The sequence below is a fragment of the Clostridium sulfidigenes genome (assembly GCF_052067195.1).
Taxonomy (GTDB): Bacteria; Bacillota; Clostridia; order Clostridiales; family Clostridiaceae; genus Clostridium_J; species Clostridium_J sulfidigenes.
Window position 1 is genome coordinate 57672 of the sequence record NZ_JBQHQR010000008.1, and the last position, 115343, is coordinate 173014.

Below are 115343 nucleotides of genomic sequence, written 5' to 3' on the forward strand. Positions count from 1 at the left end.
CCAAGGCCTAGTTCCTTCATACCTTCTATTAATAATGCTTTTGGATCTGTGTTTTCATCCATTAATTTTTGAACTGGCAATTCATTTACTTTTGTTCTATATTCTTCTCCACCTATTTGTACAGACTTTGGTACAAATCCTAGAGCAGGTTCGCCAAGACCTTTTCTTAAAGTCTTAATTTTATTTTCTCTATCTTCTGCTACTATAAACGCTTTTCTTACCTTAGCATTACTGAATAATTTATCTTTAAGGTTAAAGAAAGTATATGTAGTTGAACCATCATATCCTTTTTTAGATTCATATTCACCAGCAGAATCAAATTTTTCTATCCATTCTGGTTTAACTACTGTAGCCATATCTAATGAACCATTAAGTAACTCATTCATTCTTGCAGACTCTTCTTTTATTATTTTCATTGTAACTTTATCAAGTTTTACATTTTCAGCATCCCAATATTCAGGATTCTTAACAAATTCTACTTTATTATTATGTACCCATTCAGATATCATAAACGGTCCACAATATACCATGCTATTAGCTTCTGAACCATATTTATCACCGTGTTCTTTTACTATATCTTCTCTTTGTGGTTGCATTACTTTAAAGTATGTTAAGTCAAGGAAGTATGCACATGGTGATGCTAATGTAAACTCAACAGTTTTTTCATCTATAGCTTTAACACCTAAGTCTTCTGCCTTAGCTTTACCAGAGTTGAATTCTACAGCGTTAGCTATAGGATATAATAGGAAAGCATATGGTGATGCAGTATTCTGATCTAGAGTTCTAGTAATTCCATATACAAACTGTTCTGCAGTAACTGGTTTACCATCACTCCATTTAGCATCTCTTAATTTGAATGTCCAAGTTAATTTATCATCTGAAGTTTCCCAACTTTCAGCTATACCCTTTTCAATTTTATCTTTACCATTTTCATCTTGTACAATTCTTGTTAAAGATTCTTGACAGTTTGCAAGAATTTGAGAAGAATATGAATCACTTGATTTAGATTGGTCAATTGTTTTTGGTTCAGATTGTAAAAGCATATTTAAATATTGTTCAGCATCTGCTTCTCCATTAGTAGCAGTTCCTGCACCCTTTTCTTCGCCTTTACCACACCCAACTAATGCCACTGATGTTATCATAGATAATGCTAATAATGATGCTAGTATTTTTTTACTCTTCATAAGTAATCCCCCTTAAAATAATTTGGTTTAGTTCAAAAATTAAAAATTTTCTTTCTAACCTCGGCTCATCTTTGCGTTATTCATTGTGCATATTTCTACACATTTCCTCATAACTTTTATTTATATTTATAGTACACTCTTTTTACGACAATGTCAATGTTCACCACTTCTACTTAAGACATTGTAATTTTAATTTTATTCAATTATACGAATTATCCTCTTTATTTTTTACGTAAAATTCCCTATATTTCAACAAAAAATTATAAATTCACGAATGGCAATTGATTCTATTACCATTGGTACACCTTATCTTCAAGGTTTCATATTTCCCCTTGTCGTAATTTGTAGTTTTTTTCATAAATTAATCATTAAAAGAAGATATATGAATTGCTTTTTTTAGTAAAATTCTTTTTTCTGTATTTTCTTTAAATAACACTCAATTAAATTCAATATGTTCTTTACTACTAAACACCCATATATCACTCCTTTTATAATATTATTAAAAGATATAGGAATTTATATACCTGGTAATAAAACTCAATAATTGAATAAAATTGATAGTCATCTGATAAAGTCTTTGTTTGAAATTACAGTGATTAAAAACAGAATTTGACTAGGCTTTTAAATAAAAAAATAAGAGTGCTTTTGCACTCTTATTTTTTTATTTAAATTATAATATATGACATGCAGCAAAGTGGTTTGGCTCAATTTCTCTAAACTCAGGAGTTTTTTCACTACATATAGGTTTTGCATATCTACATCTAGGTGCAAATCTACAACCAGGTTTAGGATTTATTGGACTTGGCACTTCTCCTTCTAAAGGTATTCTTGCTTTTTTCTTAGTTGCATCAGGATCAGGAATTGGAATTGCTGATAATAACGCTTGAGTATATGGATGTAAAGGCTTATCATATAAATCTTTACTACTAGCAAGTTCAACCATAGTTCCTAAATACATAACTCCAACTCTATCAGATATATGTTTAACCATTGATAGGTCATGGGCTATGAATAAATATGTTAATCCTAATTCATTTTGTAATTTTATTAGTAAGTTAACAACTTGCGCTTGAATAGATACATCTAGAGCAGATATAGGCTCATCACAAACTATGAAGTCTGGTTCTATAGCAAGAGCTCTTGCTATTCCTATTCTCTGTCTTTGTCCACCTGAAAACTCATGAGGGAATCTAGATGCGTGCTCTTTATTTAGTCCTACTAATTGTAGTAATTCATAAATTCTAGCCTGTCTTTCATTACCTTTGTGAAGGTTATGAATATCTATTCCTTCCCCAATAATATCTCCAACAGTCATTCTTGGGTTTAGCGATGCATAAGGGTCTTGGAATATTATTTGAGCTCTTCTAGTAAATTCTTTTTTCTGCTTTTTATCATATTTACTAATGTCATCTCCATCAAATAATATTTCACCACCAGTCGCTCCATAAAGTCCCATTACAGTTCTTCCACAAGTTGTTTTACCACAACCTGATTCTCCAACAAGACCTAAGGTTTCACCTTTAAATATGTTAAAGCTAACATCATCTACCGCCTTAAGTGTAGCATTCCTACCAACTTCGAAATATTTTTTAAGATTCTTTACTTCAATTAAAACTTCTTTTTTATTTGATTCAGTCATCTTATTCACCTCTTCTTAACGCTTCTGGAACTTCAACCTTAGGTGCCATTGGGTGTTTTAACCAACACAACACTTGGTGATCGTTCTCTACATTAGTCACTTCTGGCATCTCCTCTAAACATATTTGCATACAATATTCACATCTTGCAGCAAAAGGACATCCAACTGGTGGTTTAACTAAGTCTGGTGGAGTACCATTTAAAGCGTAAAGCGTATCCTTATTTTTTGTCTCAAGTCTTGGAACTGATTGAAGCAATGCCCATGTATAAGGGTGTTGAGGATTTGCAAATATTTCTTCTACAGTACCTCTTTCGATAACTTGTCCCGCATACATTACTTGAATTCTATCAGCAGTATCTGCCACTACTCCAAGATCGTGAGTAATAAGTATTACTGCAGTTCCTAGTTTCTTTTGAAGATCTCCTATAAGATCCATTATTTGAGCTTGTATTGTAACATCCAGAGCAGTAGTTGGCTCGTCGGCAATAAGTATCTTAGGATTACATGCAAGAGCTATAGCTATCATAGCTCTTTGTCTCATACCACCTGAGAATTCATGTGGATATTGATGAACTCTCTTATCAGCATTTGGTATATTAACAAGTTCAAGCATTTTTATTGCTTCTTTCATAGCTTCAGCTTTATTCATACCTCTATGAATTATTAAACTCTCAGCAATTTGCTTACCAACTGTCATTGTAGGATTTAATGAAGTCATAGGATCTTGGAATATCATAGATATATCTGATCCTCTTAATTTTCTTAATTCCTTCTCGTTCATATCTAAAATATTTTTACCCTCAAAAATGATTTTAGAATCTTTTTTAATTTCTGCTGGCATTGGTTCTGGTAACAGTCTCATTATAGCCTTTGATGTAACTGTTTTTCCACAACCTGATTCTCCAACTATAGCTAAAGTTTCACCCTTATCAAGATGAAAATCTACACCTCTTACTGCTTTTACTTCACCCGCATAGGTATGAAATGAAACCTGTAAATTTTCTATATCTAAAATTCTTTCCATTTGCCATTCCCCCCTTATTGACGTAATTTAGGATCTAGTGCGTCTCTTAAACCATCACCTAATAAATTAAAAGATAACATTGTTAACGAAATCGCTAAGGCAGGGAAAATTAATTGATAAGCGTAGAACATTATGGTCTGTTGTCCTGCTGCAGCAAGAGCTCCCCAACTTGTCATTGGTGATTGAACACCTATTCCTAAGAAACTTAAGAAAGCTTCTGCAAATATAAATGCCGGTATATCAAATGTTATAGCAACAATCATAACACCTAAAGTATTTGGCACTAAGTGTTTTGCTATTACTCTCGAAGCATTTGCTCCCAGTGCTTTTGCAGCAAGTACGTATTCTTGTTCTTTAATTTGTAAAAGTTGACCCCTTACAAGTCTAGCCATATAGCACCATCCTGTGATGGTCATAGCTATAATAAGTGGCACCATACTACCACCATCCATAATAACTCTGATAAGTATAACCAATACTAGGTATGGAATACTAACTAAAATTTCTAGTATTCTCATCATGATATCATCAGCAATTCCACCAAGATACCCAGATATACCACCATAAATTGTTCCTACAACAGTGTCGATAACAGCTCCAATTAACCCTATAGCGATAGATATTCTACCACCTATCCAAACTCTTGTAAACAAATCTCTACCTAAACTATCTGTTCCAAACCAATATGTTGCGTTTGGTTTCATATTTAGCATATCATTATTTGTAGCTTGATATTCAAATTTACTAATCATAGGTCCTATTATTGTCATCAATGCAATTAATCCTAATAACACCAACGAAAGCATCGCAACTTTATTCTTTTTAAGTCTTCTCCATGCATCTTGCCAGTAGGTCATACTAGGTCTAAGTATTCCCTCTGAATCTAGGTTATCACAACCTATAATTTGAAATTTTTCTTTTGAAAATTCTGCCATACTTATCCCTCCTAACGCTTTCCGCTTGATACTCTTATTCTTGGGTCAACTAATCCATAGATTATATCAACTAAGAATAATGCAACTATAAATAATGCTGATACAAATATTGATTGTCCCATTATCATAGTATAATCTCTATCTGTAATTGCTGATACGAAATATTGTCCAAGTCCCGGTATTGAAAATATGCTTTCAACTACGAAAGAACCTGTAAATATACCAGCAACTTGTGGTCCTAGAAGGGTAATAGCTGGTAAAATAGCATTTCTTATAACATGTTTAAATACTAAACTAACATTAGAAACCCCTTTAGCCTTAGCTGTTATTATATAATCTTGTCCAATAACATCCAAACAGTTAGCTCTCATATATCTTGCATAAGTAGCTATAGGAGATAAACTTAATGCTATGGTAGGCAATATAGTATGCTTAAACTCGCCCCACCCTGTTGTTGGCAACCATGTTAATTTAACTGTGAAGAAGAATTGTAGTAGTGATGCTACAACAAAACTCGGTACAGATATACCAACTATAGCTATGAACATTACTAAATAATCTGGCCATTTCCCTCTTTTAAATGCAGCTACAATACCTAATAAGATACCTATTGTAACTCCCAGTATAAGACCTTGTCCTCCAATTCGTGCTGAAATAGGTGCATGTTTCATAATAGTCTCTGTAATATCTCTTCCCGGAGATGCTAGAGATTGTCCTAAATCTCCTTTGACAGCATTCTTAACGAATAATCCATATTGAGTTAAAAGTGGCTTATTTAATCCATATTTAGCATAGTAGTTAGCTTTTATTTGCTCTGGAAGCTTTCTTGCTGCAACCGCAAGTGGATCTCCAGGCATAGCATGGATAAGCATAAATGTTATTGATGATGCAATGAATAATGTCAATAACATATATCCAAATCTTTTTAGAGTAAATTTAAACATCGTCATCCCTCCATTTTTAAGTAAAAATATGCAATAAAATCCCCATCTACTGCATTTCCCCCAACATTAACCTTTTTCTACCTTAAGCACAATGAGACATTATTAGAAATTACATCTCACCTATAGACTCCTATAAATGAAATGTAAATATTTAAGACACCCCTAAGCTTATTAATGATATCGTATACAAAGTCGTTGTTTTATAATTTGCAACATTATGTATTATGATATTATAAAAACTTTAGCACTTTTTATTCTTTTTTGTCTCATATCAACTTTTAAAATGTAATGCATTATTTTCCCTTACTAACACCTCCCACACTATTAATAAAATCTAGTAAGGCTTCATTCCTTTAACATTACTAAAACACACTTAAGATGCTATTATGAAATTAGCAAAAATGATTTATTTAAATAGTTAGTTCCTTTTAAATATTTTGACAATTGCCACAATATCAAAGCCACTGCCTTTTCAAACACAACACTAAGAAATTATTTCTCAGCTTTTTACTCATTCATACATATTTCATAGATAATATGTGGTTATGTATTTTAGTAGTTATAATTGTTAAAAGTATGAAAATAAAAATAATAATAAATTCATTTTTTATAATATTAACACAGGGTTCTGTAAGTTGTCAAACTATTTTAATACATAATTTGTTCTTAAGATTACAAATTGCAACAAAATATTAGATAATATATTAAATTCATATATTTAAATCTTCTATATACCTTCATATTTTTACATATTTAAACAAATGCATCTTTTTATTTAAAATATTATCTTGCGAATTTTTAATATGATTCTTTTATATCTAAAATCTTATTATCTATTCTTTAAATTGACCTAACACTTCCCTACTTTCATCCTCCCCTTAACAATCTGGATTTAATAATATCTACGTTCATTGTATTATGCTTTTACTTCCATTGACATCTTTGGTATATATCTCTGCTATAATAAAATTTTATATATAAATTTAATAAAGTTATATAACTTTATCTACTTAAGTTATATAATGTATTATAAATATAAGTTAAGTGAGGTGGTATTTTTGAAATACAATGTTGCTATAGTCGGCGCTACCGGAATGGTGGGAAGACAATTCATAAATATTTTAGTTGAAAGAAATTTCCCCATAGAAAATCTATATCTTTTTTCATCTGCCAGGTCTGCTGGAACTACTATACACTTTAATGGAAAAGATATATTGGTAGAAGAACTTAAGAAAGAAAATATAATTAGCAAAAAAATTGATTTAGCTCTTTTTTCAGCTGGTGGAGATGTCAGCTTAGAATTTGCTCCTATATTCGCAGAACACAATACCGTGGTTATAGATAATAGTAGTGCATGGAGAATGGATCCTAAAGTTCCTCTGGTAGTTCCTGAGGTTAATGGTGAAGATATTAAATGGCATAATGGTATTATTGCTAATCCTAACTGTTCTACTATTCAAGCAATGGTTGCTCTTAAACCTCTTGATATTAAATATGGAATAAAAAGAGTTGTATACTCAACTTATCAAGCTGTATCCGGTGCTGGAGTTCAAGGGTTTAATGATCTAAAGGATGGAGTATCTAATGTTCCTCCTAAGAAATTTCAATATCCTATAGCCTATAATGTAATACCTCAAATTGATGTATTCTTAGATAATGGTTATACAAAGGAAGAAATGAAGATGATAAATGAAACCCATAAAATTCTTCATAATGATCAAATCAAGGTTACTGCTACCACAGTAAGGGTACCTGTATTCCATGGTCATAGCGAAAGTATTAACGTAGAATTTGAAAACACTTTTGAACTGGATGATATTTTCAACTTATTTAAAACTTTACCTGGAATTACTGTAATGGATGATATAAAAAATAATATTTATCCTATGCCTGTAGATATAGAAGGTCAGGATGACGTTTATATTGGAAGAATCAGACGTGATTTTAGTGTTGATAATGGTGTTAACCTATGGGTTGTAGCTGATAATATTAGAAAAGGTGCTGCCCTTAATGCAGTACAAATTGCAGAAGTTTTTATAAAAGAAAATTTAATAAAATAAATATAATGATTTAAGAGGTGTATATATGAGTATTTTTAAAGGTTCTGGTGTTGCAATTGTAACTCCATTTAGCAAAGACGGTGTAGACTTTCCTAAATTAAAAGAATTATTAGAATGGCATATTGAAAATGGAACTGATGCTATCATAGTATGTGGTACAACTGGAGAAGCATCTACTATGACAGAAACTGAGAGAAAAGAAACTATAAAATTCACTGTAGATACAGTTAATAAAAGAATCCCTGTTATAGCTGGTACTGGTAGTAATAACACCATGGCTTCTGTTAAAATGAGCATCTACGCTGAGTCTGTTGGTGTAGATGGACTTTTAGTAATTAACCCTTACTACAATAAGACTTCAGCAAAAGGCTTAATTGCTCATTTTAAAACTATTGCTGAAGCTGTTAATACTCCTATAGTAGTATATAATGTACCATCTAGAACTGGCATGAATATTTCACCAAAGGCTCTCCATGAACTTTGTCAGCTAGATAATATTGTTGCTGTAAAGGAAGCTAGTGGAAATATAAGCCAAATTGCAGAAATAAAATATCTCTGTGGAGATAAATTAGATATATATTCTGGAAACGATAATGAAATTTTACCAACTCTTGCTATAGGCGGACTTGGAATAATATCAGTTATTGCAAATATTGTACCTAAAGATGTTCATAATATATGTGAATTATTCTTTAATGGAGAAATAAAAGCATCTCAAGAGTTGTTTTTAAAAACTATCCCTTTAACTAATGCATGTTTCTGTGAAACAAACCCTATTCCTATAAAAACTGCCTTAAATCTTATGGGTAGAAGTGTCGGAAACTTAAGACTTCCATTAGTTGATATGGATGATAATAATTTAGTGACTTTGAAAGAAGCTCTAAAAAACTACCACTTATTATAAAGGAGACTATACATGGTAAAGATTTTATTAGTTGGATGTAACGGAAAAATGGGTCATATGATTTCAAAGGTAGCTTCTACTTCTGAAACATTAAATATTCAGGCTGGAGTAGATATGAATACAGAATCTAATTTTAATTACTCTATTTATGATTCCATAGATAAAGTAACAGAAGAAGTAGATGTAATTCTGGACTTCTCAAGACCTTCAAGTTTAGACTCTATATCAAAATATGCTTTAGCTCACTCATTACCAGTAGTATTTTGCACTACTGGCTATACGGAAGAACAAATAGTTCATATTAAGAATCTACAAAATTCAATTCCTGTGTTCTATTCTGCTAATATGTCTATAGGAATTAATATAGTAAATAATTTATTAAAATCTATTAGCAATAAACTATATACAGATTTTGATATTGAGATAATAGAAAAACATCACAATCAAAAGGTAGATGCTCCAAGTGGTACTGCACTACTTCTTGCAAATACTATAAGGGACTCTATAGAAGAAGAAACTACCTTCAACTATGGTAGAGAAGGAATCTCTAAAAGAGAACACAAGGAAATAGGAATTCATGCAATTCGTGGTGGAAATATTATAGGTGACCATGAAGTTATATTTGCTGGTATGGGTGAAGTAATTGAAATTAAACACTCAGCTATTTCAAGAGAAGTATTCGCTGTAGGCGCTTTAAAGGCTTGTGAGTATGTTCATAACAAACCCAAAGGCATATATTCTATGGACGATGTAGTTAAATAGTAAATCAAATTTAGTTCAAATAAAAAGTGTTATGAAATCTATATTTTCATAACACTTTTATTTAATATTTACTTATCTTTTATATTTAACCCTTAGTTAAGCTTTATCTGATTTAACCACTGTTCCATTAAATCTAAAGATAATTTTAAATCTTCCATGCTGTAGCAATAAGAAATTCTAACATACCCTTCTCCACCTTTTCCAAATGCAGTTCCTGGTACTACGGCTACCTTAGTATCCTCAAGTAGCTTATCACAAAAATCTTCACTACTAAATCCAAAGGATTTTATACACGGAAATATATAAAATGCTCCCTGTGGTCTTATAACTTCAAGTCCCATAGAAACTAGTCTATCATAGACATAATCCCTTCTTATCTTTAATTCTGATTTTATATGTTCCATATGGTACATAGACTTCTTAAGTCCTTCTAAAGCTCCATATTGACCAATAGACGGTGCACATGACACATTGTATTGATGAACCTTTATTATGCTATTTAATATCCATTCCGCTGCACATACATATCCTATTCTAATTCCTGTCATGGAAAACATTTTTGAAAATCCACCTATAAGTATAAGTTTATCTTTTAACTTTCCATACTGTGATATAGAGTTAAATTCTCCAAATACAATAGAGCTATAAATTTCATCACTTACAATTAATACATCTTTATCTTTTAATATATTAAATAATCTATCACATTGATCCTTGGTCAAAAGTTGTCCTGTAGGATTTGATGGATAAGATACTACTATTACCTTAGGACATTCTTTCTCTATGACTCTCTCCAATTGCTCCATATCTATAGATAAATCTTCCTTAATACTATAATTTATTACCTCTCCACCAAGAATCTTAACACAATTTTCATAGGCAGGATATGCAATGGAAGGTATTAGAACTTTATCTCCTGGATTTAATATTCCAGTAAAAGTAGATAATAATCCTTCACTTCCTCCTACAGTTACACATATTTCTTTACTAGAGAAACTTATATTTAAAGATTTTAGATACTTAGAAATTTCTTCTCTTAACTCTTCTATCCCAGCATTAGGTGTATAAGTAGTTCTATCTTCATCAAGGGACTTTTTCATAGCCTCTTTTATTTCCTCAGGTATTTTAAAATCTGGCTCACCTAGAGTTAGTGATATAGCACCTTCTATCTTAGCAACCTTATTATAAAATTTCCTTATTCCTGATATTTCTATATTGTCTATGTTACTTGACAATCTCATAATTTATACCTTATACTCCTTAGAATTCTATTCCTCTTCTTGCTGGAACCCCTTCATTAAAGTAGTGTTTAAGATCCTTCATTTCAGTAACTAAATTAGCTCTTTGCATTATTGATTCTGGCACATTTCTACCTGTCATTATAAGTTCTACATCATCTGGTTTTTTATCTATCAGTTCTATTAATTGTTCTTCTGTAATTAGCCCATTAGATAAAGTTCCCATTATCTCATCCATTATCAATATATCACAATTTCCTTCTTCCAATTGCTTTATACAGAACTTATACGCTTCTTGAATATCCTCTTTTAGCTCTAACTTTTCTTGATCATTTAATGTCCAGAAAAATCCTCTAGGTCTTTCAAATCTATGAATAGTAAAATATGGAGCCATAAGTTTAGCTGACTCTAATTCTCCTGTTGCATCACTTTTTAAAAACTGAACCATACATACTCTATATTTATTTCCAGCAGCTCTAGTTGCAAGCCCCACTGCTGCTGTAGTTTTTCCTTTTCCGTTTCCAGTATATATTTGAATATATCCTTTGTTTAAGTTTCCCATATATTTACCTCCTAGGTCTACTTTTTTTAATTTTATTATATCATTTACAAATAAAATATTCCATTATATATGATTTTTATGATATAACTATAGATATACTATATTGATAAATTAAATATACTAAGTATTATATTCAAAAATATCTTATTTATTTATAATTATTGTTTAGTTTTTTAGGATAATATATAAATGAATATATATTACTTGTCGAAAGGAGTTAGAGGTATGGAATATAATTTTACTGATCCATATGAAATTGCTAGATTTATAAAGGAGTCAAAGAAATCAACCCCTGTGAAAGCTTATGTTAAAGGTGATCTAAAGGATTGTAACTTTGAAAATGTAGACTGTTTTGGCGAAGGCAGCTTCTATGTTTTATTTGGCGATAGCGCTGATATAAATAATTTTTTAGATGCAAATAAAGAAAAAATACATAACTACAGGCTTGAATCTGATAGAAGAAACTCAGCTATACCTATGCTTGATACAAGAAGTATAAATGCTAGAATTGAGCCAGGTGCAATAATCCGTGATAGAGTTTCTATTGGAAATAATGCTGTTATTATGATGGGTGCTGTTATCAACATAGGTGCTGAAATCGGTGATGAAACCATGGTAGATATGAATGCTGTTGTAGGTGCTAGAGGAAAGCTTGGTAAAGGGGTCCACCTTGGAGCTGGAGCAGTAGTTGCTGGAGTTTTAGAACCACCTAGCAAGTCTCCATGTGAAATTGGTGACCATGTACTTATAGGAGCTAATGCAGTAATCTTAGAAGGTGTAAAAATAGGAAATCATTCAGTAGTAGCTGCTGGTGCTATCGTTACAACAGATGTACCTGAAAATGTAGTTGTAGCCGGCTCTCCAGCTAAAATAATTAAACATGTAGATGATAAAACTAAGAGTAAAACTGAAATCTTAGCTGATTTAAGAAAATAATAAATTATAAATTAACAACCAAAAAGCTATCATGAAGGACTTCTTCATGATAGCTTTTTGGTTGATTTATCTCATTAAATAACTTCTTTCTCTTCATTATCATTTAAATTTGTTTCTTGTATATTGTTACTCTCATCTGTAGATGGATCATTGTCCACTTTTCCTATAATAGTTACATTATCTCTATTTTCATCAGTAACTCTTTCCATTTTAGAGATTGAAACTTCATAGGCAATTTTTTTAACTACTTCTGTATCTGAAACTTTCTTTTGATATTCCCTACTTTGTAATCTTCCCCAAATTCTAATGTTATCCCCTACTTCTAAACTCTTACAAAATCTAGAGTTCCTTCCCCAAGCGATAGTAGGAATGTAATCTGATTTATTGTACAATCTATTAACAGCTAATAACATATCTGCTATCTCTCTGCCAAATGGTGTTGTTCTGTAAACGGGTGCCTTGCAAATATATCCATCTAAGAAAATTTGATTTGGATTTTTTCCTCTTTCTTCAAGTTGGCGAATATCTCTTGCAAATACAGTTAATATAAGTCTATTGGCACCATCTACAAACTTGTTATAGGATCTAAGCTGTCCATCTATTACAAGCTCACTTCCAATACTTACATCAATTCCTGCAATTAATCTTTCTGATACTGTAATTACTAATATGTCAGAAGTATCACTAAGTCTTGAAACCTCAAATTCAAAATTGTAAAATCCCTCTCCATACATTTCGTGGCTAAACTCTAAATCTGAGATAACTTTTCCCTCTAAGTAAATTTTGTTATTAAAAATATTATTATCCATGGTAACCCCTCTTTCCCTTGGTTTTTTAGTAAAATTTACTATAATTTATATTCATAAAAAATAAAAATATAACTATTTATAGTAAAAATCAAATATTTTTCTTATAGTTCTATTTACATTACCCCCGTGAATTAATTATAGAATAATTGTCTAAATTTTACAACATTTAATTTTCAAAAATTCACATTTTTTAGTCTTATAATTAAAATATGCAATAATTTTGTCAATTTTCATTTAGTATTTGTTTCCCTGAATGATCTAGATAATAATTATTACTATATATTAAGTTAGACACTGTAATAAATTCATAACCCATTGCTTGGTATTTTTCAATTATTTTCGGCAAATTTTCTGTGGTGTACTTTCCATCATTATGAAATAGTAGTATAGAGCCTTCCCTTGCCTTTGATACTATTCTTTCATATTCTATATCTGCTCCATTAGCCTTCCAGTCAACACTATCAACATCCCACTGTATTGCCTTTAACCCTGTACTTTGTATAGCTTCTACTGAAACATCATTATATGAGCCTGATGGGAATCTAAATGTTTTAGGCATTTCTCCAGTCAAATTTAATATTTTAGCATTAGCTATTTCTAAATCCTTAATTATGCTCTCCTTTGTCATATTTGTATAATCAGGATGTTTATTAGAATGATTTCCTATTTCATGTCCTCTCTTTGAAATTTCTATTACTTTGTCTGGATAATCATCACACCATAATCCGATAATATAAAATGTGGCCTTTACATTATATTTATCGAGAACATCTAGTATTTCATTAGTTTTATCATCACCCCAATTAACATCAAAGGTTATAGCCATTTTCTTTTCTTTTGTATCTACTGAATAAATAGGTATCTTTCTACCTGTTGGAATAAAGGTCTCCTTATAAAATACACGTCCCATAATACTTATACACACTATTAATATTAACAATGCTAAATAAGTTGTTATTTTTATTTTAATTCTATTAGATCTATCCATATTCCTCCTTTACTTATAAACATACTTTCTATAAAATTATATTCATAATCAGTTATTATATGCTATACTATAGCATGTAAACTTAATTCATATTTAATAAATATGTGTTATAATTTAATATAATAAATATGTATAAAAGTACATGGTTTAAAGGAGGTTACTTTATGTTTGATAATTCTTTGAACTTAGCAGAAAACAAGCTTCTACTGTTGCATATAATAGATAAAGTTGATTTACCTATATCAAACATACAACTTACAGAAATTGTCCTTGAAAATAATTTTATAAATTATTTTACACTGCAAGAATATATAGATGATTTAATCTCGTCTCAACTAATAAATAAAGTTAACTATAAAGATAAAGATAGATTAGTAATATCAAGTAAAGGTAAAGAAGTCCTATCTTTATTTAAAAATAGATTATCTAAGGATAGTTTAAGTAAATTAAATTCTTATATAGATGGGAAAATGAATCTTATAAAAAAAGAGGCTACAATATCAGCTGATTACACCATTGAAAATTCCAATAGCTATGTAGTTAGCCTAGGTGCTTCTGAAAATAATATCCCTCTCATGGAAATTAAGGTAACAGTGGCATCAAATAAACAAGCCAGAGAGTTATGTTCCAAATGGAAAGCTAACCCCTCTGACTTATACACTAAGATTATTAAAGTTTTAACTGAGTAATTCTTATTAAGCTCATTATAAATCTACCCTTAGTATTTTCATAAATATTTTAATCTATAATCATCCCTGTAGGCTGGCCCTTTAATGGGATGATTAATTTTTCATGATTATCATTTTTATTAATCCTCATTATTAAATCATTATAGCTATCTCCTACGTAAATATACCTTTCATCGCAAATTATTCCTCTAGGCATACCACCAATTCTTATACTCTTAATATTTATAAAATTTATAATATCAATAATAGATATAGTTCCATCACCATAGTTAGATACATAGCAATACTTTTCATCGCAATACATATCAAAAGGACAATTCCCCACTGATAATCTATGTATTACTTTATGATTTCTGCTTGATATAACACTTACACACCCCTTATCCAAACTGCCTGCACTACTTTCACAAACAAGAATATAATCCCCATTTAAAGTAAATAACGCTTTTGTTGGTGCTTGCCCTACCTTTATGTTTTTAATGTCACTACCATATAAGGAATCAAATACAGTAATTGTATCATCACCATTATTGGCTACAACTATTTCATTGCTGTGATTACAACAATCAATACTATGTGGAGAGTCTCCACAAGGAATAATCTCTATTATTTCTTTTTTATTCAAATCAAAAGTTACTACATTATTTGAGTCTCCGCAAATAATATATAAATGATTTCCCAAGGCACAAATATCTCTACAGTTTCTTCCTAAATAATAGCTATAGGATTTTAAATCCTTCAAATTAACTATAGACACTGAACCATCGTAACAATTTGAAGTGAATAATTGATCCCCTTGTATACATAATCCATGAGGACCTACTTTATTTTCATTAACTCCTTCTAACTTTATAACATCTTCTAATGCAAACTTCTCTATACCAATTTTGTTAATGCTATCTTGAGTTGTATTACAAATATATAAGTACCTCATTGGAATCCCTCCTCACATTATACTATGAAGGAACCTTCCATTATGCTACGAAAAATTTGTTACACCACAAATATATTATATTTAAAATTAATTATGATTTCTTATTATCTTCCTCATATCTCCCACCATATAAAGAGAACCAGATATGACTAGCAAAGTATCCTCATCACAATATGAAAGTGCTTTAATGTATGCTTCTTCATAATCCATAATAGCTTCACACTCTTTATTGCAAATATTAATCTTCTCCTTTAAATCTTCACATAGCTCAGCTCTCTCACTATGAGGAGTTACAGCTATAATTTTTTCTGCTTTAGGACATATTATATTTATCATTTCATCTACTTGCTTATCTGCTAAAATTCCTATTATTAACACTAGTTTTTTATATTTAAAATAAATTTCTATACTTTCAGTTAACTTCCTTATACCATCAATATTATGAGCACCATCAATTACCACTAAAGGGTTTTTTCTCATAATTTCTAATCTACCTGGCCATTTAACTTGAGCTAAACCATTTGTTATACTTTCCTTTGTAATATTAACTCCAAGATCTATTAAAGCTTCACAAACATTTATAACGACATTACAATTTTGAATCTGATAAGTTCCTAAAAGAGATAATTTAACATTATACCTGTCTCTTTCTGTTATAATGTTTAAATTTTGAACCACTGTATTTCCCTTATACTCTCCTACTTTAACTAAAGATGCATTTTCTCTTTTCACTTTTATAAGTGGTGAATTTTTTTCTTTACAAATGTTCTCTATGACTTTAGTGACTTTATCTTCCTGTGGATATAAAACTACTGGAGTATTATTTTTAATAATTCCACCCTTTTCATAAGCAATTTCCTCTAAGGTATTTCCTAAAATGTTCATATGATCATAACTTACAGATCCAACTATAGATAAAATTGGTTCTATAACATTAGTAGAGTCCAGTCTTCCTCCTAGCCCCACCTCTACAACAACAAAATCAGCCTTCATTTTATAAAAATATAAAAATCCTACACAAGTTATTATCTCAAACTCAGTAGGGTTACCATAACCTAAAGTAGTTACTTCTTTAACGGCCATTGAAACTTCTGTAACTATCCTAGCTAAATCTTCCTTTGGAATATTCCTATTATTTATCTGAATACGCTCTTCAAACTCTTCAATATAAGGAGATATATAGCATCCTACTTTGTACCCACTATGTATTAATATCTTTGTAATCATAGCTGTGGTTGAACCTTTACCATTAGTTCCTGCCACATGAATAGTTTTAATCTTCTTATGTGGATTTCCAAGGAGTTCTAGTATCTTTTCTGTTCTTTCCAATCCCAGTTTACTTCCAAACTTAGCAGTATCCTTTATATAGTTAATAGCTTCAGTATAATTCATAATAACCCTCCTGAATTCTAATTTCATAACCTATTTTACCTCATTGCATATCCATACTCAACTATATAACACTAGTAATTATCAATATTAAAAAGGATATCTCAAAAGTATAAGACTATAAATAAAATATATAGTGTATACACTTTTAGATATCCTTCTATTTATTAATATTAAAATTTATTTTTATATTAACATTCCTAAATGTTTTTATTGTAACTTTTCTATACTCTCTAATACAGAATTATACATTTCTCTGTACTTTTCACCCTTAGCTTTTTCCTCTTCAACAACCTCAGCTGGAGCTTTAGATACAAATCTTTCATTAGCAAGTTTTTTCTCTACTCTTTCAATTTCTCCTTGTAGTTTAGCTTTTTCTTTGTTTAATCTTTCAAGCTCCTTCTCTACATCTACTAACTCTAAAAGTGGCATATAAATCTCTGCGCCCTTTGAAACTACAGATACTATATTTTCTGGTGCTTCTTCTTTAGAGTTTAGGATTATAACTTCACTAGCAGATGCTAATTTTTCAAAGTAAACTTTTCCTTCCTTGAAGGCTTCTGCTGCTTCAGTTGCATATATATATGTTTTAGCCTTTCTTGAAGGTGGTACATTCATTTCTGTTCTAGCATTTCTTGTATTTCTTATGGCATCTATAATATAGTTCATATATTCTTCTGCTTTGAAATCTTCTAAATCAGCTTCAAACTCTGGCCATTTAGCAATTGTAATAGATTCACTTTCTTTAGTTAAGTGAGTATAAATCTCTTCTGTGATATATGGCATTACTGGATGAAGTAATTTTAATCCTGAAACTAAAACTTTATTAAGAACATTTAAAGCTATTCCTTTAACTTCTTCATTATCACTATATAAAGATGGTTTAGCAATTTCTATATACCAATCACAGAATTCAGTCCACATAAAGTCATGAACCTTCTGAAGTGCAATACCGATTTCATATTTTTCTATATTCTCTGTAACTTCTTTAACTATATTGTTAAGTCTTGATAATATCCATCTGTCGGCTACAGAATAGTTTTTACAATCTTTATATTTCTCTATAAGAGCTTCATCATTGTACATCATAACAAATCTTGATGCATTCCAAATCTTATTAGCAAAATTTCTTGCTGCCTCAACTCTTGATTCATAGAATCTTATATCACTTCCCGGAGCATTACCAGTAACAAGGGAAAATCTTAGAGCATCTGCTCCATAATTTTCTATAACTTCTAGTGGGTCAACACCGTTATCTAAAGACTTAGACATCTTTCTACCTTGATCATCTCTAACCATCCCATGGAAAAACACTGTTTTAAATGGTACTTCATCCATGTTGTACAAACCTGAGAATATCATTCTTGCAACCCAGAAGAATATAATATCTCCACCAGTAACCAATGTACTTGTTGGATAAAAATATTTTAAATCCTCTGTATCACCAGGCCAACCTAATGTTGAGAATGGCCATAGGGCTGAACTAAACCAAGTATCTAAAACGTCTTTATCTTGCTCTAGATTTGTAGAGCTACACTTACTACAATGAGCTGGTGCTTCTGTTTCAACTATTATCTCTCCACAATCTTTACAGTACCAAACTGGGATTCTATGTCCCCACCATAATTGTCTTGAAATACACCAATCTTGAATATTTTCCATCCAGTTATAGTAGATTTTTTCAAATCTTTCTGGAATGAATTTTATATCTTTTTCTTTTACAGCTTTAATTGCTGGTGTTGCAAGAGTATCCATTTTTACATACCATTGCTTAGAAAGCATTGGCTCAATAGTACATCCGCATCTATCATGAGTTCCTACATTATGACTATGATCTTTAATCTTAACTAAATATCCTTGTTCTTCTAAATCTTTTACTATAAGTTTTCTAGCTTCATATCTCTCAAGGCCTGAATACTTTCCATAACCTTCAGATATAGTTCCGTTTTCTTCTAAAACCACAACTTCTTCTAAATTATGTCTCTTACCTACTTGATAATCATTTGGATCATGAGCTGGAGTTATCTTAACACAACCTGTTCCAAATTCCATATCTACATAGTCATCGGCAACAACTTCAATTTCTCTCTCTACTAATGGTAACCTAAGCTTCTTACCAACTAAGTGAGCATATCTTTCATCCTTAGGATTAACTGCTACTGCAGTATCTCCAAGTAAAGTTTCTGGTCTTGTTGTAGCAATTTCAACTACTTCATCACTACCTATTACAGGGTAATTTATGTGCCAGAAATGTCCTCCTTGCTCTTCATATTCAATCTCCGCATCTGAGATAGCAGTCATACATTTAGGACACCAGTTTGTAATTCTATTTCCTTGATATATAAGACCATCTTTGTATAATTTAACAAAAACTTCTCTAACAGCCTTACTTAAATTTTCATCCATAGTAAAAGCTTCTCTTGTAAAATCAGCAGAACAACCCATTTTTTTAAGTTGAGTTTTAATTCTATCTCTATATTCCTCTGTCCATTCCCAAACCTTTTCTAAAAATGCCTCTCTACCAATTTCCTTCTTTTTAATTCCTTTTGCAAGTAAAGCTTTTTCAACTCTTACTTCAGTAGCTATACTTGCATGGTCCTCTCCTGGAAGCCATAATGTGCTATACCCTTGCATTCTCTTAGTTCTTATAAGTATATCTTGAAGAGTGTTATCTAAAGCATGACCAAGGTGCAGTTGTCCTGTGATATTCGGTGGTGGCATTATTACTGTATATGGCTTTTTATTTTTATCTACTTGTGGAGTAAAAAATCCACTTTCTTCCCACCACTTATATAGTCTTTCTTCAAACTCTTTAGGATCATAATTCTTTGCTATATTGTTATTTTCATCCATTGTTATTACCTGCCCTTCTATTGTTTTTATTTTTTACTTTTGATTACTTGTTCTAACAATTACAGTTCTTAGTAGCTATAATGTACAAAACCTTAACTAAACTATTACACAGAAATTAGCATTACATTTATTAATATATTTAATACTAGGGTAATTTAATAGATTAGTATAAAATTAATAAAAAAAAGCGCTATCACCCCAAAGGACGACAGCGCGCGTTACCACCTTTATTTCTCAAAATTACTTTTAAGACTCTCTTAATTTTAACGATGAGGAACCACCGTCTCTAGCTACTTAATTTCGCTAAAGCAACTCCGAAGCTACCTTCAAAATACTTCCTATAGAAAACCTTTCAGCCCATGGATTTTCCTCTCTTAATATTTCATATTCTTACTCCTCTTCATCACAGTCAATTTATTATGTATTATATATATTTCTCTTTTATAATATTATATACAATACAACTCTTTTGTCAATATAAATTTTAAAATATAATTTACATAAATTTATAAATGTTATAGTATATTTTAGAACAAAATGGAAAATATTAAGATAAAGTACTAATTAGGAGGTCTTTTCCTTGAATTATTTTGCACAAGGTAATGATTTATATAAACTTAAGGACTATAAAAATGCTATTGATATGTATAAAAAATCTGCAGAGTTAAAGGAATATGAAGCACCTTCATTTTATAATTCTGCTGTATGTTTTATTAAACTAAAAAACTATAAGGCTGCAATACCTCTTATTCATAGAGCTTTGAATCTACGAAAAGAAAGTAAATATTATTTCAACCTTGCTTATTGTCATGTAATGATGGATGAAAATAAAAAGGCCCTAAATTATTTTAATACTGCATGGTCCATAGATAATACGGATACTGAATGTGAAAAGGCCATAAGTTTCATACTTTCTAAATATAAAAAAACAAGCATATAAGCTTGTTTTTTTATATTTAACTATTATTTTAATTTCATAATACAAACTTTATAATATAAAAGTTATATAAATCTAATATAAAAGACTAATTAAAACTTAAGTTTTAATTAAATTTTTACTTCCATTCTCCTGCGATTTTTCTATTTCTATGCTCTGAATTAAAGGTATCATTATCAAAATAATTCCCTGCATTATAAAAAGTTGAATCCACATTTACCCATTTATCCATTTCCTTTATATACACTTCATTCCATGAGTGACTAACCCAAGACATTCCATTATAACCTTCTCCTACAATTAGTCTTACTGGTATATCATTTGCTTTACACATTGCAACATATAAACATGCATAGTCAAAGCAAACACCTTTTCCTGTATTAAAAGTATTTATGGCTCCAGAATTAATCTCTGTAGGTATGGGATTATTCATAACTTCTGTAGCCTTATCATCATCATAAATTATAGCATTCCCTATCCATTCATATAAAGCTCTTGCTTTATCATAATCATTATCATACTTACTAGTTATACTTAACGCAGTATTATCTATGATCTCATTAGATCTTATTCCCTCATCTAATGTTACTCCATTATAAAAAACTACCCCTTGAAGATATCCATTTACATCATCTACTATATTATTTTTCTCATCTACTACTTTAAATGAATTCTCTAATATATTGGGGAAACTTTTAGCTATCTCAGAATCCGTAACAGGCTCTATAATCTTTTTATTAATATAACTATATATGGTAGATGAATTTAATTTATTATCTAGCTTTGGATTATTTAAAAAAATTGATGCATAGCTAAGTAGTGCTGATAATATTATCATATAACATATAGCCTTAGGAATTTGAAATATTCCTCCTAATAAAGCTCTAGTACCTCTGCCTGTATTTCTAATACTGGTATCAATGGCATCTGAAGCTGGATATAAAGTAGTCCTGCTGATAAATTCTATAAGGGCTTTAAATATCTGATAAATAATTAAGAATGTAAACAATAGTATAATTGCATTAAATAGCTTAGATTTAGTAATAAGATAAGCAAAGGATGGAGAAATCTTTGAGGATATATATTCAACTAATCCATACTTATCTAATGCAAACACATTTTTTACCACCACAGTAGTTAATATTATTGAACAAACCATTGCCATAGAAGTTAATACACCCTTAATTGTAACCACCATGCTTTTACTTTTCAATTTAAATACAATGCCCATTATTACAGGATATACAAATGCTATAACCAATACTAATGAAACAATATTTATATTATACTCCTCTAAAAATTCCATTCTATCCCTCCTTTTCTCTCCTGTTAGATTTTCTTCTAGATTTAATAATAGGAATCTTCACCTTTAATAATCTTGTTTAATACAGTTTTGATATCGCTGTAATTATAACCCTTTCTTAAAAGGAAATCCTGTAATTTTTTCTTTATTTTAATTGCATCCTCTTCTGATTTGCTAAGGCGTTCATATCTTTTCTCTGCAATACTGAGAAGTTCATCCCATTGATTTTCCTTAACCTGATTATAACCATCTGACCTAAAGACCTCTATATTTTCTTTTTCCGTGATTTCTAATTTATTTACTACTGATTTAATAGTATCAAAATTATATCCCTTAGATATTAAAAAAGTATTAAGTTTACTTTTTATTTTTACTATATTGCCTTCATTTTTACATAGCACCTTAAGTTTTTTTTCTGCTAGCTTTAAAGCCACTGTTTCTTCATCCTTAGAAGAAATTTCATTTAGTATGTTATTTATCATTTCCTCAGATATACCCTTTTTTATAAGTTTATATCTAATGTTTCCTTTGCCTTCTATTCTAATATTTTGTGTTACAAAAGCTTTTGAATAATATTCATCATCAATAAATTTATATGCCTTTAGAAATTCTAAAACTCTGTCTATAACACTATCTTCATATTCTTTCCTTTGTAGAAATTCTCTCACTTGAAACTCACTCTTTAGAGCTCTCTCAATATACTTTAATGCCTTTGTCTTTGCTGTAAGAAAATTATCTTCAACTATAACTTTCTTCAGTTCTTCAATATTAATTTCTTTTCCCTTAGATAAATTATGATAATATACTAATTCACTGCTACATCCAAATGCAAATTCACCATTTATAAATATATTTACTCTGTTATCCTTTTTCTTTTGGGCTTCAATCTTAGTAATTATTTTACTCACTGTTCTTCCTTCCCATCATCTATAGAAATTTTATACCTTACTCCCTATCACATAGAAGTACATGAATTGTAGGCTTATTTAGTACCTTCTTAGCTACTTCATATAAATCTTGAGCTACTATATAATTCAAATTCTCCATATCTTCATTAAATTGATATAAATTATCCTCTTCCATAGCCTGATGTACTACATAATTTCCCAAATCTGTTGAATCCTCTAAAGTAGAAGCTATAGCAGTCTTAAACACCTTTTTCATTAAATTTATAGTATTACCATCAAATACAATTATTTCCTCTTTAATTTTTTCTATACAATTATTTATGGTTTCTATAGTTGCATCAACATCCTCTGGCGCTACTGCTGCATAGATATATAAAGTTTTCAAGTTGTTTGTTAAGTCAAGACTTGTATAAATATCATAAGCAAGTCCCCTATCTTCTCTAAGTTCTCTAAATAATATAGAATTAGAACTCTCTCCAAACTTGTGATTTAATATTCTTAAAGCTAACTCTTCTTTCTTAGTTAGGTCTTTAAAGGTATATAAATATATTATTGTACTCTGCTCCATATTATCTCTATGAGTAATCTTAATTTTTTCTTTATTTTTTTCAAAATTTAAAATAGGCTTATTTACTTCTTTTCTTTTCCACTGACTAAAATATTTTTTAACTAACTCTATTACATATTCATGTTCATAAGATGATACCACCGTTATCACTGTATTATTAGAAACATAGTGATTATTATAATATCTTATTAAATCTTCTCTACTAATTGACTTTACAATCTCTTCTTTTCCTATAACATCAATCTTCAATGGACTATGAGTAAATGCCATATCATTTATTTTTTGAAAAGATAAATCTTCTACATCATCCTTACCACTTCTTAATTCTGCTAATATTACTCCTCTTTCCTTCTCAATGTGTTCCTCTAAAAAAGTAGGATGTTGAAGTAAGTCACTAATCAATTCTAAACTTACATCTAATTCTTCGTTTAAAGTAGTTGTATTAAAAACAGTGGACATATAATCTGTATAAGCATTATACTCTCCACCTAAATTTTCTAAATCACTATTTAATTTTTCATTATCTCTATTTACAGTTCCCTTAAAAAGCATATGCTCTATGAAATGAGATATGCCACGTTCTTGCTTTTCTTCACAAACAGCTCCAACCATAACTCCTATATTTAAAGAAGCTATTTGGGTTTCTTTTTTTATAGTTATTAACCTAAGTCCATTTTCCAAATATGTTTCCATTGTATCAAATAAAAATTTTTTCATATATTCTCCTTACTTTAAAATATCTATATATAATTATACCTATAATTCTAATTATATCTACACATAATATAATATATGATTTTCTATAAATGTAATAGAGTTTTATATTTCCACCTGCATAATTTTATTTATTTCATTATATTTAGTTATAAATACTTAGGTATAAAATTTCAGTTTACAATTGCTATTATGGATTTACTGTGTTACTATTAGATGTATTTAAAGAAAAAAGAGAAGAGGAATATGAATGATAAAAACTAAATTTGAAGAACTTGGACTTAAGGATTCCATATTAAAGTCTATAAATGACTTAAACTTTGAAAATCCTAGTGATATACAAGAGAAAAGCATTCCTGTAAGTTTACAAGGTTACGATATAATAGGTCAAGCGCAAACAGGAACTGGTAAAACCCTTGCCTTTGGAGCACCTATTCTTAGCAACATGGGCCCTAAGGGTGGAGCTATCCAAACCTTAATATTAGCTCCAACAAGAGAGTTAGCTATTCAGGTTAGCGAAGAACTTTTGAAATTATGCAAGTATGAAAAGTATAAAATCCTACCAATCTATGGTGGTCAATCCTTTGACAGACAACTTGCTGCTCTAAAAAGAGGAGTAGATATTGTAGTTGGAACTCCTGGAAGAATATTAGATCACATTAATAGAAGAACATTAAAACTTCAAAATGTTAAATTCTTAGTTTTAGACGAAGCTGACGAAATGTTAAACATGGGATTTATTGAGGATATTGAAAGTATCCTATCTAACTTAAATGAGGAAAGACAAACGCTTTTATTCTCTGCTACAATGCCAAGACCAATAAAAAACCTATCTAAAAATTACATGAAACCTGATGCTCAACATATTGTAATAGCTAAAAAATCCATGACTGTATCCAAAATACAACAATCATACTTTTTAGTTAACTCATCTAATAAATTTGATTCACTTTGTAGAATTTTAGACGTAGATAATCCAACTACAACAATAATGTTCTGTAAAACTAAAAAAGGTGTAGATGAGTTAGTTGATGCTTTACATGGTAAAGGCTATAGTGTTGAAGGTATGCACGGAGATATGAAACAAAGCCAAAGAATGAACACATTAGCTAAATTTAAGAGCGGACAACTACATTTCCTTGTAGCTACTGATGTTGCAGCTCGTGGAATTGATGTTGAAGATGTTACTCATGTTATTAACTATGACTTGCCACAAGATATAGAATCTTATGTGCATAGAATAGGAAGAACTGGAAGAGCTAATAAAGAAGGTATTGCTTATAGCTTTGCTTCAAGAAAAGAAGTTTCTTTTATAAGACAAATAGAAAATCATACTAAAAGTAAAATAGTTAAAAAAGACATTCCTACTTTAGCTGATATATTCTCTGCTAAATCTGGAAGTTTAATAGAAAACATTGGGAATGTATTACAAGAAGACTCATACAATACATTCTTACCTATGGCTAAAGAGCTAATAAATGAGTATGGTGCTGAAGATGTTACTGCTTCTTTACTAAAACTAATGTTTGATAAAGAATTAAATTGTAACTATGCTGAAGAGTCTGTAGATGTAGATGATACAACAAGATTATTCTTATCTATAGGTAAGCTCGACAAGGCCAGAGCTAAAGATGTTATTGAATTTTTAGATAACACTGCCGGTGTTAAAGGTAAAGAAATTGGAAGAATTGATATCCTTGATAAGTTCTCCTTTGTTGATGTACCTAGCAATCTTGTAAATATAATATTAGAGAATTCTAAAGGAAAAATGTTTGGTAAAAGAAAAGTAAACATTGAAATATCTAATAAAAGAAAATAGATTTGCATCTAATATATAGTCAAAATGCGGTATTTTACATAATACTGCATTTTTTATTTTTTTACTAAATATTGTATACCTATAGAAAATATAATGTTAAAATATAGTAAATAATATTTTAAAAGGAGGACATATGAAGATTTTAAATAAAATTCTATTAATAGTATTATTAATTTTCTGTGTTGTTCTAAGTGGTTGTAATAACAATAATAAATATGAAGAAGCCTCCTCTTTCACTGATGGCCTAGCAGCAGTTAAACTTAGAGGTCTATGGGGATTTATTGATACAGAAGAAAATCTAGTTATAACTCCAACCTATGAAGAAGCACATTCATTTTATAACAATATAGCCCCTGTAAAAAAAGATGGATTTTGGGGTGCTATAGATAAAAAGAATAATGTGATAATTCCTTTTGATTATGAAGAAGCTACTATTGTATCTGATACTCTCATTTCTGTTAAAAAAAACAGTAAGTATGGTTGTATAGACTTTAAAAACAATATAGTAGTTGATTTCGTATCTGAAACCCCAATTTCATTATATAATTGTGGAGAGGAAAATATAGCCATTATAACAGAAAACAATTACCAAGGCTTTATAGCTTTAAATACTAATTTAAAGGTAGAGCCCAAGTATACTGCCATAATGCCTAACAATTCTATAGTTCATCTTGAAAGTAACGGAAAATTTGGTTTTGTAAATCTAGAAAGTAAAACTATAGTAGAACCTAAATATTCTTATTACTTAAGCTTCAATGATGATTTAGCTCCTGTAGATATAGATGGAAAGTTTGGTTATATAAATACTAAAGATAAAATGATAATTAAACCTATTTACGATGGGGCTGATTCATTTATTAATGGACTAGCTACAGTATATCTTGATGGTAAGACTGGATGTATAGACAAGAATGGTGATGTTGTAATTCCATTTAAATATGATTATATAAACTCCTTTTGGGAAAGTGATGTTTTGCTAGCTTCCTTAGACAACAAGGTTGCTCTTATGAATACTAAAGGAGAATTGCTCTTTGAACCTAAGTTTGAATACATTGAATTAGGTTCAGGAGATGATATGTTTGCTGCTAGCTATGTAGATGAAGATGGTAACCGTAAGAATGTATTTATAAATAAACAAGGTGAAATTATACTTAACACAGACTATACTGAAATTTATCCATTCTATGATGGCTTTGCTACCATTTATAAGTCAAGCAAATGTGGTATCTTAGCTTCTAATGGAATTGAGGTAGTTCCTCCTATTTATGATGAGGTTTATAATATTGATTCATCTAGAAATATATTTCAAGTATGCCTAAATGGTAAATGGGGTCTTATAGATAAAACCCAAAAGGAAATTTTAAAATGCGAATATGATATTATTGACCCCTACAATGAAAATATCTTTTTAGTAAGTAAAGATAATAAATGGGGGCTTTATAACAAATCCTCTAATAAGTTTACAGATATCATATATGATGAAATCACTCCTTCCTTCGGGGATATAGCTCCTATATCTGTAAAATTAGATAATCAGTGGTTTTACATTGATGAAGATGGTAATAAACTAAAGTAATTTTTAAATCATAGTTATATGAAATATTTTATAATTACACTAATACTTTAAAGAATATATAAGTTTTAAAGGATGCATGATGGATATATTTATTATGCATCCTTTTCATATCTCTCTAAAGCTCTCATAAAGTTACCCTCTACTAATTCACTTAACTTTTCAATAATCTTATGAGAATCTTCCTTCATTCCACCATTCATCCACTGAATTACCAAACCTGTAAATGCTAAAGTATAAAAATTTGCAATAAACTTTTTATTGTCTTCTGTAGCTCTCATATTCTGAGAAACTTCATTAACTACTCCAATAATTAAATCATAAGTAACTGTGTAAAGATATGAATCTAGGTGATTCTTTCCTAAAGAATTTAAAGTATTCATGCAAAATCTTCTATTGCTTTCTATATAGTTGAAAATCTTTTGAAATCCATCAGTCCAGGTGTTATAACTTCTGTATTGTGATATGCTTTCTACGGCTTCTGTTTCATAAATCCATTCCAGTAGATTGTATATATCTTGAAAATGATAGTAAAATGTTTGTCTATTTAATCCACAGTTATTAACTATCTCTTTAACAGATATCTTATTTAAAGGTATAGAATTCATTAATTCCTTCAAAGATTTAGCTAATGCTTTTTTTGTTATTATTGAATTTGACATAGGTACTTATTTCCTCCCTATGGATTTTTTCATCTTTACATTTACTATACATTATATTATCCTTTTAATCCATTAATTTTCTATTACCCCTCTTTAAAATTTATAAATATTTATGCAACAATAAAAGCTATCTATAAAATAGTTAAACCTATTAAGTTAACCGATTTATAGATAGCTCTATGATTTATAATATTATATGATATACTTAAGTCGCAATAACATTATAAATGTTTTCTTTTATAATAATTTACTGTTCTATTACTTGATGAGCTCCAACCTTTACAAATTCTTGAGCATCAGTATTAATAAGTTTTTCCATCCAATCGTTACCTGCATTTGTAGGAACAGTAACTCTAACTGTCATTTTAATAAAATCTCTAACTTCCATTCCATTTTCATATACTCTATTAGGAACATTTGGATCTAATTTTGCATGACCATGCTGAGAAGTAAAGTTTACCATCTCAAGCTTTAAACCATCAACTAATTTAGGGTTAAATTGCACTGTTGTATCTGCTTTTAGTGTTCCGTAATTAGCAACTATTATGTCTCTTTCGAAAGTATCTCCTGGCTTAACATTTTCATAGCTTAATGTCTTTCCACCATCTTTGTCAACTACTTCTGTAACTTTTGATGTGGCCTTCCAACTATCAGCATTGGCATCTGTAGCCCAATATGCTTTTACATCTAGTTTACCCATTGTGATGTTTACTTCATTTTTTAATGAATCACTATCAGTAAAATAAGCATAAGTACCATATCCTCCTACCCCTGTTGTAATTGCTGCTGCCATTAATAATGACACAATTTTAATTTTAGTTTTCAATTTAAATTCCTCCCATAAAATATAATATTTATTATATAATGGTGTGGATTCACTATTAACTCCATATTCACTAAGTGACCATATACAGTGAATACTTCTTCGCTCCCTTTATAACCCTTTTGAAAATGTAAAATTAAATTTTAAATAATATTAATAAAGTTAACTATTCAATACTTTTTTTCTTTATTCTAAGCAATTTAACTTCTTTAAATATTTCCTTTAAAATATAGTACATAATTATTATCCAAGCCAACGCTAAAAATTGAATGCTTTGCATTTTACTTATTATAAATCCACATTTAGGTATTTTGAAACAATACCTAGATATTATCTGACCAGAACTTATTTGATTCTCATCATTAACTTTATTAGCATCACCTTTAGTAGTAAAGGTAGTTCCATTTTCATCTTTTTGAACTATTCTATGTGTTACTAACATATTCCCTACTTTAAATGTAATAACATCGCTAACCTTAAGTATAGATGCATCTTTTATTTTAGCGCCAATTATTAAATCTTGTGAGTAAAACTCCGGATTCATACTTTCTGATAATACATTTAAATAAGTATAGCCAAGTATACTTGGTACATATTCCTTATCAACTCTTATTTTTAAACTTTGAATTATAATAGTAAACAATAATATAATTAATACATAACTCACTGTTTTTTTTGCATACTTAAATATTTTTTTTAAAATATTCTTATCCTGTTGTTTTCTTTTTTCTTTTCTCATTATTTTTAATTTCCTTTCTACCATAAAATAATTTTAATAAACTATTAAATATGAATACTTTAATTAGAATAGCTTAACTACTTACTCTAATTATTTAAAGGAACCCATTCAACCCATTCAAGAATAATATATATTAATTTACATATAATGTATTTATATACTTATATTACCTTCTACAACTATCATTGTCAACATATTTTTGTTATTATATACCATTTTCAAAAAAATAAAAAGTTACCCTTTCACAAAAGTTTCAAGGTAACTCTCTTGCGTATATAAAAACATATAAGGTATATAAAATATGAATCTATTGCTTACTTTATAATATTACCATTGCTTGTAATAGTAATCTCAGTATATGGTACAATTACCTCTGAAGTAAGCATGGCACTTTTAACTGAAGCTACTATTCCTGAGCAGCATGGCACTTCCATTCTAACTACAGTTATACTCTTTATATTGTTCTTCTTAAGTATTTCAGTTAATTTATTCTTATAATGTTCATTGTCATCAAGTTTTGGACATCCTATTACTGTAACTTTATCCTTCATAAAGTCTCTATGGAAATTCCCATAAGCATAAGCTGTACAATCTGCTGCTACTAATAAGTTAGCATCCTTTAGATATGGCGCACTAGTATTTATTAAGTTCAATTGTACCGGCCATTGCATAAGCTCAGAGTTGTTTTCAGTAGTATTCTCTCTTTTTTTAGGCATAGTTTCCATAGTGATTATTGGTTTTCTTTCAATGGTTTTAGCCATTGTTCCAGGACATCCACATGGCAACTTTTCTTCCCCACCAATGTTTATATCTTTAATCTCTTTAGACTTATTATCTAATTCTAAAATTCTTGTCTTTACTGCATCATCATCATATTCATCCGCTTCTCTTTCTATAATCTCTATAGCTGCTGTAGGACAATTGGGTAAGCAATCTCCTAATCCATCACAATATATATCGCTAACAAGCTTTGCCTTTCCATTAACTAATTCTATAGCTTTTTCATGACAAGCCGTAACACATAATCCGCAGCCATTACACTTTTCTTCATGAATCTTAATTATTTTTCTCTTCATAACAAATCCTCCTAAACCTATTATTTAATCTCATTTAGCATATTTCTCAAAATTATATTTTTTAGCACACTTATTTTTTGTTTATTTTCAACACCAAGTTTAAAATAAACTATATTTACTATATCTTAATTATAACTAGATATCCATAATAGGTCTGTAACTTTTGTTACACAACTAAATTTTTATTTATCTTACTAATTTTCTTGTTAAGGTACCTATTCCTACCCCCATCATAATTACTCCTACTATCATTTCAGTATTTGCAACTATATAAGAAGCTGGTATTGGCGTTTCATTATCAGACCCTAGCCCTGTAAATAATTCAACACTTATATTTATACATTGATTCATTTGACTTAGAAATTCATTGAAGCTTTTTGGTAAACCTATACCCCACCAGTAACTAATTATTTGGCTTTGTGATGAATATCCCAAAGTCAAATACATAGTTGCAAAAATTAGTATTAAAACTAAAGAGGTTATTAATGGATATAATATTCGTTCTCCATACCCACAGGTAAACCAATAAATATAAGATATTGTTTTAGGTAATAGCTTTTTCAAGCTTTTTCTTTGCATATTCTTACAAAGATAATAGTATTCTCCAAAGTTGTTCTTCAAATTATTTTCATTATATTTATCAGCAATGGTTTCATATACTTCATATATCCCTTCATATTCATCCTTAGTTTTTTTCTTTGGCTGAATTTTATCAAAAAAAGTTTTTGGATCCAGTTTGCTTTTTAACTTATCATTAAATTCTAAATCCTCAATGTAAGTTGATATTATTTTTCCTCCTGATAAATCCACATCAACTAAATTAATTCTTTTCATATAAGAATTTATAATTATAGCATTAGACATATCTGTAAGTTCAAAAGATGTATGTTTAAGTTCACATTCATCAAAAATTAAATATGTAATATTAGAACTTAAAAACTTACAATATAACTTACACCTTTCAAAGATGCAAGATAAATTATCCTCCTTATTTAAAGACGGTACATTATTAATTTCTTTCAAAATCATAGTGCAATTTTCGAAAATTACTCCTCCCCCCCCAAAGTCACACTCTATGAACCTACATGCAACAAATGTGCAATTTTTAAACTTTATATTATAAAATTTACACTCTATAAACTCAGTGCATACAATATTTTTATCAGTAATCTCTAAAAAATACCCCTCATTTTCAGTTGAAGAATTATTTATAGTTCTATCTTTAATGCTTCTAAAACTATACTCTTCATCTGGTTTGATACTAATTTTGTTCTTATTATTTTTTATTTCACTAAATAGTTTCTTATTATTTTCTATTCTTTTATATAGCTCTTCCTTTCCCTTAAACACTTCTTCTTTAAAGTTTATATAAGGCATAAAAGTCCTCTCCTTTAAACATCTACTATTTTTTATACTAATACTACTTAGTATGATACCTTTATATAAGAATTACTCCTGTGCCTATATAGCTATTTTATTTTTCATCATAATGCTTTTTAAAAGAGAAAATAAAAAACTGCATCATCCTTAATTATCTGAGTTAATTTTATTACTCTTTAATTACAAGGCTGAAACAGTTTGTTTCAAATTCTATTTCTTTATAATTTTAATTTTTTTCTTAGGCACCTGAAAATAAATAATAAGTCAAAGATGGGAAGTATATTTTGAGTTAGACAAGGAAACAGGTTCCGCAGATAGTAGCACTATCTAAGGGTTCTGTTGACGCAGTATAACACAAAATAGACGAGTATTCTGACTTACTTATTTTTTGAAGATGCCTTACATAGATATGCTGCCATAATTGCTGTTGCTGGTACAGTTAGAATTATTCCTATAGTTCCTGATAGCCCTTGAATCAGTTCGGTACCAAGGATATCTAAATTCAGTAACCTATTAGCTGTCATACTGGAAGAGTATAATAAAATAAGTATGTTTATAGCTCCTCCTGCAAATGCTAAAATTAAAGTATTAGCCATAGTTCCTATTATATCTTTACCAATATTCATACCACTTTTAAATAATGCTTTTATACTCATAGTCTTATCTATGGAACTTATTTCAAATATAGATGAGGATATTGACATAGCTACATCCATAACGGCTCCCAATGCAGACACAAGAATCCCTGCAAAAAATATACCCTTTATTTTTAGATTAGTCGTTTCTGCTATATACATTATACTTTCTACCTGTGACATGTTTATTCCTGAGAGATTTGTGGTTTCACCAAATATGTAGGCAAGTATTCCTGCTATTAAAACTCCTATTAAAGTTCCTAATATAGCCGACAATGTTTTCTTATTTGTTCCTGATACTAGCACTAATGTAATTGATGTACTTATTATAGCTATTATTATAGCTGATATTATAGGACTTACACCTCTTAGCATTAATGGTACCATTAAAAATATTACGCATATCATTGTAAATAGTAATGCTACTATAGATTTTAAGCCTTTAAATCCTCCAACCAATAATATTACTAATAAAAATATAATAACCATAATAGATAAAGAAGTGCTTCTCTTAAAGCTAGATATAGCCACATCATTAAGCTTATCGTCCATAAAGTACATGGCAACTATTACCCTGTCACCTTTTTTAACTACAGTATTATATAGTCTACTTACATTATTAGTTATTTCATATTGATTTTCCACATAAGGACCATTTAATATTTTAACTGATACCTGTTGATATCCTAGTTCTATTTCTTCTATATACTTATCATCTTGCAAATTTTCTTTAATAACATTTACTATTTCTGCTTCATAATATTCTACTCCAGTACTTAGCTTGTCCAGCAAAAATCCATTAGTAAATATTAGTTTCGATGAAAAAACAATTAATATTCCTAATATAACGGTTACTGTTATTGTTATAATATCCTTCTTGTATTTATTTATATTCATTAATAACCCTCCTCTCACCTATTTTATTGTAAGGGGCTGTTTCAAACTTACTTTGAGTCAGCCCCTAAATTTAATGTCTAATTTTATTTTTTACTCTGCTCTGTATTCTCTCCTTTGTTTTTTCTCTTAAATAATAGAGTTATTCCTCCTCCAATTACTAAAACAGCTATAACTATTAGTACTATTGAAGAACTATCGCCTCCCGTTTGAGGTAAGTTTGAAGTGCTATTTCCTGAATTACTTGGTTTGTTTGGTTTGTTTGGTTTATTAGGTTTATTAGGTTTACTTGGATTTTCTGGTTTTTCGTTATCATTTTCACCTGGTTTTTCTTTATCTATTACAGTTACCTTTCTTGTCATAGTAGTATTATTTCCAGAGCTATCAGTTATGCTGTAAGTTAAAACATACTCTCCAGCCTCACTTATATCTACTGAACCTGTAATTACTATTTTTGAAGTTATATCTCCATCCTCTTTATCCGTAGCAGTTACACCTGATTTAGGATCAAAGTTATCTCCAACCTTTATTGTTATATTCTCAGCTCCATTAATCACTGGTTTTTCATTGGTTTCTTCACTTGGAATTAATATAATTTCTCCAGTATTTCTAACTCTAAGTCTTGCTCCTTCAGGATCCATTGAACCAAGTCCAATAGCTGATACTGTATCTCCAACTTTAATATTCTTATCCCATATTCCCTTTCTACCCTCATCTTTTCCATCCCATATATATCCTTCTACATATATCCTTGACTCTCCAGTGCCATCGTTAATATATAAATTAGATTTATCCATTCTAACTACCTTACCTTGCACCTGAATAAGCTTACCACCATTCTCAGCTATCATACTATTTCCTGTAGAAAGCTTTACTGGAGATATATCAACTGGGTTTTCATCAATAATTTGAATTTGAGCATCTTCATCCTTAACTTGAATTTCAAATTCACCCTGATATGCATCTACTGTACCTGTAACTCTAATTTTTTGTCCAACCCTTAATGGAGTTTTAGATACACCAAATATACATATACCTCCTGTTTCATCTTCTATATACACTACTTCAAAGAAGGAATTTTTAGGAGTTACTGCCTCTGACTGAGAAGTTACTATACCTTCTATAGTAAACTCTTCTCCTAGTAAATCAGGTACATTGTCCTTATTTGCATCTATTCTAACATCTTTGATATTTACTTTTTCAGCTACCTTCTCTGGCATCATCCAACCCATAATATTTTTTACTATTTTAATATTTGAGTAAGATATTGCATTTTGCCCATCTGTTTCAAAGTCTGAGAAAAATGTATTACCAGCTACTACTACCTTACCACCATTAATTAGCTCTTCTGCTCCAATAACTGATACCTTTCCTTGTGCTACTGGTATGTTATCTTTAGCATTATCTGCATCGCTAGTAGTTGTAGTTTCATAACCCTTTACTAAGAAATCTACCTTCTCTCCCTTAGCTCCATCTGCAAGGACAACTGAAGCTCCACTATAGAAGCTATATTGCTCTTTTCCATCTTCGATACCAGATACTAAATTGTATAATGGTGAACTGTATTTATTAAAATATAATCTATAAGGTTGACCACCATTAGTAGTATTATCAATAACTTGGTCATCATTTATTCTAAGTTCTGTTCCTATAGCTTCAAGTAATGGATTAAGCTGCCTATCATTGCTATATTCACCTTCACCATCCTTATAGTCAGCAATAGTAGTTACTATTATATTTCCTCCAGCCTTTACATAATCAGCAATAGCCTTTATCTCACTTGTCTCTAACTTACTCTTAGTTAAGTTATATTCTGACTTATCAATACTCTGTGGGTTTGTAAGAATAAATAAATCTACTCCCTTGAGAGTATCTGCAGTTATTGTCTCTTTATTTAAAGAAAGTATTGTATTTCTCTGTTGTAACAAATTTTTAAGAGAAGTATATTTTCCTGCATAATTTCCACTTACATATTGATTTACGTGAGCACCATCTATTACAACTCTATAAGTGTTTTCTGGATTTCTAACTTTGACTTTTACACTATTAGTAAATACTTTTTCACTGCCTTCATGATTTATTGTGGCTTTAGCATAAATTGTATATTCACCTTGTTTAGCAGGTATCCAATCTATTTGAACATTTTCGGTTTTAGTTCCTTCCACTAAAGGAATAACTTTTTCACCTACTTTATTTTCTGTTTTAATTTCATTTACAAAGAACTCCACCTTAGAGTCTTTTAAAGCCTTAGCTTCATTATTGTAAACTCCTACAGAAACTTGAACCTTTTCATTAGGTAAAGTTATTTCATTGTCTACAGTTACTGCAGTTAAACCAAAGTTACTACTATCCCCAACCCATACTGGTGCTGTAACAGCTATATCCTGATCACCCTGCACTATCTTTAAATAGTAGTAGGTATATTCTGGAGACAAATCAAACTGCCAATCTACATTTTTAGAATTAAATTCTTTAGATACAACCTCAACTCCACCATTAGAAATAACTGATACTTTCTTTATAGTATCATCATCCGTTATATTAACTTTAAAATTTAGTTTATCTACTTCACCTAAGGAACTTCCCATTAGACTACCATTTACTGTGTAATCAATAATCATATTCTCATCTTCTGAAGCATATACATTTAAATTTTTTATAGAATCATATATATCTCCCCTAGAGTTATCTGTGGCTATAATTACTGTTCTTGCATTATTAGCTGTAAACCACTTGCCCTTATGATTATCTTGGTTATTGGTTGGTGCAACATGCCATCCTTTATCAAGAGCTCTTGTATAATATTCATAACTTGGAAAATAACCTGAACCTCTTATTGGCCCCTCACCATTACCAACTTCCACTAAGTTTACAACCTTGTCTGTAGCCTCACTATAATAACCAAAGTCTGCAAAATCCCCAAAAGTCTTACCTGGATGATTTAATTGAGAAATTGACTGTGGTTGTGTTTGCAATGCATTGTAATAGTTTTGTAAATCCATGGCCTTATTTGATCTGGTTTCAAATCCTGGTGTATTAAATGTATTTATATGACCCCACCCTCCAGTAGAACCTGACCAAGTCATTTCATATCCATATATAGCTGTAAAATCATCTTCTTTATCATATTTATCCGCCGTAACCTGAGCATTTGTCCAAGCTTTGCTAGCTGAACCGTCTGCTAAGGAAGCTGCTGTATCATTATCAAACCAATTTGAGTGATCTGTTACTGCATAATAGTCAGCTCCATGATTCTTAGCCCAAGAATAAGCTTCATCTAAAGAACCTGTTCCATCTGAAATATTAGTATGTGAATGAAGTTGTCCGAAGTAGTGACTTAACTTACCTTTTTTGAAAGTCCATTCTTTACTTGAATAATTTCCCAAAGTATCTTTAGCTTCAATCTTTACTCTGTGACTTCCATCGTCTAAATCAGTAGTTGGTTTGTATAGAATAGATGTTGAAGTTATTGTAGCTTTTGAAGTTACATCTTCACCATCAAAGAACATTTTAATAGAATTTTTATCTACTCCTGTCCTATCTTTTATTGAAGCCTTTATTTCAGGTCTTGCTACATCTCCAATACCTACACCACTGTCTGGCACTAAATCATATATTTCTGGTCCAACTATATCTTCATTAGTTACTTCTACATTAAATATCCCCTCTTGCGGAATTCTTGTAGTATTAATTCCATCCTCAGCCATAAGATAATATTCTATACCCTTCAAATTCAGTTCTTCTTTAGATATTAATGCCATGTAATTTCCTTGTTCATCTTTAATCATATTTATAGCTTTAAAGACTTCTTCTCCCTTAATTCTATAGTTTAACATTGCACTTTTAACTTCTTTATTATCTTCAATAGAAGCTGTTATTTTGAGATCTTCCTCTATTGATGCTTTAAGAATTGGTTCATGTTTTATTATAGGCCCTTCAGTATCAGGAGCTTCTACCTTTGTAAATGTACAAGATGAACCATATATTTGTACAGTTGTGTTGTATTTCCCCATAGTTCCTTTAACATTAACTAAGTCACCAGTAACTACATTTATATCAGAAGGTACATAGTATATGTCTAACTTATCTTCTCCTTGAGTTAAGGTCTTAGCTGTAACATCTATAACTGCATTAGTTATTTCCACATATTTTGAGTCATGTTTTCCTGTTAATAACTCTTTTATAGTATAAGTTTCTGCAGTTGGCATACCACTATTAGATATAACCTTAATATCACTAGCCTGAAGTTGAGCTAATCCTTTAAAGGTATCTCTGGTACCTTTAACTTCAACTAAGGCTCCATTAACTGCAGCACTTAAATCTATCTTAGTGGAGTTATTTGATATTGCAATTGCACCTGTAGCATCTTGAATATGAAGGGTTTTATTTCTATCATTAAAGGAAACTATTCCCCTAACTACAGCTTCAACCCCATTAGTTAAATCTCTAGCTGATGATATAGTTATCACCTCTGAAGTTGGTGGATCTATTGGTGGTTCTCCCGGATCTGTAGTTCCTCCTCCAATACAAGAAATTTCTATATCATCTATAGCTAAGTTACCTGATCCTTTATTGAAAGTAAATCTTATAGCTGTAACTCCCTTTTCTAAAGAAACTGAAAAGGTACTTTCACTCGTTACTGTAATATCTGGTCCTTTTATCTCTTGCCACACATCATTAACTTTAACTTCTAATTTTAAAGTTGAAGTTATAGGACCATTTCCAACTTGTCCCTTATACCAAAAACTCAAAGTTCCTGTTGAAGGTAAATTGAATACTGGTGTTTCTAAAGTTTCAGTACTACTTCCACTCAATCGTCCAAATCCTAGTGAAGGTTTTGTTTTACCATAATTCCCATTTGTGTCATATCCGTCTAATACAGTAGCTTTTTCCCCATTTCTTGTAATTGTCCATCCTTCTCCTTCTGGTTTTACATTCTTTCTAGCTCCTGTAAAACCTTCTGAAAGGAGTATTGTTGTATCTTCATTATTATTAATAGCTCTTTCTACTGCATAAACATTTATACTTGGCATCACAATATAAGTTACTAAGAATAATAATGCACTAATTAGGCTTAAAAGTTTATTTTTTTTCTTTCCCAATTAACTGCCCCCCTTACAATATTTTATAATAATTATAACATTATATGGATATTATTTAAATTATTGTAATAAAACATTTAATCTTATATTATTCTATAAATTAACCATTTTTTTGAATTTATAAATATTTTTTATCAACTAATCAGTAAAATATGTAATTAAATAATCTAATTAATAAAATATTATCAATAAGATTGAATAAAAATAAGGCTATTTCAGTCAGTTGAGATAGCCTTATTTCTATATGCAAAATTTATATCTGTACTTTTATTATAAATTTTATTTTACACCCTTTTCTTTTCTGTAAATTTAGATATTACCATGGTACAAACCGTGTTACCTGCAGAATTTAATAAGGTTGCTGGCGCATCAATTATAGTTGCAATAACTAACATTATTGCTAAAGCCTCTGGAGGAAATCCAAATATACTTAATATTAGCATCTCACCAATGGAACCACCTACTGGTATAGCACCAACAACAGCTCCTACTAGTAATCCCACCATGAAAATAATAGTTAAAGTTCCCAAGCTATTAATGTCTCTTCCGAATATCGCAAATAAAAACATTATCTTATATATTCCACCTATCACTGAACCATCCTTATGGATATTTACACCTAAAGGCATAACTATATTAGCTAAGGAACTAGATACTCCCATATTTTTAGCTGCCTGAATATTTACTGGAATACAGGCTGCACTAGAACATGTAGCTAATGCTGTCACTGATGGTCCTGTGGAATTTCTCCAGAAAGCTTTTATACCTTCTTTACCCCCTGCTATATAGGCATAGAGAGTAAAGAATATAATAAAATATACTATAGATACTATCAAATACAGTACAAATACCTTTGCATATCCACTTAATATTTGACTTCCTAATTGACCAACTACGTTGGCAAAATATGCTGCTAATCCTATTGGAGCATAATACATTATTATATTTATCACCTTATTTACTACTATAGCGCCACTACTTAAAAAATTAGAAAACTCCTTTCCTTCTTCTTTTGCTAACATAGTTCCAAAACCTATAAGCATAGAAAATATTATAAGTGCCAATAGATTACTTCTAGATAACAACTGTGAAAAATCCCCTACAGTAATACTAGAAACTATTTTTTCTAAAAATCCTACTTGCTCCCTAGGTACAACTTGAGCACTATTCATTAACTCTGTAAACATAGACGAATTTAGTCCCTGTGCAGGATTAAAAATTTTGAAACTAGTTACCCCTATTATTCCTGATATAATAGCCGTACATGCAAATACTACTATTGTAATTCCAAGTATCTTTCCTAATTTTTTTGAGCTATCCATATTAGCAATAGCCGATGAAATACTAAAGAATACTAATGGTATCAGTATTGTAAATATTAAATTTAGAAATATTGTTCCCAGTGGTGCAAAAATACTTGCCCTTTCTCCCATGATCAACCCTATAACTCCACCTATAATAACTGAAATTATTAAAAATATCGAGGACTTATAATTTTTTAAAATCTCCATTTTTCCTCCTCCTTAAATAAAATAATATAATTAGTAATTTAATTTTCATATATGTTATAATCTTATTATATTCAACACTATGTACAATAAATATTGAATATACTGTTTAAAACATTGCAAAAACTGCTTTTTTAATAATATGATAAATGAAGTATATTTAGTTTTGGAGGTATCTTTATGGATAACACATATTCAAGTAACAAATCTGGATATCTTAATAAAGACTTTCAGCTTTTTCATATAAAGGACAAAAAAAATCAAGAATTCGAGTTTCATTATCATGACTTTAATAAAATAATAATCTTTTTATCTGGAAAAGTTACTTATTTAATTGAAGGGAAGGCTTATTATTTAAAGCCTTGGGATATTCTACTTGTAAACAATCATGATGTGCACAAGCCTATTATCGATTCTAATGAGACCTATGAACGTATAATTATTTGGGCTAATTCAGGTTTTATTGAAAATCATAATTATGAAGGTTGCGATTTATCAACTTGCTTTAAACTAGCAAAAGAGAAGAGTTTTAATTTAATAAGACTTGAAGATAAATTTCAAAATAACCTTAAAAATATCATATCTTCCTTAGAAGTATCATTTAACTCTCAAGATTTTGGAAGTAAACTTTTAGGTAACTCCCTCTTTATTCAACTAATTATATATCTTAACAGACTTTATCTTGATAAAACTTATATTACTACTAAGGATTCTTTAAAATACGATAAACAAATTGAAGAGATTTTAAAATATATAAACAATAACCTATCACAAGATCTATCCATTGAACTTATATGTAAGGAATTCTTTATAAGTAAATATTATTTAATGCATAAATTCAAAAATGAAACTGGGTATACTCTTCATAACTATATAATTCAGAAGAGATTATTTATGGCTCAAGAACTTATAAAATCTGGTGAGCCTGTAACTAAGGTTAGTTCCCTCTGTGGATTTAAGGATTACTCTAGTTTTCTACGTAGCTTTAAAAAGCTCTTTCACAAATCACCCCGAGAATATATAAATGCAATAAAATAAGCTGTCTCAAAATAAACTACTTCTGAGACAGCTTCTTAAAACACAATTTAACTATTTTATTTCATTTCCGTTGAAATCTTTAAATTCAGGCTTATTTTGAGGATCTCCAACATTGTTTTGATTCTCATGAAGCTTTTGTCTTCTTTTTCCCTTCTGAGCTGGATTGTTAGAACCTGATTTTCTCTTCATAATAAACACATCCTTTCCTTAAATAGTTTCTACTTTTTTTAAGGTTTTATGTGTTTAAATTAAGTATTATCGCATCCAAGCCCCAGCCAAGGTAATTAGACCACTTCTTATTTTATAAGCTTCCATAATATCCTTTGCCTTGTACTTAATTCTGTTAGGTTCTATAAGCTGAACTCCTGGAATACATAAGGTTCCTTCTGCCATACCACTATCCATAAAGGCTATTTCTAACTCTACCTCATCATCTAATATGTTAGGTTCTACTAATTTATTATAAATAGCTTTTTCTGCTGATGATTCTAACATTTTATGAACTCTCTTTGGCTGTATGCATTCACCTACATATCTACTGTGAGCTTTTTTAACTTCTACAGCTTCTATATTCTTGTTAAATTCTTTAGCTTGACTTGTTAAAATGTTATCTCCTGACGTCATTACCACTGGAACTTTAAAATATCCTGCCAATAAGGAGTTAAATTCAAATTCTCCCACTACTCTTCCATTTAACTTTATTTCCGATACCACTGAACCATTATAGCTATGAGCTAAGATTCCTGAAGTATTATGTCTTCCGTGATATCCTATCAGCATAACTGCATCAAAAGTATTATCTATGCCCTCCATCATGCCAAGGATTTTTTTATTTCCACTAATTAATACTACATCCTCATCTAATTCTTCAATAAGGATACTTGTCATAGGTCCATGAGAGTCATTTACTAATATTTCTTCTGCTCCTGCTTTTTTAGCTCCTCTTATAACTGCATTTACTTCTTCTGTCATAAACCTTCTTGCTCTTTCATAATTATAGCCACCTTCATGAGTAAAACCCCAGTTAGTTACTCCACTGATTCCTTCAATGTCCACAGAAATATAAATCTTCATGAAAATCCCCCTTTATCCCATATAATTTATTTATATATATTTAAAAGCCCCTAGTGAAATCCTCTTGTATAATAAGTTCTAATACTGATTTAGTTAACATACAGCCGTTTATTTCATAAGTTTTTTTACATTATCTAGATTTTTTTTATTAAAAGGTGGAAAAACTATTGGAATATTTATTTTAGTAGTTTTTCTTACAACACTTTTTCTATGAGAAAATGTCTTAAAGCTTTCTTTACCATGATAAGCTCCTATACCTGAATTTCCAACTCCTCCAAAAGGTAACTCCGGATTAGCTAAATGAGTTATTGTGTCATTTATACAAGCTCCACCTGAAGATATCTCTTCCAAAACCTTTTCCTCTACTTCATAGTTTTCAGTAAATAAATACAGAGCTAATGGCTTTGATAGTTTTTTAATTTCCCCTATTATCTCATCTAAATTACTAAAGCTTATAATTGGAAGAATAGGTCCAAAAATCTCTTCTGACATAGCTGCGCCTTCCCATGAAGCATCTATAAGTGTAGGTTCAATATATCTTTTTTCTCTATTTACTTTTCCACCATATATTATTTTATCTGCCTCTTTATCTAATATATTTTTAAGCCTTATGAAGTGTCTATCATTAACAATTCTTCCGTAGTCTTTACTCTCCATAGCATCCTTACCATAGAAGCTTTGAATTTGCAATTTTAATTCCTTAATTAATTCATCTTTCACCTTGTTATTTACTACTACATAATCCGGTGCTACACAGGTTTGACCTACATTTATAGTCTTGCCCCAAATTATACGCTTAGCTGCCACTCTAATATCTGCACTTTCATCTACAATTACAGGACTTTTCCCACCTAATTCTAAAGTAACAGGAACTAGGTTTCTTGCAGCAGCTTCCATTATTATTTTCCCAACTTGAGCACTCCCTGTAAAGAAGATGTAATCAAAGGTACCATTAATCAATGAAGTGTTAGTTTCTATTCCACCTTCCACTGAGCGTATATATTCCTTAGGGAAGGTTTCAGTAATCATTTCTGTAATTACTCTTGATAAATTGGGCACATTTTCAGATGGTTTTAATACTACACAATTTCCAGCAGCAAGTGCTCCCACCAAAGGTTCTACCAAAAGTTGAAATGGATAATTATAAGGTCCTATAATTAGAACCGTTCCATAGGGCTCTGAAATTATAAAACTTTTTGCAGGAAATAAGTACAAAGGCGTTTTTACCTTTTCTTTCTTTGCCCACTTCTTTAAATTCTTTATAGTGTGACTAATACTATTTAATACAAAGCCTACCTCTGTAGTATAAGATTCAAACTCACACTTTCCTAAATCTTTATATAATGCCTCATATATTTTATATTCATACTTTTTTATAGCAGACTTTAAACTTCTTAATTGATTAATACGAAAATCTATATCACGACTTTTCTTTGATTCAAAAAACTTATAGTGATCTTCTATAATTTTATCTACATCAATTGAACTTAATTCCATAAACCTAATCACTCCTTATTATACCTATTTCAATAACTATATTTTATACTATTTTTACATATTATACTACATAGCTCCATAGCAAAGACCTACTTAAAAATTTTATTTTTAAGTAGGTCTTTCAAAGGGATAATTTATTTCAAACAGCTTAAGAATTTATAATTTAAAAATATTTAATATAATAAATATTAAAATTTTAAAAATTTATCTTATATAACTATTTAAAATTTTACCTAGGATACTATTTTAATATTTACCTATAGAACTATATAAATATTTAAATAGTTAACTAGTTGTTTACACCATGCGGGTTTGAGAGTTTTTTCATATCTTTATATCCCATAAATACAATCCATACATAGGCTAAAGTCTTAGGTATCATAAGAATTCCTATGATCGGTAAAGTATTTGACCATAGTACAACAGGAATATAGAATCCAAAAGATAAAATTATTGCAATAGGCATATATTTAAAGCCTTTATCATTGTTTTCTCTAATTTTATTATGGAAAATCCATATGATTATAAGTCCTATTAATGCAAAAGGAATGTTACGATATATTCCCCAGGAAACTGGAGCATTATATGATAACCATTGGTTTTCTGGGAATGCACATAATATAATCCTAACAATAGCTAATCCATAAATAATATTAGTTAAGCCTTTTTTGTCTTTGACATCATAACGAATTCTCCATATATGATATAGCACTACATAAAATATAGTCATTGTAATAGATGTAATTAGTTTTCCTACTCCTAAAGCCGCAGCATTAGCTTCTAAACCAGTGGTAAGTAATCCATAAGCCCTTGGAACTAGATGAAATGCATCTCCACATCCTAAAATCACTGCCATAATTCCAAATAATCTGTATTGTTTATTTTGTCCACTTTTCTTAATCATAATAATTCCCATTATTATAACTGTTGAAAGATAAAGAATATCAAAAAGTGTTTCCATAATCCCTTGCATAATATGTCACCTCGCATTTTTATTTGAACATAGTTCATTTTTTAAGTATATAGAATGCTGTAAGTTAATACAGCATTTTTATTTAACTTTATTTAAAATAAATAATTCTCTTTAATGCTTCTATAAAAAAAGTTATATCCTCTTCCTTAGCCTTAAGCATAACTAACATGTTGCTAAAAATAAATTTAGCCACTTTTTCCTTAGTTAAATTGTCTGTCCAAGTTTCATCACTAATATTATCTTCTGAATCTAAGAGATTAACTATACTTTCACTAACTTTTTTAAAAAATTCGTGTTCTTTTTTTCTTCCTAGAGATTTTTCACTACTACTTAATAAAGATAACTGATCTATCCAATTTTCTTGAAATTTATCTAAGTAAACAAAAATATTATTATATAATAGCTCTATCTTTTCAAAAATATTTTTTTCACCCATTAAGCATGTATGAAAATCAGTAAAGGCCTCTCTCCAAAAATCTTCAACAACCGCTAACACTAATTCACTTTTTGTGGAGAATGAATTATAAACTGTACCTACTGAAATTTTACATCTACTGGCTACAGCTCTTATATTTATTGCTGCAATTCCATTTTCTAAGGCAATTTCTTTTGCTCCTTTAAGTATAATCTCTCTTGGGTTTTCTGAGAACCTATTCATTATATCTACTCCTTGTTTGAACCACGTTCAAGTTAATTATATATCAATTTTTTTTATAGGTCAATATGTCTTGTTATTTTAGCCTAACTCATTGAAGCTAAATTCTCCTTATATAAGTTAAGAATTTCCCTATATTTATATTATAATATAAAGTTATGAATAAAAACACACTGTTTACACTTAAAATTCCCCAAAATTTCTTACACCTACTAAAACGGGTAATCAAAATTAAAAATTAATTTAAATTATTGTACTATAATAAATATCTATAGCTTAGATGGTTATTATTTTTGATAAATATACCCAACTTGCTATATAATACATATGAGACAAAAATAATTAAGTTTATTTATATTAGGTTTATGTTAAAATTAGAAAGTGATGTGATATTATGGCTAAAACTACTTTTAAGGGTAGTATTATGCTAAATCCTGTTCCAGCAGTGATGATAACTAGTAGAAATTCTAAAGGAAAGGATAATGTATTTACTGTAGGCTGGATAGGTACAGCTTGTACTAAGCCACCTATGATTACAGTTGCTATTCGTCCTGAAAGATTATCCTATGAATATATAAAACAAACTGGTTCCTTTGTAGTAAATCTAGCTTCTAGTAATCTAGTTAAAGCTGTGGATTACTGTGGAGTTAAAAGTGGAAGAACAAATGACAAGTTTAGGGATATGAACTTGTCTCTCAGTGAAGCTAAGGATATTTCCTGCGGTATTATTAATCAATGTCCAGTTGCCTTTGAGTGTGTAGTAAAATCTATAACTCCCCTAGGTACCCATGATTTATTTTTAGCTGAAATAGTTAACTGCCATGTGGAGAATACACTTATCGATGAAAAAGGAAAAATTCACTTTGATAAAGGAGACCTACTTTCATACTCTCATGGTGAATACTTTAGGTTAGCTCCCAAGCCTATTGGAAAATTCGGATATTCTGTGGCTAAAAAAGCTACTATTAAACTTAAAAATAAAGGCATAAAAAAACATAATGAAACCACAAAAACTGCCATAGTGGAGAAAGAACAATTACATAATAAAAAAAATATTAAGAGTAATAAACCTAAAAAAACTAAAACTAAAAAAAGAACTCGTATATAAGAAATATCTTTAATATGAAAGGTGCGATGTTTAATGAACTTTATAAAGGTTGGTTCTGCTTGTCCTATTACTAAGGTAGCAGATGTTGACTTTAACTTAAATGAAATAAAAAAATGTGTTGAAAAAGCTATAGAAGAACAAGTTAAAATTTTAGTTTTTCCTGAATTATCTATAACCTCCTATAGTTGTGCTGATTTATTCTTTCAACAAAAACTACTAAAAAAAGCAGAAGTAGCTATTGAAAATCTTTGTGTATTTTCTCAAGGAAGAGATATCTTATTTGCTGTAGGTGCTCCTTTTGAATATGATGATGTGCTTTATAATGCAGCTTATCTTATCTTTAATGGTAAAGTTTTAGGTATTGTTCCAAAAAGTTACTTACCTAATGCTTCTGAATTCTATGAAAAACGTTGGTTTAGCAGTGGTCTTAATATAACTTCTAGAATAGTTAAACTTCCTTTCCAAGACAATATATATTTTGGAACTAACCTAATATTTAGAAGTGGTGATATTAGTATTGGAGTGGAAATTTGTGAAGACCTTTGGGTTACTATTCCACCAAGTAGCTTCTTATCTTTAGCTGGTTGTAATGTAATATGTAATTTATCTTCATCTAATGAGTTAGTTAGCAAGGCTGACTATAGAAGAGCCTTAATTAAAAATCAAAGTGCTAGATGTATGAGTTCCTATATCTATTCTTCTAGTGGAGTCTTTGAATCTACTACTGATGTATTATTTAGTGGCCATCTTTTAATCAGTGAAAATGGTGGAATCTTATCTGAAAATGAAAGATTTAATCGCGAAAATGAAATTATTACAGCAATTATTGATGTAGATAAATTAAAGGCTGAAAGATTAAAAAATATAAGCTTTAGAGATAATAAAGTTTTAATTCCTTTTGATATGGAAACTATATACTTTGATTTTAACAATATAGCTATTAATAATTTTGATAAATATATAGATAAACATCCTTTTGTACCTAGTAATCCTCTTGAAAGAGATAAACGATCTAAAGAGATATTTAATATTCAAACTTCAGCTCTTGCTAAAAGATTTGAGCATACTGGCTTAAAGAAGGCAGTTATAGGAATTTCTGGCGGTCTTGATTCTACTCTAGCTCTTCTAGTGGTAGTAAAAACCTTTGATATGTTGAAAATGCCTAGAGAAAATATTGTGACCATTACTATGCCTGGTTTTGGTACTACAGATAGAACCTATAATAATGCCTTAGATCTTTGCAAGTATCTAGGTACAGACTTAAGAGAAATCAATATTGTACCTGCTTGCCTACAACATTTTAAAGATATTGGTCATCCTGTAGAGCAACATGATGTAACCTACGAAAATGTTCAAGCAAGAGAAAGAACACAAATTCTTATGGACCTTGCTAATAAAGAAGGTGGACTGTTAATTGGGACAGGGGATTTATCTGAGTTAGCTCTTGGTTGGTGTACTTATAATGGAGATCATATGTCCATGTATTCTGTAAACTGTTCTATTCCAAAAACCCTTGTGAGATACCTAGTAGATTATGTGGCTGACCATGAAAGCACTCCTGAGATAAGTAAAATCCTTATTGATATTTTGGATACCCCTGTAAGTCCAGAGCTACTTCCTAAGGACAAAGATGGAAACATTACTCAAAAGACTGAAGATATTGTAGGACCTTATGAACTTCACGATTTCTTCCTATACCATTTCATGAAGCATGGTGCTTCTAAGGAACGTATAGAATTCTTAGCTAAGGCTGCCTTTAAGGGGATATATGATGACGAAGTAATTAGTAAATGGCTTAATAAATTTATGACTCGATTCTTCACTCAACAATTTAAGCGTTCAGCTCTACCTGATGGTCCTAAGGTTGGATCTATAAGCCTTTCTCCAAGAGGAGATTTAAGAATGCCATCAGATGCTAGCTATAACGGATTTCTTTAACTTTAAAAATATAATTAAATACCACTGGTAATTGTCTATTTATTACCAGTGGTCCTTAACTTAATATGTAAAATATTAAATTATAGTATAACTTAATAATGAAGATAATTAGAGATATTAATTTATAATTATCTATAAATATCTACAATGAGACCTGATATTTCATCTATAGTGCTAGCTATATCTAAGTTTTCTCGTTCTTCATTAAGTAGCATCTGTGTTAGTTCTTCTAATTTATTGTCAATAGTCTCTACTGTAACAAAGTATTGAGTTTGCCAAAAGCTTATATCCTTTTTTATGGAATACATAAATGAAAGTACTGATTCTAGATATTCTTTTATTTCTTTTTTATAAGCTCTAACATCAGCATAGCACTTTGAAATTACAAGTCTGCTACCTTTAGATTTTATATTTTTAAGCATTTTCTTAAGATCTTCTTCTGATTTTTGCTCTCTAGCAAAGCTAAAATTTTTAGAGAAGTCTTGTTTGTTATTTACAACTTTACTTTCTCTTTGTATTGGAGTATTTCTTCCTACTTTTGATATCTCCATGTGAACACCCCCTTGTCCTTTAATTATATTATAAATAAGGTTAAGGATTTTAGCTATATTTTCTTACTATTTACAGATTAAATTAATTTAGGAGGCAATTATGAAAACTTTAATTAATATGTTTATAACCTTCTTTAAGATAGGTGCCTTTACCTTTGGTGGTGGTTATGCCATGATTCCACTTATTGAAAGAGAAGTTGTAGATAAAAACCATTGGATAGACAAAGATGAATTTATAGATATAATAGCTATATCTCAAAGCTTCCCTGGAGCCTTAGCAATAAATAGCTGTACCTTCATTGGATACAAAATTAATGGAGTTCTAGGAGCTATCTTAGGACTTTTAGGTGTAGCTCTTCCCTCTTTTATCATTATAGTAATTATAGCTATGGCCTTTAGTAAATTTAGAAACCTTTATGTCATTGAACTTATCTTTAAAGGCATCAATGCTGCCGTTCCTCTTCTAATTTTAGTAGGTGTAAATAGCTTAGCAAAGGTTTTAGATAAAACAGCTGTTAATATAATTATTGTAATAATTACTGTAATTCTTAGTGTATTTATGAATGTAAATCCAGTATATTTAATTCTTATTGCTGCTGTATATGGGATATATATTAATAGAAATCACCACATTGATAATTATAAAAATACAAAGGAGGAAAATTAGATGCTATTCCTAAAGCTATATTTAGCCTTTCTTAAAATTGGAACCTTCGGCTTTGGTGGTGGATACGCTATGCTTCCTTTAATTCAAAAGGAAATTGTGGACAACAATGCTTGGCTATCTCAAACTGATTTCATGGATATCATAGGTATATCTCAAATGACTCCGGGTCCTATAGCTATAAATGCTGCAACCTTTGTAGGCTATAAAACTGGCGGAATTATAGGAAGTGTTCTATCTACACTAGGGGTTGTCACTACATCCTTCATACTCATATCCTTTGCTAATTACTTCTTTAATAAATTTAAAAATTCAAAGATACTAGCTCATGCCTTAAAAGGAATGAGACCTGCTCTTATTGGACTTATAATTTCTGTATTTATAACTCTTAGCTATGAGTCCTATAGAGATTTAAACAGTTTAATAATAGCTGCAATTATTGGTTTTCTACTATATAAAACTAAAATTCATCCTATATTAATTATTGTTATTGCAGCATTATTGGGTATATTATTCTATGGAATGATACCTAATTTGTTTGCTAAATTTTAATAAAAAATATCTTGTAATTTATTAGTACATCCCTTATAATTTATATATAAAATATAATTACATATGAGGGAGTAATTAGTAGGTTTATCCTATGGCAATGTCAACATCTTGGCTTTAAGTCTGGCTTTGCATTAAATAATGAGACTCATGTATAGTGCTTACGCTATATATGAGTCTTTTCTTTTTACATACATTACCTACATATGTGTTTATGTTTTTGCAAATATTAATAAAAGAATATTTTTTTACTTTTATTAAATCTATGTAAGTTTTACTAACTAAATCTTAGATTTAGAGTATGGCTTAACACTATTAATTATGAGGTGATTTTATGTATTTTAATGACTCTATTGACGATGTTATAGGTAAGTTTAACACCAACCCAGATACTGGTCTTACTTCATCTCAAGTTGAGGAAATTAGGTCCAAGTATGGGTCTAATAAACTGGCATCAAAAAAGAAAAAAACTAAAGTCCAACTATTCTTTGCACAACTAAATGATATTCTAATTTATATCCTTATAGTTGCAGCCATACTATCTGTAGTTGTAGGAAAAGAAATAAGTGATGCAATTATTATCGGTATTGTTATTTTAGTTAATGCAACAGTTGGAATGATTCAAGAGTCTAAAGCCGAGAAGGCCCTTGATGCATTAAAGGAATTATCAACACCAAAGGCTATAGTAAAGCGTAATGGAGAATTAGTAGAAATTCCTTCAGAGGAAGTAGTACCTGGTGATGTAATTATCATCGATGCAGGTAGATTTATTCCTTGTGATATCCGTCTTATAGAAAGTGCTAACCTTAAGGTAGAAGAATCTGCCCTTACTGGTGAGTCTGTTCCTGTAGACAAGGATGCAAATCTTATCCTTGAAGATGAAAAAGTATCTCTTGGTGATAAAAAGAACATGGTATTTATGTCTACCTTAGCTACCTATGGTAGAGCTACAGGTATAGCTGTAGCTACAGGTATGAATACTGAAATTGGTAAAATAGCTAAAATGCTTGATGAAGGTGAAAATGAGCTTACACCTCTTCAAAAGAAACTTGAACAACTGGGAAAAGTTTTAGGTATTGCTGCTATTGGTATCTGTGCTGTTATGTTTGCAGTAGGTTTATTACAAGATAGAGCTGTTACTGATATGTTCATGATTTCTATCAGCCTTGCTGTTGCGGCTATTCCTGAAGGTCTTGCTGCTATTGTAACTATAGTTCTTGCTTTAGGTGTTCAAAGAATGATAAAGCAAAATGCTATTATTAGAAAATTACCTTCTGTAGAAACTCTAGGTTCTGTGAATATTATATGCTCTGATAAAACTGGTACATTAACTCAAAACAAGATGACAGTAGTTAAATACTTTACAGATAATAAACTAAAAGAAGTTAAGGAGTTTAACATAAATAATGATGGTGAAAAACTTTTACTTGAAAGCATAGTCCTTTGTAATGATGCTACTTCTACGGCTACATCAAAAACTGGAGATCCAACAGAAATAGCACTTTTAGATATGGGAAATATGTTTAATGTATTTAAAGAAGAGTTAGATAAAACTCATAAAAGAGTTGATGAAATACCTTTTGATTCTGACAGAAAACTAATGACTACGGTAAACTCTTATGAAGATAAATTTAATGTAATGACTAAGGGTGCTACTGATAATCTTATTAATATATGTACTTCTGCTTATATTAATGGTGAAGTTGTACCTATGACCGAAGAAATTAAAAATGGTTTCTTAAAAGTTGCTACAGCTATGTCAGACGATGCTTTAAGAGTTCTAGGTGCTGCTTTTAAAACTGTTAACTCTACCCATGTAGAAGTTGATGAGTTGGAAAAGGATTTAACCTTCATTGGTCTTGTTGGTATGATAGACCCTCCTAGACTAGAGGTTAAAGACTCTATAGAAATTTGTAAAACTTCTGGTATAAAAACTATAATGATTACTGGTGACCACAAAAATACAGCCTTTGCCATTGCTAAGGAACTATCTATAGCAGAGGATATAAACCAAGTAGCTAGTGGTGCTGACATAGATAACTTAACTGATGAAGAACTTGCAAGTAGATGTGAAAATCTAAGAGTTTTTGCTAGAGTATCTCCTGAGCATAAGGTTAGAATAGTTAAAGCCTTTAAATCTAGAGGAAATATTGTATCTATGACTGGCGACGGAGTTAATGATGCTCCATCCTTAAAGGCTGCTGATATTGGTGTAGCTATGGGTATCACAGGTACTGACGTTGCTAAAGGTGCCTCTGACATGGTATTAACAGATGATAACTTCTCTACCATAGTAGCAGCTATTGAAGAAGGTAGGAATATATTTAATAACATAAAAAAATCTGTAATATTCTTAATTTCGTGTAATGCTGGTGAGATTGTTACTCTATTCTTTGGTATTCTCTTCGGGTGGGCTGCACCACTTAATGCAACTCATATATTATGGGTTAATCTTATAACAGACTCCTTCCCAGCTCTTGCCCTTGGTGTAGACCCTGGTGATAAGGATGTTATGAAACATAAACCAAGAAGTCCTAAGGATAGTTTATTTAAGGGTTCTTTATTTACTCTTTTATTTAACGGTGTGTTGATTGGTATATTAACCCTTATAGGTTTCATTTATGGAGTTAACAAATACGGAGATGCCGGAGTTACTCTTGTTAACATAGCTAACAATCCTGAAGCTTTGATGCATGCTCAAACTATAGCCTTTGTAGTTCTTAGTGGAACTCAACTGATTCATTCTTTAAATATGAGAAGCTCTGATAAATCCATATTTAAGATTGGTTTATTCTCAAATATGTATTTAATCTATGCAATGGTTGTTGGTATCGCATTACAAATGGCAGTTATTTATATACCGCCAATTGCTAGAATGTTCAATGTTATACCACTAACTTTAGCAGATTGGGGACTTGTTATTGTTCTAAGCTTAATACCTTTAGTTATAAATGAAATAATTAAACTATTTATCAAAGATAAATAAAAAAAGACAAATTTCAATAAAATTACAAGTAACTCATAAAGGGCAGTATTGATGTCTTTTATGAGTTACATTTAAATTATAATACATTTTAATTACTTTTTCATTTTTATACATATTTATACAATGAGGAGAGATTTATGACGTAAATTTGTTGTTTCTTTTTATATTTTATTATTGTAATTATACATATTATGTTATAAAATATAATTAATTACTGCAAATGTATTTTTAATATATACCAATATTCAACTTATATTGATATCTAAGTAATATTTTGTAATAAAACTATTAATTAAATACTTATTTAAGATACATTGTGCATTAAAATAATTCTCAATTTTATCTTGTTCATAATTGTAAAGCTTAATATAAATATTAAAAGGAGTGAATTTTATGAAAACTAAACTTACTAAAGGTATAGTATTTTTATGTGCACTAACTTTAACTGCTTTTATCGGAATTTCAATTTTATCTGAAGCTGATCCTGGTCCAATTGGTAAAAATTTTATAATTATTAAAAATTTATAATTACTGGCTGATTAAATTTTAGTTATATCTATAATAAATTTTTATTATAGATATAACTAAAAAAACTAATTGTATAATAAGCAAACAGGAAATATAATACATATACTGGAACTAATTATGCATTGCCTTTACATATAATTACCTATAAAATATAATTGATTGCATTTATTTAACTAAGGAGGTGAAGGATTTGGATTTCTTAAGTCCTGGAAAAAGATTAAAAGCTCTCAGACAACAATTAAATATCAAACAAGTAGAACTAGAAGAAATCGGTGTTTCTAGAAATTATATTAGTATGGTTGAAAGCGATAAAAGAAATCTTACCGGATTAACCTTAGCAAATTATCTTAAGTTTATGCAAAACAAAGCTGATGAGCTTGAAACTAATATAAATTTAGATGTAAATTATTTACTTCTTCCTGAAAAAGAAGAAGCACGAAACTATTGTCATATGAAATTAGATTTAACCTTAAGTCATAAAAATTTAGATGAAGTTATAAAAATAGGTGAAAAATACAAATTAGAAGACATACTTTTAAAATCTTACTTATTAAAGGGAAATCTACTATATGATGAAAATTCATATAATACCGCCTTTGTATATTACTATAAAATACTAGAAATTCATAATGATAATAAAGATAACAGTAATAAATCTTTTGCATATATTAAGCTTTCTAAATGTAAGATTATGACTCTATCCTATGAAGAAGCTCTCACATATTTATTTAAAGCCTATTCCTATTGTAAAGAGTTTAATGACGATACTAATCTTAGAAATTGTTTATATAATATAGCTCTTGCATATAAAAAATCAAGTGAATATGATAATGCTCTTATATATATAGATGAGTTGCTGATTTTATGTAATGCTAACCACAATTTTGATTTATATATATCTGCTGTTATCTTAAAGTGTAATTGTTATCTTAACAAGAAAGATTACCACCTTGCCTTAACTATATATTTTGATATTCTAAATAACTTTAGTGAAAATATTGGAGTTCATTTAGGAATGATTTACAATAACATAGGATTGATTTATTGTGAATTAAATGAAATAGATAAATCTATTGACTATTTTAATAGATCAATTAACTTAAAAAAAGTACATGATATTGAACATATAAATCGTAGTATTATAGATATGTCTTCTGCATATGTAAAAGAAAATTCATATGATAAAGCTTTAGAACTATTGTATGAAGGTATAGCTTTATCTGAGAAATATTCTGATGCAGAGTTTTTAATAAGAGGCTACTCTATATTGGAAGAAATTTATATAAAATTAAGTGATAATAATAAACTTGAAGAAATATATCTTATATTAATAGAAATTTTTAAAGATGCAGATTTAGTTAAAATTTTAAATATCTATATTAAATTATCTCTACTTTATATAGAAATGGAAAGATATGATAAATCCAAAGAAATTCTATACGAAGCTAAAAATATAAAAAAATCTTTTAAAAAGTGATTCAAAGTTTTGAATCACTTTTTATTTAAAATACATATCTTTTTACAATCATATAAATTATTATAACTTTCTAAAACTTTCATGTTCAAAAAATGACATAATGATGACAACATAGGATTTATAGTTACAACTAATTTCTATATAGTTAATTTTACCATCTTTCTTTATTTATACATAAAATTCTCCTTATATTTTTATGATATACATAGTATTTCATTATTAATAATTTCATTTCATTTCTATTTTCCAAATGTTGCACTAATTGTTAAGTTACTATAGACTAATATATATGAATATAATTTAATTTGCTTAAATATAAGTAAAAGGATTTTTCTTTTACTTGAATAAGGGGATGAATGATTTGATATTAAGTGAAGAAACTAAAGCTAGAACTTATTGCACGGATAAACTTAGGTTAAACTTAACTGATGATGAACTTGATGAGGCAATTCATATTGGAGAACTTAATAAGTTGATAGATATACTTCCTTCTCTATATATTAAAAAGGGAAACCTTCTATATGATAAAAGTCTATTTAATGAAGCTTTTGAGTCCTATGCTAAAACCTTAGAATTATATAATGCTATTTCTACAAAAGATGATGATATGATATTTATATATAATAAATTAGCTAAGTGTAAAATCAAAACTCTTTGTTATGAAGAGGCCTTAGCATATCTATGTACATGCCACTCTTTTACCTTAGAAAATAAGGATAAAAATAATTATTATAATTGTACCTATAATATAGCTTTAACCTATAAAAAGTTAGATGATTTTGATAATTCTATTCTTTATATAGATAAATTATTAGGTGCTGTTGATATTAATACTGAACTAACCCTATATATTCAAGGAACAATTTTAAAAGCTAACTGTTATCTTAGAAAAAATTCAACTTTCCAAGCTATAACTCTATATAAAGAACTTCTTCATAACTTTGGGCCTGAATTAGGAATTTATAAAGGTTATTTATATAATAATTTGGCATTAGCTTATTTAAATGAAAATAATAATGATATTGCCCTAAAGTATTTTAATAAAGCTATTCACTTTAGAACATCACATGATAAACCTAATCTTGCTAATACGTTAATGGACATAGCAAAATTCTACATTAAAGAAGGTGCATATAAGAAAGCTATTTCTCGAATAGAGTATGGAGTAGAGTTGGCTAAAAAATATTCTGATATTGAAAATTTACTACTAGGCTATAATCTTTTAGAACAAATATATAGAGAACTAAATGATATTGAAGAACTTAGAACTCTCTATTCTGAAATGATAGAAAACTTTAAAGATGTTGATCCTAATATAACTATGGAGATATACTCAAAACTTTCTAACCTTTTGCCTGATGGTATTGGATATAATAAGTTAGACACTATTTTCCGAGTAAATAATATATAAATTAAGACGAAATAAGAGGATTGGAAGTTCCAATCCTTTTATTCCGTCTTAATTCATCTATAAGATTCGTATATTTCTAAAGTATTACCTTTTAAAATAAATACAATAAAATCATCTTTATTATCTTTATCCATATAAAAATATTTAGCTTCTTTGCTTAGTTTTTCTAGTACCTTTTCAGGATTACCATCAGATCTACTAATTTCCTTATGATTTATTTTATCTCTATCTTCCAATAGCATAATACCATCATAGGATATTCTAAAAGGTATCTCCTCATAGTTAAACCACTGAAAAGAATTATTTAATTTCTCTAAGTCTTCTTCATCATGGTAAATTACTTCATTAATTTCATCTCCATCACCGCCAAAACCCCCTCTAGTACTTCCTATGAGAGTTACTTTATCTGGTTTAGGTAATTTTATGTTCCAATTGGCTTCTAGGCATTCTGTATATGTTGGAAATATTATAGGTCTTACTTTAATATAAGTTAATAGTAAAATTATCGTAACTACACTCCCTAATAATGTAGCTAAAACTTTCTTATTCATTACTCCTCCTTATATTCCAATATATCACCAGGTTGACAATCCAAGGCCTTACATATAGCTTCTAATGTAGTAAATCTTATTGCCTTAGCCTTATTATTTTTTAAAATAGATAAGTTAGCCATGGTTATGCCAACTTTTTCTGAAAGTTCAGTAGCACTCATTTTTCTCTTAGCCATCATTACATCTACGTTAACAATTATCAATTAATCCACCTTCCTTATATAGTAAGATCATTTTCTTCTTGTAGTTCAATTCCATTATTTATAAGTTCTCTTACTACTGAAGAAATGATAAATACCATCATGGTAGCAAAAGTTATAACTATACAAATTAAATTCTTATATAAGAATATTGTTCCTGCTAAATAAGTAACAAAAGCTATGAATGAGCATATACTTATCACCTTTAGCGACTTTATACTCTCTTTACAAAAAGGACTTCCTTTTAATAGCTTTCCACTTAATTTCATTACTGAAATAAGTATTAATAAAAATGGTATATAAGTTATATATAAGAATATTTTTATTCCTCCGCCTATATCTAACCCAGCAGTAGATATATTACTAAGATACCAATTTACTATATTAGGTAATGTTGCTCCAGCTATTATAGTTATAACTACGGATAAAACTGATACAATATATAGTATCTTTCTAAATAACATATTTTTCAAATTTATCACCTCTAACCAAAGCTTATCACAAGAGGCTTTTTACGTCAATAAATATTTATTGTTATTCAATAAATATTTATATTACTTAAAAAGCTACCTCAAAATAATTCTGAGATAGCTTTTAACTTTATTCATATTTTATTTTAACCTAGTACCATTTTCATCTTGCTCTATAAGTCCTTTTTTCATCAGTGCCCCTAAAGATCTCTTAAAGGCATTCTTGCTAGCCTTAAAATATTTTTTTATATCATCTGGATTAGACTTATCATTAAATCTCATTGAACCTTGGTTCTTCTTTAAGTAGCTAAGAATAACCTCCTCTAATTCTCCCATTTCCTCAAGACGAGGTTTTCTTGTGGTGATTTGAATTTTACCATCATCAAAGTATTTCTTTACTCTAGCCTTTATTTTATCACCAATGGAAATGTCGTCATAACATTCACTTTTTAATATAATTCCTCTGAATGTATTGTCTATAGCTACAACTAAATTTCCATTAGAATGTTTTCCATAAACTACGCCTTCTACCTCTTCTCCAACATTATAATGAGTAGTATCATGTAAGTATCTATCTACTCTAGTTGTTGCAGCTATTCTGTTAGTTTTATCTACATATAGATAAAATAAATATTTTTTGTCTACTTCTAATTCAACGGGTGCTTCCCTAAATGGAACTAATACATCCCTTTCTATACCTATGCTAATAAAGTATCCTATTCCAGTCTTATCTACTACTTTTAAGTAAGCTAAATCTCCTACTTGAGCTTCTACTGGCTTCATAGTAGCTATAGGTCTATCCTTAGAGTCTCGATATACAAATACATCTACTTCATCCTCTACGTCTATTTCACCTACTATATTTCCCTTTGGTATTAGTATGTCTTCAGAAGTTGTCTTTCCCTCTGCATCTAAATAATATCCAAATTCACAACTTCTTGATACTTTAAGAGTATTAATTTTTCCTAATTCTATCATTTATTTTCTCCTATCCACTTTGAAAACTTTGCTTATATTTATAATTGACTCCAATCAACATATTTATTAAGCTTATCTACAAATTTTATTAAATATTTCTCTTCTAATTCTGTAAATGTGTTAAATTCATAACTATCTATATCTAGTACTCCATAAACCACATCATCTTTTATTATTGGAATTACTATTTCAGAATTTGATGCCGAATCACAGGCAATGTGTCCTTGAAAATCATGAACATTATCTATTCTTTGAATTTTCTTAGTTTCTACTGCTGTTCCACATACTCCTTTTCCTATAGCTATTCTATTACAAGCTGGTAAACCTTGAAATGGCCCTAAAACTAGCTCTTCATTTTTTACAAAGTAAAATCCACTCCAATTTAGTTTATCAAAAATAGCATATATAATCGCAGATGCATTAGAAATATTTGCATATATATCTTTTTCCGAACTTAACTGGCCTTCTAAGAGGATTAACATGTATTTATATTTTTCTTCTGTAGTCATTTTTTTTATTACATCTAACTTTATCAAAATTATCTCTCCTAGCATAATTTTATTATCTAAAACTACATAAAATTCAAATTGCTTATTATAAGACTAACTTATATTGTTTCAATAGCATTTATTTTACTCTTGAATTTCTTTATGCTCTCTTCCCATATTAACATAATGCTCAGCTGAAGACTTTATAGATTTAATTTCTTCTTCTGTTAACTCCCTTACCACCTTAGCTGGGCTTCCTATACATAATACTCCACTTGGGATTATTTTATTTTGAGTTACAAGGCTTCCTGCTCCTATAATTGTATTATCTCCAATTTCAGCTCCGTTTAGTATTATTGACCCCATTCCTACTAACACATTATTTCCTACATTACACCCATGAATTATGCAGTTATGACCTATGGTAACATCATCTCCTATCCTAGTTGATATTCCAAAATCATTATGTACTGTAGAATTTTCTTGAATGTTAGTATTTTTTCCTATAATGGTGGTATCCATATCACTTCTAATTACCACGCTATACCATACATTAGTATTTTCTCCTATAGTTACATCCCCTATTACCGTTGCATTTTCTGCTATAAAACATGTATCATCTATAATTGGTATATTTCCTTTAATTGCTTTTATCATTTTCCATCCATCCTTCATGCTTGAAATTTCCATAATTTTTATTCAACCATTTTAATTTCCTAAAACTATATGAACACATCAATAATTATTATCTTTTTATATAAGGTAATGATACCATAATTTAAAAGTCTATTGTGTAATAATTTATTTTTTCCTATTATTCTTCACGTAATTACTGAATTATGTATTTATTTTTCCATATGTATTATGAAATTATATTAAATTGTAATAAATTTTATAACTTTGTCATAAAATTTTATTAGTTAATCAGCTGAAGTGGTTAGGTTACTGAAATCTACTTAATTTAAGGCTATTTTCAGGTGTGAACAAGCACAGTTTAATGGAAATTTCAATAGTTGTATGAAAAAAAATTATATAATATAATACAACATATAGTGCAAAAGCACATTTCGGACACAATATATAGTATATGAAGTATTTAGGGGGTGACTTGCTAATCATAACAGTGTGATTAGCTTTTATAATGAAGAGTATTAACAATATAATAAAAAGATACTACACAAAAGAGTTAGAGACTAATAAAAATTTGACAGTATACGATTTATTCCAGTGGAAAAAAGTTGACGTAATTTTAAAAGACTATAAAAAAGGTACCATTCTCGTAGATATGAAGGACTTAGAATTTCCAATTCACTATTCACAAAATGCTTGTGATATAATCGCTTCTAAATATTTTAAAAGAGCCTTAGTACCTAATGAATTAGGTTATGAAAATAGTCTTAAAATGGTGGCACATAGATTAGTTAATTTTTGGTGCGAATCTCTAAAGGATGAAGGTTTAATAACTAATGATGAGGAGTTTACAATACTTTATGATGAATTAGTTTATTGCTTCTTAAATCAAATGTATGCACCAAATTCACCCCAATGGTTTAATACTGGATTAAAGCTTTCTTATGACATAGCTGGTGAACATCAAGGTCATTTTTATTATGATGAGAACTTAAAAAAAGTTGTTAAAAGCGTAGATAACTATACTAGAACTCAAGCTTCTGCTTGCTTTATTTTATCTATACAAGATAAACTTTTAGGACCTCATTCAATTTCTGAGCAATATGTAACAGAAACTAAACTATTTAAGGGTGGTTCTGGATGTGGAACTAACTATTCAACTCTCAGAGCTAAAGACGAAAAGCTTTCTGCTGGTGGAATTTCTTCAGGTGTTATGAGCTTTTTAAAGGGCTTTGATAGAAACGCCGGAACTATAAAATCTGGTGGTACTACAAGACGTGCAGCTAAAATGGTTTGTCTTGATATAGATCACCCAGAAATTAGAGAATTTATAAATTGGAAGGCTAGAGAAGAAGATAAAGTTCGTGCTTTAGGTAAAATGGGCTACGACGCTTCCTTTGAAGGTGAAGCTTATGAAACTGTATCTGGTCAAAACGGTAATAACTCTATAAGATTCAGCGATGAGTTTATGAAAAAAGTTGAGAATCTATCTGAAAACCCAGATGAAGTAATAACTTTAAAGGGAAGAATAGATGAAAAAATTAATAAGGAGGTTAAAGTGAGTGAGCTATGGGATGAATTCAACTTAGCTTCATGGCAATGTGCTGACCCAGCACCTCAATTTGATGATACCTTCAACGCTTGGCATACATGTCCCGGTGGTGAAGATGGAGACTTTGGTGCAAAGCATAATAGATTAAATTCTACTAACCCATGTGGTGAATATGCTTTCTTAGATGATACATCTTGTAACTTAGCTTCAATTAATATATATAAGTTCTATAACAAGGATAGTAAAGTATTTGATTTAGATGGATATGTTCATATGGTATCTTTACTACAACTTATGCTTGAATCTTCTGTTCACTGGGGTCAATTTCCAACAGAAGATATTGCAAGAAAAACATATATGTTTAGAACAACAGGTCTTGGAATTGCAAACCTAGCTTCGCTTCTTATGGTAATGGGTTATGCTTACGATTCAGAAGAAGCTAGACAATTAACTGCCTCCCTAATTGGAGTGCTTACTGGAGCTTCTTACGTTACTTCTGCCCTTATGGCTGAAAAAGTAGGATCATTCGAAAAATATGACATTAATAAAGATGCAATGCTTAGAGTAATAAGAAATCATGGAAGGGTTGCAGGAGCGCTAGATAGTGAATACGAAGACCTTCACTATAACCCTGTGGAAGTTAATCATGAAATTCTTAAGGCAGAAGGTAATACTGAGCTATCTGAACTTTTAAAAACTCTTTGGCAAGAAGCTATAGAGTATGGTGAGAAATTTGGATATAGAAATGCTCAAGTATCTGTAATAGCTCCAACTGGAACAATTTCATTTGCTATGGATTGTGGTGCTACTTCTATTGAACCATACTTCTCCCACTTTGTTTATAAAAAATTATCCGGTGGTGGATTTATGACTATAGTAAATCCAATTATAGAAGATGCCCTTGATAACCTTGGATATTCACAAGATGAAATTAAAGACATAGTAGATTATATTCTTAGAAAAGAAATGGTTAATGAAAATGGATATGAGTATGAAAAAATTATAGATGGTAAAATTGAAGGAGCTCCTCATCTTAAAGAAGAACATATTCACATTTTTGATACAGCAAACAAATGTGGAAGTGGTGAGAGATATATTAAGCCTATGGGACACGTTCTAATGATGGCTGCCATCACACCTCTTATATCTGGTTCAGTTTCTAAGACGGTAAACCTACCTAAAACAGCTACTGTAGATGACTTTAAAAAGGTCGTCCTTGATTCTTGGAACCTTGGGGTAAAAGGAATATCTCTTTATAGAGATGGATGCAAAGCTAGTCAACCTTTAAATACAGTTTTAGAAGAAGAAAATGATGCAGATTTAGAAAAGCTAACTTATGAAGAGCTTTTATCTAAAGCTAAAGAACTACAAAATCAGACTACTTCATCTACTGTATTTACTCGTGAAAAACCAATTGGTATTAGATTTGGAACTACTCATCCTGCTCAAATAGATGATGTTAAAATATACACTACAGTTAATAGAAGAACAAATGGGGAAATTTCTGAAATTTATATAACTACAGATAGAGAAGGAACTATAATAACTGGACTCTTAAATTCTCTTTCTAAATCTATTTCTGTAATGCTACAATATCATGTTCCTGCAGCAGATATTGCTAAAATGCTCAGAGGCCAAAAATATGAACCTTATGGATTTGTACAAAAACATCCTTACATTAAGCATGTTAGCTCCATCTCTGACTTAATCAGCAAAGTTATAGATATTGAGCTTGGTGACTATTCTCGTTGCCAAATCAAACCTAACCCTAAGGATATGGTAAAACCAACAATTCATCATAATGAAGTATCTACTACTTCTATTGACCATGGGAAATCAGAAATAAAAGGTGAGCGTATTTACTCCGAGGTTTGTTCAAACTGTTCAAGTACAAACTTAGTGAGAAATGGTACATGTAAGGTTTGTCAAGATTGTGGAACAACCACTGGATGTAGCTAAAATTATACATGATAACTAAAAAGCCAGGCAAATTATTGCCTGGCTTTTCCTTTGTTTATATACTACACTATTTACTTGACTTAAGTAATGAATTCACTTGTTCTGTCCAATATCCTACAAATTCTGCCATGGCCCATTCTGCCATAACTATCTCCTCATCACCATTTAAAGAAATAGTTAACTCTGGTGATTCACTGATTTTTCCATCTTCTATTTTATATCCATATAAACTTGATTTTGTCTTTATTATAGTCATATTTTTATTAGGGGATGACAATGCATCCTCTGCAGATGGAACCTGATTTTTGATTCCTTGCCATGATGTAAATAGCCTGTCATACCTAGCCACATTCTTAGATACTTTTAAAGGAATATTTATATTATTTTCAATACTTTCATCCTTTTTACTATGAACAGTATAAATCTGCCACCTTCCTTGATTTCTTTTGATAGAAACATCTGTAAACTTATTTATATCTTCTATATGAAGTCCTTGTGCTTCATTATTAAACTTAGTTATATTTTTCTGTTCACTAATATTTCCTAAGGAAACTGCTCCTTTACCTTCCATATTCATAGTATCAATTAAATATGTCCCTAACTTTTCCGCCCTATGATCTTCTCCTTCTTCATGAATTTTAATACTTATATAATCATTTCCTATAAAATTTATCTCTTTAGATACATTTATATTTGGTTCTTTACTTATCTTTAGATCCGCTTGCTTTTCAGATGGATTGCCACTTAAAAATACAAATTCTATATTATCCTTATAATTGTTTTCAATATATTCTCTATGAATTGAAACCTTAAAAAATCCATTTTTACGTGGTAAAAGTAGGAATGGAACCTCTTTACTATATATTTTTTTACCATCATAGGCTATCCAAAGAGTTTTATATGTAAATCCCTCATCAGTTTTATCTTTAATGCCTATTAATACTCCATTACTAATTTTCTCACTATCTGCTGTTTCATCTACACCAGTTTTTTCATTGATATTCTCCATAGGATTATTATCTATCTTTTCAAGATAAAGTAGAACATCGTCCTGTATTACTAATATACCTTTATCTATAACAATAACTTCCTTTAAATATGTATTTTTAGATGATATGGTTACAATTTCTACTTCCTTAGTATCTTTTAAATAATCAGGTATAAAACCTATAGTATTATAAATGTATTGTTCACCATTTACTACTTTAGCTTTATAAGTTATGTTCTTGTATGCCTTATCAAACATAAATACTTCTTCATTACTAAAACTCACTTTGCTGTCTAATAAATTACAATTAAATACTTCCTCTTCTGTAATTCCCACATAATTTTTAACTTGCCATTGTCCCTTTAAAATAGAATCATTATTCGGTTTCTTTACTTCTATGTTAAATTTATTACAACCAGTAAGAATAAGTGCTAACATAAAAGTTATCAGTATTCTTATTAATCTTTTCATCTCATATCTCCTCTAGGTAACATTATAATAACCTCTGTACCCTTTTGTAATTCACTATCTATCTTTAAAAGTCCGCCATGCTGAGTTATAATTTCTTCACATATAGAGAGTCCTATCCCATTGCTTGCATTTATATTTCTTCCCTTATAAAATTTTTCTTTAACATGAGGTAGTTCATCTTTAGAAATTCCATAGCCATAATCTTTAATTGATATAGTTAAATATTTTTCATCTTCTACTAGCTTAACTACTATTTTAGAATCATTAGGTGAAAACTTTATAGCATTATCTAAAATATTTATTAAAACCTGTTTCATTCTATTTTTATCAACTTCTATAGGCTTAACCTGTAGTTCTTCAAATATGACCTCTATTCCTCTAGACAGTAGTTTAGGTTCTAATTGTCTTAATATATCTTGAGTAAACTCACCTATACTTATCACTTCTTTTCTTAAAGTGATTTTACCTGAAATTAACTTTGAAAAGTCCAATAATTCTTCTACTAGATAAGTTAATCTTTCAACTTCTGACTCTATAATTTTAAGACCTTCTCTTACTTCTTCTTTATCTTCTAAATCTGAGGACTCTAACACAATGGCCCAGCCTTTAATAGAAGTTAGAGGTGTTCTAAGTTCATGGGATACAGATGATATAAATTCATTCTTTAGTCTTTCATTTTTTAGTATCTCCTCAGACATATAGTTTAGAGTATCAGCTAAGCTTCCTATCTCATCTTTAGAGTAATTTGGTATACTCTCTTTAAAGTTACCCTTAGCCATCTTTTCTGCTCCCACAGAGACTAGTTTTAAAGGCTTCATTATACTATTCGAAATAAATAAACTTATAGTAGAAGAAATGGAAATCACTAGTATACCTAATAAAATTATTATAAACAATATTTCCCTTATGCTTTTATCTATACCTTCAGTAGAGGCACTAAATCTCAATATTCCATCTACATCTGTGTCAAAAAAAAGTGGATATGCTACACAAATAATCTTTTCATTATTATTTTCATTTTGATATATATTTGCTTCTCCTCGAGTATCACCACTAGCTGCTGCTTTAACTTCTCGAGTTAATATTCTGTCCTTTGAAATATATCCTGAAGAATCCATCATAACATTGCCTTCTAAGTCTATTATTTGAACTCTACAATCCGTATTACTCCAAAATGTATCATTATCATTAAATATATTCTCTTTTACAGTATTGGAGGACAAGTATGTATTATAAAAATCTGATGATATCTTAATTTGACCATATATAGTATCCTCTAGATTGCTATAGTAATATCCTTTGATAGCTATGTAAACCATAATTTGAACAATAAATATGGTTATAGCTATTACAATTATATTACTGCTAGAAATCTTAGTTTTTAAGGATTTCACTTAATCTTCCCTCCACTTATATCCTGTTCCCCAAACAGTTTCAATATATTTAGGTTTAGATGAGTTATCTTCGATCTTACTTCTAATACGTCTTATATTTACATCAATTATTTTATTTTCTCCTATGTAATTATAGCCCCACACCATATCTAGAAGTTCATCTCTACTAAAGGCCTTGTTGGGATTTTCCATAAACATTTTTATAAGCATATATTCTTTAGGGGTTAATTCTATCTCTACTCCACTTTTGTATAGTACCTTACTATCTAAATCTATTTTAAAAGCTCCAGATATAATTTCTCTACTCTTAAGACCATTACCTAGTTCCATTCTTCTAAGTAAAGATTTAATAATAGCTATAAGCTCTAATGGGTTGAAGGGCTTTATAATATAGTGATCTGCACCAAACTCTAATCCCATAATTTTATCCCCATCCTGCGCTCTGGCAGTAAGCATTATTATTCCCATCTGTGGATAACTTTTCTTTAGAACTTCACATACTTTATATCCATCAATTCCAGGAAGCATTATATCAAGTATTACAATATCAGGGCTCTCTTTTGCAACTTCTTCAATACCAAGTTCTCCAGTTTCTGCTTCTACTACCTGGAAGCCCTCTCTCTTAAGGCTTATCTTTACAAACTTTCTTATATGTTCTTCATCTTCAATTAATAATATTTTCTTCATTATATTCACCTCTAATGTACAAAAGCACCAATAGTAAAATAAATTAACATCGGTGCTTCTTGTTCGTAATTCTTATTTTCTCTTTAACTATTATTCCTTATCATTACTTTCTTCATACTCTTCTACATCTACAATAGTAGAATCACTATAGTCTATATAAGATTCTGAGTTTGGAGTTACATTGGAACTATTGCTACCTTGTGGCCTTCCATTCTCATTAGAAGAATAAAATTCGTTGGTTTCCTTTTTCACCTTATATTTTAAGTACATTATACTAAGGGTTATTATAATTACAATCCCTAGAATAAGCCATAAAATTCCTTTGAATACAATTCCTAAAACTCCAAAAATCAATGGAGAAAATATAAATAACAGTATACATACAAATATAACTTTTATTAATGTTTTCATCTCAACACTATTCATAAATTCTAATTCCTTTCTATATGTATCAATTAAATAATTATATATTATCTGACTTTAAAATTATTATCTATTTTAAAGGTAAATTTAAAAGCCCCCGTTTACATTTAGTATTTCCCCTGTGATGTAGCTACTATCCTTACTAGCTAAAAATACAGCAGCTCTTCCCACTTCTGATACACTTCCAAATCTCCCCATGGGTATTTCCTCTGTTAATTCTACTCTTTCTTCCTCTTTCATCCACATGTTCATCTTAGTTTCGATAACACCTGGTGCTATGGCATTTACTCTTATATTACTTAATGCTAGTTCCTTAGCTAAGGCCTTTGTAAAGGAATTTATAGCTCCCTTTGATGCAGAATATAAAACTTCGCAGGCAGCTCCTTCACCTCCCCAAACTGATGATATATTAATAATGTTACCTTCTTTTCTTGAAATCATATGATTAACCACAGAGTTTGTAGTATTAAATACTGACTTAAAATTTACAGACATAATTTTATCAAAATCTTCTTCAGTGTCATCCATAAATAGTCCTATTTTAGAAATAGCTGCATTGTTTACTAATACATCCACTCTTCCCAATTTCTCTAGAGTATATTCTATTAATTCCTTAGAAAAGTTATAATTACTTACATCGCCTTTAAATAAAGTACAATAATTTCCCATGGAACTAATTTCATTTAAAGTCTCCCTTGCACTTTCATCATCGTTAAAATAGTTTAGTACTAATATTGCTCCTTCTTTAGCAAATTCTAAGGCTATTCCCTTACCTATACCTCTTGTTCCTCCTGTAATTACTACCACTTTTCCCTTTAATTTCATTTTCATACCTCTTAAAACTTCTTTAATTCCCATTGTAGTTATTTTAACATTTGTTTTTTTATAGCACTAGTTATATGTACTGAAAATAAATTAATTTAAATAAATGTTAATATATTTTACATTTACTTTAATTAGTTCATTTATTAACTATAAAATTAATTTATTTCTTGTATTTTTTATTATATTTAAATATAAATCCTCTTTATTATTATATCATAATATGGTATGATAATCATGATTTAATAGTAAAGGGGGGTCTTTTTCATGGCTTATAAAATAGTAGATACTTGCATCTCTTGTGGTGCTTGCGAATCTGAATGTCCAGTTAGCTGCATAAGTGCAGGAGATGGATTATACGTTATCGATGCTGATTCTTGTATCGAATGTGGTGCTTGTGCTAGCGTTTGCCCAGTTGGTGCTCCAGTTCAAGACTAATTGAAATAAAAAATAGATGTACAAGTTGTACATCTATTTTTTATTTTAATTTACTTATAGCATTAGTGTCTCTAATAAATATTAACCCATCAAAGGTATCTATAGGCTTTAATTTCATATAATAATCTTCTTCATACCCATTATAAAAAATAATGTTATGCATTAGTATTGAAGATGATAATATTTTTTTAACATCCTTATCCTGTGATGAAGATTTAAAATCTATAAAACTATTTGATATCTCTGTAAGGTTAAATATATTAGAAAACAATTGAGGATTTCCTTCTTCTATATTATAGATTTCATATTCACTACCTACACCACTACTGTTTATAGGATACGCTCCAAAGCTACCCTGATGAAATTCTAATGCTAATGAATAATATTTATCTTTATACATCTCCTTTAAATTATACCCCATGCTTTTATAATCCTTAGAAATATTGCTTATATGTTGATTTCCACTCCAAAGAACTATTTTATCATTTCCATTTTTACTCTCACGGTCTAGAATCCATTTAATGTTATCAGCTAATAATTTTCCTTCCATATTCAAAGCTTCTTTAATGTTATGTTCTGGTCCACTGTATATGGCTAATTCTATACTTTTCAGGATATTCTGAAGATATTTCGAAGCCTCTTCATATTTCTCTTCTGAGGTACTTTTTACAAGTTTCTCTTTATTTTCATTAAATATATTAACTAGAATTTCAACCTTTTCTTTTTCTCTTCTTAACTCACTTGTAGGTATATTTCTAACGGGTCTTCCTCTTACTTCATCCAATTCACCATCAAACTTCTTGTATAGATCTTCATCAATATCTCTTAAATAATTTATTACAAAATTTGAACTATCTTCAGCATTAGTAACTTGAATACCGTAAAACTTAATTTTTTCCTTATGATTAGAATCTTCATTATACTTTCTCATCCATTCTATTAACTCCAAAGACTCCACCGTTGACCAAGAATAACCTCCATTTATCTTTGTTTGTCTTACTATATTTTCAGCATTTCCTTCCCCATTCAATATATAATTATTAATTAATTCAGTTCTTCCAAAATCCACATCCATAGCAAAGGTTCTATACCCCATTTCCTCTACTAAAAATTCCAGCATACGATGCTTAATTTGAAAAAACTCTTTTGTTCCATAGGTTGCCCCACCTAAGGCTATAATTTGTTTATCCTTAAATATATCTTTAAATTCCTTTAAATCTTCAAAGCCATTGCCAACCTCCACAGTGTTTAAAGGAACTAATTTTTCTTTTATAATTTCAGCCTCCTCATTAGGACTAAGTTTTCCCCCAAATAATCCTACACATACTAGTCCGAGAATTATTATAACTGAAATTATTAATAATACCTTATTTCCTCTTTTCATCTTCATATACCCCCTAAATACCTATTTTCTCCCTTAACTCAACATTTTCAACTTATGGTTACATATATATTATAGCAAATTTTAGAAACATTTCAATATTTATCTAAGTCATCTTAGAGTAATGGACAGAATTTATAACTATATAGCATAAATACAATAAAAAATCAGTAAATCTCCCAATTGAAATTTACTGATTATATAATTAGTCTAGTATATTACCAAAGCCTTCCCCTAAAACCTCATGTACATTATGGGTTATGATAAAAGCACATGGATCCACTTCTTTTATAAAATTTCTAAGCTTAATAAACTCCTTTTTACCCATTACAGTTATTAAAACATCACTTTTTTCTAAATTGTACGCTCCTATAGCACGATAAATAGTAGCACTTCTACCTAGCTCTTCAATAATAAATTTTCTTATCTCTTCAGTTTTAGAACTCATTATTTCTATTCTCTTAGTTATATTAAGTCCATCTATAACAAAGTCTACCATGGAGCCATTTATTATAACACCAAGTAAAGCATACATTCCTGTAGTAGCTCCAAATGCTATAACTGCAAGTAAGGTTATACTAAAATCTATAATTAAAAGTCCTTTTCCAATTTCTAGATGAGCATATTTGTTTAATATTTTAGCAGGTATATCCGTTCCCCCTGTAGATGCATTCCTATTAAACACTATAGCCATACCTATAGCTCCAATTAATATACCAAAAATTAAATTTATAAGTATATCCTGTGAAATAGGTTTACTAATAGGTGCTACTTTTTCTAAAATGGATATTATTACTGAAAGCATAAGGCTAGAATATATAGTTTTTGTTCCAAATGCCTTTCCAATAAAAATAAAACCTATGACAAAGAAAAATATGTTCCCTATAAGCATTATAATACCAATACTAAGGTTAGGAATATAATGGTTTATTACCATAGCAAGCCCAGTAAGTCCTCCAGCTGCTAAATTGTGTGGAACTAGAAAAAAATGAATACCTATAGCTATTAAAATTAATCCAAAAGTTATTATAATATAATCTTTTATTTCCTTCTTCAAACCCATTCCTCCTTAATTCACCCTATTGATTTTTGTAAAAATATCTTATGTTTTTCAATTTTATGTTAACTCTCTTTATTTAATCATATATCAATAGATAAGTTATTACAATATCCCTCTTTTCCTTATATATGTTTTACTGTTTAAATACTTATATACGTAAAAAAACTACTACTATAAAATTTAACCGAACTTAATCAGAAAATTTCATAGTAGTAGCTTGTTCTTTATATTTACTTATAGTATTTTTCTTTACTTGCAATGAAATGTAGCACACTCTGTTTCTCTTGGCTTACATGCATGGTCTCCAGAAATACAAATTTCTGAAGCATCACATTTATGGTTTTCGTTATAAACACAATTGGTAGCTTCACATCCTACTACCATTTCTGGATTAGGTCTTTGATTACTATTTGACATAGCTCCACTTTTTTCTGCAAAACTATCACAACAAGTAGATGATTTATGAGTAGCTTCTCTTCCACCTACTTGAATAGAATCAATGCAGCAATAATAATCATTATTATATGCACAACTACATGCATCACATTTTAATTTAGTCATAAGAATGCCTCCTAAAGTTTATTTCAATAATATTGTTTCAATTTAGTAGGCAAATTATTCTTACATAATTTTATTGTTCTTTTACTTTATCTTTACAAATACGGAAAATTGAATTTCTGTAGACTCTATATGGTCATAATTTAAATCCTTACGACCAGAAAAGTTATCAATTTTTATTTTAATTTTAACTTTATCTGTTTCATCTTCAAATTGCATATCTTCTACAGGTATGGAGTTTGTTTTATTAACACCATATTTATCTATTATCCTATTAAAATACTCATTTAAATTTTTATTATATATCTGTTTACCTTTCTCTAATATCTTAAGTTCATTAGATGCTTTATTATAGTCAACTGTAATTCCATAAGAATTCTTATTAGCAGCACTTTGATAACTTATAATGTTAAAAAGGTAATCATAGTCCTTTATTTCTATAGGCTCTGATATTTCTTCACTTGTAAAATAAAAATGTTCATATCTACTTTCATAATTTAAATTAGAATAAGTTATTCCTAGTACCCTCTCTGTATCACTTATAGTAAAATTACCTGGCAAATATTTAATATCCTTTAATTCATGTTTTCTATTAAAATAATCCAAAATACTATTGAGCTCTATTTGATCATCTTTAGAAACTGGATCTATAGCTTTAACTATTTTACCATTTTCAATCATATTATTTTTTATAAGGAACTTTTCAAATCTTTTATTTTGACTATACTTAGATAAACTATAACTACTCAAAGGTCCACAAATTGATATAAAAGTAATTATAGCAAGAGATATTGGGAGTATAATATTTTTTACTTTCTTAATTATTGAGTAATATACCATTATTCCAAAGACCCAAATCCCTAGTGCTAAAACAAAATATCTATTTTCAGTTATTCCATAGGCATTAACTCTTATTCCCATAGAAATAAACATAAGTACTATAAGAGGAAGTATTGCTTTTGGAAACACCTTTACAAACTTGCTTACCCAAGGACTATTTTCCTTTACTGGTGAAGTTAAAAACAAGGTTCCTGCTGATATTACTCCATACCATAATACTAAATGAGAAACTAATCCTTCAGGCCACTGTCTAGTAATAATTATCTTAGCAAAATATATATATAAGATTATTGTGTATATAGAAATTAATGGCATAATTATATAAAGCATTAATATCTTAAACACCTTTGGATACTTTTCAACCTTTATAACTTCTTCCTTTTCTGGGATTCCTCCAAGAAAGAAGCATTGTGCAAAAACTCCTACGACTATAAGCCATGTATAATAATATATCTCATATTTAACTTCTATTCCTAAAAGATAATCTACGGTGAACAATATTGCTATTAGTCCTAAATATAAAACTATAGAATATAAAACTGTTGTAAAAAATCTTCCTAAAACCTTTATTACATACATCTCAAAACTTCCATCCTTATAGATATATGGAGTAAAAAAGAACCCTGTAATAAATATTATAATAAGACCAACATATCTAGTAACCTGAACCATATTTAAATCTTCAAGACAAAAATATCCGTAGACTGCTAAACAAATAGCTGCAATAATATAAATTAAATATTTAAACTTCTCATTAGTTTTATTTCTTCTTTCAAAATATAATTCAATGCAAATATATACTGGAATACCAAGTACTAAAGTCATCACAACACGTCTTAATTCCTCGTCACTTCCAATACTTTCTCCCATATATATTAAAGTTATAACTGCAGCTATAGATAAAAATATGGGTATAGGAAATCTTTTTACTGAATCTTTTATAGAATTTTTCCATCCATTTACCAAAGTTTTAATATGCAATAATATGCCCCCCTTTATTATAAAATTATTTTTCTATGTTTTATAATTACCTTTAGATAACTATTTATGTATCACTGTAAATTACACCCATTATACCATATCACCTAAATTAAAACATTCATCTATTACACATAATATTATCATATATGTAAAGAATATTCCTATTAAATATAAAGGAGGTGACCTTTAGTTTGAAGCCCATTGCTTCTACTAAAGAACTTAATGTTTATTCCTAAAAGAATATTATTTGAAAAAGGATCCTTGGATTATGAAATAGGCAAAAATATTTATAACACTTTTAAGGATAATAAAAATATAGAAATAATAAAATTAACTTCTAATAAGATTAAAGAGCGAATTCCTGGTGAAAATTTGCATAGTTTTTATCGTGAAGGTAAGAATACCCTAGTTGTGGGTATAAAAAAAAGAAGTAAATTTCAATCCTGTAAACCTTCTGCTAATTGGCAGTTACCCCTAGTGTCCGGTTGTATTGCCCATTGTCAATATTGTTACTTAAATACAAATCTAGGGGATAAACCTTATATAAAGATTAATGTAAATATAGATGATATTCTAAATCAAGCAAATGAATATATTAAAGAAAGATTACCTTCCAAAACTTTATTTGAAGGTTCTGCCACCTCTGATCCTATACCTATAGAACCTTATACTAATAGTTTAAAAAAAGCTATAGAATTCTTTGCTAATAGCGATCATGGACTATTTCGTTTTGTTACAAAGTTTAATGATGTTGATAGTCTATTAGATATAGATCACAAGGGACATACAGAAATTCGATTTACTTTAAATACAGATAAAGTAATCAGTGACTTTGAAAATAGAGCCGCTTCTATAGATAAAAGAATAGAAGCTAGTGTAAAGGTGGCTAATGCTGGGTATCCTATAGGTTTTATTATTGCGCCAGTATTTCTTTACGATGGTTGGAAAAATGATTATAAACATCTTTTATTAAACCTTAAGGATAAGCTTCCTGATAACTTAACTACTCCTGTTACCTTTGAAATAATATCTCATAGGTATACTCCTAGAGCAAAAAATATAATTCTAGAAGTATTTCCTGAAACAACACTTCCTATGGAGGACGAAGAAAGAAAATATAAATATGGACAATTTGGATATGGTAAATATGTATATACAAAAGAGCAGCTAGACGAGATGAAAGAATTTTTTAGTTCAGAAATTGACTCTATATTTAATAATAAAGTTATAAAATATATAATATAGTGTTAAATGCAAATGCCAAGCTATATTCCCTTATATAACTTGGCTTCTTTAATGTTATAAAATTGTTTTTATATCTTTTGATTTATTCTATGTTTATATATTATTTAATTAATTTCAGCAAATTCTTCTAAGGTTATTCCATCATTATAAATCTTTTCTGACATTTCACTACCCACATATCTCACATGCCAAGGTTCATAATTATATCCTGTTATATCTTCCTTTCCCGACTCATATCTTACTATAAATCCATATTTATATGCATTATTAGCTATCCAATTAGCTTCTGGACATCCTTCAGATATCCATCCAGAACTAGTTGCTAAATCCATAGCTTCGCCTAGTTGATGCTCACTTGCTCCAGGCTTTGCTACATATTTATCTGAATAAGATTTTCCTTGGGTTTCCACATTATATTCATATAAGTTTTTTTGTGTTTTATAAGATCTATAGCCTGATAAACCATATAAGTAGACCCCCTCCTTTGAAGCAGCATCTACCAGTTCCTCTAAAGCCTTAGCAGACTCCTTTGTCATATATCTTTCTTCTTCTGTGGATTCTGGTAAGAATTCTATATCTACTTGAACTAAATCCTTTGGCTTATAATCTGATGTTAAAGCATAATTTTTATTTACTACTACTTTGTCATAATCATTAATAATAAAATATCCCTCTGATTTCAAATGAAATTTATTGATCAAATAATTTGTAGTACACATACCTAATATAACTATTACTAGTAACTTCAATATAAATCTTCTTGCTTTTCTGACCTTTTTCTTTTTTCCCATAAGACCATCTCCTTAAGTTCATACACTTATTTTAAACCTTATGAGATTATTATTTATTACTTAAAGCTTACAAATTTATTACTTATTTATTAAGACATGAAATTTAAACTATTCTCCTTCTTTAGTAAACCATCCTCTACTATTATTAGCTATTCTAACAAGTGTAAGCATCACAGGAACTTCTACCAATACACCTACCACTGTAGCTAATGCAGCACCTGATTGTAATCCAAATAATGAAATTGCTACTGCTACTGCTAATTCAAAAAAGTTACTTGCTCCAATCATTCCTGCTGGTGCTGCTATAGAATGTGGCAACTTCCAAAGTTTTGCCCAAATATAAGCTATTCCAAATATAAGGAAGGTTTGAATTATAAGCGGTACTGCAATTAATACTATATGAACAGGATTATTTAAAATAGTATCACCTTGGAAGGAGAATAATATAATCAAAGTCAGTAATAATCCTATTATAGTCACATTATCAAACTTCTTTAAAAATACATTATTAAAATAATCTATACCTTTGTTTTTAATTATTAGTGTTCTAGTTATAAATCCAAGTACTAGTGGTATAACTACAAATAATATTGTTGATAATACAAGAGTTTCCATAGGTATAACTACATCTCCAACCCCTAGTAAAAAAGCTACAATAGGAGCAAAGGCAATTAAAATAATCAAGTCATTAACTGCTACCTGAACTAGAGTATATGAAGGATCCCCTTTAGTTAAGTGACTCCAAACAAATACCATAGCTGTACATGGTGCAGCTCCTAAAAGCACTGCTCCAGCTAAATACTCCTTAGCAAGTTCTGGTGCTATTATACCCTTAAATACTATAAAGAAGAAAAATGCTGATATAGCATACATTGTAAAAGGTTTAATAAGCCAATTAGTTGTACAAGTAACTATAAGTCCCTTTGGTTTTCTAGTGGCATTAATTATACTTCCAAAATCAATCTTTAACATCATAGGGTATATCATTAACCATATAAGTATAGCCACCGGTATTGACACATTATAATACTCAAAGTTATTTAGAGTATTAGGTATCATAGGCAAAAACTGACCAACCAATATTCCCACTACAATACAAAGGGCAACCCATAGAGTTAAGTATCTTTCAAAAACACCTAATCCTTTTCCACTATTTTCTTTTTTATTACCCATAAGATAAACCTCCTATAATTTAATTTCTTCATTTTTTATTCTCTTAGCTAAATTCTTAATTTTTTCTTCAATAATTTTAGCAGTTTTAATAAATTCTTCATCGGACTTTCCAGTTGGATCCTCTAATCCCCAATCCTCTATATGCTTTCCTGGTAAAATAGGACAGACAACATTACAACCCATTTTAATAACTATATCTACTTCAGGTATATCTCCTAGCAGTTTAGATTTCTGAGTCTCATTCATATCAATGCTATATAGCTCATTTATTATTCTAACCGCATCTTGATTTATTGTAGGTCTTAGCTGGGTCCCTGCAGAATAACTTTCAAAAACCTCTCCTTCATATAATTTTCCTAAGGCCTCCGCCATTTGAGATCTACAAGAATTGTGAACACATATAAATGCCACTCTTGGTTTCATATTAACTCCTCCATTCATAACTAATTAGTGTAAAGTTTTTTACACTTTTTTTATAAATATCTATATCTAACATGGATTTAATCACATTTACACTTCTCTTTTTCTTTGCAAATACACTCCTCTGTATCTGTTGTAACACTTGTTAAAAACAATATTAATTTATTACAATTAGTATTATTTAAAGAATAATGACTCCACAGTCCATCCTTTCTACTCTCAACAAGACCACAATCCATCAATACCTTCATATGATGGGAAAGAGTTGGTTGTGTAAAATCAAAATGTTCTAGAATATCACATGCACATCTTTCACCACAGGATAATATGTCTACTATTTTTAACCTATTTGGATCAGATAATGCTTTTATAATTTTTGCATTTTCTTCATAATTCATTTTAACGCCCCCCTATATAGATAACTGTCTATATTTATAATATAGACCATCATCTATATAGTGTCAATATGCTTATTTAATTTTTCTCCCTGTGCTACATTTATTCTTAACTATGTAGAGTGATATATTTGTATAATTAAAAATAAGTAACTAAATTTAATATCTAGTTACTTATTCTAAAACTTTTACTATATAGATTTTTTTATTAACTCTACTATTTGTTTAGTAGATAAAACTTGTCCCATAGCCTTTGGTTTACCATTTATCATGAGTGTAGGAGTAGTCATAACTCCTAATGAAATAATATCTACTAAAGATTCCACCTTAGTTACATCTGCCTCTATACCTAACTCCTTTAAAGCTTCCAAAGTATTATCATAAATTTTAGTGCATTTAGAGCACCCTTCTCCTAAAACCTTAATTTCCATATGAACTCCTCCTTAAATTTAAAACTTTAATTTTTAAGTTCCATCTTTTCTCCTACAATATTACTCCAATTATTAATTATAGGCTTTATTATATTAGGTCCTATTTTAGATATAAACACTAGTTGTGAAACTTCCTTTGGTTCACATGGCTTATAATCTATATTTTTTCCTACTACATCTATTTGTTGCCATCCATCATTTAAGTTAAAGAAGCCTTTTATTCTATAGCTATCCTTCTTTATAGAATTTAAGAATTCCTCCATTTTATTTTTGCTCACAACACTACTGAAATTCATAGTTAAGCTTTTAGGCTTATTTTCCACAGTATTTGTAGACTCTTCTCCTTCAGCCCACTGATTTAATAATAAATCCTTATCTAAAAAGTCCATACTAAACTCTCCAAAGGAACAAGTTTCTATATCACACTTTGGATTTACCTGTCTAACTTCTTTAATTACGTTCTTTAGCTCTTCCTCTTCAATTAAATCTACTTTATTTATAATAGCCATGTGACAATGCTTTAATTGACGATTAACTGTTTCTAAATCTTCTAATTGCTCTCTAAAATTCATTCCATCGATTAAGCATAATACTCCCTTTAAATCATAGGTTGCTTCAGGTGATAAAACCTTTACACCTTTAAGTATCTCTTCTATATTAGATGGATCTGCTAGGCCTGAGCTCTCTACAAAGACATACTCTAAATCCTGTTTACTCATGTCAGCTAAAGCTTGAGCAAAGGATATTTTTAAACATGAGCAGAAGATAGACCCCCTATTAATCTCTACCATCTCAATATTATCCCTTTTAAGTATAGTTCCATCTATGCCTAGCTTCCCAAATTCATTTTGTATAACTCCAACCTTATTGCTCTTTAACACATCTAATAGCCTTAAAAGTACCGTAGTTTTACCTGAACCTAAAAATCCAGTTAACACATATAAACTAATTTTTTTCTCCATGATTTTCCCTCCTGTAAATTAATAATATAAAGAAATATCCTTAGATTTTTTAGTTTTTAGAGTTTAAAAAACTTCTCAATTCAGTAATTCTCTCTGAATTTAATGTATATTTCATCCAAGAGCCATCCTTATTACCAAGAACCAATCCACTATCTGTTAAAATCTTCATATGATAAGATAAGGTAGGTTGAGTAATATTAAAATTCTCAAGAATTTTACATGCACACAATTCCTCTGACTCTGTAAGCATATTAATAATCTTTAGTCTAGTCTCATCTGCCAATGCTTTAAACATTTGAACATATTCTGCATAATCATATTTCATAAAATCCTATCTCCTAATCTTTTATTTATAGATATTTTATATCTCCATTATATCTTTCATATAGATATTTGTCTATATGACCTTTAAATCTCTATTATTTCAAATCCTAAAAAACAATATATAATTCCATTAAATACAAATAGCTATCTCTACATGATTTTTTAGTCATTTAGATATAGCTAAATTTCTTAAATACTAAATCTATATTGTATAAGTATTTTTTCCTAATGATTTAGATAAATATAACTTATCATCAGCTTCTTTTACTAAATTATATATATCCCCTTCATTAAGTATCCTAGTAATTCCTATACCTATACTAACAGTTATTCTATCACTAACTTGTGAACATTCATGAGTAATATTAAGTTCCTTAAGATGCTTCATAAATCTTTTTATGTTTTCAATAATTTCTTTCTCATCCAGCCTAGATATTATTGAGAATTCTTCTCCACCATACCTGCAGACTACATCTTCAGTAAATATATCTTTCAAAGCCTTTGATACTACTTTTAAAATCTTATCTCCTTGAACATGACCATAGTTATCATTGTATAGCTTAAAATCATCTATATCTACCATTAAAAACGTAATAACTTCTTTATTCTGACAGGCTTTTAATAATTCCAAATGCATAAACCTTCTATTATATGTATCCGTTAAAAAATCTCTCTCACTTATTAGTTTTAATTCCTTATTTATTATAGATATTGCATTGTTTTTTATACCTAATATAAATACTGTAATAATTAAAAATATATTTATAAACTTACACAGACTTTTTTCTTTGATAAATATTATACTAACTAATAGTAGCAATGGAAATAGTACTATTAGTTTTTTTCTATATTTTTCTAACTTCATAAAAACTACTCTTATCACTCCTCCCCATTCTGGGTAAAGTATGATAATTTTCCTCTCAACTATTTCTGTAAATAATGATTTTGCTCCGTCATAACTTTAACCTACAGATTAAACATTCGTACAATATTACTAAATCATCAGACTAAAAATATAAGCTTTAGTATATTTCATTACTATGCATCTATAAAAATAGACAACCATAATTTCATATTGGATTGCCTTTTAAATATGTTGTAGCAATATTTTTATTAGTTAATTATGTTATATAAGTAATTTTATTTGTATAAATATTATCCTTAATATTTATTAAGCTGAAATTTTACAGTTAGTATTTATTCTAACATTTGAATAAATTATTTATTCTACCGTTTTTCCATTTAGTCTTTAGTACATTTTTATCATTTGTTTATATAACTTTTAATCTAAGAGATCCTTCAAACTAACCTCAAGTGCAATAGCCAAACTATTTAGAGTTTTTAGAGATGGCACTGTTCTTAAATTTTCAATATCAGATAAGTATGTGTTAGATATACCTGATAATTGAGCCAATTTATTTTGATTTATGCCCATTGATTTTCTAATAAATTTGATTTTTTTTCCTATTTCCACTCTATCACCCCAAACACTATTTTACGCTAATAGAGTAAAAAATCAATAGTTTTATGATTTTTTTACTGTCTATACATATTTTTTGTTCGTTTACTTATACTAATACTTAAACTATAATTTTATTATAAAAGTACGTAAATAACGTACTTTATTGGAGGTATATATATGAATTCAAGAAAAAAACTTAGAGATCTTAGAAAATCTAAAGGATTAACTTTAAAAGAATTATCTACTAAAACAAATTTATCAATATCGTTTATAAGTGATATTGAGCACAATAGAAGTAATCCTTCTATATCTACTTTAAAAATACTTTGTAATGCTTTAGATGTACCTATAACCTATTTATTAGAAGATGATAAAACTCCATCTAATTTAATATGTACTGATTTAGATGCAGTATTATCAATGCTACTAAATGACTTTTCATCTTGGAGTTATGATGACAAAATAGAACTAATATGCTATCTAAAAGCTAAAAAACATGTTCGAGAAGCACAAAAAAAGATGTGAATATATAAATTTATATAAATAATTTAAATACTATTTAATCAAATTAAATTTTAAATCTAATTTATGTGATTACTTAATTTATTTTATATTATTTATAACATCCATCCCGTATTATGGCTTTTTTTGTAATATTTGTTTCATTTTTCTTTATTCCATTATATAATTGAAACATAATATATATTCTTAAATAGGAGTGATTGCTATGTATAATAATCTTTTCAATAAAACACACCTAAATCAAGAAACTATAGATGTATTAATCCCTATTTTAAATGAATTTGATGATTGTATATGGATAAAAAATATAAATGGAGAATATCTAGCAGTTAATAACGCATTATGTAATCTTCTAGGGGAGGATAAAAATACTTTATTGCATAGTAACGGTCTTGATATCTTCGACTACTCTAGTTTTAAATTTGTCATTAAAGATGATTTAAATGTTATTAATAAAAAGAAAAAAAGTATTATGAATGAATATTTATATATAAAAGGTAGAGAAGTTATTTTACAAACTCACAAAATTCCCATTATAAATTCGGACAATAGCTGTTACTCCTTTTTAGCTATTGGACAAGTTATTAATACGGAGGAACTATACTACAACAATTTTATTATAGACAATAATTATAAAACACTATGTAATCTAATTACTGAAAGTGAAGAAAAGCGTGAACAAGTTTCTTATGAAGAAGTTCATGAATATCTTATGGATATATATGAAACCCTAGACATAAATGGTACAAGCCTTTGGATCTATGATGATTCTAAAAAGATGTTAATAAAGCAAATGTCTCTAGGCATTACTGAAAACATATCTGGCAATGATACCTTTTCTATAAGTGATTTCTATAAAGACGAATTAATAAATATTTCTATGAAAATAAACTCACCCACACCTTTAAAAAACTGTGAAAATTTTTATTGTAATAATGGTTTTTGTCAAAGTTATAAGTATTTCCTTAAAGATAATTATATAATTGTTATACCTATAGTCTATAATAACTCCAGACTTCTAGGTGTTTTAAATTTATATTATAATGAGTCGTTTGACACAGAATCTAATGCTAAATATATTGTGAGGACTTCTAAGAGATTAGCCTTATTACTAAAAAATATATATTTATCTACCCAATTGACATATCAGTTGCAAAAAAAGATTAAACTTGAAAATGAATTGAGTAGATTTCTTAATATAGCAGTTGATTTATATGCGATTATTGATACTAAGGGATATATTAAAAAAATAAGTTCTAATATACCTTTCATATTGGGCTGGGACTTTAATGATTTGAAAAAAATTCCTATTCAGACACTAATAAAATCAACAAATAATAGTATAAATTTTAAAGATATTTTGCATACCTATAACAAAAAATTTTATGGTGGAATATGTAAAGTAAAATGTAAAAACAATTCCTTCAAATTAATTGAATGGTATTATTATCACCAACAAGAAACACAGGAAATATTTATTACGGGTAAAGATGTAACTAGCTTTTCAAAACTAGAAGAAAAAGTTGCCTCTTTAGAAGAAAAAGTAGAATGCGAGAAATTTAAAACAGATTTCCTAGCAAATATCTCCCACGAATTTAAAACTCCTTTAAATATAATATTAGCAAGCATTCAGTTAGAGCTTAATGGTTATAATAGTGTAAATGATAATAATAGTATTTACTATAATCGTCTTAACATGATAAAACAAAACTCATATAGACTTCTTAGATTAGTTGATAACCTAATTGATGTAACCCAAGTTGATAGCAACAATATAAAGCTATACAAAGAAAATGTTAATGCTATTTCATATTTTGAAGATGTGGTGGACTCAGTTTCTCAATATATAAAGAAAATGAGTAAAAATATAATATTTGATACTAATGAAGAAGAAGTATTTCTGGATTGTGATCCTGAAAAAATTCAAAAAGTAATTTTAAATTTAATTTCTAACTCCATAAAATACACAGAAGTTAATGGCAACATATGGATTACACTAACAACTAACTGGGACGAGGATAGACTATATATTTCTGTAAAGGATGATGGTGTAGGTATACCAAAGAATAGTTATGATATTATATTTGAAAGATTTAAACAGGTGGATAATTTATTCATAAGAAGAGCTGAAGGAAGTGGAATCGGATTACCCTTAGCAAAATCCTTTATTGAACTTCATAGTGGAGAAATATGGGTAAATAGGGCTATAGACAAAGGTTCAGAGTTTATCTTTTACTTACCTATAATCTCTGAAAAGGATAGCAAAGTTAATTATTTTTATAATAAAGTTGTAGATTCTAGATCAGAGAGACTTAAGATTGAGTTTTCAGACATATATTCTTATCCTAATTAAAATGGTTTACAAAGAACAAAACAAAATGGAATCCCTTATAATAAGGAATTCCATTTTTTATTTATATTATTAAGCTACAATTTCTTTATCATTTTCTTCTTTTATAAAATCCTCAGCTGATAATCCTTTAGATATTGGTTTACTTTCATCTAATGGCTTCATTGCAAATCCTGTATATCCGTAGAATGCAGATATAATAGGATTAATTAATCCCAAGAAGTGGAATGGTGCATAAGCAAAAGCACTTACTCCTAAAGTAGTAAAGTATACTGCCCCACAAGTTGACCAAGGCACTAGCCCTGAAGTTAAAGTTCCTGCATCTTCAAGTACTCTTGAAAGATTTTTAGGATGTAAATTCAACTTTTCATATACTGGTTTATACATTTGACCTGGTATAACTATTGCCATGTATTGATCAGCAGCCATAAAGTTCATAGCGATACAACTTATAATATTTGATAAAACAATACTTCCTCTGCTGTGACAGAAAGTAAGAATTTTAGCTATTATAGTATCTAAACAACCTATTTGCTTTACAAGTCCACCAAAACATAATGCACACATAACTAAAGAAATAGTTTCCATCATTCCAAGCATACCGCCTCTATTAAGGAGTGAATCAACCATTGAATTTCCTGAGCTTATCTCAAAGCCATAGAATAGTGACTGTACAATGCCTGAAATAGTCTGTCCTTGTCCTAGTGCAAATAAAACTCCTATAATAGTTCCACCTAACATTCCTGGTATTGCTGGAACTCTAAATATAATCATTAAAACTACTGAAAGTGGTGCTATAAATATTATTGGACTAATATTGAAGCTCCCTTGTAATGTTTCTAAAATAGCATTTATTTGACTAGTATCAGCAACTGCTGTATCTCTGAATCCTAAGCCTATTATAGCAAATAGAATTACAGCAATTATAAAGCTTGGTATTGTTGTATACAGCATATGTCTTATATGATCAAACACATTTACTCCCGCTACACCTGCTGACAAATTTGTACTATCTGAAAGTGGTGACAGCTTATCTCCAAAAGAAGCCCCTGTAACAACTGCCCCTGCAACAATTGCAGAAGGTATTCCAAGACCAGCACCTATACCCATTGCTGCTGTTCCCATAGTTCCCGCTGTAGTCCATGCACTTCCTGTTGAAACAGAAACGATAGCACATATTATTGGAAGCAAGAATAAAAACATGGTTGGTGTAAATAATTTAAGTCCATAAAATATCATTCCTGGAACTACTCCACCCGCAATCCAAGATCCTACTAAACAACCAACTATCATAATAATAAAGTTAGCTTGCATAGCCATGGAGTTTGTCTTTATCATTGACTCCTCCATATCTCCCCAGCTATGCCCTAAAAATTTCCCTATAATGGCGGTAATAGCACAACATATAACTAATGGTATCTGTGGTGCTGAATCAAATACTAGTACACCTAATAGCATAAAGCAAATTAAGCACACAAATGGTATCACTGCTATTAGCAGCGATGGTTTTTTAATTTCTTTCCCCTTATTCATAAATTAGTCCCCCTTGTTAATTAAATATTTATCTTTAAGTATTTTCTTATAAAAAAATACTTATAAGCGTAAATTAAATAATTTATCTACAGTTATTTTATAATTATTTATATGGTAATAAATATCAAAATATATAATTATATTTAATTTAAATATAATTATGAATAAATATCCACTTATTACTTTGAATATATCATGAATTTTGCGAAATTTCAATATAATTCAACATATGAATTGTTATTTTATTCACTTATTTTGTATATTTATGTATTATTTTATATTAATTGTATATAGATATTTCTTAAAACTGCATATGGTTACCTCTTCAAAAATGCAGCTATATTGTTAACTTTATAACATTTGCATGTGTTATTTTTAACAATAAAAAGCCTCAGAAACTGTTGATAAATCTATTTATTCTATCAATGACTCTATTATATTATTAATCTAAAAAAGGACTATCTCAAAAAATATTTCAAGATAGTCCTTTAAATTTTTATTTAGTTACTTTAATATAATTTCCAACAAAAGACGTAGTTCCACTTTGCTCAAACCTAATATAAGCATTGTCAATTTTATCTTCATCTACTGCGTAAACTAAATGAGTTTCTTTTGTTTCATTCGGTGCAAAATCACTGAAGAAAAAGCTTTTTCCTTCATAATCTGATTTATCAAAGTATATTGGTGCATTATCCATTTGAAGGTTATTACCATTACCCCAATAATCACTTAGAAATTGGAGATTACCATTCGATGCTTTCTTCATAAACCCAATTCTCGGATAAATATTTATATCTTTTAGTTCTTTATCAAAAGGATTCTTCATGGTTAAAGTTACATAAACATACTTCATTCCTACTGTTTCAGTAATAGTATTCATTTTATTATTTTCCCATTTTTCCTCGTTAACTCTTTCATAATCCTTTAGTGTTCCATCTTCATTTATAAATGTAAGATACTCATTATAGTCAGAGAACTTATTTTTATCTAATTCAGGTAACTTATCTAATACTTCAATATTATTTACAGTAAAAGTTGGGTTTTCATCTGGGAACCCTTCATCACTTATTTCTTCATCAATATTAAATACATGATCAGTTGAAATTCCAGGTTCTACATATTCTATCTCTTCTTTATCATTATCTACTACATCTTTTAATTCATCTGAAAATGCAGGAACCACAATAAATTCTCCAGGAATCTCTTCACATTTAATATTTTCTGCTACTTTTTTAAGTTCTTCTAAAGAAGTATTGTCAGCACCATAAATTGTAACAACATATCCACCCTTTTCATAAAACATATTGATAATATGGTTGTACTCCAGTCCTTCCCTTGTAAGAATTTGTGCCTTTATGCCGCCAAGGGTAGTTTCTTCTACATCACTTACATAAATTTCTTCAAAATGCGTTGTATAGACAGGTGGACAAATAGTAATTCCCCCTACACTATGGTCACCATTAGGATGATATTTTCCGAGGGCATTTGCAGTCTCTATATATCCTTCTGGAATATACCCAGGAACCACCTTCATTGCAGGTACTTTAGTAGGAGCAGATTCTGTTTGAATATCACAAGTAAGTGTTCCTGTTTCTTCATTCTTACTTGTTGTAACTAAATAATGTTTAACTGCACCATAGGCTGTTGCAGATATTGCTAATGTAGCCGTAATAGCTGCAATAAGTACTATTATCTTTTTCTTCATAATTTTTTTCCCCTTTTTATTAATACTCTGAATAGAGTCTGTATTATTGTCACTTTGAATAAAATCTTGATTTTCAATGATGTTAACTTTTTGATTTTTGTATTTTTGAGAAAATTCATGAGGCTCCATAGTATTTTTTAACTCTTCTACAGCATTTTCTTGCCCTAAAAGATACATCAATTTATCAAGATCTGGTTTATTATCCATACAATTCATCTCCTATCATTTCTTTTACCATCTTTCTAGCACGTTCATATCTTTTTGCTGCAACATCTTCACTAATGTGTAGTAATGATGATATTTCTCTATAGCTAAGTTCATAAAAGCAACGATACTGAATTATCTCACGATATTTTGATGGTAAATTAGAAAGTAATTGTGTAATCATATGTCTATCTTCTACTGTTTTTACAGAAGGAACCCCCTTTTGGTTTTCACTAGTCACTTTTTCCTCTACCTCTTTAGTGAATAACTGAGTTTCTTTCCTATTTCTACGATATAAATCAATGGATATGTTTTTTATTGTATATACAACCAATCTCTTAGTTTTTAAACTTTCTACCCCATGAATAGTCGAGATATATGGAATTAGCTTTATAAATGCATCTTGAACTGCATCCTCAGCTTGTTCTACATTATTTAAAATTGAGTATGCAATACCATACATCTTATTTTCATAGGCATCATAAAGCTGTGCTAGCATATTATTTTTAAAATTTTCATCCGATGAAATCTCCACCTAATCACTCCTTGCTGTTTAAGAGTCCTCTTACTAAATATAACGAATGAGAACTTACAATTCTGACATTTTTATCTTAAATTCAAAATAATTACTACTTATATAATAATATAGGTTACTTTTAATAAATTCCACCATTGTAATTAAGTTTTAAAGTAAAAATTTAAGATAGAATTTTACACATAAAAAAAGAGCATTTATACTAGAAATACTCTTTTTTAATATTAATCTATTATAGTAACTTCTCCAAATTCTCTACCAATTCACCTATTGCATTAACATAATCCTTTATTATTCTATCTGCAACTTCATTTGCTAAGTTTTCATTATAAATATGAGAAGTGGAATTTCTATCTTCTAATAAATTAATCCAAACTTTATCATCAGATATTAAATTATTTACGTAGGCTTTCTTAAATATAGTTCTTGGAAATGAATTTTCAAGAGTAACGCCAAGATATTTCATGAACTCCTTCATAGTCTTATGAGTAAGCTCATAGGTAAATTCAAACCTTTGAATAAGACTATCTCTAATTATTTCATTTTTACCATCATAAATATCACTAACCTCTTTTAATTTTCCATATGCCTTTTTCAAGTTCATATATTTAAACTCTATACTTCTCATATAATATTACCCCTTCCCTTTCTACTTGCTCTATAAATAGCTCATCATCTATTCTTCTCATATTTGAAAAATCAAACTCTAATAAAGTTGGACTGGTATTTTCTATCTCTTCTATGAACTCAAATATATCACAATCAGCATATACAGCCAAATCTATATCACTTTTTAGTTCATTATCACCCCTAGCTCTTGAGCCAAAAAGTACCACCTTGTTTATACCTTTATATTTTTTTGATATAGATATAATTGTATCTACTATTTCTCCATCTAAATTCAAAAAATCACCCCTTATATTATATAAAACCTATAATGTCATATGATTTATCTTACCATTTTTAAAAGATCTTATAATATCATGTCCTAAATTAATCATTATCATTTTATCATAAACATAATCATTTAAATACTTTTATCTATTCTCCATAAAACTTAGGTGAAGCCTTTGAATCTTTAATTAAGAAGAATGCGTCTCCCACATCTTCTTGTTTTAATCCGTAATATTTTAATATTTTCAATACCTTTTTATCACTTATAGGAGTATATAATCTTACAGACCCACTACCATCAATGTAGGGAATGTTTATTTCTGATATATTATATTCCTCGCCACTTAAACTATTATAAGAATTCATATACATATATATCATTGAATATACCCTTCCCTTAAGTGGCCCATAATCATTGTTAACACTATTAGCAAAGGTATTAATGGGATCTTCTCCGCATGTATATTCTGTTCTTATTTTCTTATATACATGAGCTCCTCCAAATTGCCCATAATACTTTCCCTTTGGTAGTTTTTCATAAAAATCTTTAAAGTTTTGAACTATTGTGGCTTCACGTACTGTTTGATTTTCAGTAAAAACATTCTTTACCACTTTATTAAAATAAAAAAAATCTTCTCCAAGATATTCTTTGTATACATTTTCATCATCTTTTAATGATTTACGTATATCATTAAAGAGGAAATAATCACTGCCCCAATCATACTTTTTTAGCCTTTTCACTATATCGGCTATTTTTGTAGGTGGTTCTCCTAATTCATTAGTTAGATATGTTAAATACTCTGCACTTAACATATTATTATGCTCAACATCAATACCCACAAACATTATCTTTTTATCCTCTGGTAACTGTTTGTTATAGTCATAATAAAACTCATATAAATCATAGGTATCTTGATTATATGCATAAGAACCCTCAAATTTATTTACTAACCTTTTTATAATATCTGTATCACCTGTTTTTAGGTACTCATTTAAAATCTCTGCCATAGAAACTGGTGCTTCTAATAATATATACCTTACTCCCTGCTCTTCAATAAAATATCTAGCCATATATTGTTGCATTTTATAGCTAAGCTCTGTTCCATGAGCTTCTCCAGTTAAATATACATCATAATTTTTGAGTTCTCCCTCAATACCTTTAAGCTCTTGAAAATTTCCTTCCATATTTATTTTCTTTCCCGTTGACATTAATATGGTAATATCTCTATACATTTTTCCTAGTCTTGTGAACATAAAAAAGGATACAATACTTACTATTACTAGCGATAATGATATTATCAGAATAATTCTCTTTTTCTTAGACATAGTTTATCCTCCAAAATTTATTTGTAAATCTTATTGATATATTTCACAAACAATATATAGCATTATATTACTTAATATCAATATTATTACATTATAAAACTTATGTCAATTAACTCTAACTTAACATGCTTTCAGTTTCTTTTAATATGTAATAAAATCCTTGAAACCCCCATGGCGCCTACAACTAGTTAACTAGTTAAATAGCTAAATAGTTTTATTGTTAAATATAAAGCTAGTTTCCTATAAAAATATTAATATAGTTATAATTTTACATAGTTAAGATTATAACTATAAATTTTTTTATAAATTAGACTGTGCTATTAAATTAGTTTATATATGCTTAAACGCAAAAGAGGGCAAAACTTTCGTTTTACCCTCATATTTACTCTATTAAATTTTCTCCTAGAACTCTGCAGTTCCTGTAGTTCTTGGGAATGGTATTACGTCTCTGATGTTGCTCATTCCAGTTACGTACATTATCATTCTTTCGAAGCCTAGACCAAATCCAGCGTGTTTTGTGCCACCAAATTTTCTTAATTCTAGGTACCACCAGTAGTCCTCTGGGTTTAATCCTAATTCGTTGATTCTGTCTACAAGTAGATCATATCTTTCTTCTCTTTGGCTTCCTCCGATGATTTCTCCTATACCAGGAACTAATAAGTCCATAGCTGCTACAGTTTTGTTGTCATCGTTCATTCTCATGTAGAAAGCTTTGATTTCCTTTGGATAGTCAGTAACGAATACTGGTCTTTTGTATACTTCCTCAGTAAGATATCTCTCATGCTCTGTTTGAAGGTCACAACCCCATTCTACTGGGTACTGGAACTCTTTATCTGCTTTCTTTAATAATTCTACAGCTTCTGTATAAGTTACATGACCAAAGTCAGAAGTTGCAACGTGGTTTAATCTTTCAAGTAATCCCTTATCTACAAAGCTGTTGAAGAATTCCATTTCTTCTGGAGCATTTTCAAGAACATAGTTTATGATATACTTTATCATATCTTCTGCCAATGTCATGTCATCCTTAAGATCTGCAAAAGCTATCTCTGGCTCTACCATCCAGAACTCTGCCGCATGTCTTGCAGTGTTAGAGTTTTCAGCTCTGAAAGTTGGTCCGAAAGTATAAACATTTCTAAATGCAAGAGCATAAGCTTCTGCTGCAAGCTGACCGCTAACTGTAAGGTTTGTTTCCTTACCAAAGAAGTCATTCTTATAATCTATTTTCTTATCCTCAGTCATTGGGATGTTCTCAAGGTCCATAGTTGTAACTCTGAACATTTCTCCTGCACCTTCACAGTCACTTCCTGTAATTATTGGAGTGTGAGTATAAACAAATCCTCTTTCATTGAAGAAGCTATGAATTGCATAAGCAACTAAAGAACGTACTCTAAATACTGCTGAAAAAGCATTACTTCTAGGTCTTAAGTGAGCTATAGTTCTTAAATATTCAAAGGTGTGTCTCTTCTTTTGAAGTGGATACTCATTACTTGATTCACCTTCTACTACTATTTTTGTAGCTTTAATTTCAAAAGGTTGCTTACTTCCTGGAGTTAATACAAGTTTTCCTTCAACTATTATAGATGAGCTAATACTTAACTTTTCTATATCTTTAAAGTTATCAAGGCTATCCTCGAATACAACTTGAAGGTTTTTAAAGAAGCTACCATCATTAACTTCTATAAAACCAAAAGCTTTAGAACTTCTTAAAGTTCTAATCCATCCTGAAATACAAACATCTTGGTCTGCGTATTTTTCACTTTCTCTGTAAAGACTTTTTACTAAGACTGTTTCCATAATAAAATCCTCCTTTTATAATTTGATTATTGCCTGTTGAGGTAATATGATTCTATTTTAAGACAATAAAAAAAACCTTTCCTTCCCTAAAAAACAGGGACGAAAGGATACATTCCGCGGTACCACCCAAATTATCATATTGATCAACTCAACAAGTACAAAGATCTCTCTTGATACTCTTCTCTTTTAACGGTGAGATTCCGTCTAAGTCTACTCTCCTAAGATTTCGGTTAGAAACTCCGAGATGTTCTTCAATAAGAGCTTCATATTGACCTTCCACCATCGTCAACTCGCTTTAACTACTTCTCATATCTACTCTTCTCATCACAGTCTTTATTTTCATCTATTAACTAGTATTTTCAAGTTTATATTATTTATTCAAAACACTTGTTATCTATTATTATATGTGCATGATTTTAGAATGTCAACTATTGGTGAAAAATTTTGTATTTGTTATAATCTAACATTTGTTATAAAATTATATTATAGCTTAATATCTATTAATTATTTATATGTTTGGAGGATATTCTATGAAAGAGAAAGTCCCTTTTACTAAATTTCAAAAATTCCTTGAAACTCTAGCTCTATTAATCTTACTAGGCTCAATAATCTATCTAATATTCATTTGGAGCACCCTTCCTGATACTATCCCATCTCACTATAATGCTAAAGGAGTTGTTACCAACTGGAGTGGGAAAGGTATGCTACTTATAATGCCTATAATTTCAATAATTTTATATACAGGACTTACAACCATAACGCTGTTTCCTAATATATGGAATGTACCTGTAGAAATCACAGAAAAAAATCAGAATTTTGTATATACTAATCTAAAAACTATGCTGATATTTTTAAAATTAATCTTAGTTTCTGATTTTTCTTATATGACAATATGTTCAGCAACTCAAAGTTCTTTAAGTGTTTTATTTACACCTATAGTTTTAATTGCTGTATTTGGTACACTTGCCTTTTTTATCACTAGAATAATTAAAGGAAGCAAAAAACTTGAATAATATACTTAGAATATATACACAATATTGATTAAATAAAGGAGCCTAGATATTAATATATCTAAGCTCCTATTTATTGTTAATTAAGTTATTATTAATTAAGATTTAATATAGAATCATCAGAATTAAAGGTATTTACATTATATAAAAATAACATATCTGTTATATCCTTCGACTCAATTAACTCTTCCATATTATCCATGTAATACCTAAGATCTACCACGTCTATCTCTCCATAGTGGGAAGTTAAAAAAGGTAGAAAACTATTGGCATAGGAATCTTTAACTACTAATAGCTTCTTCTTTGGATCTCCTAAAGATTTAATATTAATATGTGGATGATTTCCTCCTGTAAAAACTTCATACTTATCCTTTTTATCTAAATTCTCACTGCTATATAAGGTACCGACTTTCTTTTGCTCAGTTATATAATTAACCACCATTTCCCCATTTTCTTTAGGTATATATACATTTATACAATCTGGCTTTCCTCTCTTATCTCCTATTTTTGAAGTTAAGCTTCCATAAAAATCATTAGCAACTAACTCAACCTGAAAATCTCCCTCTTTTTTAGGCTCTAGCCCCAAACTCTTACAAAATTCCACATAGGCAAGATAAGCCCCTTTGCTAGTCCAGTGATGGTCTGTCCTATAGTATAGATATTTATCCTTATTATTTATAAGTGCATTATAGGGATTAATATATTTAACATTAGAACTTAACTTTCCTTCTATGTACTTCATATATTCCAACTGATTATCCACTGGTGCGTATTTAGGTAGCTTATCCTTTAGAATCTCTATAGCTGTTGGTATCAGCATAAAGCTTGTATTTATATTTTCATGTTTCTTTACAAATTCATTAATAGCTAAAACCTTATGGTCAGTTTCTTCCTTTGCTCTCTCTTCAAAGTCTTCAATAAGTTGATTATTCTTTCCTATAAATACATCATTACTTTCACTTTTACCCATTAGTTTATCTACCTTAGCCTTAGCATTTATAAATAAACCTCTTCCTGGAAATTGGTCTGATATATAACTCTCATAATTTTTAATATAGTCACCACTAAGAAGTGCTCCTAAAGAAAACTCTGGTCTACTAGCTAGATTTCTATTTTCTTCTTCCGAAAATGCTTTTTCTCTTCTTAATATATTACTTACAGACATTATAGCTATAAATAAGAGAAATACTACTGCCATTAGCCTTCTATTTACCTTGTTACTTTTATCCATTTCTCTCACTCTGCTTTCTTTAAAATCTAAAATATAGGAAAGGATTATAACTTTCACTAACTAAATAAACTATAGATAAAATTAAAACTAACATATTCATGGCAATAACTATATATACGCCCTTTAACTTATACTTCTTTTTTATATATACAATTAAATTTTTAATCAAAGGCGTAGAGCAAATAATTGCTATTACTATAAGTATTAGATTTGTTTTCAAAGTATATTTAGCCATATTATCCATAAAAATATTTTTTCCCATTCCAAACATAAGCTTTATGTAATTTAGTGCATCTTTAACCTTTGATGTATCAAAGAATACCCAGCTTATAATTACTAAAACTACAGTATATATATGAGCAATAGCATCAGGGACTTTATTAAGAATTTTTCCCAAAAATAATTTTTCAAGGAATATGAATACTCCAAAATATAGGCCCCAAATTACAAAATTCCAACTAGCTCCATGCCATAGTCCTGTGGCAAACCATACTATAAGTAAATTTCTAAATTGCACAGCCTTCCCTCTTCTATTTCCTCCTAAAGGAATATATATATAATCCCTAAACCATGAACCTAAGGATATGTGCCATCTTCTCCAAAACTCACTGATACTCTTAGACATATAGGGATGATTAAAGTTCTCTAAAAATTCAAATCCAAACATCTTTCCAAGACCTATTGCCATATCAGAGTAACCACTAAAATCAAAATATATTTGTAGTGTAAAGGCAATTATACCTATCCAAGCTGTTAATATAGATAATTCTTCAATAGGAAGCCCCTTAATAGAAGTCCAAATCATGCCTATATTGTTAGCAATAAGAACCTTTTTTCCCATACCTCCAATAAATCTTTCTACCCCTTCTCCAAATTTATCTATAGACTCACTTCTGTTATTAAGTTGATCTTCTATATCATTATATTGGACAATTGGTCCAGCTACTAGTTGCGGAAACATAGTAATGTATGCCCCAAAATTTATAATGTTTCTTTGCGCAACCACCTTTCCCATATATACATCTGCTACATAGGATATGAGCTGGAATGTATAAAAAGATATTCCCAGTGGTAAGGGTAAATTCCTTATTTGAAGATTAACACCAAAAATTCCATTGATATTATCAATTAAAAACCCATAATACTTAAAGAAGAATAAAAAACTTAAATTTAGTACAATTACAGTAATAAATATTGCTGTTCTTTTTTCACTATCTTCCTTATTTGCCTCTATCATAAGGCCACCTATATAATCAATTAATATGGATCCTATCATTAAGAAGATATATATAGGTTCTCCCCAAGCGTAAAAAATCAAACTCATTATAAGAATTACTAGATTTTTAAATTTCCTAGGACATATATAATAAATTATTAAGGTAATTGGTAAAAACATAAATAAAAATATCAAACTACTAAAAACCAAATTAATCACTCCAATTAAAATATAGTTACTACTTAAATTCTTTATTTATTGCTGCTTCTATGGTTGCCGAATCTTTTGAAATGATCAATATTAAGTACTTTCCTTTTATATCTAATACACGATTACTTATTATGTCATATTCCTCGGGCCTATAGCTATTAAAACTATCGGACTGTTTTTTTATTCTTCCCTCAACTTTGACCTTTAACTGCTGTATAACTTCTTCACTTTTCCCTTTTAATACGAGAACCTCATTAGCATCCATATTACTCTTAGGTGCGTATAAAATAAAATCTTCTACTTCATTTTTACTTATGTAATATAACTTTCTTAGCTTTGAACTATCACCTTTATCCATCTGTTCATCATCTATAACCTGTGAAAGATTCTTTCTTAAGCTATCCATATCTGCATCTTTAACTTTAAGAACTTGATACAGAGCTATAAATGTAATTAATACTGTTGCTATCAATATATAATAATAATTTTTATACTTTTTCATATTTATCTCCTAATTATTTGATGTAATTCCTTGGTGTAAATAAGATAACCATTTTAAATAAAAATCATATTTTAAGTGTATACCATCTTGCTCATAGAGCTCAGCCTTATCCCTTACCAATACATCAATATTTAAATAATTAACTGCTGTTTCTTCACTTACTTCATAAACTAATTTTCTAAACTCATCTAAATTAGTATTAGTAAGCCTTCCATTAGTTTCTATAGCCCTATCCATAACTGGTAGAGGTGCTTGTATGTATATATTAGTATTAGGTAATTTTGTCTTAATATCATTTATAAATTCTAAGTAATGAGCCTTAAACTTATCTGGACCCCCAGGTCCACCTCCATCAAATTCTATTACATCATTCATTCCATATAAAAGTACTACATTCTTAGGCTGTAAAGATACAACTTTATCTATGTTTTCTTTTCCTTTAACTACAGTATCTCCCTTATTACTTATTACATTATATTGATTTACTAGCTCCATCTCCATAAGACCTTCTGTGATAGAATCTCCCATAAACACTGTATTCTCATAGAACTTATAAAAATCAACATCTTTATCTTCTACCACAACTTCAGGAGTATGATGTTTCTCTATCTTATCCTGGATTACACTTAAATCAGCCTGTTCTAAATCTTTCAAGTGCTTTCTCCCTAATAGTACTCTTTGCTTTTCATTCATCTGAACCTTTTTATTTTCTATAAAGGTATGTATACCTATTGCTGCTATTATCACTACTAATATTATTCCTATAATTGTCATAATTCGAAAACTTCTTTTCTTCATGTTATCTTCCTCTTTTGTCTAATATTTATCTTCCTTAATCATTCTAATACAACAAATTTAATATTTGGTTACAAAATCCTTACGTTTCTAAAAAACTTTCCTTCACATAAAGAAACCTAAGCATAGATATACTTAGGTTTTTTCATCATTATAATAATATATGGTTATCAAAATTTTAATACTTATCCGATTATAGGTTATCCTAGTTAAGCTTTAATATATCACTTAAACTCTCATTTTTAATAATAAATTTAAAAACTAAAACTCCTATAATTGAAACTACTACAAATTCTCCTATGGCAACTTGTAATACAGAAAGCCAAAATGGTAGATTTATCATGTAGTAAAGTTCTGCCCCTATAATTAAAGCATTTGATATAGTTGCCCATAAAGATGCTATAAATAGTACAAGTGTTTTATTATAGCCTTCTTTTTTAGTTAAAGCCTTCTTAGTTTGCCAAATTAAAACTAGAGCTATTAAACTAGCTAAGCTTCCAAATATCATATCTACTATTGCCATAGGGCTAAGTAGAAAATTTGAAATGGCACATCCTATAGTTAAGGCTGGAATATATAGTGGGTCTATAAATGCCAAAAGTACCATTACCTCTGATAATCTAAATTGAATATTTCCAAAGGCAAAGGGTGCGATAACAGCAGTAACCGCTACATAAGTAGCTATAATTAGAGCCATCTTTAATAATTTTTTAGTATTGTTGCTAGTATTCATAAATATAATACCCTCCTCATTTTTTAATAGTGTAAGCTCTTAGCCTTACTAGATTCATATATTGCCCTATTTAACCCCATACAAACCTACTAATAAAATAATGAGTCTAGCTATGTCACCTCACTAGCTCCGCACCTATCTTTAACTCAGCATTTTCTTTATCTAAAAAATACCACCCATATTTATTGGTGATTAAATTATATACTCCTATAATATATATTTATATATATTATAGAAAAAATAAAGGCCGTCATCCAAATGACAGCCTTGTAATCCTTGTACATAAATAAAGCTCTACCTTTTTATGATGAGCTAATTAAAAGATTTCAATGCCGTAGTTTTATTTAAAGACAGGAGGCTTACGAACTGTCACTCTTATTTTGTTCAATCTCATTATATAATGTAAAGTGTTGAATTTCAAGTATTTCAGAGATTTTCAGAAGATTTATTTTATTATTTATTCTCATGTAATATTGATATTTTCTATATTTTTCGTTGGAAACTTTGTTAGAATAGTTTTTCTAATGAAATTTATTAAAATATTATATTACTATTGATTTTTACATCCTTCAATGGCGTGGTTTGTGCGCTAAATACGCATTTAAACCAAACTTATACATACACATCTAATTTATCTTAACATATCAGCAATCTCATCTTTAGATTTTATCTTATCTTTATATCCACCTTCAAATTCTTTTGGTATTTGTTGCTTCCACTTAGAGTCTTCTAGCTTGTATTTACCTTGATATTCACCTACTGGTGCATAACATGGCTTACCATCTAATGGTGGTGTTTGTAAAGCAAATATTATTACATGCTCATTTATATCCATAGGTGCAATCCCATCTGTTATGAGCTTGGTTGGTTTCATATCTTTTAATGAAATGGCTTCATTTGGAAACTTCTTCTTATGTTCATTTAATAAGACTTCTGGTGAGAAAATTCCTCCTGTTTCTATAACGCATATATTTTTCCCTTTTTCTAATGTGCCATCATTTTTAAAAATTTCTACTATTTCTAAGTTTGAAACTGTATAAGGTATATCTTCTATCATGGGTGAAGTTGTCTTTTTAACAATCCCTTCTACGATTATAGTTGAATCTTTTTTTAATTCATTTATACTATGGTATTTCTTAGTTAAACTTATATGTGAGTCTATAATGTCATATTTAATATCGTCATTAATTACCCCTGTTGTATTATTTGAAACTTCTAGATTATTTGCATCTAAATTCCGTTCTGAATCCTTAATCTTACTATAAGCACTAAAACAAAATACCGTAATTACTAATACTATTGTTATACTAGAATATTTTATTATTTTTTTCATTTTAGTTTTCTCCATTCACTTTATTAAAATATTCTATTTATAGCTCTACAATCATCTACACTAGCTCCCCCATCTAATATTTCTGCAAGCTAATCATACATATCACTTTATTCCGATTCCAATTTTGTTTACAAGGCTTTATATTAGAACTTACTACGGTAAAATATGTTATTCACACTCAAGAAGAATATTGTTCATTTTTACATTAATCCCCTTTTTGCTCACTTTTTATACTTCTTATAGCTTGTACATTTATAACTTATATTCACATATTATAGAAATAAAATTCCAGTATATTGAGCATACTGGAATTTTATCCCTGAATCTTATTATAAATTATATTTTAAATATTATCCTTAATTTAATTCTGTAATATCTTTTTCTTCCGCTAAACCAATTCTCCATTGTCCCGATTTACTCCTTGCAGAATAATAAAGCAAATATCTATTTTTCAATCTTACTAAACTTGATTTATATAGAGTACCGTTATCAAAAGCCTCTTCACCTTCCGAAGGATTGAATAAGTTTTTCATTGGTAAAAAATTAACTCCATCCTTTGATACAGCATAATACAAGCCTTGGTTTCCCGCTTCATTATTACTATATCCATTAATAACTATCTCGTAACCTAAATCTGTTTTTATTAAATCATGATGCCATAGGTGAAAGTTAGATGGCTTGTCCTTAAAATTACATACCTGAGCATCCTTAAAGTTTTTAAAATCATTAGTTTCCGTATAATATAAATCACTACTATAGTTAGAAAACCATATTTTATATACACCTTTATCATAAATTATAATTGGTGACACATAGTCATATTTTTTATTAAAGGTATCAGGGGCTAGAACTAATTCTTTATCACTCCACCTTATGCCATCCTTACTTTTCATTACATAAACCATATTAGTACCATTATCTGTATTTTTTTTATCGCTACTAGATGGATTATATCTAAAATACACTTCTAATGTATCATCTACTAAACAAATATTTATATCAGAGTAATGACCTCCATTTGCAACATCTTTAGGCGTATCTAAAGGATTCTTAGAGCCTTTTAAATAATTAAAATTGCTTCCATCATTACTAACTAATATTTGTGGATTTTCATAGTCATCATTCCCATTAGGATAAGGTGTTAATCCCATCAAATACTTATATCCATTCCAACCATTTGGGGCATACAAAACATCTGGATGAACTGCTTGATTACTTCCATCATATGTTGGAGTTACTAAAGGACTTTTAGCATTAGTGTAAAATTTACCCCAAGATTGTACATTTAATAAATCCTTATTAACAGCTCTTTCATTCCCTACAGCAATAACATGATTTACATAATTTCCTTTTTCAATCATAAATTCTTCCATAGATTTATTTAACATTTTTGAACCAACATCAATTAAAGGCATATTGAGAACACCACTTGATGCACATGCTGATATAAATTCTGATGTATCATTACTTGAAGCCATCATAATTTCACCACCCCTATATAAACTTATATTCTTATTCATTAACTTTAAATCCACATTTTTAAAATAATTAGCTATATCTATTTTTTTCATCTTAAGATTAGAAAATGTCCTATAAAAAGTATCCTCATTTCCTGCAAAATATATAGTTGAATTATTTTTATTCCTTAGAAATTTGTATGTTGACAAATAATTATCTGATATTATTACAGGTGTCTCATTCATCATTCCAATGTATGATAATAACATTATTTCTTTAAGATTATCACCTTTGGAAAGAATATATGTATTATTATCTTTAAATTCTTCTGCAATTCTGATGCTAAGATTAGTACTATCCTTTTCTTGAACTCTATTTACTTCTAATCCTTTTTCTACAAGTTCATTTTCTATATTCTTTGAAATTGAATTGTCTTCTCCAATTAAAATTATTTTAGTTGATTGTAACCTACTAATCTCATTCTTTACTAAATCACTCAACACTTCTCTTTCAGTTAAAAGGATTGGTGCATTATACTTTTTACTTAGCGATAAGGATAAACATCCTTCCATAAAATTTTTAGTATTTATTATAATGGTGATATCAGAGCTTTTCCATATTTTTTGACACATACTTATAGCTGTTTTTTCAGGATTTTCTTCAGTAAATCGACTTACTTCTAGCATGTCTTTATGATTTGCTAAATTCATACTATTAGTATTAGCCATAGTGCTAATAGCTTGTTCATTGTTTTTAAAAAAATTGTTTAACCACTTAAAAAAATAAACTCCTATAATTACAATACATATACTCACTATTGGTATTATAAATCGTATAATCCTCTTTTTAATAAATTTTCTACGTCTCTTATTTTTTCTCATATTAATACTCCATTTACATAATTTTTATATTTAATATATATTTTTTAAAAAATTATATATTAAGTAACCTCAACCATTTCATTATACATGTTAAGTAGATATTAAATATTACATTAACATTACAATTTTGGAATATATAATCTTTTATTATGGTAAATGTGTAGTTAGTATATAATTGTGAACATAAAAAAAGCCAAGAATTAAATTCTCAGCTTTCTTTCTTCTAAAATATCCTTTAGAATTTTTATATGATTAATTAAGTCTTCTTCCAATTTCTTCGAGGCAAGCTTTTGCTTTATTCATTATTGGAATTAACTTACCCTTTTTATCTTCTTTAATTTTACTAATACTTTTATCTAAATCTTCATACTTTCTTTCCATAATTCGCTTTGTAATGTCTGGATACTCCTTTAGCAGCTCTATATCTCTTTCATTTATATTATCATACATAACCATGTCATTTATGGCATCTGCCACTCTATTATATATATTTATTTTAATTAAGGTTGGTGAATCATCCTTTGCACGATCAAACTCCTTTTTCCTAACAAACCATGGTTCAGGAATATCTTTTTCAAGGTTATCAGCTTCACTTTCAAAAATAACTAGATTTTTAATGCACTCTCTATGTTCGATTACATCAAAATATCCTAAATATTCAGTCTTTTTAACTCTTTTTATTATTTCTTTAAATTCCATAAGCCCACTTCCTTTCTTATATTATATAATTCTAGGCTTCTTTACACATTCCTTCTATATTATATACATTATTTTTCACTAAAATACACAAAATAAGTTAATGAAGACTTTTGGAACTTTGTCCTTTGTTAAATTCATGTTAACTTTTCTTTATCTTTTGTTAAAACTTTCTACTCTTTGTTAAATAAAAGGTTTTTGTGTTACTATTAAGTTAAAATTATTGTATCTTTAATTGTGTCTTTAGAATGAATATTATTTGAATACATATTATTTATTGGAGGTTTAACACTATGGAGTCATTGTTTTTAATTATTAACCTTTTAGGAGGTCTTGGAATTTTTCTATTTGGTATGAAAATCATGGGGGACGGTCTTGAAAACCTTGCTGGCGAAAAGTTAAAGGGTATTTTTGATAAAATTACCTCTAATCCACTTAAGGGTGTAGCAACAGGTGCTATAGTTACTGCTATAATTCAAAGTAGTAGTGCTGTAACTGTTATGGTAGTTGGATTTGTTAATGCAGGTATTATGAACTTATCTCAAGCAGCTTATGTAATTATGGGTGCCAACATTGGAACAACTATAACAGCTCAATTAATTACCTTTGATTTTGATGCTATAATTCCTGTGTTTATTGCAATAGGGGCCTTTTTAGTACTATTTACTAAAAAGAAAAATCCTAAAGAATTAGGTCACATTATTTTAGGATTTGGTATTTTATTTTTAGGTCTTATTTTAATGTCTGATGCCATGTCTCCTCTTAGAGAGTCACCAGTATTCACAAAACTAATTTTAAGTCTAAAGGGACATGTATTATTAAGTCTTTTCTTAGGAATAGGAATGACTGCTATAATTCAAAGTTCCTCTGCAGTTACTGGAATTTTAGTTGCTTTAGCTTCTGTTGGAAGTCTTCCAATTGATGTAGCTATACCAATGTTATATGGAACTAATATTGGTACTTGTGTTACTGCTCTAATATCCTGTTTAGGAACTAGTAAGACTGCTAAAAAGGCGGCACTAATTCACTTATTCTTTAATGTAATAGGTAGTATAATATTCCTAATTCCGCCAGTTTCTAAATTACTATTAACTACAGTAACAACTCTTACCCCTGGTGTAACTGGAGGAGTTGTGGCAAAACAAATTGCTAATGCCCATACAATGTTTAATGTAGTTAACACTATATTAATATTACCATTTACAAAATACTTAGTAACTTTAGTTAATTTCATACTTCCAGGAGAAGATGAAAAAGAAGTTGATGGAGTTAAGTATATAGATGACAGACTCTTAGAAACTCCAACTATAGCCTTTGGTCAAGTTACTAATGAGATTATCAGAATGGGTACTTTAGCTAAGGAAAATATAGAAACAGCCTTAAAGGGCTTTACTGATAATAATGAAGATTCAATTAACAAAGTATATAAGAATGAAGCTTTAATAAATCTATTAGAAACAGATATAACTAGATATCTAGTTAAACTATCCAATTCTGATATTGGAGATGAGCAAAGAACTACTATAGCTTCATATTTCCATGTAGTTAATGATATAGAACGTATCGGAGATCATGCTGAAAATATTGCTGACCTGGCTAAAGATAAACTTTCTAAGAATGTTAAGTTTTCTAAAGATGCCATTGAAGAACTTAAAGTGATGGTGAATATTTGCATAGAAGCTTTGGAGCATAGCATAGAATGTTTCTCTGACTATAGTGATAAAAAGGCTTTGGATGTAAGGACCTTAGAAGAAAAAATAGATACTTTAGAAAAAGATTTAAAGATATCACATATCAAAAGATTAAATAATGGTTCATGTGATGCAATTGTAGGTACTATATTCTTAGATCTTATTAGTAACCTTGAAAGAGTGGGTGACCACGCTGTTAACATTGCTGAAATACTTTCTTAAATATAAATATGTCCCTAAAGTAAATTATTAAATACTTTAAAAGCTACAATTCAAAATTGTTGAATTGTAGCTTTCCCCTTTTATATATATTAGTTTTTTAATTTCAATTCTTTAAACTATAATGGTGTTAATGCATCCATTAGCTCTAGCTATAGATTCTAATTTCTTCATATAATCATTAGTAGGTACTGTAGTCTCAAGCAAGTCCTTTCTTACTCCCATAGGTCTATATTTAATTAGCTTGTATTGAATATTGGGATTAACTTCAGCTAATAGCTTACTTCCCATGTCTACAGTATAATTATTATTAAGAACTTCTGGTACTACTACTGTTCTAATTTCATATATCTTATCAAGTTTTCCAAGCTCTCTTATGTTTTTTATTACTGTTTCGTTAGTGAGACCTGTAAGCATCTTATTTTCTTCTGGATGAAAAGCTTTTAAATCTATCATAGTTTTATCTGTTACTTCTAAAAGTTCTTTATCCTTATATATAGGAGTGGAACCATTAGTGTCTATAAAAGTTGTTAAACCAAGACTCTTTACTTTTGTAAATAACTCCTTTAAGAAATCTCTTTGAAGGGTACATTCTCCTCCTGAAACCGTTATTCCTGATATAAAAAACTTTATCTTTTCAATTTTTTTCATTAGTTCTGAGGCTGTTATCTTTGTTATCTTAGGGCTACTATTTTTCTTACAAGTAGCAACACAAGCGTCACAGTTAACGCATTTATCAATATCATACTCAACCTTACCATCTACCATTGATAGGGCTCCATATTCACAGGCAGGTACACATTCACCACAATTAACACATCTATTTATAGTTTCTGGATTATGACAATAAAGACAATTATAATTACATCCTTGAAGAAATATGGCCATTCTATTGCCTTCTCCATCTACATTACTAAAAGGTATTATTTTATTAACATAGCCTATAGTTTCTTGCTTATCATTCATACTTCTTCCCCCAGTGCTCATATATTTTCTTTTCCTGATAATATAGAACCGCTCCAATACTATAAGCTTTTGCTACAATTGTATCGAAGCGGCCTTTATTATAAAAATCCTTTTTATCCTATGACTACCAACTCTAATGATAAGAATTCTATTTATCAGAACTTCTTAATTTTCTTTCAAGTATCTTGGAGTTTTTAACTGCTCCATATCCAAGGGCTACTGTATCTTGAAGTACTTGCTCTCCCCTATCTAAAGCTTCAATATCAGAACGCTTAACAAGATATCCTGTAATTCTTATAACGTCACAATCATCACAGTATAGGGAGAAATATCTCATATTTAGTGCAAAGGCACCTTTGATTATATCTAAAATTGACTTTGGATTCGTCTTAGCCATTTCATCAAATTTAAATATATCACCAATTCCAGATGGGAAGTATTTGTGGAATACTGCACTTTGAATCAAGTGTTCTGGTAATGATGGCTCTTCTCCTATTGGAATTCTACATCCTGGACTTGTTTCAGTATCAGAATCAATTCCAACTTGAGAATGAAGTAGATAATGATTATCTGTAACTTCACAATATTTATTTTCATGGGCATTAACCATAGTATACATTTTATTTATAATAGTTTCACCTAGCTTGTTAGCTCTTTCACCATATCCAAATCTATCCTTTTCATCTGTTGCTCCTAGAAGCGTATTTACACATTCTGCAAGACCAACTAATCCAAACATAGCAGTAAATCTATCTCGTGATAATAACCCTTCTCTTACAAGGAAACTTGATTCAAAGAAATTACTTTCTTCAACTATAAATTTAACTCTCTTATCCATATAATCAAGCATTGCTTCCACAGCATCTGGTAATATAGTGTTTAAGAAGTGCTCTTCATTGTATGCCATTTTAGCTAGTTTTGAAAGTAACATTCTTACTAGTGTATAGCTTCCACCACCAAGATTAAGTCCGTTGTAGCAACTAACTATACCATATTTTTCTCCTAATTCTGAGCTAAACATTTCATGGTTAGCAAAGCTTGGCTTAGCACAGCTAAGAGCTGTTTTTATTGCTTCAACTGCAAATTCATCACTAGTTTCTTTTGAGTATTTTAAAGTTATATTAGGAGTAGCATTTTGAAGTTCTCTCTCTACTTCTAGAATTATTCTTCCTGCTTTAGTATCTTTTGGTCCAATATTAGCATGACAGAATGAATCAGTTATTGTTCTGTCTATATGCTTTAAGAAAAATTTAATTGCTTTATATGCTTCTTCCTCATCTTCTATATATGGATCTAAAAGGGTATCAATATTACCTACATATACTGGGAAAGATGTAACTGATGGTACATGCTTATATAGAATAAGTAAATTATTTACTGCATCCCATATATCCTCTGCAGGAGTTAGGCTTAAAAACTTACTTCCATTTTTCATAAACTTTTCATAGTCAGGTACAATGTATCTAGGTCTATAGGGTGCGTTACCTTCATTAAGGTCACATATAACACCTGCATTTTCGTACATTTTTGTTTTGTCAGATTTATTTAATACATCTAAACTATTTTCTGACTCCCTAGCTAAATTTAAAACTTTCATTTCATAAGTTAAAGTCTTGTCTTTAATAATATTCATTATACTATCTTTCATTTTATCACTCCTATGACATTTTGAAATTAAGTAAATATTATTATGTTATTCCTGCTTAACTATATACATAAATTAAATATAATTAAGCCATACTTTATTACAATAATGCAATGTTTATAATAAATTTATCTTAATTATAGTATACCCGAATATAAGAGTTTTTTCTACTATTTAATGAATAATAATTATTGATTACATTAACTTTTTAAGTAACATTTTAATTTTATCAGTATTTTTAACTTGTGTTACTTTTTTAAGAAAAGTTTCAATTAACTGTTTAAATATAAACTACACAAATAAAATTTTATGCTTATACTAATAATGTATATATATTTTTTAAGTGGAGGTGAAGCTTAAATTGAAAATCGGAATTATTTCTGATACTCACATGAATAAACATTATTCAAGACTAAAACATATACTAGATGATAAGTTAAAAGATGTAGATTTAATAATTCATGCAGGAGATTATACCTCCCCTGAAGTAATATCTATGATTAAGGAAAAATCAAAATTTATAGGTGTTTATGGAAATAATGACAAATCTAATTTAAGAAGTTTAGTTCCTGAAAAACACATATTAACTTTAGAAGGTTATAAAATTGGTATTTGTCACGGGGATGGTACTAAAAAGCAAACTATAGATAATGTGGTTGATACTTTTAAGAAGGATAAGCTTGATATAATAATATATGGTCATAGCCATAAACCTTGTATTTTTACTAAAGGAAAAACAATGTATTTAAATCCTGGATCGTCTACTAGCAAAAGAAAAGAACCTTGGTTTTCTTATATCATTCTAGAGCTTAATAAAAATTGTCCCATATCAGCTTCAGTAAACTTTTTTAAATAGCTAAAAAATTCATTATTCCATAGAGTAAAAGGATTGAGCCTATAAAATAGACTTCAATCCTTTTAATTTATTAGTTTAAACATATCCATAGATTCCTCTTACAGATACTTCTCCAGATATTACTCTATTAATAGTACCATCTTTATGTTTTACTATTAATTCTCCTTCATCATCAATATCTATTACCATACATATGACTTCATTATTTCCATTAATTACTCTTACCTCTTTATTTATAAGTAATGAGCCTTCTCTACAAATTTCTATAACTCTACTTATATCTCCTGTATTTTTAAAGTCTTCGTAAAACACTTCAAAATTATTCAATATATTAGCTACAAGTTTTTTTCTATCAACTTCATTTCCTAATTCATTTTTAAGGGATGTGGCTTTTTCCTTTAACTCATCTGGAAATGATTCCATATTAACATTTATACCAATTCCCATGATGACATAATTTACTCTTTCTATTTCTGCATTCATCTCAGTTAATATGCCACATATCTTTTTGCCATTAATGACTATATCGTTAGGCCACTTTATTCCTACAGAAATGCCCATATCCTTTAGAGCAGTATAAACTGCTGCTGCACCAATTAAAGTAGCTCTAGGTGCTACCATAGGAGATATATTTGGTTTTAATACTATGGACATCCATATTCCTGTTCCTTTAGGTGAAATCCAGCTTCTACCCAATCTCCCCTTACCACTAGTTTGTTCCTCTGCAGCAACTACCATTCCTTCTATAGGATTATTACTACACTCTCTTCTGCACTGAACATTAGTAGAGTCTACTTCATCAAAATAAATGAAGTTTCTCCCTATATACTTAGTTGTAAGAAGAGGTAAAATCTCTTCACCATCTATAATATCCGGAGTACTTATTAGTTTATATCCTCTATTGGAAATTGATTCTATAACGTATCCTGCTTCCTTTAAGCTTTTTATATGCTTCCATATTCCAGCCCTAGTAATTCCTAATTCCTCACTAAGTCTTTCCCCTGAAATATATTCATCCTTACTTTTTCTAAGTATGTTCAATATCTTCTTCTTCATTAAATACTTACCTTCCTAAGCTTTCTTATTTCTCAGGCAAATTATATGTCTCTGCCATTCTTTTTCTCTTATCAATATAATTCTGGCACCTTTCTAAGAAAATTTCAATATTTCTCTCTTCTTTTCTTATTTCCTCTTCCGTCTTTGGCCCTCTCCCTAATCTATCACATATTCCAAGAAGTCCTATATCCTCAATGTATCCACTTTTAACAACTCTATTAAGGTCTGCAAACTCATTATTTTTTACTACGAAAAGAATCTGCATATGAAGTCTAACTAGATTTACTACATAATCATAAAATCCTTTATCTTCATGAAGTTTTAAGTGGGTTAAAAATTCTTCTGCCATTCTTGCTCCAACTTTATCATGGTCATAGGCAGTGAGGTAGCCTCTTCTTAACTTTGTAGTAGTTAACTTACCTATATCATGTAAAAATGCTGCCCACATAAATCCCTTTGGCTCTTTGCTTCTATCTCTTCTTTTAGCAGCTTCGTCTATAACCATCATAGTGTGAATCCAAACATTGCCTTCTGGGTGATGTTTAGGATTTTGCTCCACATCTTTTAACTTTAAAACCATGTTATAGGGATATATATCTGGATAACCATTATTTTCTACTAAGTTATTAAAATATATGGATGGCTTTTCATCTTCTAAAAGATGCTTTGTAAATTCTTCAAAATAATTCATTTAACTTTTCTCCCTTCTTATCATACCTATATAATTAATATTATTTACATATATAATATTTCCTATTAATATAATAGGTCATGAAATTTTTTCTTATGCTGTTATACACAATATATTTTTATTTACATTATATTGTAACCAATTTTTAAAATCTAACTAAAATACCCTATAGAATAGATAAATTAGCTCATCTATACATAGGGTATTAATTATTTAGGTATAAACACCTTTAATTTTCCTTTTATTATGGGGTAGCCGGTTCTTCCTTTTTATCCCCTTCAGGCTTTGTAATAGGCTTTTCTGTAGACTCATCTTTTGTTTTATCTTCTGTCTTTGTAACAGGAGCTTGTTCTACTTTTTTAGTACCTCTTTTTATTATTCTTGGTAGTGGTACATAAGTATCAGTATTCATAAGCTCTGTTGAAACTACATTACCATTTTCATAAGTAGTTCTATATGCCTTAACCTTATATCCCTGAGATCCATTCTGAGTAACCTTTTCTGTTCCTATAGGTAAAGTTGGATCATCCTCATATTTTACTGTTACAGGAATGGTCTCATAGGTTTCTGAGTTAAAGCTATAAGTTTTTCCACCCTTAGCTGCAGAGTTAGAATATATATTAAAGGTTACATTTCCACCACCAGTATACCCTTCAATATATATTGGATATTTGTATGGATTTGTAAATACATAATCTATTCCTCCATAAGCAATAGTTGCATCAAGTCCTAATGGAACATATCCTACTGCCATGTTATGATTTAATCTTTGATCTGGAAGAATTCCTGAGTCTAATACTGCATTGTGAAGTGTTGAGGATACTTGGCAAATACCTCCTCCATATCCAATCTCCACCTTATTTCCTACATAAACGCCTCCTGGTTGATAACCTTTATCTGCTGTAGTGTCACCCACTGTAGTATTGAAACTAAAACTTTCTCCTGGCATTAGTACTATACCATTTACAGTTTGAGCTCCTAGTGATATATTGGTACTTCTACTCCAATCTGAACTTCCAAAGTTAGTAGTTTTGGTTCCAATTCTAGTGTTAATCGTTGATAATTTTTCTTTTGTCTTAGTAGGTACCTCTTTTTTTATAGTTGCAGTTACTTCTATGTTTCCTGCTTTACTTTCTGATACCTTAGCATTTATATCCTTAACTAATGCTTGTACATCCAAAGTCTTACCAACTACTTCTTCAGTAATGTTAAATCCTGAACCTGATTTTGCTATAGTAGCATCTTTTTTAGCAACATTAATTTCACTTTCCATTTTTTTAGCAACAGTATTTATAATTTCGTTATTATAGGTAAATGTTATTGGAAAGTCTTTTTTTTCAGAACTCTTTATTGCTTTAAACTTATCTAAATACCCAAGATCTCTATTATGGTTAAAAGCTTCATTTACAGTTTTATCTATATTAAACTCTACATGTAAGTCAGTGTAGTTAATAGCATACTCCTTATCTCCAGCTTTAATTTTAATACTTCTGTTCCCAATTTCGTCGTTATATTTACTATTTAGTTCTTGTACAACTTGGTCCTTGGCTTTACCACTTACATCTATTCCTTCAACCTGCACACCTGGCATAATTAAATTCTCATATTTTGATACAGTAGTATGGATGTATGTTGTTGTACCTAAAAATACTAAAAGAACTATAGTTATTACGGAAGAAATTGCTATGATCTTAGCTTTTTTATTAGATTTTTTATTCCCTGGGGTTAGTGAAAGCTTTGATCCATTCTCACCCTTCTCTAGATTCATATCCATAGTAACATTCCTTTCATTTTGCAATTAAAAAATTGATTTAACATATAAATTATATCATATGTTAATCATATTTTCATTTATATTATTATTACGATTTCATTACATAATAATTTGCTATTGTAAAATTTTAACATAAGTATTATATATATGCAATTCCTTACTTATATTCCTATCCATTTCTTCTGATGATTTTATTTACAGGTTCATATATCTCATCATATATTACCTCTTCTTTTACTGCCTTCTTATTTTCCAAGGTTTTTCTATAAACCTTTACCTTATAACCTTTACTACCCGGATTCTCAACTATTTCTTCCCCCTCATCCAAGGTTATGTCCTTTTTATATTCTATCTTTTGAGGTATTTCTTTATAGACTTCACTAATGACTTCATACTTTATATTTTCTAATTCTTTATAAGAATATATATTAAATGTTAATTTATTATTTTCTGCTATACCATCTATATAAATGGGATATGGTAAAGTATTTTTAAACTTATAATCTACAACATTATAATAAATAGTTGCATCCATTCCTTTATCAACATACCCTATTGGCATAGAATGATGCGTTCTCTCCGTAGGCAGAATTCCTGCTCTTATTATTGCATTATGAAGAGTTGTAGATACTTGACAAATACCTCCACCTAATTCAGGTTGAAGTTTATTATCTTTTATAACAGGTGCTTCTACATATCCTTTTTCTTTAGTGCTTTCACCTACTAGTTTATTAAAACTATATTCTTCCTCTGGCATTAAAACTATACCACTTGCTGCTTCAGTTGCTACTTTAATGTTAGTAGCTCTAACATCATCTACAAAGTTTGTACTAAAACTAGATATTATAATATTAATCCTTTTTAAATCTTCAGTGTTTATTTCTGGATTTTCAATACTAATAGGTAATTTGAGAGTAACATCACCTTTATTATTCTCAGTATTACTTTTTACAACTTCTTCAACCTGAGAAATAAAATCTTTTCTATTTATTTCTTCTTTTGAAGAACTTTCACTTACTTTTAGTTTTCCATCTTCCTTGATGATAGTTGCATTTTTAACTTCCTTGTTGAGAGTCTTTTCAATTTCATCCAACAAGGAATCTACAAAATTTGTATTATAACTATACTCAATATCAAAATCTACTTTTTTAGGATTTTTTATCAACTTATAACCTTCTCTTACATATAAATCCTTTCCATAATCCAAAGCTTCCATAAGAGTTTCCTGTAAGTTACTTTTTATATTTAAGCTTTCATAATCAATCTTATATTCTTTATCTTTTACCTTTACCTTAATATCATTATTGATAAGTTCTTTGTTTTTTTCATTTAAAAGCCTTATAGATTCCTCCTTAGTTTTACCTCCCACTTCAATTCCTTCTACAAAAACTTGAGGATAAATTTTATCTGCATAACTACCTACGGTACGCTTCATATATCCGTAATAAAATAGAAAATACACTACAATAAAAACAACTATTAAAGCAATAATAATAAAAAAAATATTTTTATTTCCTTTTCTTCTCTGCTTTCTTTTTTCCATATAAAATTCTCCTCTCATGGTATTTAAATTAGCTTGTGTAGTATTTCATGAAATATTCTAGCTAAAATAAAAAATCAGCTCATTGTAAATTTACAATGAACTGATTTTTTTATTTATCCGATGACTACCAGCTCTAATACTCCCATCTTCTTCAAAGTAGGAGTAAAAGAGCTGGTACGTCCCTGGATAACGATTTCTAAAGCTTCAGAGAAGCTAAGAACTCTGTTAATCCGATGACTACCAGCTCTAATACTCCCATCTTCTTCAAAGTAGGAGTAAAAGGGCTGATACGTCCCTGGATAACGATTTCTAAAGCTTCAGAGAAGCTAAGAACTCTGTTAATCCGATGACTACCAGCTCTAATACTCCCATCTTCTTCAAAGTAGGAGTAAAAGAGCTGGTACGTCCCTGGATAACGATTTCCCCTAAAGGACAACGAATTCTAAGTATCGAAAATACTGATACTAAGAATTCTGTTAGTAAGCTTCAGTGGGAGTGAAAACTCCCTCTGAAGCAAATAACTCTGTTTATACTTAAAAAGTTATAGCTAATTAATATTTTTCTTTTCTCGCTTTGCTCGTAAGGACACTCCTTCTCACATGCGTTATATAAAAGGAAACTCCTTTTCACTTTGTTCAAATGAGTAAGTTCCCATTACTAAATCATAGATTTAGATGGTCACTTAAGTTCCACTGACCAAATCATAGATTCTCTTTTCTCGCTTTGCTCGCAGGGACACTCCTTCTCACATACGTTCGAATGAGTAAGTTCCACCAACAAAATCAAAGATTTTGGGTGTCACTTATCTTTCTATTACTATTGCGATTCCTTGTCCGCCACCTATACATAGTGTAGCAAGACCTTTTTTGTTATCTCTCTTAATCATTTCATAGATAAGAGTAGTTAATATTCTAGCTCCAGATGCTCCAACTGGGTGCCCAATAGCTATTGCTCCACCATTAACATTTACTTTATTCATGTCAAATTTTAAATCTTTAGCTACTGCTAGTGATTGTGCTGCAAAAGCTTCATTAGCTTCTATTAAATCTAAATCTTCAACTGTTAATCCAGCTTTAGATAAAGCTTTGCTTGTAGCTTCGAATGGTCCATATCCCATTATTTGTGGATCAAGACCTGCTGATGCATAAGATTTTATAGTTGCAAGATAGTTAACTCCTAGTTGTTCAGCTTTTTCTTTAGACATAACTATGAACATAGCAGCTCCATCATTTATTCCTGAAGCGTTACCAGCAGTAACTGTTCCACCTTTTTTGAAAGCTGGCTTAAGTTTTCCTAATTTCTCTATTGTTGAACCAAATTTAGGGAACTCATCTGTATCAAATACAATTGGATCTCCTTTTCTTTGAGGTATTTCAACTGGTACTATTTCATCTTTAAATCTTCCTTCTTTTACAGCTTTTTCAGCTTTTAATTGGCTACTTAAAGCAAATTCGTCTTGCATTTCTCTTGTAAGACCCCATTTTTCAGCTATGTTTTCTGCAGTAACTCCCATATGATAATCATAGAACGCATCCCAAAGACCATCTTTAATCATAGTGTCAACCATTGTTGAATCACCCATTCTTTGTCCCCATCTAGATGTTGGTAATACATATGGTGCATTACTCATTGATTCTGTTCCACCACAAAGGATTACATCTGCATCTCCTGATTTTATTGCTTGAGCTGCTAATGTTACAGCTTTTATCCCTGAACCACAAACTTTATTAATACTAATTGCTGTAGATTCTTCTTTTAAACCAGCCTTTAAAGCTACTTGTCTTCCAACATTTTGTCCAAGTCCTGCACTTATAACATTTCCTATAATAGCTTCATCTATAATAGCTGGATCTATTCCTGCTCTTTTTATTGCTTCTTTTGCAGCCACAGCACCAATTTCTGCTGCTGATAATTTTGATAATGAACCTCCAAATGATCCTACTGCTGTTCTAGCAGCACTTACAATAACAACTTCTTTCATTTTTAACTCCATCCTTTTCTTAAAAATTTTTTCTTTAAATAATTCGTTACGTTAGAAACTATTTTATCCCCTGCTTATATATCTACATAGGGTTACAAAGTCTATGTTTATTACTCTTATTTATATAGCAGTTTCCATGCCAACTTCTACAATCCCCTAAATATCTACTTTCTCGTGAATTAGGGAAAATAACACTGTAAACTACAGTTTACGGTTTTTCCTTAAACAAATCTTTGTTAATATTATAACTTCAATGTTAAATAAATCACCTAAAGCAAAATCAATAATTAGCAGATTTTTTTCATCATTTATTAATACATTTAATCTATTTAAAGGGTTAATTCTCCAAAGTAAAACACACGTGTAAACTTAGTTTACATGTGTGTTTTAGTTTACACTTTTTTTAAAGTTCCATATTAAATCTCTTCATTTTCTTATAAAGACCTTGCCTACTAATACCCAAAACCTTAGCAGTTTCATTTTTATTACCATTAAGTTTCTCTAAAGTTTCTGTAATTACCTGCTTTTCTATTTCTTCTACTATGTCTTTAAGTTGTTTATTTTCATAATCAACCTTTCTTTTGTTACAATCTAATATCTTTGCTGGTAAATGCTCTGGTAATATTTTCAGCTCTGTATTAAGTAAATTTATTGCTCTTTCAATAACATTTTCTAGTTCCCTAACATTACCTGGCCAGTTATAACATTTTAGATAATCCAAGGTTTCTTCTGATATACCTTCACTATATATTCCATACTTATTACATAGCTTAACTCTTAATGCCTCTGCAAGTGGTCCCACATCTTCAATTCTTTCTCTTAGTGCTGGAAGCTTAACATGCATAACATTTAATCTATAGTATAAATCTTGTCTAAACTTACCCTCTTGAGTTAACTGTAATAAGTTTTTGTTTGTAGATGCTATGATCCTAACATCTATCTTTTTTACATCATTACTACCCACTCTTACAATTTCTCT

101 protein-coding genes, 1 riboswitch and 2 other annotated features (2 of these 104 cut by a window edge) are annotated in these 115343 nt (G+C 29.4%); of the genes, 25 read left to right on the plus strand and 76 right to left on the minus strand.

The window, feature by feature from the left end:
- The 5 genes from ACTNBA_RS10970 to ACTNBA_RS10990 all read right to left on the minus strand — a co-directional run.
- Positions 1-1184, minus strand: partial view of a peptide ABC transporter substrate-binding protein gene (locus ACTNBA_RS10970; protein ID WP_441074056.1) — the 5' portion only. It extends 502 nt beyond the left edge of the window; the window shows 1184 of its 1686 coding nt (coding positions 1-1184); it begins with the start codon at positions 1182-1184; the stop codon falls past the left edge of the window.
- Between the two features lie 670 nt (positions 1185-1854).
- A complete protein-coding gene (locus ACTNBA_RS10975) occupies positions 1855-2823 on the minus strand; it encodes an ABC transporter ATP-binding protein (RefSeq protein WP_441074057.1) in 969 nt (322 codons plus the stop codon).
- A gap of 1 nt (position 2824) precedes the next feature.
- Positions 2825-3847 (minus strand): ABC transporter ATP-binding protein, encoded by a 1023-nt coding sequence (locus tag ACTNBA_RS10980; RefSeq protein ID WP_441074058.1) that lies wholly within the window; start codon positions 3845-3847, stop codon positions 2825-2827.
- Positions 3848-3861: 14 nt separating this feature from the next.
- Positions 3862-4782, minus strand: coding sequence for an ABC transporter permease (locus tag ACTNBA_RS10985; protein ID WP_441074059.1), 921 nt, complete (start codon positions 4780-4782; stop codon positions 3862-3864).
- An 11-nt stretch (positions 4783-4793) separates the two neighbouring features.
- The gene (locus ACTNBA_RS10990) at positions 4794-5726 is read right to left on the minus strand and encodes an ABC transporter permease (RefSeq protein WP_441074061.1); all 933 of its coding nucleotides are present in this window, start codon (positions 5724-5726) and stop codon (positions 4794-4796) included.
- 1058 nt (positions 5727-6784) lie between these two features.
- Between ACTNBA_RS10990 and ACTNBA_RS10995 the strand changes: the two genes are divergently transcribed.
- From ACTNBA_RS10995 to dapB, 3 genes are read left to right on the plus strand one after another with little or no spacing between them, the layout of a single operon-like run.
- Positions 6785-7786, plus strand: a complete 1002-nt coding sequence (locus ACTNBA_RS10995; protein WP_441074062.1) for an aspartate-semialdehyde dehydrogenase — start codon at positions 6785-6787, stop codon at positions 7784-7786.
- Between the two features lie 25 nt (positions 7787-7811).
- Positions 7812-8690 (plus strand): 4-hydroxy-tetrahydrodipicolinate synthase, encoded by an 879-nt coding sequence (gene dapA, locus ACTNBA_RS11000; RefSeq protein WP_441074064.1) that lies wholly within the window; start codon positions 7812-7814, stop codon positions 8688-8690.
- 12 nt (positions 8691-8702) lie between these two features.
- The gene (gene dapB / locus ACTNBA_RS11005) at positions 8703-9452 is read left to right on the plus strand and encodes a 4-hydroxy-tetrahydrodipicolinate reductase (protein WP_441074065.1); all 750 of its coding nucleotides are present in this window, start codon (positions 8703-8705) and stop codon (positions 9450-9452) included.
- Positions 9453-9544: 92 nt separating this feature from the next.
- On the opposite strand, the gene ACTNBA_RS11010 is transcribed toward dapB, so the two are convergent.
- Both ACTNBA_RS11010 and ACTNBA_RS11015 read right to left on the minus strand, forming a co-directional pair.
- Positions 9545-10693 carry a pyridoxal phosphate-dependent aminotransferase gene (locus tag ACTNBA_RS11010; RefSeq protein WP_441074067.1) on the minus strand — a complete coding sequence of 383 codons (1149 nt, stop codon included), beginning with the start codon at positions 10691-10693 and terminating at the stop codon, positions 9545-9547.
- Positions 10694-10712: 19 nt separating this feature from the next.
- Entirely contained in the window at positions 10713-11252 is a 540-nt protein-coding gene (locus ACTNBA_RS11015) for a cob(I)yrinic acid a,c-diamide adenosyltransferase (RefSeq protein WP_035133066.1), read from the minus strand.
- Between the two features lie 225 nt (positions 11253-11477).
- Between ACTNBA_RS11015 and dapD the strand changes: the two genes are divergently transcribed.
- On the plus strand, positions 11478-12188 hold the full coding sequence (gene dapD / locus ACTNBA_RS11020; protein ID WP_150846032.1) for a 2,3,4,5-tetrahydropyridine-2,6-dicarboxylate N-acetyltransferase: 711 nt from the start codon (positions 11478-11480) through the stop codon (positions 12186-12188).
- Positions 12189-12262: 74 nt separating this feature from the next.
- Here the strand turns inward: dapD and ACTNBA_RS11025 are convergent, their stop codons facing one another.
- Positions 12263-12997, minus strand: coding sequence for a single-stranded DNA-binding protein (locus ACTNBA_RS11025; RefSeq protein ID WP_150846033.1), 735 nt, complete (start codon positions 12995-12997; stop codon positions 12263-12265).
- A 223-nt stretch (positions 12998-13220) separates the two neighbouring features.
- A complete protein-coding gene (gene pdaB / locus ACTNBA_RS11030; protein ID WP_441074069.1) occupies positions 13221-13985 on the minus strand; it encodes a polysaccharide deacetylase family sporulation protein PdaB in 765 nt (254 codons plus the stop codon).
- 164 nt (positions 13986-14149) lie between these two features.
- On the opposite strand from pdaB, the gene ACTNBA_RS11035 reads away from it, so the two are divergent.
- Positions 14150-14674 carry a DUF4364 family protein gene (locus tag ACTNBA_RS11035; protein ID WP_150846035.1) on the plus strand — a complete coding sequence of 175 codons (525 nt, stop codon included), beginning with the start codon at positions 14150-14152 and terminating at the stop codon, positions 14672-14674.
- Between the two features lie 49 nt (positions 14675-14723).
- On the opposite strand, the gene ACTNBA_RS11040 is transcribed toward ACTNBA_RS11035, so the two are convergent.
- The 3 genes from ACTNBA_RS11040 to ACTNBA_RS11050 all read right to left on the minus strand — a co-directional run bounded on the left by ACTNBA_RS11040 (position 14724) and on the right by ACTNBA_RS11050 (position 19850).
- Complete coding sequence (locus ACTNBA_RS11040; protein WP_441074071.1) at positions 14724-15608, minus strand: YncE family protein; 885 nt, start codon at positions 15606-15608, stop codon at positions 14724-14726.
- An 87-nt stretch (positions 15609-15695) separates the two neighbouring features.
- Positions 15696-17000: a bifunctional folylpolyglutamate synthase/dihydrofolate synthase gene (locus ACTNBA_RS11045; protein WP_441074072.1), complete on the minus strand. Its 1305-nt coding sequence runs from the start codon at positions 16998-17000 to the stop codon at positions 15696-15698.
- A gap of 207 nt (positions 17001-17207) precedes the next feature.
- Positions 17208-19850 (minus strand): valine--tRNA ligase, encoded by a 2643-nt coding sequence (locus ACTNBA_RS11050; protein ID WP_441074074.1) that lies wholly within the window; start codon positions 19848-19850, stop codon positions 17208-17210.
- A 198-nt stretch (positions 19851-20048) separates the two neighbouring features.
- Positions 20049-20266: a binding site (T-box leader), on the minus strand.
- 164 nt (positions 20267-20430) lie between these two features.
- Between ACTNBA_RS11050 and ACTNBA_RS11055 the strand changes: the two genes are divergently transcribed.
- Entirely contained in the window at positions 20431-20790 is a 360-nt protein-coding gene (locus ACTNBA_RS11055) for a tetratricopeptide repeat protein (RefSeq protein WP_035133086.1), read from the plus strand.
- 115 nt (positions 20791-20905) lie between these two features.
- Here ACTNBA_RS11055 and ACTNBA_RS11060 read toward each other — a convergent pair whose 3' ends face one another.
- From ACTNBA_RS11060 to ACTNBA_RS11070, 3 genes are read right to left on the minus strand one after another with little or no spacing between them, the layout of a single operon-like run.
- The gene (locus ACTNBA_RS11060; protein WP_441074076.1) at positions 20906-22093 is read right to left on the minus strand and encodes a transglutaminase-like domain-containing protein; all 1188 of its coding nucleotides are present in this window, start codon (positions 22091-22093) and stop codon (positions 20906-20908) included.
- A 41-nt stretch (positions 22094-22134) separates the two neighbouring features.
- Entirely contained in the window at positions 22135-22998 is an 864-nt protein-coding gene (gene recX, locus ACTNBA_RS11065; protein WP_441074077.1) for a recombination regulator RecX, read from the minus strand.
- A 37-nt stretch (positions 22999-23035) separates the two neighbouring features.
- Complete coding sequence (locus ACTNBA_RS11070; RefSeq protein WP_441074079.1) at positions 23036-24283, minus strand: M16 family metallopeptidase; 1248 nt, start codon at positions 24281-24283, stop codon at positions 23036-23038.
- A gap of 247 nt (positions 24284-24530) precedes the next feature.
- Between ACTNBA_RS11070 and ACTNBA_RS11075 the strand changes: the two genes are divergently transcribed.
- Together ACTNBA_RS11075 and ACTNBA_RS11080 are read left to right on the plus strand one after the other, a co-directional pair.
- Positions 24531-26099, plus strand: coding sequence for a DEAD/DEAH box helicase (locus ACTNBA_RS11075; protein ID WP_035133090.1), 1569 nt, complete (start codon positions 24531-24533; stop codon positions 26097-26099).
- Positions 26100-26232: 133 nt separating this feature from the next.
- Positions 26233-27675, plus strand: a complete 1443-nt coding sequence (locus ACTNBA_RS11080) for a WG repeat-containing protein (RefSeq protein WP_441074081.1) — start codon at positions 26233-26235, stop codon at positions 27673-27675.
- 92 nt (positions 27676-27767) lie between these two features.
- Here the strand turns inward: ACTNBA_RS11080 and dhaS are convergent, their stop codons facing one another.
- From dhaS to ACTNBA_RS11120, 8 genes are all read right to left on the minus strand, one after another.
- On the minus strand, positions 27768-28334 hold the full coding sequence (gene dhaS / locus ACTNBA_RS11085) for a dihydroxyacetone kinase transcriptional activator DhaS (RefSeq protein ID WP_035133092.1): 567 nt from the start codon (positions 28332-28334) through the stop codon (positions 27768-27770).
- A 247-nt stretch (positions 28335-28581) separates the two neighbouring features.
- Positions 28582-29160, minus strand: a complete 579-nt coding sequence (locus ACTNBA_RS11090) for a TasA family protein (RefSeq protein ID WP_441074083.1) — start codon at positions 29158-29160, stop codon at positions 28582-28584.
- A gap of 31 nt (positions 29161-29191) precedes the next feature.
- A riboswitch (cyclic di-GMP riboswitch) is annotated at positions 29192-29276 on the minus strand.
- A gap of 47 nt (positions 29277-29323) precedes the next feature.
- Complete coding sequence (locus ACTNBA_RS11095) at positions 29324-29896, minus strand: signal peptidase I (protein WP_441074084.1); 573 nt, start codon at positions 29894-29896, stop codon at positions 29324-29326.
- A gap of 314 nt (positions 29897-30210) precedes the next feature.
- Positions 30211-30972, minus strand: a complete 762-nt coding sequence (locus ACTNBA_RS11100; protein WP_441074086.1) for an ATP-binding protein — start codon at positions 30970-30972, stop codon at positions 30211-30213.
- Between the two features lie 186 nt (positions 30973-31158).
- Entirely contained in the window at positions 31159-32349 is a 1191-nt protein-coding gene (locus ACTNBA_RS11105) for a pentapeptide repeat-containing protein (RefSeq protein ID WP_441074087.1), read from the minus strand.
- Between the two features lie 380 nt (positions 32350-32729).
- Positions 32730-33884 carry a YibE/F family protein gene (locus ACTNBA_RS11110; RefSeq protein WP_150846047.1) on the minus strand — a complete coding sequence of 385 codons (1155 nt, stop codon included), beginning with the start codon at positions 33882-33884 and terminating at the stop codon, positions 32730-32732.
- 83 nt (positions 33885-33967) lie between these two features.
- Complete coding sequence (locus ACTNBA_RS11115) at positions 33968-38983, minus strand: CehA/McbA family metallohydrolase (protein ID WP_441074088.1); 5016 nt, start codon at positions 38981-38983, stop codon at positions 33968-33970.
- A gap of 284 nt (positions 38984-39267) precedes the next feature.
- Positions 39268-40494, minus strand: coding sequence for a dicarboxylate/amino acid:cation symporter (locus ACTNBA_RS11120; RefSeq protein ID WP_441074090.1), 1227 nt, complete (start codon positions 40492-40494; stop codon positions 39268-39270).
- Positions 40495-40671: 177 nt separating this feature from the next.
- Here ACTNBA_RS11120 and ACTNBA_RS11125 point away from each other — a divergent pair, with 177 nt between their 5' ends.
- Positions 40672-41529 (plus strand): AraC family transcriptional regulator, encoded by an 858-nt coding sequence (locus tag ACTNBA_RS11125; protein WP_346878542.1) that lies wholly within the window; start codon positions 40672-40674, stop codon positions 41527-41529.
- Positions 41530-41580: 51 nt separating this feature from the next.
- Here ACTNBA_RS11125 and ACTNBA_RS11130 read toward each other — a convergent pair whose 3' ends face one another.
- From ACTNBA_RS11130 to ACTNBA_RS11150, 5 genes are all read right to left on the minus strand, one after another.
- Positions 41581-41718, minus strand: a complete 138-nt coding sequence (locus ACTNBA_RS11130; RefSeq protein WP_167403140.1) for a clostri-philic family protein — start codon at positions 41716-41718, stop codon at positions 41581-41583.
- 66 nt (positions 41719-41784) lie between these two features.
- On the minus strand, positions 41785-42603 hold the full coding sequence (locus tag ACTNBA_RS11135; RefSeq protein WP_441074091.1) for a M55 family metallopeptidase: 819 nt from the start codon (positions 42601-42603) through the stop codon (positions 41785-41787).
- A 108-nt stretch (positions 42604-42711) separates the two neighbouring features.
- Positions 42712-44109 (minus strand): aldehyde dehydrogenase, encoded by a 1398-nt coding sequence (locus ACTNBA_RS11140; protein ID WP_441074189.1) that lies wholly within the window; start codon positions 44107-44109, stop codon positions 42712-42714.
- Between the two features lie 280 nt (positions 44110-44389).
- Complete coding sequence (locus ACTNBA_RS11145) at positions 44390-45073, minus strand: hypothetical protein (protein ID WP_441074092.1); 684 nt, start codon at positions 45071-45073, stop codon at positions 44390-44392.
- 88 nt (positions 45074-45161) lie between these two features.
- Positions 45162-45731, minus strand: a complete 570-nt coding sequence (locus ACTNBA_RS11150) for a TetR/AcrR family transcriptional regulator (RefSeq protein ID WP_346848559.1) — start codon at positions 45729-45731, stop codon at positions 45162-45164.
- A gap of 391 nt (positions 45732-46122) precedes the next feature.
- Here ACTNBA_RS11150 and ACTNBA_RS11155 point away from each other — a divergent pair, with 391 nt between their 5' ends.
- Positions 46123-46836 (plus strand): flavin reductase family protein, encoded by a 714-nt coding sequence (locus tag ACTNBA_RS11155; RefSeq protein ID WP_441074094.1) that lies wholly within the window; start codon positions 46123-46125, stop codon positions 46834-46836.
- A 33-nt stretch (positions 46837-46869) separates the two neighbouring features.
- Entirely contained in the window at positions 46870-48774 is a 1905-nt protein-coding gene (locus tag ACTNBA_RS11160; RefSeq protein WP_441074095.1) for an NAD(+) synthase, read from the plus strand.
- Between the two features lie 128 nt (positions 48775-48902).
- Here ACTNBA_RS11160 and ACTNBA_RS11165 read toward each other — a convergent pair whose 3' ends face one another.
- Positions 48903-49325: a DUF327 family protein gene (locus tag ACTNBA_RS11165; protein WP_150846056.1), complete on the minus strand. Its 423-nt coding sequence runs from the start codon at positions 49323-49325 to the stop codon at positions 48903-48905.
- A gap of 100 nt (positions 49326-49425) precedes the next feature.
- On the opposite strand from ACTNBA_RS11165, the gene ACTNBA_RS11170 reads away from it, so the two are divergent.
- From ACTNBA_RS11170 to ACTNBA_RS11195, 6 genes are all read left to right on the plus strand, one after another.
- The gene (locus tag ACTNBA_RS11170) at positions 49426-49992 is read left to right on the plus strand and encodes a chromate transporter (protein WP_035133113.1); all 567 of its coding nucleotides are present in this window, start codon (positions 49426-49428) and stop codon (positions 49990-49992) included.
- Complete coding sequence (locus tag ACTNBA_RS11175) at positions 49993-50541, plus strand: chromate transporter (RefSeq protein WP_441074097.1); 549 nt, start codon at positions 49993-49995, stop codon at positions 50539-50541. It abuts the gene before it with no gap.
- Positions 50542-50872: 331 nt separating this feature from the next.
- Positions 50873-53524, plus strand: coding sequence for a cation-translocating P-type ATPase (locus ACTNBA_RS11180; protein WP_441074098.1), 2652 nt, complete (start codon positions 50873-50875; stop codon positions 53522-53524).
- 393 nt (positions 53525-53917) lie between these two features.
- On the plus strand, positions 53918-54052 hold the full coding sequence (locus tag ACTNBA_RS11185) for a hypothetical protein (RefSeq protein ID WP_441074099.1): 135 nt from the start codon (positions 53918-53920) through the stop codon (positions 54050-54052).
- A gap of 190 nt (positions 54053-54242) precedes the next feature.
- Positions 54243-55529 carry a helix-turn-helix domain-containing protein gene (locus tag ACTNBA_RS11190; protein ID WP_441074101.1) on the plus strand — a complete coding sequence of 429 codons (1287 nt, stop codon included), beginning with the start codon at positions 54243-54245 and terminating at the stop codon, positions 55527-55529.
- Positions 55530-55890: 361 nt separating this feature from the next.
- Positions 55891-56940: a tetratricopeptide repeat protein gene (locus ACTNBA_RS11195; RefSeq protein ID WP_441074102.1), complete on the plus strand. Its 1050-nt coding sequence runs from the start codon at positions 55891-55893 to the stop codon at positions 56938-56940.
- Positions 56941-56993: 53 nt separating this feature from the next.
- Here the strand turns inward: ACTNBA_RS11195 and ACTNBA_RS11200 are convergent, their stop codons facing one another.
- From ACTNBA_RS11200 to ACTNBA_RS11225, 6 genes are all read right to left on the minus strand, one after another.
- Positions 56994-57491, minus strand: coding sequence for a hypothetical protein (locus ACTNBA_RS11200; protein WP_441074104.1), 498 nt, complete (start codon positions 57489-57491; stop codon positions 56994-56996).
- The gene (locus ACTNBA_RS11205) at positions 57491-57670 is read right to left on the minus strand and encodes a helix-turn-helix domain-containing protein (protein ID WP_035133168.1); all 180 of its coding nucleotides are present in this window, start codon (positions 57668-57670) and stop codon (positions 57491-57493) included. Before ACTNBA_RS11205 ends, ACTNBA_RS11200 begins: the two co-directional genes overlap by 1 nt.
- A gap of 38 nt (positions 57671-57708) precedes the next feature.
- Positions 57709-58155 (minus strand): DUF2975 domain-containing protein, encoded by a 447-nt coding sequence (locus ACTNBA_RS11210; protein ID WP_346879563.1) that lies wholly within the window; start codon positions 58153-58155, stop codon positions 57709-57711.
- A gap of 147 nt (positions 58156-58302) precedes the next feature.
- Complete coding sequence (locus tag ACTNBA_RS11215) at positions 58303-59139, minus strand: CvfB family protein (RefSeq protein ID WP_441074105.1); 837 nt, start codon at positions 59137-59139, stop codon at positions 58303-58305.
- 38 nt (positions 59140-59177) lie between these two features.
- On the minus strand, positions 59178-59675 hold the full coding sequence (msrC, locus tag ACTNBA_RS11220) for a free L-methionine (R)-S-oxide reductase MsrC (RefSeq protein WP_441074106.1): 498 nt from the start codon (positions 59673-59675) through the stop codon (positions 59178-59180).
- Positions 59676-59771: 96 nt separating this feature from the next.
- The gene (locus ACTNBA_RS11225; RefSeq protein ID WP_441074191.1) at positions 59772-60284 is read right to left on the minus strand and encodes a gamma carbonic anhydrase family protein; all 513 of its coding nucleotides are present in this window, start codon (positions 60282-60284) and stop codon (positions 59772-59774) included.
- A 484-nt stretch (positions 60285-60768) separates the two neighbouring features.
- On the opposite strand from ACTNBA_RS11225, the gene ACTNBA_RS11230 reads away from it, so the two are divergent.
- Positions 60769-63768 (plus strand): vitamin B12-dependent ribonucleotide reductase, encoded by a 3000-nt coding sequence (locus tag ACTNBA_RS11230; protein WP_441074108.1) that lies wholly within the window; start codon positions 60769-60771, stop codon positions 63766-63768.
- Positions 63769-63835: 67 nt separating this feature from the next.
- Here ACTNBA_RS11230 and ACTNBA_RS11235 read toward each other — a convergent pair whose 3' ends face one another.
- From ACTNBA_RS11235 to ymfI, 5 genes are all read right to left on the minus strand, one after another.
- A complete protein-coding gene (locus ACTNBA_RS11235; protein ID WP_441074109.1) occupies positions 63836-65227 on the minus strand; it encodes a hypothetical protein in 1392 nt (463 codons plus the stop codon).
- Positions 65224-66621, minus strand: coding sequence for a HAMP domain-containing sensor histidine kinase (locus ACTNBA_RS11240; RefSeq protein WP_441074110.1), 1398 nt, complete (start codon positions 66619-66621; stop codon positions 65224-65226). Before ACTNBA_RS11240 ends, ACTNBA_RS11235 begins: the two co-directional genes overlap by 4 nt.
- Positions 66622-67308, minus strand: coding sequence for a response regulator transcription factor (locus ACTNBA_RS11245; protein WP_441074111.1), 687 nt, complete (start codon positions 67306-67308; stop codon positions 66622-66624). It lies immediately after the preceding gene.
- A gap of 90 nt (positions 67309-67398) precedes the next feature.
- A complete protein-coding gene (locus ACTNBA_RS11250) occupies positions 67399-67734 on the minus strand; it encodes a hypothetical protein (protein WP_441074112.1) in 336 nt (111 codons plus the stop codon).
- A gap of 84 nt (positions 67735-67818) precedes the next feature.
- Entirely contained in the window at positions 67819-68556 is a 738-nt protein-coding gene (ymfI, locus tag ACTNBA_RS11255; protein ID WP_441074114.1) for an elongation factor P 5-aminopentanone reductase, read from the minus strand.
- 264 nt (positions 68557-68820) lie between these two features.
- Between ymfI and fdxA the strand changes: the two genes are divergently transcribed.
- Positions 68821-68991: a 4Fe-4S ferredoxin gene (gene fdxA, locus ACTNBA_RS11260; protein ID WP_035133140.1), complete on the plus strand. Its 171-nt coding sequence runs from the start codon at positions 68821-68823 to the stop codon at positions 68989-68991.
- Positions 68992-69031: 40 nt separating this feature from the next.
- On the opposite strand, the gene ACTNBA_RS11265 is transcribed toward fdxA, so the two are convergent.
- The 4 genes from ACTNBA_RS11265 to ACTNBA_RS11280 all read right to left on the minus strand — a co-directional run bounded on the left by ACTNBA_RS11265 (position 69032) and on the right by ACTNBA_RS11280 (position 73811).
- On the minus strand, positions 69032-70375 hold the full coding sequence (locus tag ACTNBA_RS11265) for an erythromycin esterase family protein (RefSeq protein ID WP_441074115.1): 1344 nt from the start codon (positions 70373-70375) through the stop codon (positions 69032-69034).
- A gap of 202 nt (positions 70376-70577) precedes the next feature.
- Positions 70578-71435 carry a YitT family protein gene (locus ACTNBA_RS11270; RefSeq protein ID WP_035133145.1) on the minus strand — a complete coding sequence of 286 codons (858 nt, stop codon included), beginning with the start codon at positions 71433-71435 and terminating at the stop codon, positions 70578-70580.
- Between the two features lie 246 nt (positions 71436-71681).
- Entirely contained in the window at positions 71682-71993 is a 312-nt protein-coding gene (locus tag ACTNBA_RS11275; protein WP_150846074.1) for a DUF1540 domain-containing protein, read from the minus strand.
- Positions 71994-72074: 81 nt separating this feature from the next.
- Complete coding sequence (locus ACTNBA_RS11280; protein WP_441074116.1) at positions 72075-73811, minus strand: DUF4153 domain-containing protein; 1737 nt, start codon at positions 73809-73811, stop codon at positions 72075-72077.
- Between the two features lie 222 nt (positions 73812-74033).
- Between ACTNBA_RS11280 and splB the strand changes: the two genes are divergently transcribed.
- Complete coding sequence (gene splB / locus ACTNBA_RS11285) at positions 74034-75056, plus strand: spore photoproduct lyase (RefSeq protein ID WP_441074194.1); 1023 nt, start codon at positions 74034-74036, stop codon at positions 75054-75056.
- A 104-nt stretch (positions 75057-75160) separates the two neighbouring features.
- Here splB and ACTNBA_RS11290 read toward each other — a convergent pair whose 3' ends face one another.
- From ACTNBA_RS11290 to ACTNBA_RS11330, 9 genes are all read right to left on the minus strand, one after another.
- Positions 75161-75847: a M15 family metallopeptidase gene (locus ACTNBA_RS11290; protein ID WP_441074119.1), complete on the minus strand. Its 687-nt coding sequence runs from the start codon at positions 75845-75847 to the stop codon at positions 75161-75163.
- A 108-nt stretch (positions 75848-75955) separates the two neighbouring features.
- Positions 75956-77020, minus strand: a complete 1065-nt coding sequence (gene arsB, locus ACTNBA_RS11295) for an ACR3 family arsenite efflux transporter (RefSeq protein WP_441074121.1) — start codon at positions 77018-77020, stop codon at positions 75956-75958.
- A 12-nt stretch (positions 77021-77032) separates the two neighbouring features.
- Positions 77033-77443 (minus strand): arsenate reductase ArsC, encoded by a 411-nt coding sequence (locus tag ACTNBA_RS11300; protein WP_441074123.1) that lies wholly within the window; start codon positions 77441-77443, stop codon positions 77033-77035.
- Positions 77444-77520: 77 nt separating this feature from the next.
- The gene (locus tag ACTNBA_RS11305) at positions 77521-77838 is read right to left on the minus strand and encodes an ArsR/SmtB family transcription factor (protein ID WP_441074125.1); all 318 of its coding nucleotides are present in this window, start codon (positions 77836-77838) and stop codon (positions 77521-77523) included.
- Between the two features lie 188 nt (positions 77839-78026).
- Positions 78027-78266 (minus strand): thioredoxin family protein, encoded by a 240-nt coding sequence (locus ACTNBA_RS11310; protein WP_441074127.1) that lies wholly within the window; start codon positions 78264-78266, stop codon positions 78027-78029.
- A 26-nt stretch (positions 78267-78292) separates the two neighbouring features.
- Positions 78293-79228, minus strand: coding sequence for a CobW family GTP-binding protein (locus ACTNBA_RS11315; RefSeq protein ID WP_441074129.1), 936 nt, complete (start codon positions 79226-79228; stop codon positions 78293-78295).
- Positions 79229-79277: 49 nt separating this feature from the next.
- The gene (locus tag ACTNBA_RS11320; protein WP_035133162.1) at positions 79278-79553 is read right to left on the minus strand and encodes an ArsR/SmtB family transcription factor; all 276 of its coding nucleotides are present in this window, start codon (positions 79551-79553) and stop codon (positions 79278-79280) included.
- A gap of 201 nt (positions 79554-79754) precedes the next feature.
- On the minus strand, positions 79755-80417 hold the full coding sequence (locus ACTNBA_RS11325) for a GGDEF domain-containing protein (protein ID WP_441074130.1): 663 nt from the start codon (positions 80415-80417) through the stop codon (positions 79755-79757).
- A gap of 417 nt (positions 80418-80834) precedes the next feature.
- Positions 80835-81026: a helix-turn-helix domain-containing protein gene (locus ACTNBA_RS11330; RefSeq protein WP_346848531.1), complete on the minus strand. Its 192-nt coding sequence runs from the start codon at positions 81024-81026 to the stop codon at positions 80835-80837.
- Positions 81027-81191: 165 nt separating this feature from the next.
- On the opposite strand from ACTNBA_RS11330, the gene ACTNBA_RS11335 reads away from it, so the two are divergent.
- Complete coding sequence (locus tag ACTNBA_RS11335; RefSeq protein WP_441074133.1) at positions 81192-81539, plus strand: helix-turn-helix domain-containing protein; 348 nt, start codon at positions 81192-81194, stop codon at positions 81537-81539.
- Positions 81540-81741: 202 nt separating this feature from the next.
- Entirely contained in the window at positions 81742-83889 is a 2148-nt protein-coding gene (locus ACTNBA_RS11340) for a sensor histidine kinase (RefSeq protein ID WP_441074134.1), read from the plus strand.
- A 69-nt stretch (positions 83890-83958) separates the two neighbouring features.
- Here ACTNBA_RS11340 and nhaC read toward each other — a convergent pair whose 3' ends face one another.
- From nhaC to asnS, 7 genes are all read right to left on the minus strand, one after another.
- A complete protein-coding gene (gene nhaC / locus ACTNBA_RS11345) occupies positions 83959-85419 on the minus strand; it encodes a Na+/H+ antiporter NhaC (RefSeq protein ID WP_441074136.1) in 1461 nt (486 codons plus the stop codon).
- Positions 85420-85915: 496 nt separating this feature from the next.
- Complete coding sequence (locus ACTNBA_RS11350; RefSeq protein WP_441074138.1) at positions 85916-87331, minus strand: hypothetical protein; 1416 nt, start codon at positions 87329-87331, stop codon at positions 85916-85918.
- Positions 87324-87863 carry an RNA polymerase sigma factor gene (locus ACTNBA_RS11355; RefSeq protein ID WP_441074140.1) on the minus strand — a complete coding sequence of 180 codons (540 nt, stop codon included), beginning with the start codon at positions 87861-87863 and terminating at the stop codon, positions 87324-87326. The genes ACTNBA_RS11350 and ACTNBA_RS11355 overlap by 8 nt, the downstream gene beginning before the upstream one ends.
- A 232-nt stretch (positions 87864-88095) precedes the next feature.
- Complete coding sequence (locus tag ACTNBA_RS11360) at positions 88096-88491, minus strand: nucleotidyltransferase substrate binding protein (RefSeq protein ID WP_441074141.1); 396 nt, start codon at positions 88489-88491, stop codon at positions 88096-88098.
- The gene (locus tag ACTNBA_RS11365; RefSeq protein WP_441074143.1) at positions 88472-88768 is read right to left on the minus strand and encodes a nucleotidyltransferase domain-containing protein; all 297 of its coding nucleotides are present in this window, start codon (positions 88766-88768) and stop codon (positions 88472-88474) included. The genes ACTNBA_RS11360 and ACTNBA_RS11365 overlap by 20 nt, the downstream gene beginning before the upstream one ends.
- A 136-nt stretch (positions 88769-88904) precedes the next feature.
- Positions 88905-90083, minus strand: a complete 1179-nt coding sequence (locus ACTNBA_RS11370) for an erythromycin esterase family protein (protein WP_441074145.1) — start codon at positions 90081-90083, stop codon at positions 88905-88907.
- Between the two features lie 402 nt (positions 90084-90485).
- On the minus strand, positions 90486-91880 hold the full coding sequence (gene asnS / locus ACTNBA_RS11375) for an asparagine--tRNA ligase (protein WP_502361627.1): 1395 nt from the start codon (positions 91878-91880) through the stop codon (positions 90486-90488).
- An 89-nt stretch (positions 91881-91969) separates the two neighbouring features.
- Positions 91970-92214: a binding site (T-box leader), on the minus strand.
- Positions 92215-92407: 193 nt separating this feature from the next.
- On the opposite strand from asnS, the gene ACTNBA_RS11380 reads away from it, so the two are divergent.
- Positions 92408-92890, plus strand: coding sequence for a DUF1648 domain-containing protein (locus ACTNBA_RS11380; RefSeq protein WP_441074149.1), 483 nt, complete (start codon positions 92408-92410; stop codon positions 92888-92890).
- 91 nt (positions 92891-92981) lie between these two features.
- Here ACTNBA_RS11380 and ACTNBA_RS11385 read toward each other — a convergent pair whose 3' ends face one another.
- The 8 genes from ACTNBA_RS11385 to ACTNBA_RS11420 all read right to left on the minus strand — a co-directional run bounded on the left by ACTNBA_RS11385 (position 92982) and on the right by ACTNBA_RS11420 (position 101945).
- Entirely contained in the window at positions 92982-94118 is a 1137-nt protein-coding gene (locus tag ACTNBA_RS11385; protein WP_441074151.1) for a DHHW family protein, read from the minus strand.
- Between the two features lie 19 nt (positions 94119-94137).
- Complete coding sequence (locus tag ACTNBA_RS11390; RefSeq protein WP_441074153.1) at positions 94138-95544, minus strand: MBOAT family O-acyltransferase; 1407 nt, start codon at positions 95542-95544, stop codon at positions 94138-94140.
- A 28-nt stretch (positions 95545-95572) separates the two neighbouring features.
- On the minus strand, positions 95573-96046 hold the full coding sequence (locus ACTNBA_RS11395) for a DUF4358 domain-containing protein (RefSeq protein ID WP_441074155.1): 474 nt from the start codon (positions 96044-96046) through the stop codon (positions 95573-95575).
- Between the two features lie 9 nt (positions 96047-96055).
- Positions 96056-96844: a GDSL-type esterase/lipase family protein gene (locus tag ACTNBA_RS11400; protein ID WP_441074157.1), complete on the minus strand. Its 789-nt coding sequence runs from the start codon at positions 96842-96844 to the stop codon at positions 96056-96058.
- A 202-nt stretch (positions 96845-97046) separates the two neighbouring features.
- A complete protein-coding gene (locus ACTNBA_RS11405; RefSeq protein ID WP_441074159.1) occupies positions 97047-97574 on the minus strand; it encodes a QueT transporter family protein in 528 nt (175 codons plus the stop codon).
- A 631-nt stretch (positions 97575-98205) separates the two neighbouring features.
- Entirely contained in the window at positions 98206-98907 is a 702-nt protein-coding gene (locus ACTNBA_RS11410) for a hypothetical protein (protein WP_441074162.1), read from the minus strand.
- A 356-nt stretch (positions 98908-99263) separates the two neighbouring features.
- Positions 99264-101246, minus strand: a complete 1983-nt coding sequence (locus ACTNBA_RS11415; protein WP_441074165.1) for a cell wall-binding repeat-containing protein — start codon at positions 101244-101246, stop codon at positions 99264-99266.
- Positions 101247-101498: 252 nt separating this feature from the next.
- Complete coding sequence (locus ACTNBA_RS11420; protein WP_441074166.1) at positions 101499-101945, minus strand: hypothetical protein; 447 nt, start codon at positions 101943-101945, stop codon at positions 101499-101501.
- A gap of 290 nt (positions 101946-102235) precedes the next feature.
- Here ACTNBA_RS11420 and ACTNBA_RS11425 point away from each other — a divergent pair, with 290 nt between their 5' ends.
- On the plus strand, positions 102236-103855 hold the full coding sequence (locus ACTNBA_RS11425) for a Na/Pi cotransporter family protein (protein ID WP_441074168.1): 1620 nt from the start codon (positions 102236-102238) through the stop codon (positions 103853-103855).
- 111 nt (positions 103856-103966) lie between these two features.
- Here ACTNBA_RS11425 and ACTNBA_RS11430 read toward each other — a convergent pair whose 3' ends face one another.
- Positions 103967-104818, minus strand: a complete 852-nt coding sequence (locus ACTNBA_RS11430) for a YjjW family glycine radical enzyme activase (protein ID WP_441074170.1) — start codon at positions 104816-104818, stop codon at positions 103967-103969.
- Between the two features lie 148 nt (positions 104819-104966).
- Entirely contained in the window at positions 104967-106466 is a 1500-nt protein-coding gene (locus tag ACTNBA_RS11435) for a YjjI family glycine radical enzyme (protein WP_441074172.1), read from the minus strand.
- A gap of 358 nt (positions 106467-106824) precedes the next feature.
- Here ACTNBA_RS11435 and ACTNBA_RS11440 point away from each other — a divergent pair, with 358 nt between their 5' ends.
- Positions 106825-107319: a metallophosphoesterase family protein gene (locus tag ACTNBA_RS11440; protein WP_346848513.1), complete on the plus strand. Its 495-nt coding sequence runs from the start codon at positions 106825-106827 to the stop codon at positions 107317-107319.
- Between the two features lie 75 nt (positions 107320-107394).
- Here ACTNBA_RS11440 and ACTNBA_RS11445 read toward each other — a convergent pair whose 3' ends face one another.
- From ACTNBA_RS11445 to ACTNBA_RS11470, 6 genes are all read right to left on the minus strand, one after another.
- The gene (locus tag ACTNBA_RS11445) at positions 107395-108375 is read right to left on the minus strand and encodes a biotin--[acetyl-CoA-carboxylase] ligase (protein WP_441074174.1); all 981 of its coding nucleotides are present in this window, start codon (positions 108373-108375) and stop codon (positions 107395-107397) included.
- Positions 108376-108400: 25 nt separating this feature from the next.
- The gene (locus tag ACTNBA_RS11450) at positions 108401-109066 is read right to left on the minus strand and encodes an HDIG domain-containing metalloprotein (RefSeq protein ID WP_441074176.1); all 666 of its coding nucleotides are present in this window, start codon (positions 109064-109066) and stop codon (positions 108401-108403) included.
- 244 nt (positions 109067-109310) lie between these two features.
- Positions 109311-110840 (minus strand): VanW family protein, encoded by a 1530-nt coding sequence (locus ACTNBA_RS11455; protein ID WP_441074178.1) that lies wholly within the window; start codon positions 110838-110840, stop codon positions 109311-109313.
- 169 nt (positions 110841-111009) lie between these two features.
- Positions 111010-112383, minus strand: a complete 1374-nt coding sequence (locus ACTNBA_RS11460; protein WP_441074180.1) for a VanW family protein — start codon at positions 112381-112383, stop codon at positions 111010-111012.
- Between the two features lie 802 nt (positions 112384-113185).
- Complete coding sequence (locus ACTNBA_RS11465; protein ID WP_346847420.1) at positions 113186-114364, minus strand: acetyl-CoA C-acetyltransferase; 1179 nt, start codon at positions 114362-114364, stop codon at positions 113186-113188.
- Positions 114365-114767: 403 nt separating this feature from the next.
- A protein-coding gene (locus ACTNBA_RS11470; protein ID WP_051824230.1) for a sigma-54 interaction domain-containing protein crosses the window boundary here: on the minus strand, positions 114768-115343 show its 3' end. 783 nt of this gene lie beyond the right edge of the window; only the last 576 of its 1359 coding nucleotides appear in the window; the start codon falls outside the window, past its right edge; its stop codon occupies positions 114768-114770.

Excerpts from the sequence above, each read along its gene's own strand:
- ACTNBA_RS10975 (WP_441074057.1), bottom strand. The coding sequence starts at position 2,823 with ATGACTGAATCAAATAAAAAAGAAGTTTTAATTGAAGTAAAGAATCTT.
- ACTNBA_RS10980 (WP_441074058.1), bottom strand. The coding sequence starts at position 3,847 with ATGGAAAGAATTTTAGATATAGAAAATTTACAGGTTTCATTTCATACC.
- ACTNBA_RS10985 (WP_441074059.1), bottom strand. The coding sequence starts at position 4,782 with ATGGCAGAATTTTCAAAAGAAAAATTTCAAATTATAGGTTGTGATAAC.
- ACTNBA_RS10990 (WP_441074061.1), bottom strand. The coding sequence starts at position 5,726 with ATGTTTAAATTTACTCTAAAAAGATTTGGATATATGTTATTGACATTA.
- dapA (WP_441074064.1), top strand. The coding sequence starts at position 7,812 with ATGAGTATTTTTAAAGGTTCTGGTGTTGCAATTGTAACTCCATTTAGC.
- dapB (WP_441074065.1), top strand. The coding sequence starts at position 8,703 with ATGGTAAAGATTTTATTAGTTGGATGTAACGGAAAAATGGGTCATATG.
- ACTNBA_RS11010 (WP_441074067.1), bottom strand. The coding sequence starts at position 10,693 with ATGAGATTGTCAAGTAACATAGACAATATAGAAATATCAGGAATAAGG.
- ACTNBA_RS11015 (WP_035133066.1), bottom strand. The coding sequence starts at position 11,252 with ATGGGAAACTTAAACAAAGGATATATTCAAATATATACTGGAAACGGA.
- dapD (WP_150846032.1), top strand. The coding sequence starts at position 11,478 with ATGGAATATAATTTTACTGATCCATATGAAATTGCTAGATTTATAAAG.
- ACTNBA_RS11025 (WP_150846033.1), bottom strand. The coding sequence starts at position 12,997 with ATGGATAATAATATTTTTAATAACAAAATTTACTTAGAGGGAAAAGTT.
- pdaB (WP_441074069.1), bottom strand. The coding sequence starts at position 13,985 with ATGGATAGATCTAATAGAATTAAAATAAAAATAACAACTTATTTAGCA.
- ACTNBA_RS11035 (WP_150846035.1), top strand. The coding sequence starts at position 14,150 with ATGTTTGATAATTCTTTGAACTTAGCAGAAAACAAGCTTCTACTGTTG.
- ACTNBA_RS11040 (WP_441074071.1), bottom strand. The coding sequence starts at position 15,608 with ATGAGGTACTTATATATTTGTAATACAACTCAAGATAGCATTAACAAA.
- ACTNBA_RS11045 (WP_441074072.1), bottom strand. The coding sequence starts at position 17,000 with ATGAATTATACTGAAGCTATTAACTATATAAAGGATACTGCTAAGTTT.
- ACTNBA_RS11050 (WP_441074074.1), bottom strand. The coding sequence starts at position 19,850 with ATGGATGAAAATAACAATATAGCAAAGAATTATGATCCTAAAGAGTTT.
- ACTNBA_RS11060 (WP_441074076.1), bottom strand. The coding sequence starts at position 22,093 with ATGGAATTTTTAGAGGAGTATAATATAAATATTGTTTCATTAGTATTG.
- ACTNBA_RS11070 (WP_441074079.1), bottom strand. The coding sequence starts at position 24,283 with ATGAAAAAATTTTTATTTGATACAATGGAAACATATTTGGAAAATGGA.
- ACTNBA_RS11075 (WP_035133090.1), top strand. The coding sequence starts at position 24,531 with ATGATAAAAACTAAATTTGAAGAACTTGGACTTAAGGATTCCATATTA.
- ACTNBA_RS11080 (WP_441074081.1), top strand. The coding sequence starts at position 26,233 with ATGAAGATTTTAAATAAAATTCTATTAATAGTATTATTAATTTTCTGT.
- dhaS (WP_035133092.1), bottom strand. The coding sequence starts at position 28,334 with ATGTCAAATTCAATAATAACAAAAAAAGCATTAGCTAAATCTTTGAAG.
- ACTNBA_RS11095 (WP_441074084.1), bottom strand. The coding sequence starts at position 29,896 with ATGAGAAAAGAAAAAAGAAAACAACAGGATAAGAATATTTTAAAAAAA.
- ACTNBA_RS11100 (WP_441074086.1), bottom strand. The coding sequence starts at position 30,972 with ATGAAGAGAAAAATAATTAAGATTCATGAAGAAAAGTGTAATGGCTGC.
- ACTNBA_RS11105 (WP_441074087.1), bottom strand. The coding sequence starts at position 32,349 with ATGCCTTATATAAACTTTAAAGAAGAAGTGTTTAAGGGAAAGGAAGAG.
- ACTNBA_RS11110 (WP_150846047.1), bottom strand. The coding sequence starts at position 33,884 with ATGAATATAAATAAATACAAGAAGGATATTATAACAATAACAGTAACC.
- ACTNBA_RS11120 (WP_441074090.1), bottom strand. The coding sequence starts at position 40,494 with ATGGAGATTTTAAAAAATTATAAGTCCTCGATATTTTTAATAATTTCA.
- ACTNBA_RS11125 (WP_346878542.1), top strand. The coding sequence starts at position 40,672 with ATGGATAACACATATTCAAGTAACAAATCTGGATATCTTAATAAAGAC.
- ACTNBA_RS11130 (WP_167403140.1), bottom strand. The coding sequence starts at position 41,718 with ATGAAGAGAAAATCAGGTTCTAACAATCCAGCTCAGAAGGGAAAAAGA.
- ACTNBA_RS11135 (WP_441074091.1), bottom strand. The coding sequence starts at position 42,603 with ATGAAGATTTATATTTCTGTGGACATTGAAGGAATCAGTGGAGTAACT.
- ACTNBA_RS11145 (WP_441074092.1), bottom strand. The coding sequence starts at position 45,073 with ATGCAAGGGATTATGGAAACACTTTTTGATATTCTTTATCTTTCAACA.
- ACTNBA_RS11150 (WP_346848559.1), bottom strand. The coding sequence starts at position 45,731 with ATGAATAGGTTCTCAGAAAACCCAAGAGAGATTATACTTAAAGGAGCA.
- ACTNBA_RS11155 (WP_441074094.1), top strand. The coding sequence starts at position 46,123 with ATGGCTAAAACTACTTTTAAGGGTAGTATTATGCTAAATCCTGTTCCA.
- ACTNBA_RS11160 (WP_441074095.1), top strand. The coding sequence starts at position 46,870 with ATGAACTTTATAAAGGTTGGTTCTGCTTGTCCTATTACTAAGGTAGCA.
- ACTNBA_RS11165 (WP_150846056.1), bottom strand. The coding sequence starts at position 49,325 with ATGGAGATATCAAAAGTAGGAAGAAATACTCCAATACAAAGAGAAAGT.
- ACTNBA_RS11170 (WP_035133113.1), top strand. The coding sequence starts at position 49,426 with ATGAAAACTTTAATTAATATGTTTATAACCTTCTTTAAGATAGGTGCC.
- ACTNBA_RS11175 (WP_441074097.1), top strand. The coding sequence starts at position 49,993 with ATGCTATTCCTAAAGCTATATTTAGCCTTTCTTAAAATTGGAACCTTC.
- ACTNBA_RS11180 (WP_441074098.1), top strand. The coding sequence starts at position 50,873 with ATGTATTTTAATGACTCTATTGACGATGTTATAGGTAAGTTTAACACC.
- ACTNBA_RS11185 (WP_441074099.1), top strand. The coding sequence starts at position 53,918 with ATGAAAACTAAACTTACTAAAGGTATAGTATTTTTATGTGCACTAACT.
- ACTNBA_RS11200 (WP_441074104.1), bottom strand. The coding sequence starts at position 57,491 with ATGAATAAGAAAGTTTTAGCTACATTATTAGGGAGTGTAGTTACGATA.
- ACTNBA_RS11205 (WP_035133168.1), bottom strand. The coding sequence starts at position 57,670 with ATGATGGCTAAGAGAAAAATGAGTGCTACTGAACTTTCAGAAAAAGTT.
- ACTNBA_RS11210 (WP_346879563.1), bottom strand. The coding sequence starts at position 58,155 with ATGTTATTTAGAAAGATACTATATATTGTATCAGTTTTATCCGTAGTT.
- ACTNBA_RS11215 (WP_441074105.1), bottom strand. The coding sequence starts at position 59,139 with ATGATAGAATTAGGAAAAATTAATACTCTTAAAGTATCAAGAAGTTGT.
- ACTNBA_RS11225 (WP_441074191.1), bottom strand. The coding sequence starts at position 60,284 with ATGATAAAAGCAATTAAAGGAAATATACCAATTATAGATGATACATGT.
- ACTNBA_RS11230 (WP_441074108.1), top strand. The coding sequence starts at position 60,769 with ATGAAGAGTATTAACAATATAATAAAAAGATACTACACAAAAGAGTTA.
- ACTNBA_RS11235 (WP_441074109.1), bottom strand. The coding sequence starts at position 65,227 with ATGAAAAGATTAATAAGAATACTGATAACTTTTATGTTAGCACTTATT.
- ACTNBA_RS11245 (WP_441074111.1), bottom strand. The coding sequence starts at position 67,308 with ATGAAGAAAATATTATTAATTGAAGATGAAGAACATATAAGAAAGTTT.
- ACTNBA_RS11250 (WP_441074112.1), bottom strand. The coding sequence starts at position 67,734 with ATGAATAGTGTTGAGATGAAAACATTAATAAAAGTTATATTTGTATGT.
- ymfI (WP_441074114.1), bottom strand. The coding sequence starts at position 68,556 with ATGAAATTAAAGGGAAAAGTGGTAGTAATTACAGGAGGAACAAGAGGT.
- fdxA (WP_035133140.1), top strand. The coding sequence starts at position 68,821 with ATGGCTTATAAAATAGTAGATACTTGCATCTCTTGTGGTGCTTGCGAA.
- ACTNBA_RS11265 (WP_441074115.1), bottom strand. The coding sequence starts at position 70,375 with ATGAAAAGAGGAAATAAGGTATTATTAATAATTTCAGTTATAATAATT.
- ACTNBA_RS11270 (WP_035133145.1), bottom strand. The coding sequence starts at position 71,435 with ATGGGTTTGAAGAAGGAAATAAAAGATTATATTATAATAACTTTTGGA.
- ACTNBA_RS11275 (WP_150846074.1), bottom strand. The coding sequence starts at position 71,993 with ATGACTAAATTAAAATGTGATGCATGTAGTTGTGCATATAATAATGAT.
- splB (WP_441074194.1), top strand. The coding sequence starts at position 74,034 with ATGTTTATTCCTAAAAGAATATTATTTGAAAAAGGATCCTTGGATTAT.
- ACTNBA_RS11290 (WP_441074119.1), bottom strand. The coding sequence starts at position 75,847 with ATGGGAAAAAAGAAAAAGGTCAGAAAAGCAAGAAGATTTATATTGAAG.
- arsB (WP_441074121.1), bottom strand. The coding sequence starts at position 77,020 with ATGGGTAATAAAAAAGAAAATAGTGGAAAAGGATTAGGTGTTTTTGAA.
- ACTNBA_RS11300 (WP_441074123.1), bottom strand. The coding sequence starts at position 77,443 with ATGAAACCAAGAGTGGCATTTATATGTGTTCACAATTCTTGTAGATCT.
- ACTNBA_RS11305 (WP_441074125.1), bottom strand. The coding sequence starts at position 77,838 with ATGAATTATGAAGAAAATGCAAAAATTATAAAAGCATTATCTGATCCA.
- ACTNBA_RS11310 (WP_441074127.1), bottom strand. The coding sequence starts at position 78,266 with ATGGAAATTAAGGTTTTAGGAGAAGGGTGCTCTAAATGCACTAAAATT.
- ACTNBA_RS11315 (WP_441074129.1), bottom strand. The coding sequence starts at position 79,228 with ATGGAGAAAAAAATTAGTTTATATGTGTTAACTGGATTTTTAGGTTCA.
- ACTNBA_RS11320 (WP_035133162.1), bottom strand. The coding sequence starts at position 79,553 with ATGAAATATGATTATGCAGAATATGTTCAAATGTTTAAAGCATTGGCA.
- ACTNBA_RS11325 (WP_441074130.1), bottom strand. The coding sequence starts at position 80,417 with ATGAAGTTAGAAAAATATAGAAAAAAACTAATAGTACTATTTCCATTG.
- ACTNBA_RS11335 (WP_441074133.1), top strand. The coding sequence starts at position 81,192 with ATGAATTCAAGAAAAAAACTTAGAGATCTTAGAAAATCTAAAGGATTA.
- ACTNBA_RS11340 (WP_441074134.1), top strand. The coding sequence starts at position 81,742 with ATGTATAATAATCTTTTCAATAAAACACACCTAAATCAAGAAACTATA.
- nhaC (WP_441074136.1), bottom strand. The coding sequence starts at position 85,419 with ATGAATAAGGGGAAAGAAATTAAAAAACCATCGCTGCTAATAGCAGTG.
- ACTNBA_RS11350 (WP_441074138.1), bottom strand. The coding sequence starts at position 87,331 with ATGGATAATAAACCAGATCTTGATAAATTGATGTATCTTTTAGGGCAA.
- ACTNBA_RS11360 (WP_441074141.1), bottom strand. The coding sequence starts at position 88,491 with ATGAGAAGTATAGAGTTTAAATATATGAACTTGAAAAAGGCATATGGA.
- ACTNBA_RS11370 (WP_441074145.1), bottom strand. The coding sequence starts at position 90,083 with ATGTCTAAGAAAAAGAGAATTATTCTGATAATATCATTATCGCTAGTA.
- ACTNBA_RS11380 (WP_441074149.1), top strand. The coding sequence starts at position 92,408 with ATGAAAGAGAAAGTCCCTTTTACTAAATTTCAAAAATTCCTTGAAACT.
- ACTNBA_RS11385 (WP_441074151.1), bottom strand. The coding sequence starts at position 94,118 with ATGGATAAAAGTAACAAGGTAAATAGAAGGCTAATGGCAGTAGTATTT.
- ACTNBA_RS11395 (WP_441074155.1), bottom strand. The coding sequence starts at position 96,046 with ATGAAAAAGTATAAAAATTATTATTATATATTGATAGCAACAGTATTA.
- ACTNBA_RS11400 (WP_441074157.1), bottom strand. The coding sequence starts at position 96,844 with ATGAAGAAAAGAAGTTTTCGAATTATGACAATTATAGGAATAATATTA.
- ACTNBA_RS11405 (WP_441074159.1), bottom strand. The coding sequence starts at position 97,574 with ATGAATACTAGCAACAATACTAAAAAATTATTAAAGATGGCTCTAATT.
- ACTNBA_RS11410 (WP_441074162.1), bottom strand. The coding sequence starts at position 98,907 with ATGAAAAAAATAATAAAATATTCTAGTATAACAATAGTATTAGTAATT.
- ACTNBA_RS11415 (WP_441074165.1), bottom strand. The coding sequence starts at position 101,246 with ATGAGAAAAAATAAGAGACGTAGAAAATTTATTAAAAAGAGGATTATA.
- ACTNBA_RS11420 (WP_441074166.1), bottom strand. The coding sequence starts at position 101,945 with ATGGAATTTAAAGAAATAATAAAAAGAGTTAAAAAGACTGAATATTTA.
- ACTNBA_RS11425 (WP_441074168.1), top strand. The coding sequence starts at position 102,236 with ATGGAGTCATTGTTTTTAATTATTAACCTTTTAGGAGGTCTTGGAATT.
- ACTNBA_RS11430 (WP_441074170.1), bottom strand. The coding sequence starts at position 104,818 with ATGAATGATAAGCAAGAAACTATAGGCTATGTTAATAAAATAATACCT.
- ACTNBA_RS11435 (WP_441074172.1), bottom strand. The coding sequence starts at position 106,466 with ATGAAAGATAGTATAATGAATATTATTAAAGACAAGACTTTAACTTAT.
- ACTNBA_RS11445 (WP_441074174.1), bottom strand. The coding sequence starts at position 108,375 with ATGAAGAAGAAGATATTGAACATACTTAGAAAAAGTAAGGATGAATAT.
- ACTNBA_RS11450 (WP_441074176.1), bottom strand. The coding sequence starts at position 109,066 with ATGAATTATTTTGAAGAATTTACAAAGCATCTTTTAGAAGATGAAAAG.
- ACTNBA_RS11455 (WP_441074178.1), bottom strand. The coding sequence starts at position 110,840 with ATGGATATGAATCTAGAGAAGGGTGAGAATGGATCAAAGCTTTCACTA.
- ACTNBA_RS11460 (WP_441074180.1), bottom strand. The coding sequence starts at position 112,383 with ATGGAAAAAAGAAAGCAGAGAAGAAAAGGAAATAAAAATATTTTTTTT.
- ACTNBA_RS11465 (WP_346847420.1), bottom strand. The coding sequence starts at position 114,364 with ATGAAAGAAGTTGTTATTGTAAGTGCTGCTAGAACAGCAGTAGGATCA.